At 72.7% G+C, this 112,911-nt stretch carries 101 protein-coding genes and 1 tRNA gene; 71 read left to right on the forward strand and 31 right to left on the reverse strand.

Features of this window, described 5'->3' with window-relative positions:
- The first annotated feature begins 495 nt into the window (after positions 1–495).
- Entirely contained in the window at positions 496–1,407 is a 912-nt protein-coding gene (locus tag ACZ4WZ_RS09625; protein WP_467887417.1) for a DUF4097 family beta strand repeat-containing protein, read from the forward strand.
- A gap of 1 nt (position 1,408) precedes the next feature.
- Positions 1,409–2,305, forward strand: a complete 897-nt coding sequence (locus ACZ4WZ_RS09630; protein ID WP_467887420.1) for a PadR family transcriptional regulator — start codon at positions 1,409–1,411, stop codon at positions 2,303–2,305.
- On the opposite strand, the gene ACZ4WZ_RS09635 is transcribed toward ACZ4WZ_RS09630, so the two are convergent.
- From ACZ4WZ_RS09635 to ACZ4WZ_RS09650, 4 genes are all read right to left on the reverse strand, one after another.
- On the reverse strand, positions 2,302–2,862 hold the full coding sequence (locus tag ACZ4WZ_RS09635; protein WP_467887423.1) for a Clp protease N-terminal domain-containing protein: 561 nt from the start codon (positions 2,860–2,862) through the stop codon (positions 2,302–2,304). The two genes, ACZ4WZ_RS09630 and ACZ4WZ_RS09635, sit on opposite strands and share 4 nt — an antisense overlap.
- Positions 2,862–3,071, reverse strand: a complete 210-nt coding sequence (locus ACZ4WZ_RS09640; protein ID WP_467887426.1) for a helix-turn-helix domain-containing protein — start codon at positions 3,069–3,071, stop codon at positions 2,862–2,864. The genes ACZ4WZ_RS09635 and ACZ4WZ_RS09640 overlap by 1 nt, the downstream gene beginning before the upstream one ends.
- A gap of 58 nt (positions 3,072–3,129) precedes the next feature.
- On the reverse strand, positions 3,130–4,092 hold the full coding sequence (locus ACZ4WZ_RS09645) for a zinc-binding dehydrogenase (protein ID WP_467887429.1): 963 nt from the start codon (positions 4,090–4,092) through the stop codon (positions 3,130–3,132).
- A gap of 391 nt (positions 4,093–4,483) precedes the next feature.
- Positions 4,484–5,686 carry an NAD(P)-dependent malic enzyme gene (locus ACZ4WZ_RS09650; protein WP_467887432.1) on the reverse strand — a complete coding sequence of 401 codons (1,203 nt, stop codon included), beginning with the start codon at positions 5,684–5,686 and terminating at the stop codon, positions 4,484–4,486.
- A 527-nt stretch (positions 5,687–6,213) separates the two neighbouring features.
- Between ACZ4WZ_RS09650 and ACZ4WZ_RS09655 the strand changes: the two genes are divergently transcribed.
- The 3 genes from ACZ4WZ_RS09655 to ACZ4WZ_RS09665 are packed head-to-tail and all read left to right on the forward strand — an operon-like array spanning position 6,214 to position 8,906.
- Positions 6,214–7,164: an ABC transporter substrate-binding protein gene (locus tag ACZ4WZ_RS09655; protein ID WP_388939617.1), complete on the forward strand. Its 951-nt coding sequence runs from the start codon at positions 6,214–6,216 to the stop codon at positions 7,162–7,164.
- Between the two features lie 30 nt (positions 7,165–7,194).
- Positions 7,195–8,142 (forward strand): amino acid ABC transporter permease, encoded by a 948-nt coding sequence (locus ACZ4WZ_RS09660; protein WP_388939619.1) that lies wholly within the window; start codon positions 7,195–7,197, stop codon positions 8,140–8,142.
- An 11-nt stretch (positions 8,143–8,153) separates the two neighbouring features.
- Positions 8,154–8,906 (forward strand): amino acid ABC transporter ATP-binding protein, encoded by a 753-nt coding sequence (locus tag ACZ4WZ_RS09665; protein ID WP_388939998.1) that lies wholly within the window; start codon positions 8,154–8,156, stop codon positions 8,904–8,906.
- A gap of 68 nt (positions 8,907–8,974) precedes the next feature.
- Here the strand turns inward: ACZ4WZ_RS09665 and ACZ4WZ_RS09670 are convergent, their stop codons facing one another.
- Positions 8,975–9,745, reverse strand: coding sequence for a methyltransferase domain-containing protein (locus ACZ4WZ_RS09670; RefSeq protein WP_467887437.1), 771 nt, complete (start codon positions 9,743–9,745; stop codon positions 8,975–8,977).
- A 90-nt stretch (positions 9,746–9,835) separates the two neighbouring features.
- Here ACZ4WZ_RS09670 and ACZ4WZ_RS09675 point away from each other — a divergent pair, with 90 nt between their 5' ends.
- Positions 9,836–10,465 carry a CGNR zinc finger domain-containing protein gene (locus ACZ4WZ_RS09675; RefSeq protein ID WP_467887440.1) on the forward strand — a complete coding sequence of 210 codons (630 nt, stop codon included), beginning with the start codon at positions 9,836–9,838 and terminating at the stop codon, positions 10,463–10,465.
- On the opposite strand, the gene sodX is transcribed toward ACZ4WZ_RS09675, so the two are convergent.
- Positions 10,369–10,788 carry a nickel-type superoxide dismutase maturation protease gene (gene sodX, locus ACZ4WZ_RS09680; protein WP_467887443.1) on the reverse strand — a complete coding sequence of 140 codons (420 nt, stop codon included), beginning with the start codon at positions 10,786–10,788 and terminating at the stop codon, positions 10,369–10,371. The two genes, ACZ4WZ_RS09675 and sodX, sit on opposite strands and share 97 nt — an antisense overlap.
- Positions 10,789–10,961: 173 nt before the next feature.
- On the opposite strand from sodX, the gene sodN reads away from it, so the two are divergent.
- Positions 10,962–11,357, forward strand: a complete 396-nt coding sequence (gene sodN, locus ACZ4WZ_RS09685) for a superoxide dismutase, Ni (protein WP_267012273.1) — start codon at positions 10,962–10,964, stop codon at positions 11,355–11,357.
- 177 nt (positions 11,358–11,534) lie between these two features.
- On the opposite strand, the gene ACZ4WZ_RS09690 is transcribed toward sodN, so the two are convergent.
- Positions 11,535–12,113: a GNAT family N-acetyltransferase gene (locus ACZ4WZ_RS09690; protein ID WP_467887446.1), complete on the reverse strand. Its 579-nt coding sequence runs from the start codon at positions 12,111–12,113 to the stop codon at positions 11,535–11,537.
- Positions 12,113–13,426: a hypothetical protein gene (locus ACZ4WZ_RS09695; RefSeq protein ID WP_467887448.1), complete on the reverse strand. Its 1,314-nt coding sequence runs from the start codon at positions 13,424–13,426 to the stop codon at positions 12,113–12,115. The genes ACZ4WZ_RS09690 and ACZ4WZ_RS09695 overlap by 1 nt, the downstream gene beginning before the upstream one ends.
- Positions 13,427–13,620: 194 nt before the next feature.
- Here ACZ4WZ_RS09695 and ACZ4WZ_RS09700 point away from each other — a divergent pair, with 194 nt between their 5' ends.
- From ACZ4WZ_RS09700 to ACZ4WZ_RS09710, 3 genes are all read left to right on the forward strand, one after another.
- On the forward strand, positions 13,621–14,127 hold the full coding sequence (locus ACZ4WZ_RS09700; protein WP_467887451.1) for a hypothetical protein: 507 nt from the start codon (positions 13,621–13,623) through the stop codon (positions 14,125–14,127).
- A gap of 72 nt (positions 14,128–14,199) precedes the next feature.
- Entirely contained in the window at positions 14,200–14,544 is a 345-nt protein-coding gene (locus tag ACZ4WZ_RS09705; protein WP_467887454.1) for a hypothetical protein, read from the forward strand.
- A gap of 44 nt (positions 14,545–14,588) precedes the next feature.
- Positions 14,589–15,860 (forward strand): protein-L-isoaspartate O-methyltransferase family protein, encoded by a 1,272-nt coding sequence (locus tag ACZ4WZ_RS09710; protein ID WP_467887457.1) that lies wholly within the window; start codon positions 14,589–14,591, stop codon positions 15,858–15,860.
- Positions 15,861–15,939: 79 nt separating this feature from the next.
- Here the strand turns inward: ACZ4WZ_RS09710 and ACZ4WZ_RS09715 are convergent, their stop codons facing one another.
- On the reverse strand, positions 15,940–16,125 hold the full coding sequence (locus ACZ4WZ_RS09715) for a DUF6104 family protein (RefSeq protein ID WP_007266501.1): 186 nt from the start codon (positions 16,123–16,125) through the stop codon (positions 15,940–15,942).
- 141 nt (positions 16,126–16,266) lie between these two features.
- On the opposite strand from ACZ4WZ_RS09715, the gene ACZ4WZ_RS09720 reads away from it, so the two are divergent.
- The 7 genes from ACZ4WZ_RS09720 (at position 16,267) to fxsT (ending at position 29,206) form a co-directional block, all read left to right on the forward strand.
- A complete protein-coding gene (locus ACZ4WZ_RS09720) occupies positions 16,267–18,330 on the forward strand; it encodes a VMAP-C domain-containing protein (RefSeq protein ID WP_467887460.1) in 2,064 nt (687 codons plus the stop codon).
- A gap of 271 nt (positions 18,331–18,601) precedes the next feature.
- On the forward strand, positions 18,602–19,672 hold the full coding sequence (locus ACZ4WZ_RS09725) for an AAA family ATPase (RefSeq protein ID WP_467888036.1): 1,071 nt from the start codon (positions 18,602–18,604) through the stop codon (positions 19,670–19,672).
- 6 nt (positions 19,673–19,678) lie between these two features.
- Entirely contained in the window at positions 19,679–23,113 is a 3,435-nt protein-coding gene (locus ACZ4WZ_RS09730) for an SAV_2336 N-terminal domain-related protein (protein WP_467887463.1), read from the forward strand.
- A gap of 92 nt (positions 23,114–23,205) precedes the next feature.
- Complete coding sequence (gene fxsA / locus ACZ4WZ_RS09735; protein WP_467887466.1) at positions 23,206–23,415, forward strand: FxSxx-COOH cyclophane-containing RiPP peptide; 210 nt, start codon at positions 23,206–23,208, stop codon at positions 23,413–23,415.
- A 98-nt stretch (positions 23,416–23,513) separates the two neighbouring features.
- Positions 23,514–24,779, forward strand: a complete 1,266-nt coding sequence (locus ACZ4WZ_RS09740; RefSeq protein WP_467887468.1) for an FxsB family cyclophane-forming radical SAM/SPASM peptide maturase — start codon at positions 23,514–23,516, stop codon at positions 24,777–24,779.
- Entirely contained in the window at positions 24,776–26,119 is a 1,344-nt protein-coding gene (locus tag ACZ4WZ_RS09745) for an HEXXH motif domain-containing protein (RefSeq protein WP_467887470.1), read from the forward strand. The genes ACZ4WZ_RS09740 and ACZ4WZ_RS09745 overlap by 4 nt, the downstream gene beginning before the upstream one ends.
- An 87-nt stretch (positions 26,120–26,206) precedes the next feature.
- Positions 26,207–29,206 (forward strand): FxSxx-COOH system tetratricopeptide repeat protein, encoded by a 3,000-nt coding sequence (gene fxsT, locus ACZ4WZ_RS09750; RefSeq protein WP_467887473.1) that lies wholly within the window; start codon positions 26,207–26,209, stop codon positions 29,204–29,206.
- Between the two features lie 85 nt (positions 29,207–29,291).
- Here fxsT and ACZ4WZ_RS09755 read toward each other — a convergent pair whose 3' ends face one another.
- The 4 genes from ACZ4WZ_RS09755 to ACZ4WZ_RS09770 all read right to left on the reverse strand — a co-directional run bounded on the left by ACZ4WZ_RS09755 (position 29,292) and on the right by ACZ4WZ_RS09770 (position 35,900).
- Positions 29,292–33,155 (reverse strand): multifunctional oxoglutarate decarboxylase/oxoglutarate dehydrogenase thiamine pyrophosphate-binding subunit/dihydrolipoyllysine-residue succinyltransferase subunit, encoded by a 3,864-nt coding sequence (locus ACZ4WZ_RS09755; protein ID WP_467887475.1) that lies wholly within the window; start codon positions 33,153–33,155, stop codon positions 29,292–29,294.
- 258 nt (positions 33,156–33,413) lie between these two features.
- Complete coding sequence (locus ACZ4WZ_RS09760) at positions 33,414–34,505, reverse strand: HAMP domain-containing sensor histidine kinase (RefSeq protein WP_467887478.1); 1,092 nt, start codon at positions 34,503–34,505, stop codon at positions 33,414–33,416.
- Positions 34,502–35,242, reverse strand: a complete 741-nt coding sequence (locus ACZ4WZ_RS09765) for a response regulator transcription factor (protein WP_388939650.1) — start codon at positions 35,240–35,242, stop codon at positions 34,502–34,504. The genes ACZ4WZ_RS09760 and ACZ4WZ_RS09765 overlap by 4 nt, the downstream gene beginning before the upstream one ends.
- A 106-nt stretch (positions 35,243–35,348) precedes the next feature.
- Positions 35,349–35,900, reverse strand: a complete 552-nt coding sequence (locus ACZ4WZ_RS09770; protein ID WP_467887481.1) for a hypothetical protein — start codon at positions 35,898–35,900, stop codon at positions 35,349–35,351.
- A gap of 35 nt (positions 35,901–35,935) precedes the next feature.
- Between ACZ4WZ_RS09770 and ACZ4WZ_RS09775 the strand changes: the two genes are divergently transcribed.
- From ACZ4WZ_RS09775 to ACZ4WZ_RS09795, 5 genes are all read left to right on the forward strand, one after another.
- Complete coding sequence (locus ACZ4WZ_RS09775) at positions 35,936–37,501, forward strand: glycosyltransferase family 39 protein (protein WP_467887483.1); 1,566 nt, start codon at positions 35,936–35,938, stop codon at positions 37,499–37,501.
- A gap of 234 nt (positions 37,502–37,735) precedes the next feature.
- On the forward strand, positions 37,736–38,572 hold the full coding sequence (locus tag ACZ4WZ_RS09780) for a sulfurtransferase (RefSeq protein ID WP_467887485.1): 837 nt from the start codon (positions 37,736–37,738) through the stop codon (positions 38,570–38,572).
- An 81-nt stretch (positions 38,573–38,653) separates the two neighbouring features.
- Positions 38,654–39,403 carry a DUF4097 family beta strand repeat-containing protein gene (locus ACZ4WZ_RS09785; protein ID WP_467887488.1) on the forward strand — a complete coding sequence of 250 codons (750 nt, stop codon included), beginning with the start codon at positions 38,654–38,656 and terminating at the stop codon, positions 39,401–39,403.
- Positions 39,404–39,517: 114 nt separating this feature from the next.
- Positions 39,518–41,914 (forward strand): endopeptidase La, encoded by a 2,397-nt coding sequence (gene lon / locus ACZ4WZ_RS09790; protein ID WP_467887490.1) that lies wholly within the window; start codon positions 39,518–39,520, stop codon positions 41,912–41,914.
- Positions 41,915–42,047: 133 nt separating this feature from the next.
- Positions 42,048–42,488 (forward strand): MarR family winged helix-turn-helix transcriptional regulator, encoded by a 441-nt coding sequence (locus ACZ4WZ_RS09795; RefSeq protein WP_388939661.1) that lies wholly within the window; start codon positions 42,048–42,050, stop codon positions 42,486–42,488.
- Positions 42,489–42,502: 14 nt separating this feature from the next.
- Here the strand turns inward: ACZ4WZ_RS09795 and ACZ4WZ_RS09800 are convergent, their stop codons facing one another.
- The gene (locus ACZ4WZ_RS09800) at positions 42,503–43,276 is read right to left on the reverse strand and encodes a protein phosphatase 2C domain-containing protein (RefSeq protein ID WP_467887495.1); all 774 of its coding nucleotides are present in this window, start codon (positions 43,274–43,276) and stop codon (positions 42,503–42,505) included.
- A 379-nt stretch (positions 43,277–43,655) separates the two neighbouring features.
- On the opposite strand from ACZ4WZ_RS09800, the gene ACZ4WZ_RS09805 reads away from it, so the two are divergent.
- From ACZ4WZ_RS09805 to ACZ4WZ_RS09825, 5 genes are all read left to right on the forward strand, one after another.
- Entirely contained in the window at positions 43,656–46,787 is a 3,132-nt protein-coding gene (locus ACZ4WZ_RS09805; protein WP_467887497.1) for a sensor histidine kinase, read from the forward strand.
- On the forward strand, positions 46,784–47,260 hold the full coding sequence (locus ACZ4WZ_RS09810; RefSeq protein ID WP_467887500.1) for a roadblock/LC7 domain-containing protein: 477 nt from the start codon (positions 46,784–46,786) through the stop codon (positions 47,258–47,260). The genes ACZ4WZ_RS09805 and ACZ4WZ_RS09810 overlap by 4 nt, the downstream gene beginning before the upstream one ends.
- Positions 47,257–47,640 (forward strand): DUF742 domain-containing protein, encoded by a 384-nt coding sequence (locus ACZ4WZ_RS09815; protein WP_467887503.1) that lies wholly within the window; start codon positions 47,257–47,259, stop codon positions 47,638–47,640. The genes ACZ4WZ_RS09810 and ACZ4WZ_RS09815 overlap by 4 nt, the downstream gene beginning before the upstream one ends.
- A complete protein-coding gene (locus ACZ4WZ_RS09820; protein ID WP_467887505.1) occupies positions 47,621–48,274 on the forward strand; it encodes a GTP-binding protein in 654 nt (217 codons plus the stop codon). Before ACZ4WZ_RS09815 ends, ACZ4WZ_RS09820 begins: the two co-directional genes overlap by 20 nt.
- A gap of 77 nt (positions 48,275–48,351) precedes the next feature.
- A complete protein-coding gene (locus ACZ4WZ_RS09825; protein ID WP_467887507.1) occupies positions 48,352–49,614 on the forward strand; it encodes a styrene monooxygenase/indole monooxygenase family protein in 1,263 nt (420 codons plus the stop codon).
- On the opposite strand, the gene ACZ4WZ_RS09830 is transcribed toward ACZ4WZ_RS09825, so the two are convergent.
- The 3 genes from ACZ4WZ_RS09830 to ACZ4WZ_RS09840 form a co-directional block, all read right to left on the reverse strand.
- A complete protein-coding gene (locus ACZ4WZ_RS09830; RefSeq protein ID WP_467887511.1) occupies positions 49,563–50,795 on the reverse strand; it encodes a C40 family peptidase in 1,233 nt (410 codons plus the stop codon). The genes ACZ4WZ_RS09825 and ACZ4WZ_RS09830 overlap by 52 nt on opposite strands.
- Positions 50,796–51,321: 526 nt before the next feature.
- Positions 51,322–51,918: a GNAT family N-acetyltransferase gene (locus ACZ4WZ_RS09835; RefSeq protein WP_467887514.1), complete on the reverse strand. Its 597-nt coding sequence runs from the start codon at positions 51,916–51,918 to the stop codon at positions 51,322–51,324.
- Positions 51,919–51,928: 10 nt separating this feature from the next.
- Positions 51,929–53,179 carry a helix-turn-helix domain-containing protein gene (locus tag ACZ4WZ_RS09840; RefSeq protein WP_467887517.1) on the reverse strand — a complete coding sequence of 417 codons (1,251 nt, stop codon included), beginning with the start codon at positions 53,177–53,179 and terminating at the stop codon, positions 51,929–51,931.
- A 286-nt stretch (positions 53,180–53,465) separates the two neighbouring features.
- Between ACZ4WZ_RS09840 and ACZ4WZ_RS09845 the strand changes: the two genes are divergently transcribed.
- Positions 53,466–53,720 (forward strand): hypothetical protein, encoded by a 255-nt coding sequence (locus tag ACZ4WZ_RS09845; protein ID WP_467887521.1) that lies wholly within the window; start codon positions 53,466–53,468, stop codon positions 53,718–53,720.
- Positions 53,721–54,168: 448 nt separating this feature from the next.
- Here the strand turns inward: ACZ4WZ_RS09845 and ACZ4WZ_RS09850 are convergent, their stop codons facing one another.
- Positions 54,169–54,588, reverse strand: coding sequence for a hypothetical protein (locus ACZ4WZ_RS09850; protein WP_467887524.1), 420 nt, complete (start codon positions 54,586–54,588; stop codon positions 54,169–54,171).
- Positions 54,588–54,977 (reverse strand): DUF6325 family protein, encoded by a 390-nt coding sequence (locus ACZ4WZ_RS09855; protein WP_467887526.1) that lies wholly within the window; start codon positions 54,975–54,977, stop codon positions 54,588–54,590. Before ACZ4WZ_RS09855 ends, ACZ4WZ_RS09850 begins: the two co-directional genes overlap by 1 nt.
- Positions 54,978–55,083: 106 nt before the next feature.
- Here ACZ4WZ_RS09855 and ACZ4WZ_RS09860 point away from each other — a divergent pair, with 106 nt between their 5' ends.
- Positions 55,084–56,511: an FtsW/RodA/SpoVE family cell cycle protein gene (locus ACZ4WZ_RS09860; RefSeq protein ID WP_467887529.1), complete on the forward strand. Its 1,428-nt coding sequence runs from the start codon at positions 55,084–55,086 to the stop codon at positions 56,509–56,511.
- A complete protein-coding gene (locus tag ACZ4WZ_RS09865) occupies positions 56,508–57,968 on the forward strand; it encodes a penicillin-binding transpeptidase domain-containing protein (protein WP_467887532.1) in 1,461 nt (486 codons plus the stop codon). The genes ACZ4WZ_RS09860 and ACZ4WZ_RS09865 overlap by 4 nt, the downstream gene beginning before the upstream one ends.
- A 67-nt stretch (positions 57,969–58,035) precedes the next feature.
- Here the strand turns inward: ACZ4WZ_RS09865 and ACZ4WZ_RS09870 are convergent, their stop codons facing one another.
- Positions 58,036–59,145: a ferritin-like domain-containing protein gene (locus ACZ4WZ_RS09870; RefSeq protein ID WP_467887534.1), complete on the reverse strand. Its 1,110-nt coding sequence runs from the start codon at positions 59,143–59,145 to the stop codon at positions 58,036–58,038.
- 215 nt (positions 59,146–59,360) lie between these two features.
- Here ACZ4WZ_RS09870 and ACZ4WZ_RS09875 point away from each other — a divergent pair, with 215 nt between their 5' ends.
- Genes ACZ4WZ_RS09875 through ACZ4WZ_RS09885 form a run of 3 tightly spaced genes read left to right on the forward strand, consistent with a single transcriptional unit; the run spans position 59,361 to position 61,312 of the window.
- On the forward strand, positions 59,361–60,290 hold the full coding sequence (locus ACZ4WZ_RS09875; RefSeq protein ID WP_467887537.1) for an AurF N-oxygenase family protein: 930 nt from the start codon (positions 59,361–59,363) through the stop codon (positions 60,288–60,290).
- 22 nt (positions 60,291–60,312) lie between these two features.
- A complete protein-coding gene (locus ACZ4WZ_RS09880; protein ID WP_467887540.1) occupies positions 60,313–61,032 on the forward strand; it encodes a TetR/AcrR family transcriptional regulator in 720 nt (239 codons plus the stop codon).
- A 10-nt stretch (positions 61,033–61,042) separates the two neighbouring features.
- Entirely contained in the window at positions 61,043–61,312 is a 270-nt protein-coding gene (locus tag ACZ4WZ_RS09885; protein WP_467887543.1) for a hypothetical protein, read from the forward strand.
- 49 nt (positions 61,313–61,361) lie between these two features.
- On the opposite strand, the gene ACZ4WZ_RS09890 is transcribed toward ACZ4WZ_RS09885, so the two are convergent.
- Positions 61,362–61,979: a hypothetical protein gene (locus tag ACZ4WZ_RS09890; RefSeq protein WP_467887546.1), complete on the reverse strand. Its 618-nt coding sequence runs from the start codon at positions 61,977–61,979 to the stop codon at positions 61,362–61,364.
- A 181-nt stretch (positions 61,980–62,160) separates the two neighbouring features.
- Between ACZ4WZ_RS09890 and ACZ4WZ_RS09895 the strand changes: the two genes are divergently transcribed.
- Positions 62,161–62,955 (forward strand): nuclease-related domain-containing protein, encoded by a 795-nt coding sequence (locus tag ACZ4WZ_RS09895; RefSeq protein ID WP_467887549.1) that lies wholly within the window; start codon positions 62,161–62,163, stop codon positions 62,953–62,955.
- An 18-nt stretch (positions 62,956–62,973) separates the two neighbouring features.
- Here ACZ4WZ_RS09895 and ku read toward each other — a convergent pair whose 3' ends face one another.
- Positions 62,974–64,161, reverse strand: a complete 1,188-nt coding sequence (gene ku / locus ACZ4WZ_RS09900) for a non-homologous end joining protein Ku (protein ID WP_467887551.1) — start codon at positions 64,159–64,161, stop codon at positions 62,974–62,976.
- A gap of 31 nt (positions 64,162–64,192) precedes the next feature.
- Between ku and ligD the strand changes: the two genes are divergently transcribed.
- A complete protein-coding gene (ligD, locus tag ACZ4WZ_RS09905) occupies positions 64,193–65,077 on the forward strand; it encodes a non-homologous end-joining DNA ligase (RefSeq protein ID WP_467887554.1) in 885 nt (294 codons plus the stop codon).
- Positions 65,074–65,973 carry an ATP-dependent DNA ligase gene (locus ACZ4WZ_RS09910; protein ID WP_467887557.1) on the forward strand — a complete coding sequence of 300 codons (900 nt, stop codon included), beginning with the start codon at positions 65,074–65,076 and terminating at the stop codon, positions 65,971–65,973. The genes ligD and ACZ4WZ_RS09910 overlap by 4 nt, the downstream gene beginning before the upstream one ends.
- Before the next feature lie 126 nt (positions 65,974–66,099).
- Here the strand turns inward: ACZ4WZ_RS09910 and ACZ4WZ_RS09915 are convergent, their stop codons facing one another.
- Positions 66,100–66,495 carry a DUF6479 family protein gene (locus ACZ4WZ_RS09915; RefSeq protein ID WP_467887560.1) on the reverse strand — a complete coding sequence of 132 codons (396 nt, stop codon included), beginning with the start codon at positions 66,493–66,495 and terminating at the stop codon, positions 66,100–66,102.
- A gap of 362 nt (positions 66,496–66,857) precedes the next feature.
- Entirely contained in the window at positions 66,858–67,847 is a 990-nt protein-coding gene (locus ACZ4WZ_RS09920; protein ID WP_467887563.1) for an XdhC family protein, read from the reverse strand.
- A 223-nt stretch (positions 67,848–68,070) separates the two neighbouring features.
- Between ACZ4WZ_RS09920 and ACZ4WZ_RS09925 the strand changes: the two genes are divergently transcribed.
- The 3 genes from ACZ4WZ_RS09925 (at position 68,071) to ACZ4WZ_RS09935 (ending at position 73,160) form a co-directional block, all read left to right on the forward strand.
- Entirely contained in the window at positions 68,071–69,381 is a 1,311-nt protein-coding gene (locus tag ACZ4WZ_RS09925) for an MFS transporter (RefSeq protein ID WP_467887566.1), read from the forward strand.
- Between the two features lie 54 nt (positions 69,382–69,435).
- Positions 69,436–71,919, forward strand: coding sequence for a helicase-associated domain-containing protein (locus ACZ4WZ_RS09930; protein ID WP_467887569.1), 2,484 nt, complete (start codon positions 69,436–69,438; stop codon positions 71,917–71,919).
- Positions 71,920–71,984: 65 nt separating this feature from the next.
- Positions 71,985–73,160 (forward strand): hypothetical protein, encoded by a 1,176-nt coding sequence (locus tag ACZ4WZ_RS09935; protein ID WP_467887572.1) that lies wholly within the window; start codon positions 71,985–71,987, stop codon positions 73,158–73,160.
- A 174-nt stretch (positions 73,161–73,334) separates the two neighbouring features.
- Here ACZ4WZ_RS09935 and ACZ4WZ_RS09940 read toward each other — a convergent pair.
- A tRNA-Arg gene (locus ACZ4WZ_RS09940) sits at positions 73,335–73,406 on the reverse strand.
- A gap of 106 nt (positions 73,407–73,512) precedes the next feature.
- Between ACZ4WZ_RS09940 and ACZ4WZ_RS09945 the strand changes: the two genes are divergently transcribed.
- The 25 genes from ACZ4WZ_RS09945 (at position 73,513) to ACZ4WZ_RS10065 (ending at position 99,390) form a co-directional block, all read left to right on the forward strand.
- Entirely contained in the window at positions 73,513–73,980 is a 468-nt protein-coding gene (locus ACZ4WZ_RS09945) for a response regulator (protein WP_467887575.1), read from the forward strand.
- A 69-nt stretch (positions 73,981–74,049) separates the two neighbouring features.
- Positions 74,050–75,015 carry an ArgS-related anticodon-binding protein NrtL gene (gene nrtL, locus ACZ4WZ_RS09950; protein WP_467887578.1) on the forward strand — a complete coding sequence of 322 codons (966 nt, stop codon included), beginning with the start codon at positions 74,050–74,052 and terminating at the stop codon, positions 75,013–75,015.
- Positions 75,016–75,034: 19 nt separating this feature from the next.
- Positions 75,035–76,426: a diaminopimelate decarboxylase gene (gene lysA, locus ACZ4WZ_RS09955; RefSeq protein ID WP_467887580.1), complete on the forward strand. Its 1,392-nt coding sequence runs from the start codon at positions 75,035–75,037 to the stop codon at positions 76,424–76,426.
- A 170-nt stretch (positions 76,427–76,596) separates the two neighbouring features.
- Entirely contained in the window at positions 76,597–77,886 is a 1,290-nt protein-coding gene (locus tag ACZ4WZ_RS09960) for a homoserine dehydrogenase (protein ID WP_467888039.1), read from the forward strand.
- Positions 77,887–77,892: 6 nt separating this feature from the next.
- Positions 77,893–78,963 (forward strand): threonine synthase, encoded by a 1,071-nt coding sequence (thrC, locus tag ACZ4WZ_RS09965; protein WP_467887583.1) that lies wholly within the window; start codon positions 77,893–77,895, stop codon positions 78,961–78,963.
- 363 nt (positions 78,964–79,326) lie between these two features.
- Positions 79,327–80,265 carry a homoserine kinase gene (gene thrB, locus ACZ4WZ_RS09970; RefSeq protein ID WP_388939716.1) on the forward strand — a complete coding sequence of 313 codons (939 nt, stop codon included), beginning with the start codon at positions 79,327–79,329 and terminating at the stop codon, positions 80,263–80,265.
- A 415-nt stretch (positions 80,266–80,680) separates the two neighbouring features.
- Positions 80,681–82,765 (forward strand): transcription termination factor Rho, encoded by a 2,085-nt coding sequence (gene rho, locus ACZ4WZ_RS09975; protein WP_467887587.1) that lies wholly within the window; start codon positions 80,681–80,683, stop codon positions 82,763–82,765.
- Between the two features lie 264 nt (positions 82,766–83,029).
- On the forward strand, positions 83,030–84,133 hold the full coding sequence (locus tag ACZ4WZ_RS09980) for an LCP family protein (RefSeq protein ID WP_467887590.1): 1,104 nt from the start codon (positions 83,030–83,032) through the stop codon (positions 84,131–84,133).
- Positions 84,134–84,316: 183 nt separating this feature from the next.
- Positions 84,317–84,535 (forward strand): 50S ribosomal protein L31, encoded by a 219-nt coding sequence (gene rpmE, locus ACZ4WZ_RS09985; protein WP_007266580.1) that lies wholly within the window; start codon positions 84,317–84,319, stop codon positions 84,533–84,535.
- A 119-nt stretch (positions 84,536–84,654) separates the two neighbouring features.
- Positions 84,655–85,734, forward strand: coding sequence for a peptide chain release factor 1 (gene prfA / locus ACZ4WZ_RS09990; protein WP_388939721.1), 1,080 nt, complete (start codon positions 84,655–84,657; stop codon positions 85,732–85,734).
- A gap of 44 nt (positions 85,735–85,778) precedes the next feature.
- The gene (prmC, locus tag ACZ4WZ_RS09995; RefSeq protein ID WP_007266582.1) at positions 85,779–86,624 is read left to right on the forward strand and encodes a peptide chain release factor N(5)-glutamine methyltransferase; all 846 of its coding nucleotides are present in this window, start codon (positions 85,779–85,781) and stop codon (positions 86,622–86,624) included.
- Between the two features lie 52 nt (positions 86,625–86,676).
- Positions 86,677–87,324 carry an L-threonylcarbamoyladenylate synthase gene (locus ACZ4WZ_RS10000; protein ID WP_467887594.1) on the forward strand — a complete coding sequence of 216 codons (648 nt, stop codon included), beginning with the start codon at positions 86,677–86,679 and terminating at the stop codon, positions 87,322–87,324.
- Entirely contained in the window at positions 87,321–87,956 is a 636-nt protein-coding gene (locus ACZ4WZ_RS10005; protein ID WP_388939725.1) for an arsenate reductase/protein-tyrosine-phosphatase family protein, read from the forward strand. The genes ACZ4WZ_RS10000 and ACZ4WZ_RS10005 overlap by 4 nt, the downstream gene beginning before the upstream one ends.
- Positions 87,957–88,042: 86 nt before the next feature.
- On the forward strand, positions 88,043–89,272 hold the full coding sequence (locus ACZ4WZ_RS10010; RefSeq protein ID WP_467887597.1) for a serine hydroxymethyltransferase: 1,230 nt from the start codon (positions 88,043–88,045) through the stop codon (positions 89,270–89,272).
- 116 nt (positions 89,273–89,388) lie between these two features.
- Complete coding sequence (locus ACZ4WZ_RS10015; RefSeq protein WP_467887600.1) at positions 89,389–90,711, forward strand: MraY family glycosyltransferase; 1,323 nt, start codon at positions 89,389–89,391, stop codon at positions 90,709–90,711.
- A 286-nt stretch (positions 90,712–90,997) separates the two neighbouring features.
- Positions 90,998–91,435 carry a hypothetical protein gene (locus tag ACZ4WZ_RS10020; RefSeq protein WP_467887603.1) on the forward strand — a complete coding sequence of 146 codons (438 nt, stop codon included), beginning with the start codon at positions 90,998–91,000 and terminating at the stop codon, positions 91,433–91,435.
- A 210-nt stretch (positions 91,436–91,645) separates the two neighbouring features.
- On the forward strand, positions 91,646–92,482 hold the full coding sequence (atpB, locus tag ACZ4WZ_RS10025) for a F0F1 ATP synthase subunit A (RefSeq protein ID WP_388940003.1): 837 nt from the start codon (positions 91,646–91,648) through the stop codon (positions 92,480–92,482).
- A gap of 82 nt (positions 92,483–92,564) precedes the next feature.
- Entirely contained in the window at positions 92,565–92,798 is a 234-nt protein-coding gene (atpE, locus tag ACZ4WZ_RS10030; protein ID WP_007266589.1) for an ATP synthase F0 subunit C, read from the forward strand.
- A gap of 52 nt (positions 92,799–92,850) precedes the next feature.
- Positions 92,851–93,381, forward strand: coding sequence for a F0F1 ATP synthase subunit B (locus ACZ4WZ_RS10035; protein ID WP_362471677.1), 531 nt, complete (start codon positions 92,851–92,853; stop codon positions 93,379–93,381).
- Entirely contained in the window at positions 93,378–94,193 is an 816-nt protein-coding gene (locus ACZ4WZ_RS10040; RefSeq protein ID WP_467887607.1) for a F0F1 ATP synthase subunit delta, read from the forward strand. Before ACZ4WZ_RS10035 ends, ACZ4WZ_RS10040 begins: the two co-directional genes overlap by 4 nt.
- A gap of 134 nt (positions 94,194–94,327) precedes the next feature.
- A complete protein-coding gene (gene atpA / locus ACZ4WZ_RS10045) occupies positions 94,328–95,923 on the forward strand; it encodes a F0F1 ATP synthase subunit alpha (RefSeq protein ID WP_388939734.1) in 1,596 nt (531 codons plus the stop codon).
- 20 nt (positions 95,924–95,943) lie between these two features.
- Positions 95,944–96,861: a F0F1 ATP synthase subunit gamma gene (locus ACZ4WZ_RS10050; protein WP_388939736.1), complete on the forward strand. Its 918-nt coding sequence runs from the start codon at positions 95,944–95,946 to the stop codon at positions 96,859–96,861.
- Positions 96,861–98,303, forward strand: a complete 1,443-nt coding sequence (atpD, locus tag ACZ4WZ_RS10055; RefSeq protein WP_101390156.1) for a F0F1 ATP synthase subunit beta — start codon at positions 96,861–96,863, stop codon at positions 98,301–98,303. Before ACZ4WZ_RS10050 ends, atpD begins: the two co-directional genes overlap by 1 nt.
- A 138-nt stretch (positions 98,304–98,441) precedes the next feature.
- Complete coding sequence (locus ACZ4WZ_RS10060; RefSeq protein ID WP_388939738.1) at positions 98,442–98,816, forward strand: F0F1 ATP synthase subunit epsilon; 375 nt, start codon at positions 98,442–98,444, stop codon at positions 98,814–98,816.
- Positions 98,817–98,943: 127 nt separating this feature from the next.
- Positions 98,944–99,390, forward strand: a complete 447-nt coding sequence (locus tag ACZ4WZ_RS10065) for a DUF2550 domain-containing protein (RefSeq protein ID WP_467290514.1) — start codon at positions 98,944–98,946, stop codon at positions 99,388–99,390.
- 112 nt (positions 99,391–99,502) lie between these two features.
- Here the strand turns inward: ACZ4WZ_RS10065 and ACZ4WZ_RS10070 are convergent, their stop codons facing one another.
- The 3 genes from ACZ4WZ_RS10070 to ACZ4WZ_RS10080 all read right to left on the reverse strand — a co-directional run bounded on the left by ACZ4WZ_RS10070 (position 99,503) and on the right by ACZ4WZ_RS10080 (position 103,381).
- Positions 99,503–101,398 (reverse strand): glycosyl hydrolase family 18 protein, encoded by a 1,896-nt coding sequence (locus ACZ4WZ_RS10070; RefSeq protein WP_467887613.1) that lies wholly within the window; start codon positions 101,396–101,398, stop codon positions 99,503–99,505.
- A gap of 124 nt (positions 101,399–101,522) precedes the next feature.
- Positions 101,523–102,188, reverse strand: coding sequence for a response regulator (locus tag ACZ4WZ_RS10075; protein WP_467887615.1), 666 nt, complete (start codon positions 102,186–102,188; stop codon positions 101,523–101,525).
- Positions 102,185–103,381, reverse strand: coding sequence for a sensor histidine kinase (locus ACZ4WZ_RS10080; RefSeq protein ID WP_467887618.1), 1,197 nt, complete (start codon positions 103,379–103,381; stop codon positions 102,185–102,187). Before ACZ4WZ_RS10080 ends, ACZ4WZ_RS10075 begins: the two co-directional genes overlap by 4 nt.
- A gap of 148 nt (positions 103,382–103,529) precedes the next feature.
- Between ACZ4WZ_RS10080 and ACZ4WZ_RS10085 the strand changes: the two genes are divergently transcribed.
- Positions 103,530–104,108, forward strand: a complete 579-nt coding sequence (locus ACZ4WZ_RS10085) for a hypothetical protein (protein WP_467887621.1) — start codon at positions 103,530–103,532, stop codon at positions 104,106–104,108.
- On the opposite strand, the gene ACZ4WZ_RS10090 is transcribed toward ACZ4WZ_RS10085, so the two are convergent.
- Positions 104,105–104,677: a cob(I)yrinic acid a,c-diamide adenosyltransferase gene (locus tag ACZ4WZ_RS10090; RefSeq protein ID WP_467887624.1), complete on the reverse strand. Its 573-nt coding sequence runs from the start codon at positions 104,675–104,677 to the stop codon at positions 104,105–104,107. The two genes, ACZ4WZ_RS10085 and ACZ4WZ_RS10090, sit on opposite strands and share 4 nt — an antisense overlap.
- A gap of 107 nt (positions 104,678–104,784) precedes the next feature.
- Here ACZ4WZ_RS10090 and ACZ4WZ_RS10095 point away from each other — a divergent pair, with 107 nt between their 5' ends.
- From ACZ4WZ_RS10095 to ACZ4WZ_RS10115, 5 genes are all read left to right on the forward strand, one after another.
- Entirely contained in the window at positions 104,785–105,333 is a 549-nt protein-coding gene (locus ACZ4WZ_RS10095) for a hypothetical protein (protein ID WP_467887627.1), read from the forward strand.
- Positions 105,334–105,493: 160 nt separating this feature from the next.
- A complete protein-coding gene (locus ACZ4WZ_RS10100) occupies positions 105,494–106,342 on the forward strand; it encodes a 3-hydroxyacyl-CoA dehydrogenase family protein (RefSeq protein WP_467887630.1) in 849 nt (282 codons plus the stop codon).
- 157 nt (positions 106,343–106,499) lie between these two features.
- Positions 106,500–106,823, forward strand: a complete 324-nt coding sequence (locus ACZ4WZ_RS10105) for an STAS domain-containing protein (protein ID WP_267032613.1) — start codon at positions 106,500–106,502, stop codon at positions 106,821–106,823.
- Positions 106,824–106,893: 70 nt separating this feature from the next.
- Entirely contained in the window at positions 106,894–107,535 is a 642-nt protein-coding gene (locus ACZ4WZ_RS10110) for a LysE family translocator (RefSeq protein ID WP_467887633.1), read from the forward strand.
- A 191-nt stretch (positions 107,536–107,726) separates the two neighbouring features.
- Entirely contained in the window at positions 107,727–110,177 is a 2,451-nt protein-coding gene (locus ACZ4WZ_RS10115; protein WP_467887637.1) for an ATP-binding protein, read from the forward strand.
- 132 nt (positions 110,178–110,309) lie between these two features.
- Here the strand turns inward: ACZ4WZ_RS10115 and nucS are convergent, their stop codons facing one another.
- Positions 110,310–110,981: an endonuclease NucS gene (gene nucS / locus ACZ4WZ_RS10120; protein ID WP_042801803.1), complete on the reverse strand. Its 672-nt coding sequence runs from the start codon at positions 110,979–110,981 to the stop codon at positions 110,310–110,312.
- A 220-nt stretch (positions 110,982–111,201) separates the two neighbouring features.
- On the opposite strand from nucS, the gene ACZ4WZ_RS10125 reads away from it, so the two are divergent.
- Positions 111,202–111,594, forward strand: coding sequence for an SCO5389 family protein (locus ACZ4WZ_RS10125; RefSeq protein ID WP_007266607.1), 393 nt, complete (start codon positions 111,202–111,204; stop codon positions 111,592–111,594).
- Positions 111,595–111,674: 80 nt separating this feature from the next.
- On the opposite strand, the gene ACZ4WZ_RS10130 is transcribed toward ACZ4WZ_RS10125, so the two are convergent.
- Positions 111,675–112,706: an LLM class flavin-dependent oxidoreductase gene (locus ACZ4WZ_RS10130; RefSeq protein ID WP_467887639.1), complete on the reverse strand. Its 1,032-nt coding sequence runs from the start codon at positions 112,704–112,706 to the stop codon at positions 111,675–111,677.
- Positions 112,707–112,911: the final 205 nt, after the last annotated feature.

Here is a 112,911-nt window from a genome sequence, read left to right on the forward strand (position 1 = left end):
GGTTTCGGGTCGGGGTCGGTGCCGGGGTGGGGTGTCGTCCGGGGCGGGCTTCGATGTTCGGCGCCTGTTCCGGGTGTGAGTCGTACGGGGTACCGGGCGCCGAATTCATCTCGTTTTGGCCCCGGACGACACCCCACCCCGTCCCCGCCCCCTCACGTCGGTTCTCCGGCCGCCCGTGTTTTTGCCCGCGCCGGCGTGCTGCCGCTGGCAACTCCGCCTCGCCGGCCTCCTCGTCTGCAGTCCCGGCTCGGCCTGCAACTCAGGCTTGGCCTGCAACTCCAGCCTGGTCGGCAACTCCAGCCCCGCCGGCGTTTGAGGCGCGGGGTCCGGGTGGAGCCCGGGGAACGGGGGAAGGGCGGGCAGGGGAGAGGCTCCGCGCAGCGGCAGCTACGGGGGACGCGCCAGCGAGGGTTGCTTGACTTCGGTTCGCCGCGATATATCGTGTTCACAGAAGACGCGATATGTTGCGTGCGCCAGCCTGAGGAGGAGCAGCACATGCCAGAGCAGATGACGTGGTCGGTCGCCGCACCACAGAAGCTCACCTTCGAGCGGCCCGTGGCCGACCTCCGCGTGCGCGTCGTCGGCGGCACGGTGAACGTGGTCGCCTCCGAGGGCGGCCCGGCCCGGCTGGAGGTCACCGAGGTCGACGGGCCGCCGCTGCACGTGGTCCAGGACGGCGGCACCCTCACGCTCTCCTACGAGGACCTGCCCTGGAACGGCTCCCAGGGCTTCCGGAAGTGGATCGAGGGCAAGCCGTGGAAGGCCTGGGCCGGTTCCTCCGCGGACGGCCGCAAGGCCTGGGAGCGCAGCGTCACCGTCACGCTCACCGTCCCGGCCGGCACCCGCGTCCAGCTGGCCACCGTCAGCGCCGCCGCCTTCGTGTCCGGCATCTCCGGTGGTACCGAGGTCAACGGGGTCTCGGGTGACGCCACCCTGGTCGGGCTCTCCGGGCGGGTCGAGGCGCGGACCGTCTCCGGCGGGGTCGAGGCCCAGTCCGTCACCGGTGAGTTCGCCTTCCACTCCGTCTCCGGCGGTCTGACGGTCGTCGACGGCGCGGCCGGCAGCGTACGGGCCGACTCGGTCAGCGGCGACATGCTCATCGACCTCGTCCCGGACCCGGCCGCGCCCGAGCCGGTGGACATCTTCCTGAACTCCGTCTCCGGCCAGGTGGCCATCCGCCTCCCGCATCCCGCCGATGCCAGGGTCGAGGCCAACACCGCCACGGGCAGCGTCTCCAACGGCTTCGCGGACCTGCGGGTCACCGGCCAGTTCGGCGCCAAGCGGATCACCGGCACCCTCGGCACCGGAACCGGCACCCTGCGGGCCACCACCGTCTCCGGGGCCATCGCCCTGCTGAGCCGGCCGCAGGCCGCCGCTCCCCTCCAGCTCGACAAGAAGGTGCTCTGACATGCCGCCCGTCTTCGCCCACGGCCGCCTCCGCCTCTACCTCCTCAAGCTGCTGGACGAGGCGCCCCGCCACGGGTACGAGGTGATCCGCCTGCTGGACGAACGGTTCCAGGGGCTGTACGCGCCCTCCGCGGGCACCGTGTACCCGAGGCTGGCGAAGCTGGAGGCCGAGGGGCTGGTCACGTACGCCACCGAAGGCGGGCGCAAGGTGTACTCCATCACCGAGGCGGGCCGCGCCGAGCTGGCCGACCGGGTGGGGGAGCTGGCCGACCTGGAGCTGGAGATCCGCGACTCCGTGTCCGAGCTGGCCGCGGAGATCCGCGACGACGTCCGCGGTGCCGCCGGTGACCTGCGCCGCGAGATGCGGGCCGAGGCCTCCGCCACGACGGCCCATTTCGAGGACGAGTCCTGGAAGGCCGCCAAGGAGGAGTTCCGCAAGGCGAAGCAGGAGTGGAAGGAGCAGGCCCGCCGGGCGAAGGACGAGAGCCGCCGGGCCCGTGAGGAGGCCCAGCAGGCCCGGCGCCAGGCCAAGGAGGCGCAGGAGCGGGCCCGCGAGGAGGTCCAGCGCATCGCCGCCCAGCTCCAGGAGCAGTTCGCCAGGTCCGGCGGGGTCCTGGGCAGCCTTGCCGGAGCGTGGCTGGGCGGCGGCGGTGCGGCGGAGGCCGGGCCCGCCGGGACGGCGAGCGCCCCGGGGCCCTCGGGATCCGGATGGGCCGAGGACCTGACGCCCACCGCCGATCCGGCACGGGACCTGGACCGGCTGCTGGACCGCTTCCGGGACGACGTCCGTGACGCGGCCCGCGACCACGGCGTGACCCCCGCCCAGCTCGCAGAGGCCCGCGCCCACCTGGCGGCGGCCGCCGCCCGCATCGCGGCGGGGCTGCGGCCCGGGGCTTAGGCCGCCAGGGCCGCTTCGGCGGTGGCGTAGGTGACCCCGTGGTCGGCCAGGGCCTCCGAGACCGCGCCGGGGCGGGAGAGCAGGGCCAGCAGCAGGTGGAGGGTGCCGATGTGGCGTTCCCCGCGTCCCAGGGCGATGCGCAGGGACTGCTCCAGGGCCTTCTTGGCGCCCCCGGTGAACGGGACGTGCCTCTTCTCGGACTCCGGGCGGCCCAGGGCCGTGCGGAGGGAGGAGCCGAGGGTGCGCCTGCGGGGTGCGGGGGCCGCGAGGGCGCCCGCGCCGTGGGTCTCCTCGATCCGGGAGACGATCTCCGAGAGGTCGATGCCGAGACCGGCGAGAGCCTCCTCGTCCGCCCTGGACATCCCGCCCCGGCGGCGGGCGGCCCGCAGGCCCGCCGCGACGGCGGCGCGGTCCACGCCCAGGCGGTCCAGGGCGCCCCGCTCCAGCAGGGAGAGCAGCAGGTGTTCCTCGGTGACGGTGGCGGCCCCGGCCGTGCGGGCCTGGTCGGCCGCGCCCGTCACCGTGTCGCGGGCGTCCCGGGTGAAGCGTTCGAACATCAGAGCCTCCCGTGCTTCTTGTGTACGGCCTGCCGGCTGACGCCCAGCTCGGCCGCGATCTCCTGCCAGGACCAGCCCTGCGCGCGGGCGCTGCGTACCTGTACGGCCTCCAGCTGCTCCAGCAGCCTGCGGAGGGCGGCCACGGCACGCAGGCCCACGCGGGGGTCCTGGTCCCCGGCCCGTGCGGCGAGGTCGGTCGCTTCGGTCATGTCTGTCAATCTAGGTTGACACGGGAGGGGTGTCAACCCTGATTGACGGGCGGGGTGGTCAGACCGTGAGGACGATCTTTCCGAAGAGGTCTCCCGACGCGAGCTGCTCGAAGCCCTCGCGGGCGCGGTCCAGGGGCAGCGTCCGGTCGATGACCGGGCGGACGCCGGTGGCGGCGCAGAAGGACAGCAGGTCCTCCAGCTCGTCCTTGGTGCCCATGGTCGAGCCGACCACCTTCAGCTCCAGGAAGAAGATCCGGTGCAGCTCGCCGGCCGGCGGAGTGCCGCCGCTCGTCGCGCCGGAGATCACCAGGGTGCCGCCGGGGCGCAGGCTCTTGACCGAGTGCGACCAGGTGGCCGCGCCCACCGTCTCGATGACGGCGTCCACGCGGTGCGGGAGCCGCGCGCCCGGCTCGTAGGCCTCCGTCGCGCCGAGCTCCACGGCGCGCTTGCGCTTGGCCGCGTCGCGGCTGGTGGCGAAGACGCGCAGGCCCGCCGCCTTGCCCAGGACGATCGCGGCGGTGGCGACCCCGCCGCCCGCGCCCTGGACGAGCACGGAGTCACCCGGCCGGACCCCGGCGTTGGTGAACAGCATCCGGTACGCCGTCAGCCAGGCCGTCGGCAGGCAGGCGGCCTCCTCGAAGGACAGCTCGGCGGGCTTGGGCAGCACGTTCCAGGCGGGGACGGTCACCTGCTCGGCGAAGGTGCCCTGGTAGCGCTCGGTCAGGATCGAGCGCGGCTCGTCCGGGCCGACTCCGTGGCCGCTCTGGCCGATCACGGAGTGCAGGACGACCTCGTTCCCGTCCTGGTCGGTCCCGGCGGCGTCGCAGCCGAGGATCATGGGCAGTTTGTCCTCGCCGAGACCGACTCCGCGCAGCGACCACAGGTCGTGGTGGTTGAGGGAGGCGGCCTTGACGTTGACGGTCACCCAGCCGGGGCGGGCCACGGGGGCCGGGCGCTCGCCCAGCTCAAGGCCGTTCAGCGGCTGGTCTCGGTCGATTCGGGCGGCATAGGCAGCGAACATGGCGCCAGACGCTACCGGTCGGTAGGCCCCTCTGGCCAGAGGCGGCCGATCGTCGGCGGGTGGGAGCGGAAGCACTCGTTCGATCCTCAACTACCGTCCGTACCAGGTGGTTTGTCCATGGACCCGGGTCAATCGGAACGTCAAAGACCGCCCAGGGAGGGGGTAGGATTCAAGCCATGCGGCGCGCTCGTCATGAGCCTGTCATTCTCGTCGCGTTCCCGCTTTGCGTTCCCGCGTTCTCTTGCGCGCCCGGCAACGAGGGTGGAGCGACCCCTCCCCGTTCGGGGGCGGGGAGGGTGCATTCCCCGCGAGGGAACGACGCGTACGCGAAGAGGCCCGGCCGGATCGATCCGGCCGGGCCTCACCCGTAGCGCTGTTGCCCAGCGTGGCACTAGGCCAGGCGGGCCACCCCGTCGGCCTTCGCCGCCGCGGCGACCGCGGCCGTGACGGCCTCGGCGACGCGCGCGTCGAACGGCGAGGGGATCACGTAGTCGGCGGCGAGCTCGTCACCCACGACGCCGGCGATGGCGTCGGCGGCGGCGATCTTCATGCCCTCGGTGATCCGGGTCGCGCGCACCTTCAGGGCGCCCGCGAAGATGCCCGGGAAGGCCAGCACGTTGTTGATCTGGTTCGGGAAGTCCGAACGGCCGGTCGCCACGACGGCCGCGTACTTGTGCGCGACGTCGGGGTGCACCTCCGGGTTCGGGTTGGCCATGGCGAAGACGAAGGAGTTCTTCGCCATCGTGGCCACCGCCGCCTCGCCGACCGTGCCGCCGGAGACGCCGATGAAGACGTCCGCGCCCGCGAGGGCCTCCTCCAGCGTGCCGTTGAGGCCGCTCTTGTTGGTCAGACCCGCGATCTCCGCCTTGACGTCCGTCAGGTCGGCGCGGTCCGAGGAGACGACGCCCTTGCGGTCGGTGACGCAGACGTCGCCGATGCCCGCGTCGACCAGGATCTTGGCGATGGCGATGCCCGCCGCTCCGGCGCCCGCGATCACGGCCCGCAGGTCGCCGAGCGTGCGGCCGGTGAGCTTCGCGGCGTTGCGCAGGGCGGCCAGCGTCACGATGGCCGTGCCGTGCTGGTCGTCGTGGAAGATCGGGATGTCCAGCGCCTCCTGGAGGCGGCGCTCGATCTCGAAACAGCGGGGGGCGGAGATGTCCTCCAGGTTCACCCCGCCGAAGGACGGGGCCAGACGGATGACCGTCTCGACGATCTCGTCCGTGTCCTTGGTGGCGAGCGCGATCGGAACCGCGTCCACGCCGCCGAACTGCTTGAAAAGAATCGCCTTGCCCTCCATCACGGGGAGGGAGGCCTCGGGACCGATGTCACCGAGTCCGAGCACGGCCGTGCCGTCGGTGACGACCGCGACCACGTTCGACTTCCAGGTGTACTCGTTCACGAGCTCCGGCTGCTCGGCGATGGCGGTGCACACCTTCGCCACGCCGGGGGTGTACGCCAGGGACAGGTCGTCCTTGTCGTTGACCGGCACCGTGGCCTGAATGGCCATCTTGCCGCCGCGGTGCAGTGCGAACACCGCATCGGGGTTGTTGTCCGTCGCACTGTCACTGCGAGGGTTGACGATCTCCGCTGCCACTTCGTGTGACCCCTTAAGTCCTTTGAATCGTTGAGGGTGGCCACTCCTGGTTAAGGGGTGGGCGGGCACCGCGTTCGTACTCCGCGTCGACGGTTGGCCCGTCTCCGCGGAGGGGAGGTTCGTACGCGCGGGCGCGCCGCACGCGCGCCCTGAGCCCCGGATGAGGGGTGTAAGGATCTGTTCTACCCGAAGAACGCTCGGCCAGACGAGTCGATTCCGGACTGATCGTAGGTTGCTTGTCCTGGTTTTGGCTAAAAGTCCAAAGCTTGGTGTCCAGCAGGCGAGACACGCAGCAAATAGTGAGGCGAAAACGCCTGGTCACGGCGTTTTGTGCGGCTCCGAGGGCCCTTGCCCGCAGTCCTGTTGGGTAGTCGGGGGCGCCCGTTATCTGATTTTGACCTGACGAGCAGCCTGAATGCGTCAGTCCGAATGGCAAGATGCCGTAATCACACAAGGTCGCGACACTCGATGGTGCGTGCCCGGCCTTCTCTCGGATGCTTTTCCACCCCTGTCGGAGGAACCAGCTCATGACCGCAAGCACCACCCGTCGTACGACCGCCGCCCGGTCCCGGATCGCCGCGGTCGGCGCGATCGCGGTCGCCGGCGCCCTGATCCTCACCGGATGTGGCGACCAGACCGAGGGCAACGGCTCCTCGAACTCGGGCAAGACCGACAACAGCGCCCCGCTGTTCTCGAAGCTCCCGAAGAAGATCCAGGACGCCGGCGTCATCAAGGTCGGCTCGGACACGGCCTACGCGCCGATGGAGTTCGTCGACGGTGGGAAGATCGTCGGTGTCGACCCCGACATCGCCGAGGCGCTCGGCAAGCAGCTGGGTGTGAAGTTCCAGTTCACCTCCGGCACCTTCGACGGCCTGATCACCTCCCTGGAGACCGGCCGCCAGGACATCGCGATGTCCTCGATCACGGACAACAAGAAGCGCCAGGAAGGCCTCGACGACAAGGGCCAGAAGATCGGCAAGGGCGTCGACTTCGTCGACTACTTCTCCTCCGGCGTCTCGCTCCTCGTCAAGAAGGGCAACCCCGAGAACATCAAGTCCCTCGACGACCTCTGCGGCAAGACGGTCGCCGTCCAGCGCGGCACCACGTACGAGGACACCTTCAAGGCGCAGGCCGAGAAGTGCGGTGACAAGAAGCTCACCATCGAGGCCTTCGACACCGACGCCGAGGCCCAGACCCGCGTCAAGGCCGGCGGCGCCGTGGCCGACCTGAACGACTACCCGGTCACCGCCTACACGGCGAAGACCTCGGGCGGCGGCAACGACTTCGAGGTCGCCGGCCAGCAGGCCGACGTCGGCCTCTTCGGCATCGCGGTCTCCAAGGAGAACACGCAGCTGCGCGACGCCCTCAAGGAAGCCCTCGACGCCATCATCAAGGACGGCTCCTACGCCAAGGTCCTGGAGAAGTGGAACGTCAAGGACAGCGCCGTGCAGTCCGCCACCATCAACGCGGGCAAGTAAGACCGAGCGCTCCACTGAAGGGCAGTCATTGTGACTGACAAGATCGACAAGGGCCCGGCCGCGACTCCGGCCGGACCCGGCGCCTCGGGCAACCCCTACGAGGCGATCAAGGCCATCCCCGTACGGCACTACGGGCGCTGGATCAGCGCCGTGGTCGTCGCCGTACTGCTCACCTGGCTCGTCTACGCCTTCTCCCAGGGCAAGATCATCTGGGGTACGGTCGGCGACAAGCTGTTCGACCCCGCGGTCATCAGCGGCCTCGGCAACACCATCATCATCAGCATCTCGGCCATGGCGCTGGGCCTGGCGCTCGGCATCCTCTTCGCCGTGATGCGGCTGTCGAAGAACCCGGTCACCAGCTTCGTGGCCTGGCTCTACATCTGGTTCTTCCGCGGCACCCCGGTCTACGTGCAGCTGCTGGTCTGGTTCAGCCTCCCGCTGATCTTCCAGTACATCGACCTGGGCCCGATCTACAAGAACGAGACCGTCGACGTCATGACGCCGTTCATGGTCGCCCTGCTGGGCCTCGGCCTGAACGAGGGCGCCTACATGGCGGAGATCGTCCGTGCGGGCATCCAGTCCGTCGACGAGGGCCAGAGCGAGGCCTCGCACGCGCTCGGCATGACCCAGACGCAGACCATGCGCCGCGTCGTGCTGCCGCAGGCCATGCGCGTGATCATCCCGCCGACCGGCAACGAGTTCATCAACATGCTGAAGACCTCCTCCCTGGTCTCGGCGGTGCAGTACACCGAACTCCTGCGCGCCAGCTCCAACATCGGCAGCACCGCCGGTGCGGTCATCGAGATGTACTTCGTGGCCTCCATCTGGTACCTGGCGCTGACCAGCGTCTTCAGCGTCGGCCAGTACTACCTGGAGCGCCGCTACGCCCGCGGCTCGCTGCGCAGCCTGCCCCCCACCCCGTTCGAGCGGCTCAAGGCCAACCTGAACATGTTCCGCCGTACGGAGGTGGCGAAGTGACCGCCCAGCCGATGGTCAAGGCCGAAGGCGTCCACAAGTCCTACGGCGCCGCCCACATCCTGCGCGGGATCGACCTCGAGGTCGCCCCCCGCGAGGTCTTCTGCCTGGTCGGCCCGTCCGGCTCCGGCAAGTCCACCTTCCTGCGCTGCATCAACCACCTGGAGCGCATCAACGCCGGCCGGCTCTCGGTCGACGGCCAGCTGGTGGGCTACAAGCAGAAGGGCGACAAGCTCTACGAGCTGAGGGACAGCGAGGTCGCGGCCCAGCGCCGGGACATCGGCATGGTCTTCCAGCGCTTCAACCTCTTCCCGCACATGACGGCCATAGAGAACGTCATGGAAGCCCCGGTCATGGTCAAGGGCGAGAGCAAGGCGGTGGCCCGCGAGCGCGCCGTACGCCTCCTCGACCGCGTCGGCCTCGGCGACAAGGGCGGGAACTACCCGACCCAGCTCTCCGGCGGCCAGCAGCAGCGCGTGGCGATCGCCCGCGCGCTGGCCATGGAGCCGAAGCTGATGCTCTTCGACGAGCCCACCTCGGCCCTGGACCCCGAGCTGGTCGGCGACGTCCTGGACGTCATGCGGGACCTGGCCGAGTCGGGCATGACCATGATCGTGGTGACCCACGAGATGGGCTTCGCCCGCGAGGTCGGCGACAACCTCGTCTTCATGGACGGCGGCGTGGTGGTCGAGTCCGGCCACCCGCGCGATGTGCTGGGCAACCCGCAGCACGACCGGACGAAGGCGTTCCTGTCCAAGGTGCTGTAGGCGGCACGCGCTGACGCAGGGGCGGTACGGGAACCCGTACCGCCCCTGCGGCGTGCGCGGCGCAGTTCCTACCGCAGCGCCAGGACCAGCGCGTCCGAGGGTGAGCGCCAGACCGTGCGGGCCTCCGCGAAGCCCGCCTCGCGCAGGGTGCGGGCGTGCCAGGCCTCGTCCGGGGTCTCGCCGTCGGCGTGCTCCCCGTAGATCTCGAACCGGGCCCGGACCGCCTCCGCCAGCACCGGGTCGGAGCCGGCCATGGCCCACCAGTCGCGCCAGTCCAGTGCGCCCGCCGCCCGCGCCCGCTCCATCCCGGCGTGGCGGTGGGCGTGCTCCGCGGCGTCGATGCGCGGGGTGGCGGGGTCGGGCATGTGGTCGGCGTTCATGAAGACCCCGCCGGGGCGCACCAGCGGCGCGATCTGCCCGTACAGGACGGCCAGCTCCTTGCCGGTGAGCCAGTGCAGGGCGGTCGCGGTCAGCACGGCGTCGTACGCGTCGTACGGGAGGGCCGCCCGCCAGTGCGGGTCCGTGAGGTCGGCGGTGACGAAGGAGACCCGGTCGTCGCCGGCGAAGTGGCCGCGGGCGATCGTGAGCAGCGCGGGGTCGAGATCCAGCCCGGTGCTCGTCGCCTCCGGGAACCGCCGCAGCAGCCGGTCCGTGATACTTCCCGTACCGCACGCGAGGTCCAGCACCCGGGGTGCGGGGCCCACCACGGCCTCCACCATGTCCAGCATCACCCGGAACCGCTCCTCGCGGTCGGGCATGTACCACTCCTGCTGGCGGTCCCAGCTCTCCTGCCAGGCCCGCCAGTCCGTACCGAACGAGCCAGTCACAGCGTCCGCCATCCCGAACTCCTCCATGCGTAATACCCTCGAAGCCATAGGAGCCGTTACCCGGCTCGCGCAGACACTATTCCGCATCCGTAAGGACTACCAGTGGAACTGGTCCATTACTCCGACTTCGCCGTGCGCCTGGTCAACACCGAGCAGCCGGCCCGCAACAAGGACGCCCTGACCTCCGTGGAGGACGTCCGCGCGCTCTTCGGACCCAGCGTGCAGATGGCCCGCCGGGTCACCGACACCGACGTCACCCGTTTCCGCAACGTCCGCGGCCGGCTGCGCGCCGTCTTCGAGGCCGCCGACAGCGGCGACCACGCCCTCGCCGTCGACCTGCTCAACTCCCTCCTCATGGAGTTCCCGGTCAGCCCCCAGGTCAGCGGCCACGACACCCTCGGCGAGGACGGCCGCCCCGACTGGCACATCCACCTCGCCGAGCACCCCTCCAACGCCTCCGCGGGCTACGCCGCCATGGCCTCCATGGGCCTCGCCTTCGCCCTCACCGAGCACGGCCCCGACCGCCTCGGCCTGTGCCAGGCACCGCCCTGCCGCAACGCCTACCTCGACACCTCCACCAACCGGTCCCGGCGCTACTGCTCCGACCGCTGCGCCACCCGCGCCAACGTCGCCGCCTACCGCGCCCGCAAGCGGCTGGAGGCCGATACGTCGGCGCGCAGCGGCCGCACCGCCGACACCGCCCAGGACAGCCGCGCCCTCAGCGAGCGCTGACCCGCCGGGCGCGGCCGCAGCCGCAGGAACGCCACCGCCAGCACCAGCTCCTCGGGGACCGCGCCGTAGTCGGTGCTGTCCCCGGTCTCGTTGAACGGGTTGTCCCCGAGCATCCACCAGCCGCCCGCCCGCCGCTCCGCCGCCCGCTTGACCACCAACAGGTCCTGCTGGAGCGGATGCCGGAACACCACCACGTCACCCGGTCGGACCAACGCCCCGTACCGGACCACCAGCCGGTCCCCGTGCACCAGCGTCGGCACCATCGACGGCCCCGCCACCTCGGTGATCCCGACCCGCATCCGCACCCGCCCGCTCTCCGCCATCTCCGGCCTCCTCATCCCTCCCCGCATGCTGCCGTACGGGCCCGTACGTTCGCTCACCCCCGCTCGGCCGGGGCTGGACTTTTGTCCTAAGCCCATGGGGGCGCCCGCGAATTCCGGATTCTCAGCGAGTAATCTCCACTCTTGAGAAGACGATCACGAGGAGGACCCACTCCATGCTTTCCCGCTTCTTCGCCCCCAAGGTGAAGGTCTCCGCCCACTGCGACCTGCCCTGCGGCGTGTACGACCCGGCCCAGGCCCGTATCGAGGCCGAGTCCGTCAAGGCCGTCCAGGAGAAGTACCAGGCCAACGACGACGCGGACTTCCGCGCGCGCGCCATCACCATCAAGGAGCAGCGCGCCGAGCTCGCGAAGCACCACGTCTCGGTGCTCTGGAGCGACTACTTCAAGCCCCCGCACTTCGAGAAGTACCCGCAGCTCCACACCCTGGTCAACGACACCCTGAAGGCCCTCTCGGCCGCCAAGGCGTCGAACGACCCGGCGACCGGCGCCAAGGCCCTCGAGCTCATCGCCGAGATCGACCGCATCTTCTGGGAGACCAAGGCCGCCTGATCCTGGGCGCCCGAGGGATCTCCCCGCGCTGCTGGTCAGAGCGCACATGACAACGGCCCGACCGCTTCGAGCGGCCGGGCCGTTGGGCTCTCAGGAGATCATTTGGGAGATGCTGGGGAGATTTAAGTGGATCATGCCGCCCGGGCCCCGCAAGGGACTTTCTCGTCGGCGGATCAGTCAGTCGGCTGTCCGAGCGGCGCTTCGGCCGGTGGCGATTTCGAGGACCATCGCCTCGTAGAAGGGGGCGTCCTCCCAGGGATGCGATGTCCCGACCGCCCGGTAGCCCCACGAGGCGTAGGCCGTGCGGGCAGGAGCCGCCTCGGGCTCGGGCCGTACGGTGAGGGTGACCCGCTCCACGTCGAGGCCATCGAGCAGAGCCGTGTGCAGGGCCCCGGCAATACCCCGGCGACGCCAGGGCTTGCGAACGGCCAGCTCCAGGATCACCCACGTACGGGCGCCGTCCTCGCGCGTGAACTCCTCCGGAAGCTCCGTGTCCAGGTTGCTCCACCACCCTGTATCGGCAGGGAGCAGGTACCCGTACGCGAAGCCGATGACCGCCTCGACGTCCCGGGCGATGATCAGACGCATCCCGGCCCGCTGGGCGTGAACGACGTAGTGGTCGATGAACCGCGCTACGTCGGAAGGGCCCTCGCTGTAGGGAGGCTCGGCATAGACCTCCTCGTACGCCGGAAGGAAGAGATCGAGCCCGCCTGCGGCCCCGGCCCCCTCGTAGCGCTCGTAGGTCACCTCCGACATCACGCAGCCCCCCTGGCCCGCACGTACTCGGCCAGCTCTCCGGCGGCCTCCCGGGCGGAGGCGGCTTCGACGTTCCCCAGCGCGCCGGCCACCTCGGCCAGCCGCTTCGTGACGCGCCCGGACTCGACCTCTTCCAGGTGCTCCAGGCTGCCTACCGCATGCGCTGCTCCCTCGTCCACCTCGCCGGCGGCGATGAGGTTCTTGGCCAGCGTGATCCGGTAGAGGGCTCTGTTCCGTCCGTAGGTGGTCTCCTGGTGCTGGAGGGCGGCGCTGAGGAACCGGGTGGCGGCGGAATGGCGGCTGAGCTCGCTGTAGAGGAGGCCCTGTGCGTACTCAAGTTCCGCGGGCCCGTGGAAGGCGGTCCACTCGGGGGACGGCCGACCCTTCCGGGCCATGAGCTTCATCGCGACGCCGAGACGGGCGTGCGCGGTCGTGCCGTCCCCCAGCAGCGCGAGGGCGCGTGCTTCCCGGGCGGCGATGAGCGACTGGAGCACGGGGGAGCCGAGCTTCGTCGCGCGTTCCTGGGCGGCACGTGCGAGGTCGAGGCCGTCCCGTGCTCGGCCCTCGTGGCAGGCCTGGAGGCTCAGGGACGAGAAGATCAGGATCTCCAGGTTCGTGTCCCTCAGCATCGTGGCGGTGGTGAGGGCTTCGCCGAAGTAGCGCCGCGCGCTCTCCTGGTCGTCCGCGTCGTAGTAGAGCCAGCCGCAGTGTTCGGCGATCTCGCCCGAGAGGAGCTGGAGCTGGCGGCCGATGGTGTCCGGGTATTGGCCGGTATCGATCACGCGACGGACACGCCGTAGGTGGCGGACGGCCAGGGAGCGGACGTCACCGCCGCCGTACGCGTCGTCGAGGTGGAACAGCGAGCGGAGGCCGGCGCGGAGTTCAGTGAGGTGGGCGGTCCCGACGGCCCCCGACGGACCGAGCGGGGTCATGGGCCGTGTGTGGGCAGGCATGCCCAAGGCGGCGGTGACGCCGACGGAGTCGGCGAGGAAGGCGCGTCGGTCCATGGCCACGGGGATGCCCTTCTGCGCGGGGTGCGATGCTGCCCCCACGGTGGCACTGGGCGGCGGCCCCGGGAAACCCAGTTCGGTCGGACACGATCCGAACATGGCGTGCAATGTTCGCCAGGCCTTCGCCCGGGGAGCCGGCGGATTGGGCTGTCGCCATCGGCGGGCCTGCCGGTCCGTCAGCGTGATGGGTTCGCCGAGGATGTCCGCGGTCATCTGGAACGCCCTCAGGAAGTCCCCCGGCTTCTCCCAGCCGTGGACGATGCACGCGTGCGCGAAGGCTGTCAGCTCGGGTCGCACCGTCACCTCCGGTGACCTGGGGGTCTCTGACCGTAGCGGCTTTCATGGGCGCCGAAAGCCCGCTCGACGTGAAAAGTCCGCCCGAAAGTCCGGGCGAAGGTCCGGCGGCCCCGGTTCGGGCGCCGTTGACTCGTAGGTGAGGAAGCCGACGGGCCCAAGCCCGCCGACCGTCCGCCCGCTGACGACACCAGGGAGCCGCCATGTCTTCCAAGAGAACGGCCGAGTGGTACGCGCGGTGCCTCGGCGAGCCCGAGGCGGCCTACGCCGAGTGGCAGGACCACGGCGTCGCCGTACTGCCGCTCGGCCGGTTCGAGGCCGTCCGGTTCCCCGAGACCCTCGCCCACGTGGCCGTGGAGGGTACCGAGAGGGAGGTCGTGAACCTCGCCCTCATGCTGGCCCTGGAGGGCCCCGTCATCCACGACTCCCGCGGGCACAACTACTACGCGCTCGTCGAGCCCGGTACGGCGGAGCGATGGAGCGCGCGCTACGTGGAGTGCCTGGGCAGCGGCACCCACCTCGGAGTACCGGACATCGCCCTGGACCGCCCCGCCCCCAACCGGCCGATCTACTGGGCCTCGACCCCCGGCCCCGGGGCGGACTTCTGCCGCACCGCCGCCGTCCAACTCCTCATCCGTGTCGGCTCCGCACGGCTCGCCGAGGCGGGAACCTGCGCCATCTCCGCCCATGAGGCGGCGGCGCGTGGGTGAGCGGGCGCGCCAGACCTTGTACCTCCTGGCGCTCGTAGCCGTCGTGGCCGCCATCACGTGGGGGGCCTCGAAGTGACGGACGACGGGAACCGCATGGAGCGGGAGGCCTTCGACCTTCACCGGCTGACGTTGGAGGTCATGCGGTCCAGCGCCCACCCCGACGGCGAGTGCACGCGAGCGCACATGCCCTGTGCGGGGTGCGGCCAGCTTGCGCCGATCGCCGAGAAGTACGGCAACACCATGGCCGACCGCCGTCTCTGCTGCTACGCGTGGGCCGTCCACCACGATCCCTGGATGTGCTGGCTGCGCAGCAACCACTTCGACGGCCGGCCGGGAGACGAGGCCGCCCTGGCCGATCAGGTGAGCGGATTGACGCCGATCCTCATCGCCGCGCGCGCCCTGCTCGACACCCTCTGACCTCCCGCCCCTACCGGGAGCGGGCATCCTGCACACTCGAACCGATGGGAGACCCTGATGGGCAAGCACGCCGGACCACCGCAAGACAAGCCGTGGACGCCGCCGGCCCAGCCGTCGAGCCCGGACGGGAGTCGGCCGACGCCCCAGCCGTCCACCCCGCCCCCGCCGCCGCCGGGCAAGAAGTGAACCGGGACATCTGCCGCGAGGCCCTGGTGACCGGGGGGTTACTGCGCGAGCCGTGGTTGGCCGGGGCCTTCGACAAGGTCGACCGCGAAGCGTTCGTTCCCGGGGCCGTCTGGCTGCCGGTCCGGGACGCCGAAGGCCTCCGGCGCTTCGTGGACCGCGACGAGGAGCCGGACGTCTGGCGCCACGCTGTCTGGAACCCCCACCAGTCGGTCGTCACCCAGCTGGACGACGGCGACATGACCCCGGGGCCCAGCGCGGGCGACTTCACGTCATCCGTGTCAGCCCTGGACATCGTCATGCGGAAGCTCCAGCACCTGGACCTCGTGCCACGGTCCCGCGTGCTGGAGATCGGCTACGGATCCGGCTACCACACGGCCTTGCTGTGTGAGCGAGTCGGCTCGGAGCGGGTGGTCGCCATCGAGGTGGACGAGGAGCTCGCACGTACGGGCGCGGCGAACCTCAAGGCGGCCGGCTACGACCCGGAGCTGATCGTCGGGGACGGCCTCGAGGGCGCCCCCGGCGGGGAGCCGTTCAGCCGGATCATCAACACGGCGTCGCTGCGGCGTGTTCCGTACGCCTGGATCGAGCAGTCCAGGCGGAGCGGGGTGATCCTCACCCCGTTCGGGACGGCCTACAGCAATGCGGGTCTCCTGCGGCTCCGTGTCGACACCTCGGGAACGAAGGCGCAGGGAGCCTTCGTCGGCGAGTCCTCGTACATGTGGATCCGCTCCGAGCGGCCGACCGTCGACCTCCAGGTCCCGGAGGAGTCGACCAGCCGGAAGTCGCCGATCGATCCCGCACAGGTGCTGGGGGCGGGATACCTCCAGGACTTCGCCATCGGCCTGCACGTCCCGGACGTCTCCTACTCGCACCGCGGGGAGGGTGACGACCGTCAGGTCCAGTTCGTGGACGAGGCCGGCACCTCGGCCACGATCGTCCGCTACGGAGACTGGTGGAAGGAGGGCGCGGTCCGCTCGTGGGGACCGCGCGATCTCTGGGCGGAGGTGACCGCGGCGTACACCTGGTACGAGTTGCACGGCCGACCGCACATCACCCGCTTCGGCGTCACGGTCGACGGGTCCGGTCAGTGCGCATGGCTGGACGACCCCCGTCAGCTCGTCGGTTCCTGAGTACCAGCCCCGGCCGGGCGTGCCCGCTTCCTTCCGGCCAACGGCGTCGGAGGAAGCGGGGGCCCGGACGGGAGACGGGCTACTCGTCGTCCTCGTCCTCGTCGTCCAGCCGGGCCAGCCAGGTCGCCAGGCGTTCCACCGGGACCTCGAAGTCCGGGTTCAGGTCGACGAACGTGCGGAGCTGCTCGGCGAGCCACTCGAAGGTGACCTCCTCCTCGCCGCGCCGCTTCTCCAGCTCCTCGATGCCGCGATCGGTGAAGTACAAGTCGGGCTCCGTGCCGTGTGGTGGTGACGGGGGTCTTTCCGCCAGGATAATCCGCTTACCGGCGAGACCCTCCCGCCCGTGGGGTCCACGGCGCTACCGTGGACGCCCTTCACGGGGCGAGCGGGGAACGGGGGGCCAGGGATGCCTGACGGGCGCACGGCGGGATCCGCGCGCGCCTTCGAGCTCCTGGAGTCCCTGGTCCGGGCCGCCACCGTACGCGTCCACGCGCCCCCGGACGGGTATGAGAGCCCTGGGACGGGGCCGACGTGGGGGAGCGGGTTCTTCATCGCCCCGGGCTGGGTCCTGACGTGCGCGCACGTGGTCGGCGAAGGGGGTGCTGCCGTGCGGCTGACCGGGCGTGAAATCGGCATCACGTTCTTCTCCGGCAGTTCCCCCGGCGGCGACGGCGCCACCGGGACGGTCACCGGCCGGGTGGAATGCGTACTCCCCGAGCGGCTCGACGAGCGACGGCCCGGGCGGCGCGCCCTGTGGGACCTGCCCGACCTGGCACTGGTACGGGTCCTCGCACCCGTCACCCACGCCTGCGTCTGGCTGACCGACCGGGCCCGACCCCGCCTCGACGAGGCCGCGTACTTCGGCTGCACCGAGGAGCTCGGCGTCCGCGAGATCACCGGCCGCACCACCCGCCTGCGCGGCATCGCCGCGGGCGGCGCCGCGATCCGCCTCGGCGACGACGACGAGATCGAGGCCGGCATGTCCGGCGGGCCGGTGGTGGACCTGACGCGCGGGGAGGTCGTGGGGATCGTCAAGGCCCGCCGGCACGCGGGCGGCGGCGGACTCGCCGTGTCCGTGGCCCAGCTGCGGACCCTGCCCACGCCGGCGAACGGCCAGAGCGGCCTCTACCGCAGGGTCATGCAGGCCCACGACCTCTACCACTACGACCGCCACCTCAGCGACCTCGACAGCCGCCGCACCTGGACCGACGTCCACGACGAACTCCCCGCCGAGGACGGGGACCCGTACGGCCGCCGCGGCCGGCTCACCCCCGGCGAACGCACCACCCTGTGCGGGCTGCTCGCCGAACTCCCCGCGCCCGTTTCCTCGGAGGCCGTCCGCGAACTCGCCGAAGAGGCCCGGGGCGAGGAACCCGACACCACCCTGCCCGCCCCCCTCACCTGGCGCGACGGTCTCGGGCTGCTGCACGACCCGCCCGGCGCGGGCGGCGAGGCCGCCGCGATGCTCCGGTACGCGACCGGCGTGAGCGTGGCCGACCACCGCGAGCCGCCGGCCCCGGGCGCGGACGAGGAGCTCTGGGACTGGGTACGGGCCACTGCGGAGCGGCTGTGGCGTCCGCTGCGGCGGGAGCTGGGCGAGCGGCACGAGCGCGGTCTCGCCGAGCGGGAACGGCGCCGGCGCGCCGCCGTCGGCCGGGAGGCGCACGGCCCCGTACGGAGCTCCGGCGGCCTGCCGCCCGGCCCCTCGGTGCTGCTGGAGGCCTGGGCGCACGGCTGGGAGGACGTCTACGACTGGCGGGTGTCGGTGCTGGCCGGCCCCGTCCGCCCCGACCGGGTCACCCCCGTGGCCGCCGGCGTACGGGCCACCCTGGCGGCGCTGCCCGACGTGCTGCGCGCCCCGCTCGCCGAGGGGTTCCGGCGGTGCGACACCCACGAGGCGGCCGCGCTCCTCGAAGTCGCGGCCGCGCCGGAGCTGTTCGGGCTCGCGGTGGACGAATGGACCGTGTCGGGCGGGACCCCGGTCGGGGTGCAGCGGCCGGTGGTGTTCCGCTTCGGCGGGGACGCCGTCTCCGCCGGGCGCTGGGCGCACGTGCAGGCGGGACCGCTGCTGGGCCAGCGGGCCGACTGCCTGCGCGGCCGCCCCCGCAGCCCCTCGCCGGGGTGGCTGGCGGGGCTCCTGGACCACACCGTCCCGGTGCTCTGCGGGGCGGCGGCCACCGAACCGACGCTGGGCGCGCTGCACTCCGTACGAGAGGCCGGCTACGGGGTGGTGGTGTGTCGCAGGCCCCCGGCGGACCCGGGGGTATCCTGCGCCCCCTTCCACCGGGGGCTGCGGGAGGAACTGGCCGGGGCGGGCCGGGGCGCCGTGCTGCCGCAGCGCGTCCAGACCCTGCGGCGACGGGCGTACGGGGCGGATCCCGACGCCTACTGGGCGGCCGGGCTGACCCTCGTGTGGGACGACCCGGAGCGGGCGCTGCCGGAGGACGAGCCGTTGCAGGGGGACCTGTGAGGCGGGGGCCCGGCACGGTTCGGCGGGCGGTGCGGGCGGTGCGGGTGGTGCGGGCGGTTCCGGCGGTGCGGGGGACGGGGCCGGGGCCGCAGGGCGGTGACCGGCGGTGCGGGTGGTGCGGGCAGGACGAGTGGTGCGCGCGATGCGTGAGTCGCGTGCGGTGCGGGCGATGCGGGCGCAGCGAGCGGTACGGGCACGAGCGGTACGGGCAGGACGAGCGGTACGGGCAGAACGAGCGGTACGGGCACGAGCGGTACGGGCGATGCGGGCGATGCCGGCGGTGCGGGCTTCGTGGGAGGGAGCGGCCGTGAACGAGGAATGGCTCATCTACCGGGGCGTGGGCGAACCCCACGACGGGATCGCGGCCCTGCCCGACCCGCCGCCCTGGCGGGACTTCGACGGCGGCCCCGTCGTGGAACCGGGCGGGCCCGCCGCGGCCGCCGACGGGAACGTGGCCCGCCGCCTCGGCGCCCACCGGCAGGCCGCCGAGCTGCACCGGCCCGAGCCAGAGGAGCTGGAAGCCGTCAACGCCGCGCTCTACCTGCGCCGGCCCCTGCTGGTGACCGGCTATCCCGGCACCGGCAAGTCCACCCTCGCCCACGCCGTCGCCCACGAGCTGAAACTCGGCCGGGTGCTCCGCTGGCCGGTGGTGTCGCGCACCGTCCTCCAGGAGGGTCTCTACCGCTACGACGCCCTCGCCCGGCTCCAGGACGTACAGATCGCCGCCGGCGCGCGCGGGGCCGCGGGGGAGGGCGGCCCGGCGGCCGGCGGCGCACCCGGCATCGGCAGGTACATCCGGCTCGGCCCGCTCGGCACGGCACTGCTGCCCACCGAGCGCCCCCGCGTCCTGCTCGTCGACGAGCTCGACAAGAGCGACATCGACCTGCCCAACGACCTGCTGAACGTACTGGAGGAAGGCGAGTTCACCCTTCCCGAGCTGGAACGCGTCGCCGACTCCGAGCCCGAGGTGCAGGTGCTCACCGACGACGGCGCCAAGGTCACCGTCCGGGACGGGCGGGTGCGCTGCCGCGCCTTCCCCTTCATCATCCTGACCAGCAACGGCGAACGGGACTTCCCCGCCGCGCTGCTGCGCCGCTGCATCCAGCTCAAGCTCGGGCAGCCCGGCGAGAAGCGGCTCGCCACCATGGTCCGGGCGCACCTGGGCGAGGAGGCCGCCCAGCTCGGCGCCGACCTGATCCGCGAGTTCCTCAGCCGCTCCCGCTCCGAACTGCTGGCCGCCGACCAGCTGCTCAACGCCATCTACCTCACCCACTACGCCGCCCCGCCCAGCCGGGACGACCTCGCGGACCTGCTCATCCAGCGCCTCGACCGCCCGAGGTGAGCGGCCGTGACCCAGGAACCCGACCCCCCGGCCGGATCCGCGCCCCGAGCCGCGGACGCCGAGATCCGCGCCCTCACCGGGCTGCTGCGGGCCGCCGGGCTCGATCCGTCCGCCGAGGAACTGGCCGACGCCCTGTGGCTGGCCGGCCGTACCGGCAGCGCGGCGGACCGGTCCGGCAGCTCCCCGGAGCCCGCCTCCACCGCGCCCGGCGGACCGGCGCGTCCCCCGGGCCACCCGGGCACCGCCGGGCCGCCCCCGCAGCCGGAACCGGCGGAACCGGAGCCCGAGGACCCGGTCAGGCTCTACCCCGCCCGGGAGCACCCGGCCCCCGACACCGGCGCGGCCGCCGAGGTCCCCGTCGCGGGCGGGGTTCCCGTACGGGTGCCCGGCGCGGCCGCGCTGCCCCGCATCCTGGAGATCCAGCGGGCCCTGCGCGCCCTCCAGCGCCACCGGCCCCCCGGCCGCCCCACCCGTACCGTCCTCGACGAGGCCGCCACAGCCGAGGCCAGCGCCCGCGCCCTCGGACTGGTCATCCCCGTGTTCCGGCCGGACAGCCGGCGAGAGGCGACCGTACGGCTGGTCATGGACGCCTCGCCCTCCATGGCGGTATGGCGGGAGATGTTCGAGGAACTCCGGTTGGTGTGCGAGCGGCTGGGCGCCTTCCGCGACGTCCAGGCCCACCACCTGCACCGGCTGCCGGACGGCACCGCCGCCGTCGGCCGCGGCCCCGCACCCGGCCCCGGCCTGCGCTCCGGCGACCAGCTGCGCGACCCCACCGGGCGGGCCCTGACCATCGTCGTCTCCGACTGCGCCGGGCCGCTCTGGCGGGAGGGCGAGGCGCAGCGGCTGCTGCACCGGTGGGCCGAATGCGCGCCCTGCGCCGTCGTACAGCCCCTGCCGCAGCGGCTGTGGAGCCGCAGCTGGCTGCCGACCGAGCGCGGAGTACTGGAACGGGCCGGCGGGGGAGGCGGTGCGGGCGGCGGTACCGGCGGCGGGCCGAGGCTGCGGTTCCGGCCCGAGCGGCCGCCCCGGCCCGGGCGGCCCACCGGCGGCCTCACCGTGCCCGTGCTGCCGCCGAACGCCGTCGCCCTCGGCGCGTGGGCCCGGCTCGTCGCGGGACTGGGCACCGGGTCCGTGCCCGCCGAAGTGGGCCGGGTCCTCGCCCGCCACCCCGCCGCCCCCGTGCCCCTGCCCCGCACCGCCCGGCCGCCGCGCGAACTGGTGCGCCGCTTCCGCTCCTCCGCCGGGCCCGGCGCCGTCCAGCTCGCCGTGTACCTGTCGGCGGCGCCGCTGACCCTGCCCGTGATGCGGCTGGTGCAGCGCACGATGCTGCCCGACTCGGAGCCCTCCGACCTCGCGGAGGTCCTGCTGAGCGGGCTGCTGCGGCGCAGCGGCGAATCGCCCGGGCAGTGGTACGAGTTCGTGCCCGGCGTGCAGGAGGTGCTGCTCGGGCCGCTCGGGCGGGACGAGGCCGCGCTGGTGCTCAAGCACTGCTCGGAGTACGTACTGGCGAACTTCGGCCGGGGGGTGCGCAACTTCCCCGCCCTGGCCGTCGCTCAGCTCACCGGGGTGCCCGCGGCGGAGGCCGACTCCGCGCCCGCGCCCGGACCGGACGCCGGGTGGGACGGGGGCCGGGTGCCGCCGGGGGAGCTCCCTCAGGCCTTCGCGCAGGTCTCCGCGAAGGTGGTACGCCGCTACCTGCCCGGCCCGCCGGAGGAGACCCCGGCACCCCCCGCACCGCCCGTCCCGCTACCGGAACCGCCGCCCGGCCGCGCCTGGGCGGTCCGCGCGGCCCGGGAGCGGCTCGCGGCGGGGGCGCCCGACGCGGACGCCCGGCCCCTGTACGAGTCCGCCGCCCTGCTGCGCCGGGCCGTGGCCGTCCCGCCCGGGCCCGACGACCCCCCGGAGGAGGCCGAGACCGAACTCGCCGGGGTACTGCTGCGGCTGTGGGCCGTCCAACGGGACCCCGGACTCCTCGCCGAGGCCGAACGGGCCGTCACCGGGCTGCGCACCCCGGCCGGCCGGGCCGCGCTGGGCCGGGTGCTGTACGAACGGGCCGTGGCCGCGGGACCGGCGCCGGAGCTGCTGGCCGCCGCCGACCGGGAGTTCGCCGCCGCGGCCGCCGCCGGTCCGGAGCTGCGCCAGGCCTGCGCGGTGATGCGGGCCCGGACCCTGCTCCGGCTGAGCACCCTGCGCGACGACCCCGGGCCGCTGCACGAGGCGCGGGCCGCGCTGGAGCCGCTCGCCTCCGGCCCGGGGGCGGCGGACCCCGAACTGCTGCTGAACCTGGGCCGCGTCCTGGTGGCCCTCCTTCCCCGCACCCCGGACCCGGCGGAACGCACCGCCCTGGCGGAGCGCGCGGCCGCCACCCTGACGACGGCCCTGACCCTCCTCCTGCCCCCGCCGCACCGCACCCCGGCCCCGGCCGCCGGGCCGGGCACGGCCGACCCCGCTCCCGACCCCGCGCCGGCTCCCGCGCCCGCTCCCGACCCCGGCCAGGCACCCGCCCCCGGCCCGCCCTCCGCGCCCTGCCCGGCCGCCGCCCCGGCCGCCCCCGCCCCGCCCCCCGACGGGACGCGGCGCCCCGCCGCGCGGGTGCGGGTCGAGCTGGCCGGGGCGCTGCGGTACCTGCCCGCGCGGCTGGAGGAGGCGGCCTGGCAGCTGGCGCGGGCCCTGGACGAGGCGGCCGGGGAGTCCGGGCTGCGGCTCGCCGCCCTGGTGTGCCTGGCCCGGGTGCACCGGGCCCGGTACGCGCGGGACGCGGACCCGTGGGCCCTGGAGGCGGCGGCCGAGGCGTACGGCCGGGCCCGGCGGCTGATCCCCCGGGACGGCGAGGCCTTCGGGGAGCTGCTGCCCGAGTGGGGCGACGTACTCCTGGAACGGGCCCGGGCCGCGGACGGACGCCGCTTCGCCTCCACCGCCGTAAGGGTGCTGCGCGAGAGCCGCGCGGCCGTGCCGCAGTCCGACCCCGGGGCGGCGTACCGGCTGCTGCGGCTGGCCGCCGGACTGCGGCTGCGGCACACCTACGAGGGGGACCTCGTCGACCTGCGGGAGGCGGAGTACCTGCTGGAGCTGGCCGCGCGGCAGAGCCGCGACCCGCTGGAGCGGGCCCGCGCCTGGCGGGAGCACGGCGACGTGCAGCAGGACCTCCACGGCCACACCCGTGCCGCCGACCGCCTCGACCGTGCGGCGGACTCCTACCGGCGGGCCTGGCGGGCCGCGCTGGAAGCCGACCGCGACGGGCCGGGAGGTCCCGCCCTGCGGCTCGCGGCCAGGGCCCAGGAACTGCGCGGGGAGGTCCTGGAACGCCTCGCCCGCCCCCGCGCCGCCCTCGACGCCTACCGGGCCGCCCTGGATCTCTGGCAGCGCCAGGGCGCCCCCGACGGCGAGCGGGCGCGGGCCGTCCGGACGCGCGTACGGGCCCTGGAGGCGGGCAGCTGAGCCGTTTCCCCGCGCCGGGGGCAGGGAAAGGGCAGTGGACCGCCCACGGCAAGAGGGCAGTCGACCACACACGACAAGGGGACGGGCAGCCCATGATGACCGGACGTCAGGAAGCGGCAGGACCACGACCGGCCCGCCCGTGCCCCGGGCCGGGACCGGGGCTGCCGGACCTCTCCGGCCTCGACCTGGCAGCGCTGCGCGGGATCGACCACCCCGTGCTCGCCGAGGTCATCGCCGGCCTGGTGGACAGGGTCACGCACCCCGCCGAAATCCTCAACGCGTTCGACTCGGGCGTCACCTGACGGCCGCCGCCCCGTGCCCGGAGTTGACCACTTTCCGCCGTTAGCCGGGCCCGTGCGGAGGGCAGGGATGGACCGTCCGCAGGGGAGAGGTACAGGCGATGAGCCAAGCGATCACGAGCGGTCCCGCGCTGCCCGCGCACCGGACCCTCGCAGGTCACGCCCGCCACGCCCGCTGGCCGTACGCCATCCTCGACGTCCCCGGCCTGCGCGCCGCGGGCCACCGCCCGCAGCCCGTCCGGCAGTTCGTCCTCAAGACGCACAGCCGCTGCAACCTCGCCTGCACCTACTGCTACGTCTACGAGATGGCCGACCGCAGCTGGCGCACCCGCCCCGCCGCCATGGACCCCGCCACCGCCCTGCGCGCCGCCGAACGGATCGCCGAGCACGCCGCCGCCCACGACCTGCCCCGCGTGGACCTCGTGCTGCACGGCGGCGAACCCCTCCTCGCGGCGCCCTCCGTGCTCGCCGCCCCCGTCGAGGCGGTACGGGACGCCGTGGCCCGGCGCGCGCCCCGCACCCGCGTCACCGCCGGCGTGCAGACCAACGGCACCCTGCTCACCGCCGGCCGGATCGCCGCGCTGGCCGCGGCCGGGATCCGGGTCGGCGTCAGCCTCGACGGAGGCCTGCCCGCCCACAACCGGCGGCGCGTCGACCACGCGGGCCGCCCCGGCTTCGCCGCCGCCGCCCGCGGGCTGCGGCTGCTCGCCCGCCACCCCGAGAGCTACGCCGGGCTGCTGTGCGTGGTGGACCTCGCCCACGACCCGGTGGAGACGTACGAGTCCCTGCTCTCCTTCGCCCCGCCCAGCGTCGGCCTGCTGCTGCCCCTGGGCAACTGGAGCAGCCCGCCGCCCGGCAGCACCGGGCACGGGACCCCGTACGCCGACTGGCTCCTGGCCGTCTTCGAACGCTGGTGGCACGAGGGGGCGCGGCGCACCAGGATCCGGATCTTCGAGGAGGTCATCGCCCTGCTGCTCGGCCTGCCCGCCGCCACCGAGACCCTGGGCCTGGCGCCCGTCACCACCGCCGTCGTCGAGACCGACGGCAGCATCGAACAGGCCGATTCGCTGAAGTCCGCCTACGAGGGGGCCGCCTCGACCGGCATGACGCTGGAGCACCACAGCTTCGACGAACTGCTCGACCACCCCGGCTTCGCCGCCCGCCAGCTCGGCAGGGACGCCCTCGCCGCGGACTGCCGCGCCTGCGAGCTCGTCGAGGTGTGCGGCGGCGGGCACTACCCGCACCGCTACCGGGAGGGGGAGGGCTTCCGCCAGCCGTCCGTGTACTGCGCCGACCTCCAGGCCGTCATCCGGCACATCGCCCGCGCCCTGCACGAGGCCGCCACCACCGGGCGGGCCGCCTCATGACCCACGGCACCGGCACCGGCCTCCCCGCCCAGCGCACCGCCCCCGCCACAGCACGGCCCGAGCAGCCCGCACGGCCCGAGCAGCCCGGGACGCCCGGCCTCGCCCGGTTCACCGTCAGCTCCCACACCCTGCGCGCCCTCGCCTCCACCGAACCCTCCGAGGAGGGCACCCGCCTCGTACGCGACGTGCGCCGCTCCAAGCGGCTGCTCCTGCTGCGCGCCGTACTGGACGCCGCCCCCGGCGCGGAGACCGCCGAGCACTGGGCGCTGCTGGAGGAAGCCGAACGCCAGGACCCCGCGGCCGTGCACGACGTACTGCACTACCCCGCCACCGGCGTCTGGGCCGAGGAGACCCTGCGCCGCCTGCACGCCCCACAGGGCCCCCCGCCCGACCTCGGGCACCTGGGGGCGCTCGCGGCGGCCGCCGCGCTGCGCGCCGGAATCGGCTTCAAGACCACCCTGCGGCCCGTCAACGGCCGCCTGGTGCTCCCCACCCTGGGCCTGCTCCGCCCCCACGGCCCCGGCCGGCTCGCCCTGACCGAACGCTCCTGGGACACCGCCGACGTCCTGCCGCTGCACGCCCTGCCCGGCGGCGGCCCGACCTCCCTCGACGACCTCGACCCCTACCGGGTCCCGCCCCCGGACCCGGCCGCGGGCACGGCCCCCGTCCGCCCGGCCCGCCGGCTCACCCCCAAGGGACACAAGCGCTGGGACATCCAGTGGGCCGGCGCGCACACCCTGCTGGAACGCTACGACTCCGCGCGCGCCGAGGAGACCGGCCGACTGCTGCGCTCCGTCGTCCCGCTGGCCGGAGGCACCCGCTCCAGCGGCGCCACCCTGCCCGCCGCCGCGGGCTCCGTCCTGGCCCGCGCGCAGGCCCCGCCCGCCCTGGCCGCGACGCTGGTCCACGAGGTGCAGCACGGCAAGCTGGCCGCCCTCGCCGACGTCCTCACCCTGCACACCGCCGACCGCACCCCCCGCTACTGGGCGCCCTGGCGTGCCGACCCGCGCCCCCTGGAGGGGCTGCTGCACGGGGCGTACGCCCACCTGGCCCTCGCCGGGTACTGGCAGCACGCCGCCCTCTACGGGGCCCGCGGCGCCTGGGCCCAGCACGCCAGGAGCCGCGCCCAGGTCGCCGCCGTCCTGCCCGTCCTGCGCGCGGACCCCGCACTGACCGTCACCGGCCGCGAGTTCGTCGACGGCATGGCCGCCGCCGAGCGGGCCATGGACGCCACCCCGCCGCCCGGCGACCAGCACGTCGGCGCGCGCCGCGCCCTGGAACGCGCACGCCGCGCCTGGTGCGAGGCACACCCCGAACTCGCCCCGTTCGTGGGGGTATGACACCCCGTCCGCTGCGGTACCTTTCAAGCCAGCCCCTCCGCACCGCCCCGCACCCGTCCACCGCACGGACCCCAGGGAGACGGCCGCATGACCGGTACCGCCATGCGTCACGAACGCGACGGAGCCGCCCCCGCGCAGCGCTTCGTCATCAGCTTCGCGGGCTTCAACCGCCCCTGGGCGGTGTGGATCGCCCACCGGCTGGAGGAGCACGGACACCGCGTCGCCCTCCAGCGCTGGGACCCGAGCGGCCCCGGCCTCACCGCGGCCCTCGACGACCTGGCCCGGGCGGGCGGCAAGGTCCTCGTGGTGCTCAGCGAGCGCTACTTCTCGGCCGGCACCCACACCGACGAGGAGTGGAACGCCGCCCTGCGCACCGTCACCGCCTCCCACCCCGGCCGGTTCGCCGCCGTCTGCCTCACCGACGCCCCGCTGCCCAGCGCCGTCGCCGCGCTGGAGAAGACCGACCTGTGGGGGCTGGACGCCTACGAGGCCGAGTACCGCGTCCTGCGCCGGCTGGAGCTGCCCACCGACCGGGTCGGCACCGAGAGCGGCCGCCGCGGCCCCCGCTTCCCCAACGACCCGCCCGAGGTCTGGGGCCGCGTCCCGCGCCGCAACCCGCGCTTCACCGGCCGCAACGACGTCATCGGCCGGCTGCGCGACGCCCTCACCGAGTCCCCGCCCGGAGCCTCCACCGTCACCCTGCTCGGGCTCTCCGGCGTCGGCAAGACACAGGTCGCCACCGAGTACGCGTACCGCTTCGCCTCCGAGTACGACGTGGTGTGGTGGGTGCCCGCCGAGGACCGGCCCACCCTGCGCGAGCGGCTCGCCGACCTGGCCCCCGCCCTCGGCCTGCCCCCCGGCTCCGGCAGCTACGGCGAGCAGATCCGGGCCGTGCTGGAGGCGCTGCGGCGCGGGTCCCCGTACCACCGCTGGCTGATGGTCTTCGACGGCTGCGACCACCCCGACGACCTCACCGACCTGCTGCCCTCCGGCGCCGGCGACGTCATCATCACCTCCCGCAACCGCGAATGGGCCGCCCGGCACACCAGCCTCGTCGAAGTGCCCCTCTACGCCCGGCCCGAGTCCGTCACCTTCATCCGCCGCCGCGCCCGCCGGCTCACCCGCGACGAGGCCGACCAGCTCGCCGAAGCCCTCGAGGACTACCCGCTCGCCCTCGACCAGACCGCCGGCTGGCTCGCCGACTCCCCGCTCGGCGTCGGCGAGTACCTCACCCTCCTCCAGAACCGCCTCGACTCCCACGAGGCCGTCACCCTCTCCGACGACTACCCGCTGCCCTTCCCGACCGCGCTGGCCATACTCCTCAACAACGTCCGGGACAACTTCCCCGACGCCCTCGCCCTGCTGCGGCTGTTCGTCTTCTTCGCCCCCGGCCGGGTCCCGCTGCGACTGCTGCGCGAATTCCCCGCCGACGGCGTCCCCGAGCACCTCGCCGGGATCCTCAACGACCAGATCCGCTGGAACGCGGCCCTCAACAAGCTCGTCCAGTTCTCCGTCGTCCGCCTGGAGTACTCCGACCTCTCCGTCGAGGAGGGCGGCGGCCTGGAAACCGTCCAACTGCACCGCATGGTCCACAACATCGTCCGCGAGAACCTCGCCGAGGACGAGGCCGAACAGCTCTCCCGCGCCGTCCGCCGCGTCCTCGCCGCCGCCGACCCGGGCCGCCCCACCGACTCCCGGCTCTGGCCCCGCTACGCCGAACTCGTCCCGCACCTCGACCACGCCGGAGTGCTCACCAGCAGCAACCCCCGCATCCAGAACTTCCTGCTGCACTGCCTGCGCTACCTGATCCTCGCCGGTGAGTACCACACCTGCCTGCGGCTGTCGGAACGGACCGACGCCGTCTGGCGGGCCATGCTCGGCGACGACCACGACCAGGTCCGCGAACTCAGCTACCACTACGGCGGCGCCCTGCGCATGCTCGGCCACTTCCGGCAGGCCGAGACCCTCGCCCGCTCCGTCGCCGAGCGGCTCCTCGCCGAACGCGGGGACCGCGACCTGGAAACCCTCCGCGCCACCAGCACCTACGCCGGAGTCCTGCTCAGCACCGCCAAGTTCGACCGGGCCCGGGAACTGCTGGAGCACGCCTTCACCACCTACCGCGAACTCCTCGGCGAGGACGACTCCACCACCCTCGGCGCCCAGAACAACGTCGCCGTCGTCCTGCGCCTCCTCGGCCGCTACCAGGAGGCCTACGACACCGACCTGGACACCCTGCGCCGCCGCGAACGCGTCCTGCGCGTCCGGCACATCGCCACCCTCTCCTCCGGCATCGGCTGCGCCATGGGCCTGCGCCTGATGGGCCGCTACCGAGAAGCCCTGGCCCGCCAGGAACAGGGCCTCAAACTCCACGTCCAGGTCCTCGGGGCCAACCACCCGCAGACCCTGCGCGCCGAACACAACCTCGGCCAGTGCCTGCGCCGCACCGGCGACATCCCCGGCGCCGGAGCCCGGCTGCGCAGCGTCCTGGAGCGCTCCACCCGGGTGTTCGGCGCCGATTTCCCCTGGACCCTGATGGTCGCCTCCGACTACGCCACCTACCTGCGCGAGTACGGCGACATCGAGGAGGCCCGCCGGATCTCAGAGGAGGTCGTCCGCGGCTACCAGTCACAGCTCGGCCTCGCCCACCCGTACAGCATCGGCACGGTCGGCAACCTCGCCCTGGTGCTCCGCGCCCAGGGCGAGCGGACCGAGGCCCTGAACCTGTCCGAACAGGCCCTGGTCGGCATGCGCGGCGCCCTCGGCGACAGCCACCCCTGGACCCTGGGCTGCGCCCTCAACGCCACCGGCCACCGCAACATCACCGGCCGCCTGGAAGCCGCGCTGGACCTCAGCCGCGAGACCCTGCGCGGCGCCGAACGGGTCCTCGGCCCCGACCACCCGATGGCGCTCAGCGCCCGCACCGCCCTGGCCGCCGACCTGCGCTCGGTACGCGAGGACACCGAGGCCTCCACCCACGAGGACACCGCCCTCAAGGCCCTCACCCGCACCCTCGGCCCCCAGCACGTCCACACCGTCTCCGCCCGCCAGCGCACCCGCCCCTACTGGGACTTCGAACCACAGCCGTAACGCACGCGACCCCCCGGAACAGCCGGAAGGCCCGGCCCCCTCAGGGGGGCCGGGCCTTCCTTCTCCGTGCGGGTCGCGCCGGCGACTACGCCTCGAAGACCTCGTTCAGCAGCAGCTGCTGCTCCGCCTGGTGACGCTTGGCGGAACCCACCGCCGGCGACGAGCCGTGCGGGCGCGAGATGCGCCGCAGGCGCTCGCCCGACGGGATGTCGGCGCCGACCGCCAGGTCGAGGTGGTCGATCAGGTTCAGCGCGATGAACGGCCACGCACCCTGGTTCGCCGGCTCCTCCTGCGCCCAGATGTACTTCGCCGCGTTCGGGAACTTGGCGATCTCCGCCTGGAGTTCCGCACCCGGCAGCGGGTACAGGCGCTCGATGCGGATGATCGCGGTGTCCGTGATGCCGCGCTTCTCCCGCTCGGCCTCCAGGTCGTAGTAGACCTTGCCGGCGCAGAAGACGACCTTGCGGACCGCGTTCGGGTCCACGGCGCTGTCGCCGATGACCGGACGGAAGGAACCGGTGGTGAACTCCTCCGCCTTCGACGCCGCCGCCTTCAGACGCAGCATCGACTTCGGGGTGAAGACGACCAGCGGCTTGTGGTGCGGGTTGTGGACCTGCCAGCGCAGCAGGTGGAAGTAGTTCGACGGCAGGGTCGGCATCGCGACCGTCATGTTGTTCTGCGCGCAGAGCTGGAGGAAGCGCTCCGGGCGCGCGGACGAGTGGTCCGGGCCCTGGCCCTCGTAGCCGTGCGGCAGCAGCAGCGTGACGCCGGAGGTCTGGCCCCACTTCTGCTCCGCCGAGGAGATGAACTCGTCGACGACGGTCTGCGCGCCGTTGACGAAGTCACCGAACTGGGCCTCCCACAGCACCAGCGCGTCCGGACGGGCCAGCGAGTAGCCGTACTCGAAGCCCATGGCCGCGTACTCGGAGAGCAGCGAGTCGTAGACGTTGTACCGGGCCTGGTCGTCCGACAGGTACAGCAGCGGGGTGTAGTCCTCGCCGGTCTCCCGGTCGATGAGGACCGCGTGGCGCTGGCCGAAGGTGCCGCGGCGGGAGTCCTGGCCGGACAGCCGGACCGGGGTGCCCTCCATCAGCAGCGAACCGAAGGCCAGGGTCTCGCCCATGCCCCAGTCGATCGTGCCGTCGTCGATCATCGCCGCGCGGCGCTGCAGCTGCGGCAGCAGGCGCGGGTGGACGGTGACGCCCTCGGGGATGTTGACCTGCGCCTCGGCGATCCGCTTGACGACGTCCTGGGAGATCGCCGTGTTCACGGCGACCGGGAAGTCGGCCTGCTCGGCCGGGGCCGGCGCGGCGACCGCGGGCTGCGTGGCGGCCTCGCGGACCTCGGCGAAGACCTTCTCCAGCTGGCCCTGGAAGTCCTGCAGCGCCTGCTCGGCCTCTTCCAGCGTGATGTCGCCGCGACCGATGAGGGACTCGGTGTACAGCTTGCGCACCGAGCGCTTCTTGTCGATCAGGTCGTACATCAGCGGCTGCGTGAACGCCGGGTTGTCGGACTCGTTGTGGCCGCGGCGGCGGTAGCAGATGAGGTCGATGACCACGTCCTTGTTGAACGCCTGGCGGAACTCGAAGGCGAGCCGCGCGACGCGGACCACGGCCTCCGGGTCGTCACCGTTCACGTGGAAGATCGGCGCCTCGATCATGCGGGCCACGTCGGTCGCGTACATCGAGGAACGCGAGGACTCCGGGGCGGCGGTGAAACCGACCTGGTTGTTGATGACGACGTGGACGGTACCGCCGGTGCGGTAGCCGCGCAGCTGCGACATGTTCAGCGTCTCGGCGACCACGCCCTGGCCGGCGAAGGCCGCGTCACCGTGCAGCGCCAGCGGCAGGACGGTGAAGTCCGTACCGCCCTTGTTGATGACGTCCTGCTTGGCGCGGGCGACACCCTCCAGGACCGGGTCGACCGCCTCCAGGTGGGAGGGGTTGGCGACGAGCGAGACCTTGATCTGCTCGCCGTCCAGGCCGGTGAAGGTGCCCTCGGCGCCCAGGTGGTACTTGACGTCGCCGGAGCCGTGCATCGACTTCGGGTCGAGGTTGCCCTCGAACTCGCGGAAGATCTGCGCGTACGACTTGCCGACGATGTTCGCGAGGACGTTCAGGCGGCCGCGGTGGGCCATGCCGATGACGACCTCTTCGAGGCGGGCCTCGGCGGCCGAGTCGATGACGGCGTCGAGCAGCGGGATGACGGACTCGCCGCCCTCCAGGGAGAAGCGCTTCTGGCCGACGTACTTCGTCTGCAGGAAGGTCTCGAAGGCCTCCGCCGCGTTCAGGCGGCGCAGGATGCGCAGCTGCTCCTCGCGCTCCGGCTTGGTGTGCGGGCGCTCGATGCGGTCCTGGATCCAGCGGCGCTGCTTCGGGTCCTGGATGTGCATGAACTCGACGCCGGTGGTGCGGCAGTACGAGTCGCGCAGCACGCCGAGGATGTCGCGCAGCTTCATCATCGACTTGCCGGAGAAGCCGCCGACCGCGAACTCGCGCTCCAGGTCCCACAGGGTGAGGCCGTGCTCGGTGATGTCGAGGTCGGGGTGCTTGCGCTGCTTGTACTCCAGCGGGTCGGTGTCGGCCATGACGTGGCCGCGGACCCGGTAGGAGTGGATCAGCTCGAAGACGCGGGCGGCCTTCGTGACGTCGTCGTCGTGCGAGGCGTCGATGTCGCGGTTCCAGCGGACCGGCTCGTACGGGATGCGCAGCGACTCGAAGACGGAGTCGTAGAAGCCCTCTTCGCCGAGGAGGAGGTTCGCGACGATGCGCAGGAACTCGCCGGAGGCCGCACCCTGGATGACCCGGTGGTCGTAGGTCGAGGTCAGGGTCATGACCTTGGAGATGCCCAGCTTGTTCAGGGTGTCCTGCGAGGTGCCCTGGAACTCGGCGGGGTAGTCCATGGAGCCGACGCCCATGATGACCGACTGTCCGGGCATCAGGCGGGGCACGGAGTGGACGGTGCCCAGGCCGCCGGGGTTGGTCAGCGAGACGGTGACGCCGGTGAAGTCGTCCATCGTCAGCTTGCCGACGCGGGCGCGGCGCACGATGTCCTCGTAGGCCTGCCAGAACTCGAAGAAGTTGAGGGTCTCGGCCTTCTTGATGCCGGCGACGACGAGCTGACGGTCGCCGTTCGGCTTCACCAGGTCGATCGCGAGGCCGAAGTTCACGTGCTCCGGCTTGACCAGGGTCGGCTTGCCGTCCTTCTCCGCGAAGGAGTAGTTCATGGACGGCATGGCCTTGATGGCCTGCACCATCGCGTAGCCGATCAGGTGCGTGAAGGAGATCTTCCCGCCCCGGGCGCGCTTGAGGTGGTTGTTGATGACGATGCGGTTGTCGAACAGCAGCTTCACCGGGACGGCGCGGACGGACGTGGCCGTCGGCACTTCCAGCGAGGCGTTCATGTTCTTGGCCACGGCGGCGGCGGGGCCGCGGAGCGTCACCAGCTCGGGCCCGGCGGGGGCCTCGGTGGCGGGCGCGGCCTTCTGGGCCGGCGTGGTGGCGGCAGGAGCCGGGGCGGGCGCGGCCGGTGCGGCGGCCGGGGCCTGGGAGGTGACAGTCACAGCAGGGGCACCAGAGGGGGTGGCAGGAGCAGGGGCAGGAGCTGACACAGGTGTGGGCGCGGCGGCGGGCGCGGCAGGCGCCGCCCCCGTGGCGGCGTCGACGGCCTGCGGAATCCCGGCGGTGGCGGTGGCGGCCTGTGCGGAGGCGCCGTCCGTCGTCGGGGTCTTGACGGCTTCGTCCGCCTTCACCGGGGCGGCAGCGCCCCCCGGCTTGTAGTCGGCGAAGAAGTCCCACCAGGCCCGGTCGACCGAATTCGGGTCCTGGAGGTACTGCTGATAGATCTCGTCGACGAGCCACTCATTCGCGCCGAAGCCTGAGGCGGGGTTCTTCCCGCCCTCTGCTGCGTCGGTCGTGGTGCTCGGGTTACTGGGGGACTGTGGCGACACGGCGGCAACCGCCCTCTTCCGCTTCACAAGGTATGGACAGCGGGGATAAAGGCTACGCCTCCCAGGGCGTGTGATGCAGGCCGGGCGGGACTTCCGTCGCGCAGGTCACACCGAACGGCGGGTTTCACCCATCGGAATGGCGGGAAACAAGCGTGGTTCGGGTAGGGGGCAGCCAGGTTGCGACCCCCTAGGCCTCGCACCCCTGACGACCTCGGGCACGTGTGGCCGAGATCATGTCCTTCCCGCTCGAACCCTACGTCAAGACGGCACCTGTGAGCTGCCCGGAAGGGTGACGAGGATCCGGCAGCCCCGTGACGATTCGGCCACACCGATGTGGCCCCCGTGCAGGCCCACGGCCCAGCGGGCGATCGCCAGCCCCAGACCGGTGCCCCCGTCGCCCGCGCCGTCCCCGGCCCCGGCGGAGCCCCGGTTGAACCGCTCGAAGACCCGGTGCCGCTCCGCCTCCGGGATCCCCGGCCCCTCGTCCACGACCTCCAGCGCCAGGCTGCCCGGCGCCTCCCCGGCCCGGGCCCGGACCGTGACCCGGCCGTGCGCGGGGCTGTGCTTGACCGCGTTGTCGATCAGGTTCGCCACCACCTGGTGCAGCCGCTCGGCGTCCGCGTACGCGGACAGTTCCGGAGGATGCACGTCCAGGTGAAGATGCACGTCATTACGGGTATGTCCGCCCGAACCGGACGTCAGCCCCGGCCGCCCGGCAGCCGCCAGCCCCGACTCCTTCAGCACCCCCGACAGGTACGGCCACACCTCGAACCGGCGCGCCTTCAGCGGCACCACCCCGTTGTCCACCCGCGACAGGTCCAGCAGGGTGTCCACCAGCCGGCCGAGCCGCTCGGCCTGCTTGAGCATGGTCCGCATGGTCTCCGGATCGGCATCCGAGACCCCGTCCACCACGTTCTCCAGCACCGCCCGCAGCGCCGCGATCGGCGTGCGCAGCTCGTGCGAGACGTTCGCGACCAGTTCTCGACGGTGCCTGTCCTCCGCCTCGAGATCGTCGGCCATCCGGTTGATCGTCGAGGCCAGATCGCCGAGCTCGTCGCGGCGCCCGGCGCCGCGCACCCGGCGCGTGTAGTCCCCGTGGGAGATCGCCCGGGCCACCGTCGTCATCTCGTCCAGCGGCGCCGTCAGGCCGTGCGCCACGAACTGGGTGATCAGCATCGAGGCGATCACCGAGAAGACCGTGATGAACCGCAGCTCCGTGGCCGTGCGCAGGGCCACCATCAGCAGCCCCGTGGTGATGAACACCGAGACCACGACGAGCACGCCCAGCTTCGTCTTGATCGAGAACGGCGAGTAGGGCCGCGGCCCCGGCCGGCGGGACGGGCCGCTCACGCCTGCGCCGGGGTCTCCAGGGCGTACCCGACGCCGTGGACCGTACGGATCCGGTCGGCGCCGATCTTCCGCCGCAGGGCCTTGATGTGGCTGTCGACCGTACGGGTCCCCGACGCGTCGGCCCAGTCCCACACCTCCGCCAGCAGCTGCTCCCGCGAGAGCACCGCCCGCGGCGTGCCCGCCAGGCACACCAGCAGGTCGAACTCGGTCGGTGTCAGGTGCACGTCCTCCGCCTGCACCCGCACCCTGCGCTGCGCGTGGTCGATCTCCAGGTCGCCCAGGCGCAGCGTCGCCCCGCGCGGGGCCGTCGCGGCCAGCGTGGCACGCTCCACCCGGCGCAGCAGTACGTGCACCCGCGCCGCCAGCTCGCGCATGGAGAACGGCTTCGTCATGTAGTCGTCGGCCCCGACCCCGAGACCGACCAGCATGTCGGTCTCGTCGTCCCGGGCCGTGAGCATCAGCACCGGCACCGGCCGCTGGGCCTGGACCCGGCGGCAGACCTCCAGCCCGTCGAAGCCGGGCAGCATGACGTCCAGCACCAGCAGCTCGGGCTGCCAGCTCTCGGCGGCCGCGACGGCGGCAGGCCCGTCGTACGCCGCCTGCACCTGGAAGCCCTCGGCCCGCAGCCGGGCCGCGATGGCGTCGGCGATGGTGCGGTCGTCCTCGACCACGAGCACGCGCCGCTGGGCACCTGGGGTGGCCGCGGCGACGTTGTGGGTGGTGTGTGTCTGTTCCATGTCCCGCCCCTGAAGATCCCGCGTGATGGGGTGCAGCGTAGAGGAGGCACCGGCCTGCGGCTATGCGGGGTTCGGACAGGAGCCGGGGTCATCCGGAATCAGAGATTCATCCCGGTGCGTCGAATCCGGGCAGCGCGTCCAGCACCTTCCGCAGGGCCGGGGCCAGCGCGGTCTCGTCCGAGGCGACCTCGAAACCGCCGTGCACGAAGGCGTACGTGAACCCGTCGTAGACCGGCGGATCGGCCGTCGCCACACGGGGCAGGCGCGCGAAGTCGGCCTCCCGCAGCGCGGACCGCAGGACCTCCAGCCGGGGTGGGTCCAGCTTCCCCGAGCGCAGGTCACGGGCCTTGCCGTCCACCAGGGTCCAGGAGCCGTCGCCGTTGACGAGGACGGTACGGGTCTGGCCGGCGAAACCCCCGCTGCGGGTGACGCGGACCAGGGTCCGCGCGGCGGGGGGCGGCGGCGTGGCCGCGGGCGTCGGGGGCGGGGTCGTGGGCGTCGCGGTGGCGGTTGTGGACGCCGGTGCCGGTGCCGTCCGGGGTGCCGTCGCAGCCGTCGCCTCCGGGGCCCCGCCGGGTTCGCCGGCGCATCCCGCCAGCACCAGCAACGCGCCCAGCGGCACCACCGCCGCGGCCCCGGCCGCTCGGATCGCTCGCACACCCACCTCCGCAGGTACTCCGACGAACACCGAGTATGGAGGCCCCGCCCCGCAACGGAAAGCACCCGGAGGCCGTCATCCGCCGCATCACCCCCTGGCGCTGGCTGCCCCCGCTGACCGCCGTCCTCCTCGGGCTGTGGGGGCTGCCGCGCGGCGGGAGCATGTGGCGCGACGAGTCCACCACCTGGCAGGTCGCGCACCGGCCCCTCGGCGGGCTGGCGGAACTGCTGGCCCAGGTCGACGCCGTGCACGGCCTCCACTACCTCCTGATGCACGCGGTCTTCGCCCTGTGGGACGGGGGCGTGTGGGCGCTGCGGTCGCCGTCCGTGGCCGGCACGGCCCTCGCCGCCGCCGGAGTGGCCGCGGTGGCGCACCGGCTGGCGGGGGAGCGGGCCGCGCTGATCGCCGGCACCGCGTACGCCGTGCTGCCGCCGGTGCAGACGTACGCGCAGGAGGGGCGCTCGTACGCACTGGTCGCGGCCGCCGTGGCCTGGGCGACGTACCTGATGCTGCGCGAACGGTGGGCCGCCTACGCGGTGGTGCTGCTGCTGGGCTGCTGGCTGCACGAGTTCGCCGTACTGGCCCTGCCGGCGCACGCGTTCACCGCGTGGCGGGCGCGGGGCTGGCGGTGGGCGGCGGGCGCCGTCCTCGCCGGGCTGCTGCCGCTGGCGCTGGTGAGCGCGCGGCAGGCGCAGGCGCAGCTCGGATGGCTGGGGCGGCCCTCGTGGCAGGACTGGGCGGCGTACGGGGTGGTCGTGGCGGCGGCGGCCCTGCTGGCCCGGGGGGTTCCCGACCGGGGGGCCGTCCGGGCGGCCGCCCCCCTCGCCCTGCTGCCGCCGGGGGTGCTCATGGCGGTCTCGGTGGTGCACCCCTGGTACGTCGACCGGTACGTCCTCTACGCGCTGGCCGGCCTCGCGGTGCTCGCGGGAGTGCGGCTGGCGGGGGCGCGGGGGTGGTTGCCGTGGGCCCTGGTGGGGGTGCTCCTGCTGCCCTTCGGGGCGTGGTCGGTGTGGCTGCGGACCCCGGAGGCGCGCAAGGACGACGCGCTCGCCGTCGCGGCGGCGGTGCGGGAGCGGGCGCGGCCGGGGGACGCGGTGCTGTTCATGCCCTCGCGGCGGCGGGAGTGGCTGCTGTCGTCGCCGGGGGTGTACGGGACCCTGCGCGACGTGGCCCTGTCCGGGACCCCGCTGGACTCGGCGACCCTCCACGGCACGGAGCTCCCGCCGGACCGCATCCGGGCCGCGGTCCTGGCCTCCCCGAGGGTGATCGCCCTGCTGGACCCGCCCGGCCAGCCCCTGGACCCGTACCCGGGCGAGGCGGCGAAGCGCGAGGCCCTGGCGGCCGGGTTCGAGCGCTGCTCGGTGACGGCGGTGCGCGGGGGGCGGGTGGCGGTGTACGCGCGGGTGACTCCGTCGGGCGGTTGGGGGGTGGACGGGGTGTCCTGCCGGGCGGTTGCCCGGTCAGGCGGGGGTTTGACGGGGTGGTTTCGGGTCGGGGTCGGTGCCGGGGTGGGGTGTCGTCCGGGGCGGGCTTCGATGTTCGGCGCCCGTTCCGGGTCTGAGTGGTACGGGGTACCGGGCGCCGAATTCATCTCGTTCTAGCCCCGGACGACACCCCACCCCGTCCCCGCCCCCTTGCGCAGCTGCCCATCCCAGCCTCGCCGGCGTTTGAGGCGCGGGGGTCTGGGGGCTGGCCCCCAGGAAGGGGCCGGGCACAGCCCGGGGAACGGGCGAAGGACGGGTAGGGGAACGGCCCCGCGCAGCGGTGGCGGCGGCCACCCGGCGCGCGGCTGCGTTAGAAAGGGGGACCGGCACGTACCGACCAGGAGGCCCCGTATGCCCGTGACCGAGATACCCGGCCCCCTCGTCGGGACGGACTGGCTCGCCGCGCACCTCGCAGAGGTCGTGGTGTTCGACGCCTCCGTCGGGGCCCACCGCGGGGCCCCCGCGAGGATCCCGGCCGCGCGGCCCTTCGACCTCGACGGTGCCCTCTCCGACCACTCCGCGGCGGCCCCGCACACGATGCCCTCCCCGGAGGCGTTCGCCGAGGCCCTGCGGGGGCTCGGGGTGGACGACTCCGACACGGTGGTGGTCTACGACGGCGCCGGGATCTACTCCAGCGCCCGGGCCTGGTGGATGCTGCGCGCGATGGGCTTCGACCGGGCGGCCGTGCTGGACGGGGGCCTGCCCGCGTGGGCCGCGGCCGGGCTGCCCGTCGAGGCCGCGGCGGCGGCGTACGACGGCCCGCGCGGCTCCTTCACCGCCCGGCCCCGCGCCGGGCTGCTGGTGGACGCCGCCGCCGTCTCGGCCGCCCTCGCCGACCCGGCCGCCGCCGTGCTCGACGCCCGTACCCGGGAGCGCTTCGCCGGCACCGCCCCGGAGCCCCGGCCGGGGCTCCGGGGCGGGCACATGCCGGGCGCGCTGAACCTGCCGTTCGGCGAGCTCCAGGGGCCGGGCGGGCTGATGCGCCCCGCCGGGGAACTCCGCGAGGTCTTCGGGGCGTTGGCGGGGGAGCGGGAGCGGCTGTACTTCAGCTGCGGTTCGGGCGTCACGGCCTGCGTGCTCGCGCTGGGCGCCACCCTCGCCGGGTACGAAGGGCCGGCGGTGTACGACGGCTCGTGGAGCGAGTGGGGCCTGCCCTCGGAGCTGCGGCCGGTGGTGACCGGGTCCTGACCGGGGGTGGGGTTAACCCCACCGCGGCTCCGGATACCTGCACCAGCGCGGGCGGGCCCCCGGCTCGGCAGACTCGGCCGCATGCGCACCTTGACCCGTACCGTCCTCGCCGCCACCGCCGCCGTCCTCCTCCTGTCGGGCTGCTCGTTCGTGGAGGAGGCCAGGCTGAAGACCGCCGACGCGGACACCACCGTCACCGAGGCGGTCACCGCGGTGGAGCTGACGGGCCTTCGGCGGGGTTCCGTCGAGGTCGTGCCGGGCGGCGGCCCCGGGGTGACCGTCCGCCGCGTCGCGCACTACCGGGGCGACACCGCGCCCGTGCCCGGTCAGCGGGTCTCGGCCGGGGTGCTGAGCTTCACCGACGGCTGCCCGGGCGACGGGGACACCTGCTGGGTCGACTACCGGCTGGAGGTGCCGGCCTCGGCACGGGTCAAGGCCGGCAGCAGCAGCGGTGACATCACGGTGAGGGGCGTGGCCTCCGCCGAGCTGGACTCCTCCTCCGGCGATGTCCGGGCCGAGCGGATCACGGGCCCGCTGAGGATCCGTACCTCCTCCGGGGACCTCAGGGCCGAAGGCCTGTCCGGCTCCGAGTTCGAGTTCCGGTCGGGCTCCGGGGACGCCGCCGTCGGCTTCGAGAAGGCGCCGGCCTCGGTGTCCTTCACGACCGGCTCGGGCGACGTGACCCTGAGGACGCCGCAGGCCCCGTACCGGGTGTCGGCCACCACCGGCTCGGGCGAGCGCGACGTCTCCCTCACCGACACCCCCGACGCCCCCTCCCGCATCACGGTGCGCACCGGCTCCGGCGACATCCGGCTTTCCGTACCGAGCTGACGGTGCGTCGGGCTTCCGGTGTTGTTCGCCCCCGGCGAACGGGTGTTGGGGAACAATGGGCGACGCAGAAGCATTGAGTCGGCATAGCTCAACTTCACTGCCGGAGGGAAGATCATGGCTTCGACGTCCGTAACGCTCACCCTGCCCGTACTGCCGCTCGACGACGAGGTCGTGCTGCCCGGGATGGTCGTTCCCCTGGACCTGTCCGACGCCGAGGTGCGCGCGGCCGTCGAGGCGGCGCAGGCGGCGGCCGGGAGCGGGAAGCCCCGGGTGCTGCTCGTGCCGCGGGTCGACGGCAAGTACGCGGGGATCGGAGTGCTGGGGACCGTCGAGCAGGTCGGGCGGCTCTCCGACGGGGATCCCGGGGCGCTGATCCGCGGGCGCGGCCGCGTCCGGATCGGCGCCGGGACCACCGGGCCGGGAGCGGCGCTCTGGGTCGAGGGGGAGACCGTCGACGAGAAGGTGCCCGACCCGCTGCCCGGGGCCGTCGCCGAGCTCGTCAAGGAGTACAAGGCCCTCGCCACCAGCTGGCTCAAGAAGCGCGGCGCCTGGCAGGTCGTGGACCGGGTGCAGCAGATCGACGGGGTGTCCGCCCTCGCCGACAACAGCGGGTACTCGCCGTTCCTGACCGTGGCGCAGAAGGTGGAGCTGCTGGAGACCATCGACCCGGTCGCCCGGCTCCGGCTCGCCGTCAAGGCGCTCACCGACCACCTCGCCGAGCAGGACGTCGCCGAGTCCATCGCCAAGGACGTCCAGGACGGCGTCGACAAGCAGCAGCGGGAGTTCCTGCTGCGCCGCCAGCTGGAGGCGGTCCGCAAGGAGCTGCGCGAGCTGGGCGGGGAGAAGGAGGGCGAGGAGTCCGACGACTACCGGGCCCGCGTCGAGGCCGCCGACCTGCCCGAGAAGGTACGGGAGGCCGCGCTCAAGGAGGTCGACAAGCTGGAGCGGGCCAGCGACCAGAGCCCGGAGGGCTCCTGGATCCGCACCTGGCTGGACACGGTGCTGGAGCTGCCCTGGAACGAGCGCACCGAGGACGAGTACGACATCCAGGGCGCCCGGGCGGTCCTCGACGCCGAGCACGCGGGGCTGGACGACGTGAAGGACCGCATCACCGAGTACCTCGCCGTGCGCAAGCGGCGCGGCGAGCGGGGGATGGGCGTCATCGGGGGCCGCCGCGGGGGCGCCGTGCTCGCGCTCGTGGGCCCGCCCGGTGTCGGGAAGACCTCGCTCGGCGAGAGCGTGGCCCATGCCATGGGCCGCAAGTTCGTACGCGTGGCCCTCGGCGGGGTGCGGGACGAGGCCGAGATCCGCGGCCACCGGCGGACCTACGTCGGCGCCCTGCCCGGCCGTGTCGTGCGGGCCATCAAGGAGGCCGGGTCCATGAACCCGGTCGTGCTCCTCGACGAGATCGACAAGGTCGGCTCCGACTTCCGGGGCGACCCGGCGGCCGCCCTGCTGGAGGTCCTGGACCCCGCGCAGAACCACACCTTCCGGGACCACTACCTGGAGGTGGAGCTGGACCTCAGCGACGTGGTCTTCCTCGCGACCGCCAACGTCCTGGAATCCATCCCCGAGGCCCTCGCCGACCGCATGGAACTGGTCCGCCTCGACGGGTACACCGAGGACGAGAAGATCGTCATCGCCCGCGACCACCTGCTGCCCCGCCAGCTGGAGCGCGCCGGCCTGACCGCCGAGGAAGTGGACCTCCAGGAGGACGCGCTGCGCAAGCTGGCGGGCGAGTACACCCGCGAGGCCGGCGTGCGCACCCTGGAGCGGTCCATCGCCCGCCTCCTGCGCAAGGTCGCCGCCCAGCACGAGCTGGGCGAGCGCGAGTTCCCCTTCGCCATCGGGGCGGGCGAGCTGCGCGGCCTGATCGGCCGGCCGCACCACGTCCCGGAGTCCGCCCAGGACCCGGCGGAGCGGCGTACCGCGGTGCCCGGCGTGGCCACCGGCCTCGCCGTGACCGGGGCCGGGGGCGACGTCCTGTTCGTCGAGGCCTCGCTCGCCGACCCGGAGACCGGCGCCGCCGGGCTGACCCTCACGGGCCAGCTGGGCGACGTCATGAAGGAGTCGGCGCAGATCGCCCTCAGCTTCCTGCGCTCGCACGGCGCGGAGCTGGAGCTGCCGGTCGCCGACCTGAAGGACCGGGGCGTGCACATCCACTTCCCGGCGGGCGCCGTCCCCAAGGACGGCCCGAGCGCGGGCATCACCATGACCACCGCGCTGGCCTCGCTGCTGTCCGGCCGCCAGGTGCGCACGGACGTGGCCATGACCGGTGAGGTGTCGCTGACCGGACGGGTGCTCCCGATCGGAGGGGTCAAGCAGAAGCTGCTCGCCGCGCACCGGGCCGGGCTGACCACCGTGATCATCCCCAAGCGGAACGAGGCCGATCTGGACGACGTCCCGAGCGAGGTGCTGGAGGGGCTGGAGGTGCACCCGGTGACGGACGTGCGCCAGGTGCTGGAGCTCGCCCTCGCCCCGGCCGTGGTGTCCTTCGGCAAGGCCGCCTGACCGGCCCCGGCCCCTTCTCCGGCAGCCCGGGGGACCCCCACGGCGGGGCCCCGGGCCGTCGGCGTGCCCGCTGCGAAATACTGGTCCCGAACAGGGGTGCCACGGTGCGCCCCGCCATCGATGGGAGCGGCACGTGCACGGCAGCGAAGACCAGGAGTTCCTCGCCCTGGAGCGGGAGCTGTCCGTCTTCCTGAGGCGTGCACGGGCCTCCTCCGGCGAAATGGCCCGCGCCCTGCACCCCGAGCTGGAACCGGCCGCGTACGGGCTGCTGGTCCGGCTGGAGGCGGCCGGCCGCCAGCGGGCCACCGAGCTGGCCGCCTACTTCGGCGTCGGCAAGGCCACCATGAGCCGCCAGCTGCGCGCCCTGGAGGTGCTGGGGCTGGTGGCCCGCGAGCCGGACCCCGCGGACGGCCGTGCCTTCCTCGTCGGTCTCACCGCGGAGGGCCGGGAGCGGTTCCTGCGCGTACGGGGGGCCCGGCGCGAGCGGTACATGCGCAAGCTGGCGGACTGGGACCGGGGCGAGGTCGCGGAGCTGGCCAGACTGCTCAACCAGCTGAACTCCGGCGAGGAGTAGCCCCGCCGGGCGGCTCACAGCTCCGCGTACACCGCCGAGGCGTCGTCGTGCCGCTTGTACCGGGCCGGCGGGCGCAGCGGATCCGACTCCACGGCCCGGACCCGCCCGATCAGCCCCTGCGCGCCCTCCTTGCGCAGCACGTCCAGGCAGGCCGCCCAGTCGCCCTCCCCGAACGTGTCCGTCCAGCGGCTCGCCCCGTCCGTCAGCGCGGCCACCGCCCGCACCTCCGCGCGCGGGGTGCGCCCGGTGACGGCCCGGGTCGCCACCGCCGGGTCCGCGGCCGCCGTGAAGAAGCCCCCCTCGGCGTTGCGCAGCGCGTCGGTCGCCGCCACCGAGCCGCGCACCTCGCCCGGCACCCGGTCCAGCCGGTCGTCGAGCACCGGCGTGACCGCACCGCCGGGTCCGCGGAGCAGGAGCACGGAATCCGAGAGCACGAGGTGCTCCACGTACGCCTCGTCCCAGCGGACCATCACCACCGTCGCCTGCGGGGTCCGTACGTGAGAAAGGTCACAGGTGTCGCGGTGCGCGTCGGCGGTGTCGGCGATGGCCCGGGCCAGGACCCGGTCCAGGGGCATGTCCCGCCGCGATCCGGACAGTTCGGTCAATCGGCCGCCGAGCCGGGTGGAGAACCAGGGCACTCCGTGCACGCATCCGTCGTCCCCGCGGGGCGGGGTGACCCCGTCCAGGACGATCACGACGCCCCCTCCCGAAGCGGGTGCCGACGCCGACACCCAGTCCTGATTGGGGTGTTCCGGGTTGCCGGGATCGGAGGCCAGGTCGATGCGCATGCGGGCATTCTGCCCGGCCGGGCCCGGCGGAGGGAGTCAGGTCCGTACCAATGCCGGCGGTGGGGTGCCGGACCGTCCGACGGCCCCTCCCGCCCGCTCCCCGCGAAATGTGGGCGCGCATACTGCCAAAGCCCGCCGCGTTCTTTCAACCACCCGTCCACGGCGGGCCCCTGACACGCGGTGCCCGAGTTGGTCGGCCGCTCCTCCGTGATGTTCACTCCTTCGAGTGGCCGGGTGGGCGATGTGCGGCTCTCCTCCCAACACACTGCGAAGGTCTGAGGCGGTACGAGGGGGCAGGGGGCGTTTACTTGTTGACCGGCCGTTACCTCGGCCACACGAGTAGACGAGCACGAGCACACGTACAGGATTGCGAGCACCGGTGCAGAAAAAGCGGTCTCGGAAGAACGGCACCGCCAGCGCCGACGGACCCGCCAAGGCAGGACGGCGCGTACGCGTCCGCAGCAGGCTGGTGGTCGGAGTAGCAGTCGCCGGACTCACCGTCCTCGCGGCGGGCACCCCCGCCGTCGTTTCCGCCACGAGGGAACTGAACGACTCCCAGCGCCTGGTCACCCTGGCGGAACAGACCCGGCACGCCCTCACCCTCGCCCACCTCCTCGGCGACGAGCGCGACGCCGTCGTCGAGTACGCGGCCAAGGGCCGGCCCGGCAACGCCAAGGGCGCCGTCGACGAACGCACCGCGCGCACCGACCGGCAGATCGCCGAACTCAAGCCGGAGGCCGACGCGGAACTCGCCCGCGCCCTCGGCAAGGTCAAGGCCGTCCGCGCCGAAGCCGTCGACGGCAAGGGCACCGCCCTCGCCGCACACCAGGCCTACGCCGGACTCCTCACCGAACTCCTCGCGCCCGGCGACCGCCTCGCCGAACTCACCCCGCCCCGCGCCGAGGCCGCCCTGGCCGTCACCCGGCCCATGGCCCCCCTCGGCCAGGCCGTCGACCAGGCCTCGGCCACCCGCGGACTGCTGCTCGCGGCCCTGTCCGTCCCCCGCGCCGAGCAGGCGCCGAACTCCGCCGTCGCCGACGAGCTCACCGGCGCCGCCCAGCGCTCCCGGGTTCGCGAACAGGCCGCCCTCGACGACTTCGCGCGCGCCGCCCGGCCCGGCGTACGCCAGACCCTCGCCGCCACCGTCACCGGCCCCGAGGTCAAGGCCGCCGAGGACCACCTCAAGCGGCTCACCGACCGGCCCACCCTGACCCCCGCCGACCGCAGGGCCACCGACACCGGCGCCGTCTCCGCCGCCCTCACCGCCCGCATCGACCGGATGCGCTCGGTGGAGTCCACCCTCGCCGGTGACCGGGCCACCGCCTTCACCACCCTGCGCGACGACGACGTGACCCGGCTGGAGCTGATGGTCGCCGGACTCGGCGTCCTCTTCCTCTTCGTCGTCGGCTTCTCCACCGCCGTCGCCCGCTCCCTCACCCGCCCGCTCTCCGTGCTGCGCCGCGGCGCGGCACGGCTCGCGACCCCCGAGGGCTCGCAGGAGCCGGTCCGCTTCACCGGCCGCAACGACGAGTTCGCCGAGGTCGTGCGCCACCTCAACGCGGTCCGCGAACAGACGGTCGCCCTGCACACCAGGGTCGCCGGGCTCGACGCCGACCGGCGCCGCCTCATCGGCCGCAACGAGGCCCTCGCCGGCAGCCGCGACGCCCTGGAACAGGAACTCAAGCAGCTGCGCGCGGGGCTGGAAGAGCACCGCCGCATCATGTCGACGACCTCCGTCTCGCTCTCCCTGCGCACCCTCGGCCTCGTCGAGCGCCAGCTCGCCGTCATCGAGGAACTGGAGTCCAAGGAAGGCGACCCGGACCGGCTCGCCACCCTCTTCAAGCTGGACCACCTGGCGACGGTCATGCGCCGCCACAATGAGAACCTGCTGGTCCTCGCCGGACAGGAGCACGGCCACGGCCAGAGCCTGCCCGTGCCCCTGGTCGACGTCATGCGGGCCGCCGTCAGCGAGATCGAGCGCTACGAGCGCGTCGACCTGGCCGCCATGCCCTCCTACACCCAGGTCGCCGGGCACGCCGCCGACGACATCTCGCACGTCCTCGCGGAACTCCTCGAGAACGCCACGACCTTCTCCCCGCCCGACGCCAAGGTGAAGGTGTCCGGCCGGTTGAACGACGCCGGCGACGTCGTCCTGTCCGTCGTGGACGAGGGCATCGGCGTCACCGAGGACCGCCTCGCCTCCCTGAACGCCCGCCTGGCCACCCCCGACGCCTACGACGAGGAACCCGAGGCCGAACACGGGCTCGGACTCGGCCTGTACGTCGCCGGACGGCTCGCGGCCCGCCACGGCGTCAGCGCCGAGCTGCGCGCCGGCCGGCACGGCGGCCTGGAGGCCCTGGTGGTGATCCCGGCGGCCCTGCTGCCGGACACCCCGCCGGCCTCCCCGGTGCACACCCTGGGCACGCCGGGCGCCCCCGCGTTCCAGCTGCCCGGCGTGATCGCCGAGGCCAACGAGAACACCCTGCCGCCGCGGCTGCGCACGGCCGCGGCCGAGCAGGGCGCGGGGGGCACGGCCGGCCCGGACGGCGAGGCGACGGCCCAGGCCGGGCCGGTGTCCGTGGACGCGGAGCCCGCCAAGGTGGTCACGCTCGCCGAGGCCTTCGAGGCGGAGGCGGGCGAAGCGGCCGGCGCCGGCCAGGACACGGCCGGCCAGGACACCGCCGAGCAGGAGCCGTCCGGGGACGGAGCCTCCGAGGCGGAGCTCCACGAGTCCCCCGAGCCCCACGAGTCCTACGAGTCAGACACCTTCGACGCCGGGTCGCTCGTGGCCGAGGCCTTCGGGGCCGGGGCCTTCGCCGAAGCCCGGCCCGCGGCGGCGCAGCCGTCCCCGGACACCGGGCTCCCCCCGGCCGGCCAGGTCTTCACCGCCGCCGCCCCCGACGCCGGACAGGCCGCCGACGCGGAGCCCGCCAAGGTGGTCACCCTGGCCGAGGCCTTCGACGAGGAGGCCCCCGCGGCCGGGGCGCCGAGCGGAGCGGGTCCCGACCAGGAACTGCTCGCGCGGGTCGTGGCCGAAGCCGATGCGGAGGCCTTCACCACGGCCGACCCCGGGCACGGGGACGCCGCCGGGGGACCGGACACCGCGCCCGGTGCACCCGTACAGGACGAAGGACACACCGAGTCGGCGCCCGACGCCGAACGGTCCAGCCACCGGCGGGCCGCCGACGCGGAGGACGGCTTCGTCCCCCGCCAGGGCAGCCACCCCGAGCCCATGGCCGAGCCCGCCACCGAAACCGTCACCGCCAAGGGCCTCCCCAAGCGGACCCCCCGCTCCGTGGCGGCCCCCGGCACCGCACAGCCCGCCGCGGCCCGCCCCGAGCCGCGCCGGGTCGACGCCGAGGAACTGCGCCGCCGGCTCGGCGGGTTCTACCAGGGTGCCCAGGACGGGCGCCGGGTCGTCGCGGCGGAACTCGCCCAGGACCGCCAGGACGCGGACCCGCAGCAGGGGCACACCGACCAGGGGGACAGCGCACAGGAGGCACGCACATGACCGCGCCCAGTACGTACGGACTGAGCACCCAGGCCCGCAACCTGCAGTGGCTGCTGACCGACCTGGTCGAGGAGGTGCCCGGCGTCAACTCCGTGGCCGTCGTGTCCTCGGACGGGCTGCTGCTGCTCTCCTCCGAGCCGACGGCGGAACCCGCCGCCGGTGACCGGCCCAAGGGCCCCCGCGGCGCCTCCGCCGACCTCGCCACCATCGTGTCCGGACTCGGCAGCCTCACCACCGGCGCCGCCGCCCTGATGGAGTTCGGCACGGTCAAGCAGACGATGGTCGCCATGGAGAACGGCTCCGTCTTCGTCATGTCCATCAGCGACGGCTCCCTGCTCGGCGTGCACGCCACTCCCGACTGCGACATGAGCGTCGTCGCCTACCACATGGCCCTCTTCGTCGGCCGCGCCGGCCACGTCCTGACCCCCGAAGTCCGCAGTGAGCTGCGCCAGTCGATGGAGAGAAACCCGTGAGGAGTACGGCCTCCGACCGGCTGCCGATACGCGGCGCCGACCGCCGCCCCGCCCGCGTCCGCCCGTACTCCCTCACGGGCGGCCGCACCCGCTTCACGCAGGTGCTGCTGGTGGAGACCTTCGTCGCCACGCTCGACGGCGGCCCGGCCAGGACGCCCGACCGCATGCCCGAGATGCGCGCCATCGTCGAGGTGTGCCGCCGGATGCGCACCATCGCCGAGATATCCGCACTGCTGAAGCTGCCGCTCGGCGTGGTCCGGGTCCTCGTCGGCGACCTCGCCGACCAGGGCCGGATCCGCGTCTACGGCACGGGCCACGGCACCGGCCGGCCCGACCGCGCGCTGCTGGAAAGGGTGCTCAGTGGCCTCCGCCGTCTCTGACTTCGCCTCCGCCGTCGCCGACGCCCCCGGGACGCCCGGCCTCGTGGACGACGAGCCCGTCCAGCCCTGGCAGTACGACCGCTCGCGCGCGCCCGTCGCCGTCAAGGTGCTGGTCGCCGGCGGCTTCGGCGTCGGCAAGACCACCTTCGTCTCCTCCGTCTCCGAGATCACCCCGCTGCGCACCGAAGCGGTGATGACCCAGGCCAGCGTCCCCACCGACGACCTGACCGGGACCCCGGACAAGAGCACGACCACCGTCGCGATGGACTTCGGGCGCATCACCCTCGACGACGACCTCGTGCTCTACGTGTACGGAACCCCGGGCCAGGAGCGGTTCTGGTTCATGTGGGACGACCTCGTGCGCGGCGCCATCGGCGGCCTGGTGCTGGCCGACACGCGCCGGCTGCGCGACTGCTTCCCCGCGCTGGACTACTTCGAGACCTGCGGGCTGCCGTACGCGGTCGCCGTCAACCACTTCGAGGGCTCGCGCTCCTACGACGTGGAGGACGTGCGGGAGGCGCTCACCGTCCCGCCGCACGTACCCGTCGTGATCATGGACGCGCGGCGCCGGGACACGGTCGTGGAGTCCCTGCTGACCCTCGTGGGCCACGCGCTGGACGCCACTCCCGCATAGGCGTGCCCGGTGCGCGGACGCCGCGCGCGGGCCCGGCACGTCCCGAAGAAACCCTTCCCCCGAATCGAGAACGTGAGATGCGCAAGATACTCGTCGTCGGGGCCGGCCAGTCCGGTCTCCAGCTCGCCCTCGGCCTCCAGGCGAAGGGGTACGAGATCACCCTCATGTCCAACCGGACCGCCGACGAGATCCGCACCGGGCGGGTCATGTCCACGCAGTGCATGTTCGACACGGCGCTCCAGCACGAGCGGGACCTCCAGCTGAACTTCTGGGAGCGGCAGGCCCCGAAGATCCAGGGCCTGGGCGTCTCCGTCGCCGCCCCCGACGGCTCCCGCGCCGTCGACTGGCTCGGCCGCCTCAAGGGTCACGCGCAGTCCGTGGACCAGCGGGTGAAGATGGCCGGCTGGCTCGACACCTTCACCCAGCGCGGCGGACAGCTGGTCATCCACGGCGCGTCCGTCGCCGACCTGGACTTCTTCTCCCGTACGTACGACCTCGTACTCGTCGCCGCCGGCAAGGGCGAGCTCGTGGCGATGTTCGGCCGGGACGCCGCACGCTCCCCCTACGACGCCCCGCAGCGCGCGCTGGCCGTCGCGTACGTCCACGGCCTCGGGCCGCGCCGCGAGCACCCGGAGACCGAGGCCGTGCGCTGCAACCTGGTCCCGGGCGTCGGCGAACTGTTCGTCATGCCGACCCTGACCACCTCGGGACGCGCCGACATCCTGTTCTGGGAGGGCCTGCCGGGCGGGCCCCTGGACGTCTTCAAGGGGGTCAACGACCCCGCCGAGCACCTGGCGCTCACGCTGGAGCTGATGGAGAAGTTCACGCCGTGGGAGTACGCGCGGGCGACGAAGGTCGAGCTGACGGACGCGGGCGGCACGCTCTCCGGCCGGTACGCGCCCGTCGTCCGCAACCCCATCGGCCGCCTCCCCGGCGGCGGCCTGGTCCTGGGCGTCGCGGACGTGGTCGTGGCGAACGACCCGATCACCGGGCAGGGCTCGAACTCGGCCGCCAAGTGCGCGGCCTCGTACCTCTCCTCGATCCTCATGCACGGCGACAAGCCGTTCGACGAGGCGTGGATGAAGGCGACCTTCGACAAGTACTGGTTCACCACCGGAAAGCCGGTGACCCAGTGGACCAACGCCATGCTGGGCGTCCCCCCGGAGCACGTGCTGAACCTGATCGGCGCGGCCGGGCAGCTCCAGCCGGTGGCGGATCGGTTCGCCAACGGCTTCGACAACCCGGCCGACTTCGACGCGTACTTCTACGACCCCGAGGACACGGCCGACTACCTGGCGGAGGTCTCCGCTTCCGCCGCCGGTTCTTCCTCCGCCGAGTAGCCCGTGTCGTCCCCCGCCGTCGCCGCCTCCGGGAGCGGCGGCGGGGTGAACTCCTTCAGCGGCGTCCCCTCCGGGTCGGGGCGGACCGCCCCGAGCAGCGGGTTCGCGGCGATCGGCGACACCTTCACGGTGGAGCCCGGGCGCGGCGCCTGGATCACCTTGCCGTCCCCGATGTACAGGGCCACATGGGTGGCCTTCGGGAAGTAGACCACCAGATCGCCCGGGCGCAGCCGGTCCAGCGGCACCCGGGTCAGCCGCGCCCACTGCTCCTGGCTGGTCCGGGGAATGGACCGCCCGGCGTGCTCCCAGGCCCGCGAGGTCAGCCCGGAGCAGTCGAAGGCGGCCGGACCCTCGGCGCCCCACACGTACGGTTTGCCGATCTGCGCCGCCGCGTACCGCAGGGCGGCCCCGCCGGCGGCGGTCGGCGTCCCCGTGCGGGCGGGCAGCCGGCCCGAGTCCACCAGCGTGCGCTGCGCCCCGGCGGTCACGGCCGCCTCGCGCGCCCCGAGCCCCGCCAGCTCCTCGGGGGTGAGCGCCGCCAGCAGCCGCTCCACCTCCTTGAGCCGGCCCGTGACCTCCTGCTGGGCCCGCTGCTGCTGCGCGGCGAGGGTCCGCTGGTCGTCGAGGGCCTTGCGGGCCGCCCCGGCGAGCGTTCCCGCCTGCTTGCGGTCCCGTTCCAGCCGCGCCACGACCGCGGCCCGCCGGGCACCCTCGCGGGCGGCGAGCCGTCGCTGGTCGACGGCATGCTGGGGGTCCCCGGAGAGCAGCAGCCGCAGGTACGGGGAGAGGGCGCCGCCGTGGGCCCCCTGGTACTGCTCCCGGGCGAGCCGCCCGGCGGTGGCCCGTTCGGAGTCGAGGGCGGAGCGGGCCCTGCCGAGTTCGGTGGCGAGGCGTTCCTCCTCCGCCCGGCGGGCCTTCAGCGCCGCTTCGGCGGCGTTGTAGGCCTCGCTGGCCTCCTCGGCCCTCTGGTAGAGGCCCTGCAACCGGACGAGCAACTCCCCGACCCCGCGAGCGGGCGCGGTGGCGGGTGCGGTGGCGGGCGCGGTGCGGGCTTCGGGGAGGGGGCCTTCGGCGACGGCGGGTTCGGGGCGGGGGGCGGGCTCGGCGTGGACGGCGGGCGGGGGGCCAGCGGTGACGAAGACGGCGGCGAGACAGACGATCCGCAGTAGTCGTTTTGTCATGTAATCACCTCCGCCGCCCGATGCTGCCACGCGAACCCGCCCCCTCCACCGAGCACCCCTGGCGGGTCGAGGGGCCGTCACCCGGTTGGACGGGCGGGGCGGGGGCTGCGGGGGCGGGGTGTCGGCGGGGCGGCCTCAGGGCTGGTTTGGGGGTTTCCCGTCAGTCCCATCGTCCTTCCGTGTCGTGCCGGTCCCTCAAGGGCGCTCCTTCGTCGCGTCGCTACGCGATGGCCTTCGGCCACCCTTGACCGACCGACCCGCCCCGGAAAGACAAGGACTGCCGGGAACCCCCCCAAAAGAACGGTCACGGGGAGAGGTGCGAGGAGCGGCTCCCTCAGCGACGAGACGAGGGACCGGGCCACGCCCCGCCGGCCATCCGGGCCCCCAAAACCCCCGGCGGTCCACCCCTGCGCGTCAGATCGCTACGCGCTCCTCCCGGCTTGGCGTCCGGCGGCCGTCTGGTGCTGATGCCCGCACCACATGTTGACCAGGACGGCACCCGGGGCCCAGTGGGCGCGTCAGATCGCTACACACTTCCCTGGCCTTGGCGACTGGCGGCCGCCTGGGGCTGGTCCAGGGCGAGCAGCATCACATCGTGCGAGGGTGCTCCCGGCCATGGGTGGGCGTCGCCCACTTTGCGGTAGCCCCATGCCCTGTACGCGGCTACGGCGGCTTTGCTCTCCGGGCGAACGTTCAGCAGCACGCGTTCGGCGTCAGTGTTGGCGATGAGAGTGTCGTGCAAGCGGTGGGCGATTCCCTCTCTGCGCCAGTGGGCGCGCACGGCGAGTTCCATCAGGCCGAAGGTTCTGTGGCCGTCCTCGCGGCGCATGTCCTCCGATACCGGCTGAGTGAGCTGATCCCACCAGCCTGTCTGGGGGCCGAGAGGGTAGCCGTAGGCCATGCCGACCGGTTCGCCGTCTTGGGTGGTGGCCAGTGCTCCGACGAAGGTGCTCTTGCGGGTCTGGGAGCGGAAGCGGCGGAAGGCGGACGACACATCCGCCTCGGTCTCCGAGTAGGGCGGCTGGGCGAAGGCTTCGGCGTAGACCAATCGGAAGGCCTCCTCTGCCTCCGCCGCCGTCGGCCCGTCGAAGCACTCGATGCCGACATGTCTTGACTGGCTCATTCCAGGCCTCTCAGATGGTTTCGTGGATCCGTGCGACGCAGTCGCGGGCGGTCCGACTATCGATCGCGGACGCCGAGCGCCGGAAGTCACACACCTTGCCCAGCAGACGTGGGGAGGCGATCCCACCCCAGGCCGCCATGACGCCGTCTACCTCGGCACACGCCTCCTCAACCTCGCCGGCGGCGAGCAGAACATCGGCGAACCTGACGCGGTAAGAGGCGCTGTTCCGGGCCAATCCGCTTCCGATGCCGCCGACGGCGGCCCGGAGGAACGGAACCGCCCTATGGGGCTGGTTGGCACGCACGTACATGTCGGCGGTGGCGTAGTCGACCTCGAACGGGCCGACGAACCTGGCCCAGGCCGGTACTTCCTCGTCACGGTCCGTGCGTCCCTGGAACTGGACGGCCCGGCTCAAGGCCCGGCGGGCGTTCGGCAGGTCTCCGGAGTGGATGGCCACGTTGGCACTTCGAAGGGCGATCACCAGATGAACCGTCGCCCCGGCCCGTGCACGGGTCGCCAGACGGTAGGCGGTTTCGACGGCGCTCGCGGCTTCCCACGTTCGATCTGCCTTGATCGCCAGCAGGACGAGCGTCTCCAGCACCGAAATTTGAAGGAGGGGGTCGTCTACGAGCTGAGCTGCTGTGAGGGCTTCCGTGCAGGCGGACCTGCCCTCGGAGATGCGACCGCCGTCGTAGCCGTACCACGCCCGATGGCCGTGCAGTTCGGCGAGCATCGTCTGAAGTTCACGACCCACGGCGGAGGTGTACGACGCTTTGCGCAGGGCGCTGGTGATCTCGGACTCGATGCGATCGGCCTGTGCGCTCGCCGGCACGCTGCCCTTGGTGTGGTCCGTCCGGTAGAGCCCTTCGAGGCGCCCCCGCAGATGCCCGAGCTCGGCCGTAGCCACGCGCAGCCCTGGCGTGGCGGGAATGAGGGCCGCAGCTACGAGGGCGCCCGCGTCCGCGACGAAGGTCCTCCTCTTCACCCTCCCAGAGTCGCTGATCGGCTCTGCCACAGTCACGCGATGACTAGGGACCTCGAAGCCCATCTCCGCGAGCGGGACACCGAACACCGCTTCCAGAACGGCTTGCTGCCCCGGATGAGGCAGCGGTGGCGGCGCCTCGTTCTCCCAGCGCCGCAACTGGCGCACGCTCACCGCAGCGGCAACGCCAAGGCGCACCGCCTCGGCCGCGAATGCCTCCACGAACGACGCCTGCGTGTATCCCGCCCTCTGGCGTAATGAGGTCAGTTTCTTCCCCACGACTTGCTCACCATCCGTACATCATCCGTGACGGATCCAGGATAGGGAGCGAAAGCGTCCGCCTGAACGTCCGCCCTCCCAGAGTCCGGTTCACCGCGCTGAGCGATGGACTTGGTCCACGCCGTTCCGCGTGAGGACAGGAGGACCCATGTGCGTGCACCGCGAAGAAGCGGTCCAAGGCGGCCCATGGCTACGGCCGGAGCCCGCAACCGTACCGAGTCAGAGCTGCTCGACCGCGCTTGTGCCGGCTGGGAGCGCTTTCTCGACAGCTTCAAGGGAGCATCCGATGAGTGAGTGCTACGAGCACGTGCCCCACCGGCTCCTGCGCCGACGCGTCCGCGACATCGCCTCGGGCGTTGAGGGCGTGCTGATGGCCGTGGTCAACGAGAACGTCTCGGACACCGGCATCGAGCGCTGGATGGAGCTCGCCTACATCCGTGGCGCCTCGGGACGCGAATTCACCACCGCCGTCGCCAACGTCGTACCCGCCCTGGACCAGCCCCAGGCGGCCGTCGGTCGCCGAGACCAGGGAAGTGTGTAGCGATCTGACGCGCCCACCGGGCCCCGGATGCCGTCGTGGTCAACATGTGGTGCGGGTATCAGCCACGGACGGTCGTCGGACGCTATGCCACGAGAAGCACGTAGCGATCTGTCGCGCCTGCCGGTCCCGGATGGGGCTGTGATCGTCATTTGGTGCGGGTGGCCGGGTCCCGGCATGGCCGGTCAGGGCACGGGCCCGGATGCCCGGCAGGCCGACGCCCGATCCCTCGTCTCATCCCTGAGACGCCCGTCCCTTCCCCTTGGTCCGTGCCGTTCTTTTGGGGGGTTCCCGGCAGTCTTTCGGCTTTCCGGGGCGGGTCGGTCGGTCAAGGGTGGCCGAAGGCCATCGCGTAGCGACGCGACGAAGGAGCGCCCTTGACGGGCCGGCACGACACGGAAGGACGATGGGACTGACGGGAACCCCCCGAACCCTCCCCGGCGCGGCCCCGCTAGGGCTCCGTCCCCGTGACCCCGCTTCCCAGCAGGAGGGCCTTCGCCCTGGTGAACTCGTCCCGCGTCAGGAGACCCTCCCGCGTCAGGTCGGCCAGCTGCGTCAGCTCCGCCACCAGGCCGCCGGGCGGCGGGGGAGCGGGCGGGGTGGTCGGGGTGGGGGGTTCCGCCGGAGCCGGGTGCTCCTCCTCTTCGGGGGTGAGGGCCGGGGGCGGCTCCTCCTCGGGGTAGGCGTCGCCACCCTCCCCGAACTCGTCCCCGTACTCGTCCCCGAACCCCTCCACCACCGCCTCCCCGGTGTCCTCCGCCTGGGCCCACTCCGCCGCGCCCGCCGCCCGCCGCAGCAGCCCGCGCAGGAGCGGCCGACCCGCGGGGCGGACCGCCGCCCTCACCGTCACGCCCACCGGCCGGATGAACATCACGCCACCCCCACCCGCTCCGCCGGGATGCGGACCGAGCCGACGATCCGCCCGCCCGCGGCCCGTACGGCGATCGCCGCGTCCTGTGCCCAGACGTGCTCGACCACCAGCAGCAGCGCGCAGCTGCCCCGGTCCAGGAGCTCCGCCGCCTCCTGCACGTCCTCCGGGCCGATCAGCCGGGCCACGTCACGGCCGGCCAGGATGCCCCGCAGCTCCACGAACTCGTCGAACTCCGCCGCCAGGACCTCCCCCGACGCAGTCTTCGTCGCGACGAGCCCGTCGATCAGGCGCACCACCCCGGTCTTCCGCAGGCCCATCACGGCCTCGACCGCCGGGACCCGCAACTGTTCCTCGGGGAAGGCGAGGACGATGAATTCCACAGGTCCCATGCGCCGGGGCTCCTCACTCCTGTCGCTCCTGACCATTTCTGACGACTCTTCGGCACCCTATGACATAAGCGGACATACCAGCCGCGACCTTGCTACGTTTCCCCGTATGACCGCTCTGACGGCGAAGGTGACGGAGCCAGCTCCGGCCCCGCCCCCCGACGGCCGTGGCGCCAAGCGCCGCGGCATCGAGCTGACGCTCCTCGCGGGCGCGGTCCTGATCTCCGTACTGGGCCACCTGTACGTGGGCCTCGCGGCCGACGGCGCGGCCGGCCGGGCGGGGGCCTCCTACCCCGCCGCCCCCTACCCCGCCGCCCCCTACGCCGCCGGGCTCGGGGGTGCGGCGCTGCTCGCCCATCTCGCCGTCCGGCTCAGGGCCCCGTACGCCGATCCGCTCCTCCTCCCGATCGCGGTCCTGCTCAACGGGCTCGGCCTGGTCCTCATCCAGCGCCTCGACCTCGCCACCCCCGGGGAGCCCGGGGCCGAGGACCAGCTGCGGTGGTCGGCGCTCGGGGTGGTGCTCTTCGTCCTCGTGCTCGCCCTGCTGCGCGACCACCGGGTGCTCCAGCGGTACGCCTACCTGTCCGTGACCGCCGCCCTCGTGCTGATGCTCGTCCCCGTCTTCTTCCCGGCCGTCAACGGCGCCCACATCTGGATCCGCTTCGCGGGGCTGTCCTTCCAGCCCGGGGAGTTCGCCAAGATCCTGCTGGCCCTCTTCTTCGCCGCCTATCTCGCCGCGAACCGCACCGCCCTGGCCCTCACCGGCCGCCGGCTCTTCTGGAAGCTGCGCCTCCTGCCCGGCCGGGTGCTCGGGCCGATCCTCGCGATCTGGCTGCTCAGCGTCGGAGTCCTCGTCCTGGAGCGGGACCTGGGGACCTCGCTGCTCTTCTTCGGCCTCTTCGTGATCATGCTGTTCACCGCCACCGGGCGGATCGGCTGGATCGCCATCGGGCTGCTGCTCGCCGCCCTCGGCGCGTACGCCGTCGGGACCTTCGAGCCGCACGTGCACAGCCGCGTGGACGACTGGCTGAATCCTTTCGCCTCCATCGAGCGCGGCGACGGCCCCGGCCAGCTCGCCCAGTCCCTCTTCGCCTTCGCCGCCGGCGGCCTGCTCGGCGCCGGGCTCGGGCACGGCCAGTCCTTCCTCATCGGCTTCGCCGCCAAGTCCGACTTCGTCCTCGCCACCGCCGGAGAGGAACTCGGCCTCGTCGGCCTCACCGCCATCCTGCTCCTCTACGGGCTCCTCGTGTCCCGAGGGTTCCGGGCCGGGCTCGCCCTGCGCGACCCCTTCGGGCGGCTGCTCGCCACCGGGCTCGCCTCGATCGTCGCCCTCCAGGTGTTCGTCATCGCGGGCGGCGTCACCGGCCTGATCCCGCTGACCGGCATGGCCATGCCCTTCCTGGCGCAGGGCGGCTCCTCCGTGGTCACCAACTGGATCATCGTCGCCCTGCTGGTCCGGCTCAGCGACAGCGCCCGCAGACCCAGACCCGGACCGGGACCCGGACCCGGCCCGGAACCGGGGGAGGCCCTCGCGTGATCCGCTACATCCGCTGGTGCGCTTACTTCTGCGCCCTGCTGCTCGCCGCCCTGCTGGCCAACGTCGCCCGCGTCCAGGTGTGGGAGTCCGCCGCCTACGGGGCGAACCCGGCCAACAAGCGGCCCGCCATCCAGCGCTACGCCGAACCGCGCGGGGACATCCTGGTCGACGGCAGGCCCGTCACCGGCTCCCGCGACAGCGGCCAGCTGCTGCGCTACGAGCGCACCTACACCGACGGCCCGCTCTACGCGCCCGTCACCGGCTTCTCCTCCCAGACGTACGGGACGAGCTTCGTCGAACGTTCCGAGGACGCCGTCCTCTCGGGCACCGACCCGGGGCTGTCCGCCTTCCCGCTCTGGTACGACCTCTCGCGCGGCCGCCCCGGTGGCGGCAACGCCGAGACCACCCTGCGCGCCGCCGTACAGGGGGCCGCGTACCGGGGGCTCGGGGGCAAGCGCGGCGCGGTGGCCGCCATCGAGCCGGCCACCGGCAGGATCTTGGCCCTGGTCAGCAGCCCCTCGTACGACCCGGGCCTGCTCTCCGGCACCGGTACGCGGGTCAAGGCGGCCTGGGCGCGGCTGAACGCGGACCCCGCCAGGCCGATGCTCAACCGGGCGCTGCGCGAGACCTATCCGCCGGGATCCACCTTCAAGATCGTGACGGCCGCCGCCGCCCTCGACGCGGGCGTGGTCACCGATGCGGACGCCCCCACCCGCACCCCCGACCCGTACCGGCTGCCCGGCACCAGCACCGTGCTGCCGAACGCGGCCACCGGCTGCGCGGAGGCCTCGATGGCGGAGGCCGTGCAGTGGTCCTGCAACACGGTGATGGCCGACATCGGGGTGCGGGTGGGGCTGCGCGCGATGGCGGAGGCGGCCGCCCGATTCGGGTTCAACGACGCGGGGCTGCGGGTGCCGTCGTGGGTGTCCCGGTCCAACTTCGACACCGACATGAGCCCGGACCAGCTGGCGCTCTCCTCGATCGGGCAGTTCAACACCAGGGCCACCCCGCTCCAGATGGCGATGGTCGCGGCGGCCGTCGCCAACGGCGGCGAGCTGCGGACCCCGTACCTGGTGGACCGCACGACCCGGGACGACGGCTCCCTGCTGCGGCGCGCCGACCAGCGCACCCTGGGCCGGGCGATGAGCCCGGCCACGGCGCTGCGCGTGCAGGAGCTGATGGTGAAGGTGGTGGAGGACGGCACCGGGCGCAACGCGGCGATCCCCGGCGCGCGGGTCGGCGGCAAGACCGGCACCGCCCAGCACGGCGTCGGCAACGCCGGCACCCCGTACGCCTGGTTCATCGCCTGGGCCCGCGCGGAGGGCGAACCGCAGCCGGCGGTGGCGGTCGCGGTGGTGGTCGAGGACGCCTCGGCGGTGCGCGGGGACATCAGCGGCAACGGCGCGGCGGCCCCGATCGCGCGGGCGGTGATGGAGGCGGCGCTGGCGGGACGGTGACGCGCGGGGGCCGGCGCCCTGGTAGTCGGCGCCCCCAGGCTCGGCCCCCCCTCAGGCCCGGGCCCCCTCAGGCCCGGGCGGCGCCCTCCTGGATGGCCGCCTCCACCTCCGCCACCCGCTCCCGCTCCTCCGCCGCGAAGCGCTCGCGGTCCAGGGTCTCGGCGATCTCCTCGTCCTGGGTCATCAGCAGGTCGAGGTTGGAGTCGCCCATCTCGAAGACGCCCATCTCCAGGTACGCCTTCTGCAGCCGGTCCCCCCAGAGCCCGATGTCCTTGACGCAGGGCACGATCCGGCTGAACAGCAGCTTCCGGAACAGGTGCAGGAACTCCGACTGCTCGGTGTACTCCACCGCCTCCCGCCGGGGGACGCCGAAGTTCTCCAGCACCTCCACCCCGCGCAGCCGGTCGCGCATCAGGTAGCAGCCCTCGATCACGAACTCCTCGCGCTCGCGCAGTTCGGCGTCCGTCAGCTGCTTGTAGTAGTCCCGCAGGGCCATCCGCCCGAAGGCCACGTGGCGGGCCTCGTCCTGCATCACGTACGCGAGGATCTGCTTGGGCAGCGGCTTGTCGGTGGTGTCGCGGATCATCCCGAAGGCGGCGAGCGCCAGCCCCTCGATGAGCACCTGCATGCCCAGGTAGGGCATGTCCCAGCGGGAGTCGCGCAGGGTGTCGCCGAGCAGCCCCTGGAGGCTGTCGTTGATCGGGTAGAGCATCCCGACCTTCTCGTGCAGGAAGCGCCCGAAGATCTCGGCGTGCCGGGCCTCGTCCATGGTCTGGGTGGCGGAGTAGAACTTCGCGTCCAGGTCCGGCACCGACTCCACGATGCGCGCCGCGCACACCATCGCGCCCTGCTCGCCGTGCAGGAACTGGCTGAAGTTCCAGGCGCTGTAGTGCCGTCGCAGCTCGCCCTTGTCCCGCTCGGTCATCCCGGCCCAGTGGCGGGTGCCGTGCAGCGTCAGCATCTCGTCGGGCGTGCCGAGGGGGTCGTAGGGGTCCACCTCGATGTCCCAGTCGATGCGTTTGGCGCCGTCCCACTGCTTGTCCTTGCCCTTCTGGTACAGGGCGAGGAGGCGGTCGCGGCCCCCGTCGTACTCCCAGCTGAAGCGGGCCGCACCGGAGGCGGGGACCGGCCAGACGCTCTCCTGCGGGGCCTGGGTGTAGAACTCGTGCGTCGACACGGATGCCTCCTCGTATCGCGTACGCGAGCACGCGCGTTTTCGCGTACTCGCGCTCGCGCGTCGCGCGTACCGCCGTGCGGGAGTGGACAGTTGGCAGCGTCACACGTTGGTAGACGCGGGGTCAACAAGTCGTGCGCGAGGGATTGACGACCTTGCTGACAAGCAGTCTCATAAGAGGTGACCGCAGGTAACCCGACCGCGAGGGGCCCGGAGCCATGACGACCGTGACCGAACGAGCCGCGCTGAGGGACGCCCTCGGCCTCCTCAAGGACCGCGAGCAGATCGCCGAACGACTCCTCGAGTCATCCGCCAAGCACTCCTTCGACCCCGACCGGGAACTCGACTGGGACGCCCCGCCGATCGACGGCACGTACTACTGGCCGCCCGAGCTGCTCTCCCTCTACGACACCCCGATGTGGAAGAAGATGGGCGAGGAGCAGCGCATCGACCTCTCCCGCCACGAAGCGGCGTCCCTCGCCTCCCTCGGCATCTGGTTCGAGATCATCCTCATGCAGCTCCTGGTCCGGCACATCTACGACAAGCCGCTGACCAGCAACCACGTTCGGTACGCACTCACCGAGATCGCCGACGAGTGCCGCCACTCCATGATGTTCGCCCGGATGATCCAGAAGGCCGGAGCCCCCGACTACCCGGTCACCCGGCTCAACCACAACCTCGCCCGCATCCTCAAGACGGTCTCCACGACCCCCGGTTCCTTCGCCTGCACCCTCCTCGGCGAGGAGATCCTCGACTGGATGCAGCGCCTGACCTTCCCGGACGAGCGCATCCAGCCCCTGGTCCGCGGAGTGACCCGGATCCACGTCATCGAGGAGGCCCGGCACGTCCGGTACGCCCGCGAGGAACTGCGCCGCCAGATGCTGACCGCCCCGCGCTGGGAGCAGGAACTCACCCGGATCAGCTGCGGCGAGGCCGCCCGCGTCTTCTCCGTGGCCTTCGTCAACCCGGCCGTCTACGAGAACGTCGGCCTCGACCGGCGCGAAGCCGTCGCCCAGGTCAAGGCCAGCGGCCACCGCCGCGAGGTGATGCAGACCGGCGCGAAGCGGCTCACCGACTTCCTCGACGACATCGGCGTGCTGCGCGGGGTCGGCCGCAGGCTCTGGCGCAGCTCGGGCCTCCTCGCGTAGCAGGGTCGTCTACTCTGCGGGCATGACCGTACGGGCCTACCGCAGACTGAGCGTCGAGGAGCGGCGAGCCCAGCTCCTCGACGCCGCGCTGTCGTTGTTCGCGCACCGTGCCCCGGAGGAGATCTCCCTCGACGACGTCGCGGAGGCCGCGGGCGTCTCGCGCCCGCTGGTCTACCGCTACTTCCCGGGCGGGAAACAGCAGTTGTACGAAGCCGCCCTGCGCTCGGCCGCCGACGTCCTCGAACTGTGCTTCGCCGAACCGCAGGCCGGACCGCTGACCCAGCGGCTCTCCCGGGTCCTGGACCGCTACCTGGCCTTCGTCGACGAGCACGACGCCGGCTTCGCCGCCCTCCTGCAGGGCGGCAGCGTCGTGGAGACCTCCCGCACCACGGCCACCGTGGACGGCATCCGCCGCGCGGCCGCCGACCAGATCCTCCTCCACCTGGACGTCCCCGCCCCGGGGCCCGGACCGCGGCTGCGGATGATGGTGCGCACCTGGATCACGGCGGTCGAGGCGGCGTCCCTGATCTGGATCGACGAGGGGAAACAACCGGAGGTCGCCTCCCTCCGCGACTGGCTGGTGGACCAGTTCATCGCCCTCCTCACGGCCACGGCGGCCACCGACCCCGAGACGGCGTCCGCCGCCCGGGCCGCGCTCGCGCTGGAACCGCCGGAGGGCCCGGTGGGCGTCCTCGCCCGACGCGTCATCCCGCTGGTCTCCGAGGCGGCCCACCTGCTGTGACACTGGTGGGGTGAGAAGCGAACCGACCCCCTTCGAGGGCGGGCCGATGGACGGCCGGGTCCTCCCGATCCTCGTCGGCCCGACGGGCCACCCGCCGAAGTGGTACGAGATCCCGGTCCCCGCCCCGGACGGCGGGCCCCCGACGGTACTGCTCTACGAGCGGGTCCCGTCGGGGTACACGAAGCGGCTGGGGCTCCAGAAGGGGTGGAAGTACACCTTCTCCCCGACGGGCCGGAAGCCGAAGCCGCGCTGGCCGTGGAGCAGGCAGGGGCGGGGGTGAAGGCGGGCGGGTCCGGGTCCAGGGGGCGGGGTGCCGCCGCCGGGCGGGATCAGCCGTCCGTACGGCCGCGCCGCAGCATCGCGTAGCCCAGCCCGGCGGCGCCGACCGCCGCGATCCCGGCGCCCGCGGCGAGCAGCAGTACGCCGTCTCCGGGGCCGTCGGCCAGGGTGTTCAGCCGCAGGGCCTCGGACGTACCGGGGGCGCCGGAGCGGTCCCGGGACGCGTCGTCGACCGAGGCGGGTACGACCTGGCCACCGCCGTGCGGGGTCCGGGTCCCGGTCTTGTGCCCGTCGCCGGCCACCGCGTGGGAGCCGTCTCCCCGGACGGTCTCGCCGACCCAGGAGGACAGCCGGCCGTCGGGCCCCAGCGCGGCGTGCAGTTCACCCGCGGCGCCGACCCCGGTGGCCCCGTCGCGGCTGGTCAGCGTGACGACCGTGGCCCCGGCGCGCAGGATCTCGGCCTGGTACGCGTCCTTCGCGACGCGGTACACCTTCGCCGTCGACCGGCCGTCCGCGAGGGAGATGCTGCTGACGAGGGTCCGCTGCGTGCCGGAGGCGGCCGGCGCCCCGTCGGCGAGCGCGGCGGCGGCCGGCAGGGCCAGCAGCGCACCGGCGCAGGCGGTCACGGCGGTGGCGCGAACGATGGCGCGGCGGCGGGCGGTGTCCACGGGGTTCCCTCGGTTGGTCAGCGTCTGGTGCTCCGGACGGCACAAAAGTAGGCCCCGGCCGTTGCGGTAGGGCGATGGCCTTGTAACAGGAAGGCAGCAGGGACCCGACGGAGCTGTTACACAACCGAGGGATTGCCCGGGGCGGCGCCGCCTGCTCCCATGGACGGCGGGGGTGAGGCCGATGCGCGGACTCAAGGTCCTTCCGAGCGGCAGGCCCGGCCGCGGCCGGCTCTACGTCAACCGGCCGGACGGTCAGGCGGTCGCCTGGTACGACCGGCAGACCAACCGGATCAGCGTTCTGGCGGAGGGTCAGCGCGAAGCGGTACTGGCCGCCCTGCGCCCGTACTTGACCCGCGGCTGGACCATCGGCCCGCCCCCGGTGCCGACCGCCGCGGAGCTGCGCTGCCTGAGCCTGCCGCCCGACCGGGACCTGGCCCCGAACCGGCCCGGCGAGACCCTGCTGGGCGAGCTGGCGTACGGCTCGCCGAGCGGCCGCGCCCGGCTCCGCATGCGGCAGGAACTCCAGGCCCGGCAGCGTACGGGCGCGGAGCTCGACCTGCTGGAGGCGGCGGACTGGCGGGCCCTGCACGACGTCCCGCTGCCCGGTCTGGGGCTGCTGGACCACCTGCTCATCGGCCCGCCGGGCGTCCTCGCCGTGCGTACCGTCCCGGGCCGCCGCCAGCGCGCCCAGGTCGGGGACCTGCTGCTGACGGTGGGCCGCGCCGAACCCCGGCCCGACCCCCGCTGGATCCGCCGGGCGGCCGCCTGCGCCGCCCGGGTGCTGGCCGCTCCGGTGACCCCGGCCCTGGCCCTGGCCGACGCCTCCCGGGTGGTGGTGGCCCCGACGCAGCGGGACGTCCTCGTCCTCCAGCCCCCGACCCTGACGGCCCTGCTGCGGGCCGTGCCCGCGACCCTCAAGCCCCCGGAGGTCGAAGCCCTCTTCGCCCGGGCCCGCGCCCGCCCGGTGTGGGCCTGAGCGCCACCCCGGTCACCCTCAGGCCGAACTCCGCTTGCGCGGCGCCGCCTTCTTGGCCGCGCCGGCGCCCGCCGTCTTCTTCGCGGCGGCGGAAGCGGACTTCGTGGTGGACCTCGTGGCGGACTTCGCGGTGGACTTCGTCGCCCCCGAGGCGGACTTCGTGGCGGCGGAGGCGGACTTCGTGGCGGTCGAAGTGGACTTCGCCGCGCGCGACTTGCCCGAAGCGGACGCCGAAGTGGACTTCGCGGTCGTCTTCTTCCCGGACGCCGCCGTCTTGCGGGCGCCCGACGCCGTCGACTTCTTCCCGCCCACCGCCTTCGGCGCGGCGGGCGCCGCTCCGCGCCGGATGGGGGTCACCCGCGCCTCCGTGCCCTCCTCCGCCTCCTCGCCCTCGATGCCCTCCGTCTCCGCGCTCCGCTGACCGTCGCCCCGCGAGGCCTTGGCGGCCCGGACGCTGTTCTCCAGCGCCGCCATCAGGTCGATCACCTGCGCCCCGGCCGGCTCCACCACGGCCTCCGACGGCTCGAACGCCCCGCCCGCCTTCGCCGCGATCATCGCCTCCACGGCCTCGCGGTAGTCGTCGTGCAGGGAGGACATCTCCACCTCGCCGAGCGTGGCCATCAGCGCGTCGGCCAGGTCCAGTTCCGCCTCCCGCACGGTCACCGAGGCCTCGGGGGCCGCCCCCTCCGGCGTCCTGATCTCGTCCGGCCACAGCAGCCCGTGCATCGCGATCACGTCGTCGACGACCCGCAGCATGCCCAGCCGCTCCCGCCCCCGCAGCGCGTACTTGGCGATCGCGACCCGGCGGCTGCGCTTGAGCGCCTCCCGCAGCAGCGTGTACGGCTTGGCCGCCGTGGCGCCGTTCGCCGCGAGGTAGTACGCGGCGTCCATCTGGAGGGGGTCGATCTCCTCGGTGGGTACGAACGACACGATCTCGATCGTCTTCGCCGTCGGGATCGGCAGCCGCGCCAGGTCGTCCTCCGTGATCGGGATGATCGACCCGTCCGCCTCCTCGTACCCCTTGCCGATCTCGGCGGAGGACACCTCCTCCCCGTCCAGCTCGCACACCTTGCGGTAGCGGACCCGGCCGCCGTCGGTCACATGGATCTGACGGAAGGAGATCGAGTGGCTCTCGGTGGCGTTCACGAGCTTGATCGGGATGCTGACCAGGCCGAAGGAGATCGCCCCATTCCAAATGGATCGCACGGTTCCTCCTGTTTCGTGGCAATCTCATCGTATGACGCCGATCACGATGGTGGAGGGGCGTCGCATCGCGCTCAGCAATCTGGACAAGGTCCTCTACCCGAGGACCGGCTTCACCAAGGGCGAGGTGCTGCACTACTACGCCACCGTCGCCGACTCCCTCCTCGCGCACATCCAGGACCGCCCCCTCTCCTTCCTGCGCTATCCGGACGGCCCGGACGGCCAGCTCTTCTTCACCAAGAACCCGCCGCCCGGCACACCCGCCTGGGTGAAGACCACCCCCGTGCCCCGCTCCGAGGACGAACGGGCCGAACAAGTGGTCGTATCCGGCCTGGCCTCCCTGATGTGGGCCGCCAACCTGGTCGTGGAGTTCCACACCCCCCAGTGGCGGGCCGGTGCCCCCGCCGTCGCCGACCGGCTCGTCCTCGACCTCGACCCCGGCCCGCCCGCCACCGTCGTCGAGTGCTGCGCCGCCGCCCTCTGGCTGCGCGAGCGCCTCGCCGCCGACGGCCTGACCGCGTACGCCAAGACCTCCGGCTCCAAGGGGCTGCACCTGGCCGTGGCGCTCGAACCGGTCTCCTCCGCGCGCGCGTCCGCGTACGCGAAGGCCCTCGCCCAGGAGGCCGAGGGCGAGCTGCGCGGGCTCGTCGTGCACCGGATGGCCAAGGCGCTGCGCCCCGGCAAGGTGTTCGTCGACCACAGCCAGAACGCCGCCGCCAAGACCACCGCCGCGCCCTACACGCTGCGCGCGCGGCCCCTGCCGACCGTCTCCGCACCCGTCTCCTGGGCGGAGGTCGAAGCCTGCCGCGACCCCTCCGACCTGGTGTTCCTCGCCGACGACATCGCGCCCAGGCTGGCCCGCGACGGCGACCTCCTCGCCCCGCTGAACGACCCGGGGCAGGCCGGGAGCCTGCCGTGACCCCGCGCGTGCGGGTCGCGCTCGCCGCCGCCGTACGGACCCTGCCGCGCGGGGCGGGCCTGGCGTACGAACCGAAGTTCGACGGCCACCGCATGGTCGTGCTGCGCACCGCGGAGGACGTGGTGCTCCAGGCCCGCTCCGGGCGGAACGTCACCAGCGCGTTCCCCGATCTGGCGTCGGCCGCCCGGCAGTTGCCCGCCGGTACGGTGCTGGACGGGGAGGTGGTCGTCTGGCACGCCGGCCGTACGGACTTCGCCCTGGTCCAGCGGCGCGCGGCGGCCACGCAGGCCCGCGCCGCCGTGCTGGCGCAGAGCCTGCCGGCCTCGTACGCGGCCTTCGACGTGCTGGAGCTGGCCGGGGTCGACGTCCGCGGCCGCCCCTACGAGCGGCGCCGGGCGCTGCTGGTCGACCTGCTGCTGCCGCTCGGGCCGCCGCTCCAGCCGGTGCCGATGACGACCGACCCGGAGCTGGCGCAGACCTGGTACGAGACCCTGCCCGCCAGCGGCATCGAGGGCCTGGTGGTGAAGCGGCTGGACCAGCCCTACCCGGCCGGGCGGCGCGGCTGGCGCAAGCTCCGGCACACGGACGTGCGGGACGCGGCGGTGGTCGGCTACACCGGCACCGCGCGCCGCCCGACGGCACTGGTCCTGGTCCTGCCGGGGGAGGAGGACGAGGCGCCGCTGGTGTCGAGCCCGCTGTCGGCGGCGCTGCGTACGGAGCTCGCGGCCGCGCTCGCCGAGCGCGGGCGCAGCGCCCCGGGCGGGGCCACGGTCACCGCGATCGGGCTCGGGGAAGTGCCGTTCACCCCGCTGGACCCGCCGCTGGCCGCCGAGGTCCGGCACACCTCCGCACGGCACCCGCCGCCGGAGGTGCTGCGGCTGCGGACGGACCTGTAGGCGCGTGGACGGGCCCCCGACCCGCGCGGGAGGCGCGGATCAGGGGCCGGTGCCGGTCCGGGGCGGGGGCGGCCGGGCGTCTTCGCGGGCGCGTGGGGGCGGCTCGCGGGACGCGTGCGGGACCGCTTACGAGTGCGCCCCGCGGCCGGCGTCGGGGGGAGCGCCGGGCTGCGGGTGCGGTCCCGGCCCCTCCGGCTTCTCGAAGCCGGACTCCCGCTCGGCCCGGACCTCGTCGGCATGGGTGGAGGTGGTGGAGCCGAAGTTCCCGTAGCCCTGCATCTCGTGCGGCCGCAGACCGCCCTTGGGGATCTCCACCGGGTCCCGCTCCTCGCGGACCTCGTGGACGGCCCCGCCCTCGGGCAGGTGCGGCTGGCTCTCGGGGGTGGGCGGCGGCGGTTCCTTCGCCCGGACCCGCTGGCCCAGCTTGAAGCCGCCGAGCAGCATGCCGGTGATGATGATTCCGATGACGAAGAACCACGCGATGTCGGTCAGGATCTCGTCCACGCTGAGGATCGTGTCCATAGATCCCATTTTCCCGTTTTTGCTGCTTTTGCACGCGGGAGCGGTGCAAAGAATCCCCCGGCCTGCGCGCCTCCTGCCGTCCGTCAGCCGCGGCCGGAGCTCCCCCCGGACCCGCCCGGCCTCCCCGGGAACACGGGCGAGGACGCCCGGCCCGGGGCCCCGCTCCCGCCGCCGGCCCATCCCGTACCGGCCCGGAACGATTCCCCCCGCGCCCCGTGCTCCGGACGGATGACGCGGCCGGCTCCCCGCCCGGGCCGGTACGCCGTACGGCGCGGGCCGAAACCCCGTAACCCGTACGGCGCGGGCCGAAACCCCGTAACCCGTACGGCGCGGGCCGAAACCCCGGATCGCCGGGCGGCCGCTCAGCGCAGCGGCCCCTCCGAATCCCGCAGCCCCCGCGCGTCCCGGCCCCCGAGCACGCCCAGGATCTCGGCGCAGATGGCCAGCGCCGTCTCCGCCGGGGTCCTGGCGCCCAGGTCCAGCCCGATCGGACCGTGCACCCGGGCCAGCGCGGCCTCGTCCACCCCGGCGGCCACCAGCCCCTCCCGGCGCCGCGCGGTGGTCCGCCGCGAGCCGAGCGCGCCGACGTACGGGATCCCCAGGGCCAGGGCCGTGCGCAGCGCGGGCACGTCGAAGTCCGGCTCGTGGCTGAGCAGCACCAGGCAGGCGGCGTCCCGGTGTGCCGTCAGCGCCTTCTCCGCGTCCGCCGCCGTCTCCACCACGACCGCCTCCCAGCCGAGCAGCGCGGACTGCGCGCCGATCACCTCGGCCAGCTCACCGGTCCCGCCGATCACCAGGTGCGGGGCCGACGGATACGCCTCCACCAGCACCAGCCCGGAGCCCCCGTACAGGGCGTCCCGCCCGGGGCGCCGGGTCCCCAGCAGCTCCCCGGCCCGCCGCCCGGCGTCGTCGGCGGGCTCGTCGCCGGCCCGTACGACCTCGCTGACGGGGTCGACGGCGCCGTCCGCGCCCTCGCCGAGCCGGGTCACCAGTGCCACCCCGGCGCCGCTGCCGAGCAGCTCCCACCATTCGGCGGGGACCGTCGAGAGGGGCTGGAGCAGCACCTCGGCCTGCCCGCCGCAGGTCAGCTTCGCGTCCACCGCCTCGCCGGCACCGACCGACACCTCGCACACCCGCGCGGTCCGCCCGGCGCCCACGGCCCCGGCCTCCGCGACGAGTTCGGCGTCGAAGACCCCGCGGTACAGGGCCCCGACGCATTCCCCCCGGGCGTCCACGAGTACGGCCCCGGCGGGATCCCGGGGCCCGAAACCCTGCTCGGTCACCGGCCGGGCCAGGAAGGCCACGCGTCCCTCGGCCGTCCACCGCTGTGCCGTCCCCGCAAGCTCACGCATCCGTCGCCCCATCCTCTGTGCGCTCCCTCGCCGCAAAGCACCTGGTCAACGGGCACGAAGCGGCCTCGGAAACCACCCTACGCACGCCCCGCGCCGCCACCCACCCCCCGAACCCACAGACACCGGCCCGTCGCCCTCGTACGGACCACCGGAAGACCCCCCACGAGTGGCTGCTCCACCGTCACCCCGGAGAATCGAGGGAACGCGAAGGGAAACGACCACCGTGCACACCCTCAGACACGCCTTCGACTCCCTCTCCGTACGCAACTTCCGGCTCTTCTTCCTCGGCCAGCTCCTCTCGGTGACCTGCACCTGGATGATGGTGATCGCGCAGGACTGGCTGGTGCTGGAGCTGTCGGGGAACTCGGGCACGGCCCTGGGGGTGGTGACGGCCCTGCAGTTCACCCCCGTCCTGCTGCTGACGCTGTACGGGGGCCGGCTCGCCGACCGCCACAGCAAACGCCGCATCCTGGTGCTCGCCAACCTGGCGTCAGGGGCCTTCGCCCTCGTCCTGGGCCTGTGGGTGCTCCTGGGCGAGATCCGGCTCTGGCACATCTGGCTCTTCGCACTCGCCCTCGGCACGGTCAACTCGGTGGAGGCGCCCACCCGCATCGCCTTCGTCGGGGAGATGGTGGGCAACGAGCTGCTGCCCAACGCCTCGGCCCTGAGCGGCGCGTACTTCAACGCCGCCCGGGTGGCCGGCCCCGCCGCGGCCGGCCTCCTCATCGCCCGCCTCGACGTCGGGCCGGTGATCCTGATCAACGCGTGCAGCTACCTGGGGGCGGTGGCGGGCCTCGCGCTGATGCGCCCCGCCGAACTCCACGGCCCGCCGGCCCGCCCCGCCGACCCCCGGGTGGCGGACGGGCTCCGCTACGTGGCCCGGCGCCCGGACCTGGTCCTCCCGCTGGCCCTGATCGGCGTACTGGGCCTGGCCGGCTTCAACTTCCAGCTGACGCTGCCCCTGCTGGCCAAGACCGGGTTCCGCACCGGCTCGGCCGCCTTCGGGCTGCTGAGCAGCTCCCTGGCGGCGGGCTCCCTGCTGGCCGCCTTCGCCGCCTCGTCCCGCCGCGCCCGGCCGACGGCCGCCGTCGTCACGGGCTCCGCCCTGGCCTTCGGCGCCGCCGAAGCCCTCACCGGCCTGGCCCCGACCCTCCCGACGGCCTGCCTGCTGCTGGCCCTGACCGGCTTCGCGATGATGTACTTCGCGCAGGCAGCCAACCACCGCATCCAGCTCGGCTCGGACCCCGCTTACCGGGGCCGCGTCATGGCCCTCTACATGCTGATCTTCCAGGGCACCACCCCGCTGGGCGCCCTCCTGACGGGCTGGCTGGCCGACCACTGGGGCCCCCGCTGGGCCCTCTCCGCGGGCGGCCTGGTCTCGCTGGCGGCCACGGCCACGGCCCTGGCCGTGACGGCCGCCCCCAGCCGGAAACCCGCCGCCGCCCCGGACGGCTCACCCGCCCCCGACGGCTCACCCGCACGGACCGCGCACTCCGGCACCACCGCGCAGGACCTCCGGCGCGAGGAGTCCTGAACGATCCCCCGCCGTTCACCCCTTCGAGGTGAACAGCGCCGATAGGCTCGCCGGGTGAACGCGCGCACCGCCCTCACGCAATGGCTCGGCACCCTCGGCCCGGACCGGCTCACCGCCCTGCTGGAAGAGCGAGGCCTGCCGCTCGCCGCAGGACACCGGCCGGTCACCTCCCTCCGGGAGCTCGCCGACCACCTGCTCACCGACGAGTCGGTGAGCCGCGCCCTGATGGCCGGCACCCTCGGGGAACTGCACCTGCTGGCTTCCATCGCGGCCCACGCCCTGGAGCGGCACGGACCCGCCGAGGGCGCCGAGCCCGACGGGCGCCCCCACTACCCCTGGCAGCGACACCGGCCGGCGGCGCCCGTGGAACCCTCCGGGCGGCTGGTGGACGAGGAGGACGTACTGGGCTGGTTCGAGCCGGGGGAGCCGCGGCGGCGAGCCGCCCGTACGCTCGCCGGACTGCGCGAGCGCGCCCTGCTCCTGCCCGCCCCCCGCGGGCGGCTGGCGCTCCCGCCGCTGCTGCACGTCCGGGCCGCCGGGTTCGACGGGTACGGCCGCACCGTGGCCCAACTGCTCACCAGCGCCTACAACGCCCCCGAGGTCAAGCGGATCGCCACCCGCCTCTTCGGCGAGGGCGCCGCCCGGACCCGCGACCAGGCCCAGGAACTGATCACCGCCCTCTACGCCGACCCCGCCCGGGTGAGGTCACTGGCCGCGCGGGCCCCGGACCGCGCCCGGGAGCTCCTGGAGCACCTGGTGCCCGGCCCGCCGCTGCTGCGCACCCACTGCTTCGTCAGCCGCAACGGCGACCAGTACGCGGGCACGGACTCCGCGTACGTGTTCCGGGACGGCGGCAGCGGCGACGAGGGCACCGACTGGCTGGCGGCGCGGGGGATGCTGATCCCGGTCGGCCCCGATCTGGCGGAGCTCCCCTACGAGGTGGCCCGCGCGCTGCGCGAGGAGGACGCGGCACCCCGGCCCCGGCTGGACCCCGAACCGTTCACCGCCACCACCCCCCTGGCCCCGGGCTGGGAGGGCGAGGGCGGTACGGCCGCCGCGGCCGCCGTCTGGCGGGCCGAACTGGTCCTGCGGGCCCTGGCGGCCCAGCCGGTGACGGTCCGCAAGGCGGGCGGGATCGCCGTACGCGACACCCGGCGGCTGGCCCGCGCGGCCGGTGCGGACGAGGCGCACACCCGGCTGTGGCTCGACCTCGCCGTGAACGCCGGCCTCGCGGCCCCCCGGCAGCAGGAGCCGGCCCCCGGCCCCCGGAGCGGCCGCCGGAACCCCACCACCCCCAAGCCGTCGGCACGGCTCCTGCCCACCGACCGCTACGACCCCTGGGCCGGCGCCCCCGCCGCGGGCAAGCTGCTGCCGCTGCTGGCGGCCTGGGCGGTGGTCCCCGAGATCCTCAGCCACTGGCCGGACCCCGACGAACCCCCGGTCGCGCTCATCAGCCCGCAGGACGAGGAAGCGGTGGCCCTGCGGACCGGCGTACTGCGCGCCCTCGCCACGCTCCCCGCCGGACACGGACTGCTGCTGCCGCGGAACGCCCTCGCCCACGCCGAACTCCTCGCCACGGCAGCATGGTTCCAGCCGCTCCTGCGCCCGCACCTGGGGACCGACGACGCCGGCGAACCCGTCCCGCACGAGTTCCTCGACCGCCTGGCCGCCACCCTCGAGGAAGCCGCCCTGCTCGGGGTGGTCGCCCACGGCGCGCTCACCCCGGTAGGGCGTGCCCTGTGCGGACTGCTGGACGCGGGCGCGGCCCACCACTACCCGGCCGTGCCCGGCGCGGGCGCCGACCCCGCCGGGCGCGGCTCCCACGGCCTGGGCGAAGACCTGTCCCTACGCCCGGCCCTGGCCGCCGCGGTCACCGCCCTGCGCGAGGCCCTCTATGCCGCCCTGCCCGAACCCAGCACCACGGCCCGCTTCCAGAGCGACCTGACGGCCACCGTGACCGGCGCGCCGGCCCCCGCGCTCTCCGCCCTGCTCTCCGCTGTCGGCGACATCGAGTCCGAGGGGCACGCCGTGGTCTGGCGCATCACCGCGGCCTCCGTACGCCGGGCCCTGGACGCCGGCTGGAGCGCCGACGAACTCCTCGACCGCCTCACCGCCGCGAGCGAAGGCGGCACCCCGCTGCCCCAGCCCCTCTGCTACACGGTCAAGGACACCGCCCGCACCCACGGCCGGCTCAAGGTCGTGCGCTCCGCGTGCTGCATCCGCTCGGACGACACCGCCCTGATCGAGGAGGTGTCCCAGGCCCGCGGCCTGGCCAAGCTCGGCCTCCGCCGCATCGCTCCAACGGTCCTGATCTCCACGGCCCCGCCGGAGGAGACCCTGACGGCCCTGCGCGCCGCCGGCTACGCCCCCACCCAGGAAACCGAAACCGGCACCACGATCCTCGACCGCAGCCCCACCGACCGCACGCGAAGCCTCCTCCCATCCCTCGACCACGCCCACCCGCCCTTCGGCGAACAGGTCGGGGGCGTTCCCTCCAGTGCCCGGAGCCTGGCCGTGTTGCTCACCGAGGGCGGGTAGGGGCCCCGCCGGACGCACCGTCTGCACGAACGGCGCTGTCAGTGGGGCATGTGAGCCTGGGGAGCATGATGCACTCCGCGACCGCAGTTCTCCCGGGGCACGAGGAACTCGCGCAGGCGACGCCGGAGACCGCGGCCTGGCTGATCATGTTCCTCCTGGACTTCAGCACCATCTGGATATCCCTTCTGTGGCTCCTCACGGCGTCTTTTGTCTTCTGCTCGCGCAGGCGCCCCGGGGGATGGCTGACTTCCGGCCCGTTGCGCGGGAGCAGCTCGGCCCGGAAGCGGATCGATGAACTACGGGCGGCGCTCACGGCCGCGGACGGGGCTCGGGCCGCTCTGCCGGACGGCGCCGCGCTCGCTGCCCGGGTGTGTGCGCACAGGCGCTGGGCAACCGCACGGCTGTGGTTGTACGGCCCGCCCAACCTGGCGGCAGGCATGATGCTCTACGGAGCGCTAGGAGGATGGGGCGGGCCCCCGCTTCCCGTCACCGCCGCCATCAGCGTCGGCCTGTTGGCCCTCTCGGTCGCGGTGACAGCCGCTGAGGCAGTCTCGCGGCGCAGGGCGGATCCCTATGGAGAAGCCGTGTTCCGAGGTGTCGTGGCCCTTGAGGCGCTGGTTCTGCCGGACAGCGCCGCCAGCAGGGTCAGGACTTTGTCGGAGTCCCTTCGGGATCGGGACCGGCGGCCGACGGCGTACTTCCCCGTGGACTGGTCGTACCGCACCGTCGAGGAGTTCTGCATGGCGCTGGAACGGCTGGCGCGCCATGCGGTGCTCACCGGCGACCGGGTGAGCAGAGCGCGAAGGGAGGCCGAGATCCAGCTGTACGCGGCACATCTGTTGGAGTCCCTTGAGCGCTACCGGCTGGCGGCCGTGGCGCACGCCGCCGCGATCGATCCCTCAGCCGGCGCACCCGTCGACGGCGCCGACGGGAGTGCCGCGCGTGAGGCTCTCAGCCGGGTGCTGTCCCTCGTCTCCGGTGTCCTGGCGGATGTCTGCCGCGACCGGTTGATCGTTCCTGAGCTGGCCTGGGAAGACCTTCCCGAGGACCGGCGAACGACGCCGAGCCGTGGGACGCGGCGGCAGACCGTCTGGCAGGCCGCGGCAGCGGTCACGATCCTGATCGTGCTCGCCGGCCTGTTCACCTGGGCCGGTGCCCCGGGGGAATTCGTCTCGCCGATCCTTTTCGCGTTGAGCGGTGCCATCGCCGTACTTCTGCCCCGCGCGCGCTGGACGGCCTGACCGTACGACCCGGCGGTCAGAGAATCCGACCAGTCCGATGCGCCGTGATCGCGTCCACGAATGGTCAACGGGATCTGACATACGGCTGCTTACGGCGGCAGTTGGCCGCGCATACGCGAAGACCCCGTCTCAGCGTGACCGCTGATGGCGGGGTCTTGGGCACTTCCTGCGAAGTGCCCCCGGCAGGATTCGAACCTGCGCACACGGCTCCGGAGGCCGTTGCTCTATCCCCTGAGCTACGGGGGCGTGTCGTCCGCGTTGCGGCGACGGGTTGAACACTACCAGCTTCCGCGGGGTGATCAGGAACCGATTTGGGCGGGAGGGGGAGGTCGGTCGCCCGGAGGGGGTGGAAGTGGCAAAAACCCGGACGCGGGGGCTTAGGGCGACCTACTCTCGAGTTGTGCCAGGCGCCTCGGGCCGGGTGCTTGTTGTCGACGACAACAAGGTCATCCGGCAGCTGATCAAGGTCAATCTCGAGCTGGAGGGCTTCGAGGTCGTGACCGCGAGCGATGGTGTCGAGTGCCTGGACGTCGTGCACCGCGTGTGTCCGGATGCGATCACGCTTGATGTGGTCATGCCCCGGCTGGACGGGTTCGGGGCCGCCGCGCAGTTGCGGGCCGATCCCCGGACCCGGCACGTGCCCGTCGCCATCGTCAGTGCCTGTACGCAGCTCGAGGTCGAGGCGGCGATCGCCGCCGGGGTGGACGCGTTCGTCGCCAAGCCGTTCGAGCCGGCCGAGCTGGTCCGTGTCGTACGCCGCCTCGTCGAGCGCAAGGGCGCCCCGGCCGGGCGCGCCGGGAGGGCCGGTCGGGGGGCCTGACGGCTCCGCCCTGTTCACATGGCGAAACCCGATGCATGGCCCGGGGGCATCTCCCCTAGGCTGGGTTCCGTGATCCCCGCCGACCTCTCTCGTGCCGTCGTACAAGCCGTACGTCGCGCCGTTGAGGACGGGGAGCTGGCCGGGAGCGTGCCCGCGCGGGTCGTCGTCGAACGGACCCGGCCCGGGGGAGTGGGGGAGTACGCCAGCCCCGTCGCCCTCCAGGTTGCGAAGAGCGCCCGGCGGGAGCCCCGTGAGGTCGCCCGGGTGCTCGCGGCCCGGCTGCTCGCCGACGAGCCCGGGATCCGGGGTGTGGAGATCACCGGGCCCGGGTTCCTGAACTTCACCCTCGCGCCGGTCCCCGCCGCCGAGCTCGTGCGCGAGATCCGGGCCAGGGGGCGCAGGTACGGGTACGTGCCCGACGGGGAGGCGCGTGCGCGGGTCCTGGGGGAGGCCGTCCGGCGGATCCGGGCCAGTCAGGGCGCACCCGGCCCCGAGGGGCTGCGCGTCGTGCCCGTCGCCAGGCGCGACGGGGACGTCGTCGCGGCGTACGGGGCGGACGCCGCGGCCTGGGCCATGCTCTGCGTACCGGCCCGCGAGACCCCCTCCTTCACGCCCGGCCTGCTCGTCCAGGACGAGTCCAGCGAGTTCTTCCGGGTGCGGTACGCCCACTCCCGCGCCCGGTCCCTGCGGGTCAACGCCGGCCGGCTCGGGTTCGCCGCAGAAGCAGGTGAGCCCGCCGGGCCGGCCGAGCCCGCCGGGCCCCGCGACGCCGACGCCCCCGCCCTGCTGCGCCTGCTCGCCGAGTACCCGCTCGTCCTGGAGGCCGCCGCGCACCACCAGGCGCCCGAGCGGCTCACCCGGCACCTCGTCGCCGTCGCCGACGCGCTCCTCGACTTCCAGCACCAGGTGCTGCCCAAGGGGGACGAGAAACCCTCGGCCGCCCACCGCGCCCGGCTGGCACTCGCCGAAGCCGCCGGGACGGTGCTGGCAGGCGGCCTCGCCCTCCTCGGCATAGACGCCCCCGACTTCCTGTGATCCGCGAAGAGAGATTCCGATGAGCCGTTCCGCGCACCCCGCCGGGCCCCGCCACGCCGACGTCCTGCCCGAGGGCCACTACGCCCCGCCGCCCGCCGACCTGAACGCGCTCGACGAGAAGGTGTGGTCCCGGACGGTCACCCGCGACGACGACGGGGTCGTCAGCGTCGGCGGCATCCAAGTGACGCGGCTCGCCGAGGAGTTCGGGACTCCCGCCTATTTCCTCGACGAAGAGGACTTCCGTGCCCGCTGCCGCGCCTGGGCGCACGCCTTCGGCAAGGACGCCGACGTGTTCTACGCCGGCAAGGCCTTCCTTTCGAAGGCCGTCGTGAAGTGGCTCAAGGAAGAGGGGCTCAACCTCGACGTCTGCTCCGGCGGGGAGCTGGCCACGGCCCTCGCCGCGGGGATGCCCCCGGAGCGGATCGCCTTCCACGGGAACAACAAGTCGGAGAGCGAGATCCGCCGGGCCATCGGAGCCGGCGTCGGGCGGATCGTGCTCGACTCCTTCCAGGAGATCGCCCGCGTCGCCCACATCGCCCGCGAGCTGGGCGTACGCCAGCCCGTGCAGATCCGCGTCACCGTCGGCGTCGAGGCGCACACGCACGAGTTCATCGCGACCGCCCACGAGGACCAGAAGTTCGGCATCGCCGTCGCCGACGGCTCGGCGGCGGAGGCCGTGCGGCGGGCGCTGGGGCACGACAGCCTGGAGCTGCTCGGCGTCCACTCCCACATCGGCTCGCAGATCTTCGACATGGCCGGCTTCGAGGTGTCCGCCAAGCGGGTGGTCCGGCTGCTGGCCGCCGTCCGCGACGAGCACGGCGTCGAGCTGCCCGAGATCGACCTCGGCGGCGGGCTCGGCATCGCGTACACGTCGGCCGACGATCCGCGCGAGCCCCACGAGATCGCCAAGGCCCTCACCGAGATCGTGGCGCGGGAGTGCGAGAGCGCCGGGCTGAAGGCGCCCCGGATCTCCGTCGAGCCCGGCCGCGCCATCGTCGGCCCGACGGCCTTCACCCTGTACGAGGTCGGCACCATCAAGCCGCTCGAGGGGCTGCGGACGTACGTGTCCGTCGACGGCGGCATGTCCGACAACATCCGTACGGCCCTCTACGACGCCGAGTACGCGGTCACCCTGGTCTCCCGGGTCTCCGACGCCGAGCCGATGCTCGTCCGCGTCGTCGGCAAGCACTGCGAGAGCGGTGACATCGTGGTGAAGGACGCCTTCCTGCCGGCCGACCTGGCGCCCGGCGACCTCCTCGCCGTGCCCGCCACCGGGGCGTACTGCCGCTCCATGGCCAGCAACTACAACCACGCGCTCCGCCCGCCCGTCGTCGCCGTGCGCGACGGCGCGGCCCGGGTGATCGTCCGCCGCGAGACGGAAGAAGATCTCCTGTCCCTCGACCTCGGATGAACCGCATGTTTCTGGGGAAGGCCCCCGGGTCCCCAAAATAGACGTCTCAGTCCACGTCTCACTCAATGGACCGGAGATGGAAACTTCTGTCCATTGAGTGAGACTGGGTCATACCTGACGCGCAAACCGCGCGCCGGGAGCGAAGAAAGATCGAAAGGCGTAGGTCAATGATGCGTACGCGTCCGCTGAAGGTGGCGCTGCTGGGCTGTGGCGTGGTCGGCTCAGAGGTGGCGCGCATCATGACGACGCACGCCGATGATCTGACAGCCAGGATCGGCGCGCCCGTCGAAATCGCCGGCGTGGCTGTGCGCCGTCCCTCCAAGGTGCGCGAGGGCATCGACCCGTCGCTGATCACCACCGATGCGACCGCCCTCCTGAAACGGGGCGACATCGACGTGGCCATCGAGGTCATCGGAGGCATCGAGCCCGCCCGCACCCTGATCACCACCGCCTTCGAGCACGGCATCTCCGTCGTCTCCGCGAACAAGGCGCTGCTCGCCCAGGACGGTGCCGCCCTGCACGCGGCCGCCGAGCAGGCCGGGCTGGACCTCTATTACGAGGCCGCCGTCGCCGGCGCCATCCCGCTGGTCCGCCCGATGCGGGAGTCCCTCGCCGGCGACAAGATCAACCGGGTGATGGGCATCGTGAACGGCACGACGAACTTCATCCTCGACAAGATGGACTCGACCGGCGCCGGCTACCAGGAGGCGCTCGACGAGGCCACCGCCCTCGGGTACGCCGAGGCCGACCCCACCGCCGACGTCGAGGGCTACGACGCCGCCGCCAAGGCCGCGATCCTGGCCGGCATCGCCTTCCACACCCGCGTCCGCCTCGACGACGTCTACCGCGAGGGCATGACCGAGGTCAGCGCCGCGGACTTCGCCTCCGCCAAGCGCATGGGCTGCACCATCAAGCTCCTCGCCATCCTGGAGCGCGCCGCCGACGGCGAGTCCGTCACCGCCCGCGTCCACCCGGCGATGATCCCGCTCACCCACCCGCTCGCCTCCGTCCGCGAGGCGTACAACGCGGTCTTCGTCGAGGCCGAGGCCGCCGGGCGGCTCATGTTCTACGGGCCCGGCGCGGGCGGCTCTCCGACCGCCTCCGCGGTCCTCGGCGACCTCGTCGCCGTCTGCCGCAACAAGCTCGCCGAGGCAACGGGGCCCGGCGAGTCGGCATACACCCAGCTGCCGGTCAGCCCCATGGGGGACGTCGTCACCCGCTACCACATCAGCCTCGATGTGGCGGACAAGCCGGGCGTCCTCGCCCAGGTGGCGACCACCTTCGCGGAGCACGGCGTGTCGATCGACACGGTCAGGCAGCAGGGCAAGGACGGCGAGGCCTCCCTCGTCGTCGTCACCCACCGCGCACCCGACGCCGCCCTCTCCGGGACCGTCGAGGCGCTGCGGAAGCTGGACACCGTGCGCGGTGTCGCCAGCATCATGCGTGTTGAAGGGGAGTAAGGACCCATGAGCAGCAATCGCACCCACCAGTGGCGCGGCATCATCGAGGAGTACCGGGACCGTCTGCCGGTCACGGACACCACTCCCGTGGTCACGCTCCGCGAGGGCGGCACTCCCCTCGTCCCGGCCCAGGTGCTCTCCGAGCGCACCGGCTGTGAGGTCCACCTCAAGGTCGAGGGCGCGAACCCCACCGGGTCCTTCAAGGACCGCGGCATGACCATGGCCATCACCAGGGCCAAGGAGGAGGGCGCCAAGGCCGTCATCTGCGCCTCCACGGGCAATACCTCGGCCTCCGCCGCCGCCTACGCGGTGCGTGCCGGGATGGTGTCCGCCGTCCTCGTGCCCCGCGGCAAGATCGCGCTCGGCAAGATGGGCCAGGCCCTCGTGCACGGCGCGAAGATCCTGCAGGTTGACGGCAACTTCGACGACTGCCTGAACCTGGCCCGCGCGCTGTCCGACAACTACCCGGTGGCGCTGGTCAATTCCGTCAACCCGGTGCGGATCGAGGGCCAGAAGACGGCCGCGTTCGAGATCGTCGACGCGCTCGGCGACGCCCCCGACATCCACGTGCTGCCCGTCGGCAACGCCGGCAACATCACCGCGTACTGGAAGGGCTTCAAGGAGTACAAGGCCGACGGCCTGGCCTCCCGCACGCCCCGCCTCTGGGGTTTCCAGGCCTCCGGCTCCGCGCCGATCGTGCGCGGCGAGATCGTCAAGGAGCCGCACACCATCGCCACCGCGATCCGCATCGGCAACCCGGCCTCCTGGGACTACGCGCTCGCCGCGCGCGAGGAGTCGGGCGGTTTCATCGACGAGGTGACGGACCGCCAGATCCTGGCGGCCTACCGCCTGTTGGCCGCGCAGGAGGGCGTCTTCGTCGAGCCCGCCTCGGCCGCGTCGGTCGCCGGTCTGCTGAAGGCCGCCGAGGCCGGCCTGGTCGACCCCGGCCAGACGATCGTGTGCACCGTCACCGGCAACGGCCTCAAGGACCCCGACTGGGCCATCGCCGGCGCTCCGCAGCCGGTGACCGTCCCGGTGGACGCCGAGGCCGCCGCCATCCGTCTCGGCCTGGTCTGACCCCCGGGGCCCCCGGGCCGAGGGCTTCCCGCCCCCGGCCCCCGGGCCCCACGCCCGGGTTGCCGGATTCCGGAAGTCTCCGGAATCCGGCGGCCCGGCCGTACGCCGCCGCAAGCCGGCCGGAAGCCACCCGGATCGCAGCGGTATCCGCCGGAAGACACCGACACGCATCGTGCGCCTCCTGTGCGCCCTATGTCGCGGGAGAACCTTCCTTCGATACGCTGTACTTACATCCGCCACCGCGCACATGACCACGGTGCTGCCCCATGGGCCTTCGGGTGTCGTACGTTCTCCAGTACATTCGCAGCGAAGATCCCGCACAGCAGCCGGATCCCGCACAGTCACAAGGAGTGTCATCGACCGATGGCAGGTCCAGCGTTCCGCGCCGCCGCCGTACGGGTGCGCGTCCCCGCCAGCAGCGCCAACCTCGGCCCCGGCTTCGACGCCCTCGGCCTGGCCCTGGGGCTCTACGACGACGTCGTCGTCCGGGTAGCCGACTCCGGCCTGGACATCGACATCGCCGGTGAGGGTGCCGACACCCTCCCGCGGGACGAGAGCCACCTCCTCGTACGCTCCATGCGCACCGCGTTCGACCTGCTGGGCGGGCAGCCGCGCGGCCTGGAGGTCGTCTGCGCCAACCGCATCCCGCACGGCCGGGGCCTCGGCTCCTCCTCCGCCGCGATCTGCGCCGGCATCGTCGCCGCCCGCGCCGTGACCATAGGCGGCGAGGCCAAGCTCGACGACGCGGCGCTGCTGGAGCTCGCCACCGAGATCGAGGGCCACCCCGACAACGTCGCCGCCTGCCTGCTCGGCGGCTTCACCCTGGCCTGGATGGACGGCGGCAGCGCCAAGGCGATCCGGATGGACCCCTCGGATTCCATCGTTCCGGTGGTCTTCGTCCCGTCGAAGCCGGTCCTGACCGAGACCGCGCGCGGGCTGCTGCCGCGCTCCGTCCCGCACGTGGACGCGGCGGTGAACGCGGGCCGTGCGGGCCTGCTCGTGGAGGCCATGACCAGGCGTCCCGAGTTCCTGCTGCCCGCCACCGAGGACCGGCTGCACCAGGAGTACCGGGCCCCGGCGATGCCGGAGAGCGTGGCACTCGTCAACCGGCTGCGGGCGGACGGCTTCCCCGCGGTCATCTCCGGTGCGGGCCCCACGGTCCTCGCGCTGGTCGACAACGGCGCGGCCGACAAGGTCGCGCAGCTCGCGGGCGAGGGGTGGGCGGCCAACCGGCTCGCCCTCGACGCCGCGGGTGCGAGCGTCCTTCCGCTGGGCGCCCAGGGCGGTCAGCCCGTGTCGTAGCGACACGGCCCTCGGGGGAGGGCGGCCGGGCAGGCCGTCCGCCCCCGACAGGGCGATTGCCGGTGATTGAGAGGGGGAATGTCTGTTGGATCCGGTAGTGTTAATCTCAAGTGCGCATCCGAAGCCGCCATGGCTCGGTGCTCAGTGTCCCCATTCGGGACCACATTTCTTCCGGGAGCCTCCCCGACTGCTTTGATCACTGCCAGCAGTTTCGGGCACGCTCCGGAATCGGCGTGACATTCCCACGCTTCCAGCTCGGGGGCTTCTCGCCGGAACCACCACGCACGTTTCTCTCCGCCGTATCTCTACCGGCGGACCACCGCCCCGGCACGGTCCACACCTAGGACTGTTGTCGGACAGCACAACCGGTCGCCGAGCCAGACAGGCCGACGTCCGCTCCAGGGAAGGACCCTTCGTGAGCGACACCACCGATCTGATGGGCGCTGCCGACACCAACGTCGACACCAGTGCTCCCGCCGCGGGCGCCGCCCCCAAGCGCCGCCGCTCCGGTACCGGCCTCGAGGGCATGGTCCTGGCCGAGCTGCAGCAGGTCGCGTCGGGCCTCGGTATCAGGGGCACCGCGCGGATGCGCAAGAGCCAGCTGATCGAGGTCATCAAGGAGGCGCAGGGCGGCAGCGCCACCAAGGCCGCCGCGGCCCCCGCCGCCGACGCCGCCGAGGCCAAGCCGAAGCGCCGCGCCACCAGCAAGGCCCGCACGGGCGAGGCCGCCGCCGCGGCTCCCGCGGAGAAGCCCGCCGTCCAGCCGCAGATCGAGATCCCGGGCCAGCCGGCCAGCGAGGACGCGCCCATCGGCGAGCGCCGCCGCCGCCGGGCCACCGCCCCCTCCGGCAGCCCCGAGTCCTCGGCCCCCGCCGCCGTGCAGGTCGAGCAGAAGACCGAGACCGCCCCGGCCGCGCAGCCCGAGGCCAAGGCCGAGGCCGCCGTCGCGGTGTCCGCCCAGCCCCAGGGCCAGGCGCAGGAGGCCGCCGAGGGCCGCACCCGCCGCGACCGCCGTGACCGCGGCGAGCGCGGTGACCGCGGTGAGCGCGGCGAGCGCGGTGACCGCCAGCAGGGCCGCCGTGAGCGCGGCGCCAAGGCCGACGAGCAGGGTCAGCCGCAGGGCGGCCAGGGCCAGCAGCAGGGCGGTGGCCGCCAGGACCGTACGGACCGTACGGACCGCGCGGACCGCCAGCAGCAGGGCGGCCGCGGCCAGGGCCGGCAGGACCGTCAGGACAACGGCCCGCAGGACGACTTCGACGGTGAGGACGGCCGTCGCGGCCGCCGCGGACGCTACCGCGACCGCCGGGGCCGTCGCGGCCGTGACGAGTTCGCGCCGAACGAGCCGCAGGTCGCCGATGACGACGTGCTGATCCCCGTCGCGGGCATCCTCGACATCCTCGACAACTACGCGTTCATCCGGACCTCCGGCTACCTGCCCGGTCCGAACGACGTGTACGTCTCCCTCGCCCAGGTCCGCAAGGCCGGCCTGCGCAAGGGTGACCACACCACCGGTGCGGTCCGCCAGCCCAAGGACGGCGAGCGCCGCGAGAAGTTCAACGCCCTCGTGCGCCTGGACTCCGTCAACGGCATGGCGCCTGAATCGGGCCGCGGCCGACCGGAGTTCCAGAAGCTGACCCCGCTCTACCCGCAGGACCGGCTCCGCCTGGAGACCGACCCGGGCGTGCTGACCACCCGCATCATCGACCTCGTGTCGCCGATCGGCAAGGGCCAGCGCGGTCTGATCGTGGCCCCGCCGAAGACCGGCAAGACCATGATCATGCAGGCGATCGCCAACGCGATCACCACCAACAACCCCGAGTGCCACCTGATGGTCGTCCTGGTCGACGAGCGTCCGGAAGAGGTCACCGACATGCAGCGGTCGGTCAAGGGCGAGGTCATCTCCTCGACCTTCGACCGCCCGGCCGAGGACCACACCACCGTCGCCGAGCTGGCCATCGAGCGCGCCAAGCGCCTCGTCGAGCTGGGTCACGACGTGGTCGTCCTGCTGGACTCCATCACCCGTCTGGGCCGCGCGTACAACCTCGCGGCGCCCGCCTCCGGCCGCATCCTGTCCGGTGGTGTCGACTCGACCGCGCTGTACCCGCCGAAGCGCTTCTTCGGCGCCGCGCGCAACATCGAGGACGGCGGCTCGCTGACCATCCTGGCCACCGCGCTCGTCGACACCGGCTCGCGCATGGACGAGGTGATCTTCGAGGAGTTCAAGGGCACCGGCAACATGGAGCTCAAGCTCGACCGCAAGCTCGCCGACAAGCGCATCTTCCCGGCCGTCGACGTCGACCCGTCGGGCACCCGCAAGGAGGAGATCCTCCTCAACAGCGAGGAGCTCGCCATCGTCTGGAAGCTGCGCCGGGTGCTCCACGCGCTCGACTCGCAGCAGGCGATCGAGCTGCTGCTCGACAAGATGAAGCAGACGAAGTCGAACGCCGAGTTCCTGATGCAGATCGCCAAGACGACCCCGGCCGGCAAGAACGACGACTGACCGGGTCGCCCGTAGTACGGAACCGCCCCCGCCACTTCTGTGGCGGGGGCGGTTCCGTTTTTGCGATCTTCACCACACTCCCGCCGCCGGTGCACTCCTGCGGCCCGTACCGAAACCCCAGGCAGACCGGCGCCATACAGCCCCCGGGGCACCCCGGGTGGTCCGCCCCCGGCGTGCGAACGGCACCGGGAGCCGTGGAACCCTGGACCGCGCTCGTCCGTCTGAGTGAGAGACGACGGGCACGGAGCCAGGACTGAGGAGAGCATGAGCGAGGACAGCAGAGGCCGCGGCCGCCGAGCCGCACGCGGGGGCCGGCGCAGGGGGCAGCCGCGGCGCCGCAAGGGCCTCACCGTCGCCGCCTGGACCGCCGCCGGAGTGGTCCTGCTGGGCGGGGGCGGGCTGGGCTGGTTCTACTTCAAGCTCAACGGCAACCTGCACAGCGTCGACATCGACCAGGCCCTCGGCAAGGACCGCCCGGCCGACGTCGACAACGGCTCCATGGACATCCTCGTCCTCGGCTCCGACTCCCGCAGCGGCGCCAACAGCGAGTACGGCCAGGACGACGGCGGATCCGCCCGCTCGGACACCGCGATGATCGTCCACCTCTACGAGGGCCACCACAAGGCCAGCGTCGTCTCGATCCCGCGCGACGCGATGGTCCCGCGCCCCGCCTGCGCCACCGGCAAGGGCAAGACCGACCCCGGCCGGAAGAAGGCGCAGTTCAACGAGGCCTTCACGGTCGGCGGGCCGGCCTGCGCGGTCAAGACCGTGGAGCAGCTGTCGGGGATCCGCATGGACCACTACATCGAGGTCGACTTCACCGGCTTCAAGAAGATCATCGACAACCTCGGCGGGGTCCAGCTCACGACCACGAAGCCGATCAAGGACGACGCCAGCCACCTCGACCTGCCGCCCGGCCCGCACAAGCTCAACGGGGAGCAGTCCCTGGGCCTCGTACGCACCCGCAAGAGCGTCGGCGACGGCAGCGACCTGGGCCGAATACAGCTCCAGCAGGCCTTCATGAAGGCGCTGATCAAGCAGGTCAAGGGGCTCGGGGTGTTCGACAACCCCAAGAAGCTGTTCGGCCTCGCCGACTCCGCCACCAAGGCGATCACCACCGACAAGGCCCTCGGTGACGTGAAGTCCCTCATGGGCTTCGCCCAGGGCCTCCAGGGGATCGGCGCCGAGAACATGCACATGATCACCCTGCCGGTGGGGCCGGACCCCTCCGACCGCGACCGGGTGGTGCCCCTCACCAAGGAGTCCAAGATGGTCTGGGACTCCCTGCTGGCCGATCAGCCGATCCCGCCCCAGGCCACTGAGAAGTCCGCCGGGGACAAGAGCACCGCGGGCTCGATCGTCCAGTAGGAGGGGCTGCCGGGACCCGGCAGCAGCCCCGGGGAATAGGTGGCGGCCCCTCCCCGTTGAGGGGAGCGTTCCCGGAATTTTGACAGGCGGCCCGGTCCTGGCAGACTGGTCTGTCGGCCCCGGTTCACGCAGTGCGCAATTCGGCTCCTGCGACCCGGCGCCCTCCCGAATCTAGGAGACACCTTGAAGCGCGATGTTCACCCCGAGTACGTCGAGACCCAGGTCAGCTGCACCTGTGGCGCGTCGTTCACCACCCGCAGCACCCTGACCGAGGGCACCATCCGTGCCGAGGTCTGCTCCGAGTGCCACCCGTTCTACACGGGCAAGCAGAAGATCCTCGACACCGGTGGCCGCGTGGCCCGCTTCGAGGCCCGCTTCGGCAAGGGTGCGGCCAAGAAGTAGCGCGACCCAGGCGCCGGTCCTCGGCCGCCCCCTGACCACGCGGGGGCGGCCGGACCGGCGCCTTTGTCGTCGTTCAGCCAGCCCAGCCCATTTTTGACTTTTCACCACAGGAGCATCCGATGTTCGAAGCGGTCGAGGAACTGGTCGGCGAGCACGCCGACCTCGAGAAGAGGCTCGCCGACCCTTCGGTCCACTCCGATCAGGCGAACGCGCGCAAGCTGAACAAGCGATACGCGGAGCTGACCCCGATCGTCGCCACCTTCCGTGCGTGGAAGCAGGCGGGCGAGGACATCGAGACGGCCAAGGAGCTGGCGGCCGACGACCCCGACTTCATCGCCGAGGTCAAGGAAATGAGCGCCCAGCGCGAAGAGCTCACCGAGAAGCTCCGCCTGCTGCTCGTCCCGCGCGACCCCAGCGACGACAAGGACGTGCTCCTGGAGATCAAGGCGGGCGCCGGCGGCGACGAGTCCGCCCTGTTCGCCGGTGACCTGCTGCGCATGTACCTGCGCTACGCCGAGCGCGTGGGCTGGAAGACCGAGATCATCGACTCCACCGAGTCGGAGCTCGGCGGCTATAAGGACGTCCAGGTCTCCGTCCGCACCAAGGGCGGCAACGGGGCCACCGAGCCCGGCCAGGGCGTGTGGGCCCGGATGAAGTACGAGGGCGGCGTGCACCGCGTCCAGCGCGTGCCGGCCACCGAGTCCCAGGGCCGCATCCACACCTCCGCCGCGGGCGTGCTCGTCACCCCGGAGGCCGAGGAGGTCGAGGTCGAGATCAACATGAACGACCTCCGCATCGACGTGTACCGCTCCTCGGGCCCCGGCGGCCAGTCCGTCAACACCACCGACTCGGCCGTGCGCATCACGCACATCCCGACCGGTGTGGTCGCCTCCTGCCAGAACGAGAAGAGCCAGCTCCAGAACAAGGAGCAGGCCATGCGCATCCTGCGTTCGCGCCTGCTGGCCGCCGCCCAGGAAGCCGCCGAGCAGGAGGCCTCCGACCAGCGCCGCAGCCAGGTGCGCAGCGTGGACCGCTCCGAGAAGATCCGTACGTACAACTTCCCGGAAAACCGGATCTCGGACCACCGGACCGGTTTCAAGGCGTACAACTTGGACCAGGTGCTCGACGGCGACCTCGACTCGGTCATCCAGGCGTGCGTCGACACCGACTCCGCGGCGAAGCTCGCGGCCGCGCACTGACCTTCGTCCCACCCCCCCGTACGACAGCAGCCCGGAGGACCAGCGTGAACTTGCTGCTTGCCGAGGTGGCCCAGGCCACCCAGCGGCTGGCCGCCGCCGGCGTGCCCTCACCGCGTTTCGACGCGGAGGAGCTCGCGGCCTTCGTGCACGGCGTCAAGCGGGGGGAACTGCACCACGTCAAGGACGCGGACTTCGACGCCCGCTACTGGGAGGCCGTCGCCCGCCGCGAGGCCCGCGAGCCGCTCCAGCACATCACCGGCCGGGCCTTCTTCCGGTACCTGGAGCTCCAGGTCGGCCCCGGGGTGTTCGTGCCCCGGCCCGAGACGGAGTCGGTCGTGGACTGGGCCATACACGCCGTCCGCGCCATGGACGTGGTCGAGCCGCTGATCGTGGACCTGTGCACCGGCTCCGGCGCCATCGCGCTCGCCATGGCGCAGGAGGTGCCGCGCTCGCGCGTGCACGCCGTGGAGCTGTCCGAGGACGCCCTGCGCTGGACCCGCAAGAACGCCGAGGGCTCCCGGGTCACCGTCCACCAGGGCGACGCGCTCACCGCGCTGCCCGAGCTGGACGGGCAGGTCGACCTGGTCATCTCCAACCCGCCGTACATCCCGCTCACCGAGTGGGAGTACGTGGCACCCGAGGCCCGCGACCACGACCCCGAGATGGCGCTCTTCTCCGGCGAGGACGGCCTCGACACCATCCGCGGCATCGAGCGCACCGCCCACCGGCTGCTGCGACCCGGCGGCATCGTCGTGATCGAGCACGCCGACACCCAGGGCGGCCAGGTGCCGTGGATCTTCGCCGACGAACGGGGCTGGGCCGACGCCGCCGACCACCCCGACCTGAACAACCGTCCGCGCTTCGCGACCGCCCGCAAGGCCATGCCGTGACCCGCGCGACCGCTTCCCCCGCCACCACCCCGCCGCACGAGGAGATCCGCTGATGGCCCGGCGATACGACTGCAACGACGCGACGGACCGCAAGACGGGTCTGCGTGAAGCGGCCTCGGCGGTGCGCCGCGGAGAGCTCGTCGTGCTGCCCACCGACACCCTGTACGGGATCGGCGCGGACGCCTTCAGCCCGGAGGCCGTCGGCGACCTGCTCGCCGCCAAGGGACGCGGCCGCAACATGCCCACCCCCGTCCTCATCGGCTCCCCGAACACCCTGCACGGCCTCGTCACGGACTTCTCCGAGCAGGCGTGGGAGCTCGTCGACGCCTTCTGGCCGGGCGGGCTCACGCTGGTCGCCAAGCACCAGCCGTCGCTGGCCTGGGACCTGGGGGAGACCCGCGGGACCGTGGCCGTGCGGATGCCCCTGCACCCCGTCGCGATCGAGCTGCTGACCGAGGTCGGCCCGATGGCCGTGTCCTCGGCGAACCTCTCCGGGCACCCCGCGCCGGCGGACTGCGACGCGGCCCGCGAGATGCTCGGCGACTCCGTCTCCGTGTACCTGGACGGCGGTCCGACGCCGAGCACCGAGCCGTCGTCGATCGTCGACGTCACCGGGAAGGTTCCCGTACTGCTGCGCGAGGGCGCGCTGACCGCGGAACAGCTGCGGGAGGTCGTACCCGACCTCGAGGTGGCTCCGTGAGCCCTGAGGGGCGTGGCATAGCGAGTCGGTCCTTCCGCATACTCCACGTCAGCACCGGCAATGTGTGCCGCTCGCCCATCACCGAGCGGCTGACGCGGCACGCGCTGGCCCACCGGCTGGGCGCCCTGGGCCTGCCGGCCGGGGACCTCATCGTGGAGAGCGCCGGCACCTGGGGCCACGAGGGCGCCCCGATGGAGGCCAACGCCGCCGCCGTCCTCGCCGACTTCGGCGCCGACGCGTCCGGGTTCACCGGGCGGGAGCTGCTGGACGAGCACGTCATACGCGCCGACCTGGTGCTCACCGCCACCCGGGACCACCGGGCGCAGGTCATCTCCATGGGCCACTCGGCGGGACTGCGCACCTTCACGCTGAAGGAGTTCACCCGGCTCGTACGGGCGATAGACCCGGCCACGCTGCCGCCGCTGGACGACGGCATGGCCGAGCGGGCGCGGGCGCTGGTACGGGCCGCCGCGGCGCTGCGCGGCTGGCTGCTGGCGCCGTCCGCCGACGCCGACGAGGTGTACGACCCGTACGGCTCGCCGATCACCTTCTTCCGCTCGATCGGCGACGAGATCAACCAGGCGCTGGACCCCGTCGTCACGGCCCTGACGGGCGTCACCTCCCCCCGCTGAGCCACGCCGCGCCGGGCGGCGGGCGCGTCGGGCGGCTCCGGCCTACAGTGGCTGGTACCGGTACACCCACGCGCGGGAGTCGTGCCATGACTGTCACCACCCAGCAGGCGGACCTCCTGCGGCAGCAGGATCCGGAGATGGCCGACATCCTCGAAGGGGAGCGGCAGCGGCAGGCGACCACCTTGCAGATGAGCGCCGCCGAGAACTTCACCTCGCCCGCCGTGCTCGCGGCGCTGGGCTCCGCGCTCTCCAACAAGTACGCCGAGGGGTATCCCGGCGCCCGCTACCACGGGGGCTGCGAGTACGCGGACCTCGCCGAGCGGACCGCCGTGGAGCGGGCCAGGGCGCTCTTCGGGGCCGAGCACGCCAACGTCCAGCCGCATTCCGGCTCCGCGGCCGTACTGGCCGCCTACGCGGCGCTGCTGCGGCCCGGGGACACCGTCCTGGCGATGGGGCTGGCGCACGGCGGGCACCTCACGCACGGGTCGTCCGCCAATTTCTCCGGCCGCTGGTTCGACTTCGTCGGGTACGGGGTCGACGCGGAGACCGGGCTCGTCGACTACGAGCAGGTGCAGCGGCTCGCCCGTACGCACCGCCCCAAGGCCATCGTGTGCGGGTCGATCTGCTACCCCCGCCACCTCGAGTACTCGGCGTTCCGCGAGATCGCCGACGAGGTCGGGGCCCACCTGATCGCCGACGCGGCCCATCCCATCGGGCTCGTCGCCGGCGGCGCGGCGCCCAGCCCCGTCCCGTACGCGGACCTGGTCTGCGCGACCACCCACAAGGTGCTGCGCGGCCCGCGCGGCGGGATGGTCCTGTGCGGCGCGGAGTTCGCGGAGCGCGTCGACCGGGCGGTGTTCCCCTTCACCCAGGGCGGCGCCCAGATGCACACCATCGCCGCCAAGGCGGTGGCCTTCGGCGAGGCGGCCGCCCCGGCCTTCAGCCGGTACGCCCACCGGGTGGTCGCCAACGCCCGCGCCCTGGCCGCCGCCCTGGAGCGGCGCGGGTTCGCCGTGACGACCGGCGGCACGGACACCCACCTCGTCAGCGCCGACCCCGCCGCGCTCGGCGTCGACGGGCCGACGGCGCGCGGCCGCCTGGCCGCCGCGGGGATCGTCCTGGACACCTGCGCGCTGCCGTACGGGGACCAGCGCGGCATCCGCCTGGGCACCGCGGCGGTCACCACGCAGGGGATGGGGGAGCCGGAGATGTCCGTGATCGCGGAGCTGTTCGCGGCGGCGCTGCGCGGGGAAGCGGCGGGAACGCGGGCGAAGGTGGCCGACCTGACCAGTGGATTTCCCCCGTACGGGGCGTAACCGGGACGAGTATGGCGTAGTGCAACCGGAACGGGGCCCAGGCGCGTCCTCGTCCCTGGTGACATCGCGGCTAATGTGTGGGGCTGAGATGGCCGGCGATACATCTGGGGCAGCCAGTGCGTGAATACCTGCTGACGCTTTGCGTCACGGTCGCGGTGACCTACCTGCTGACCGGGCCCGTGCGGAAGTTCGCGATCGCGGCCGGCGCGATGCCGGAGATCCGCGCGCGCGACGTGCACCGGGAGCCGACCCCGCGGCTGGGCGGGATCGCCATGTTCGGCGGCCTGTGCGCGGGGCTGCTGATCGCCGACCACCTGCAGAACCTCAACGGGGTCTTCGAGCGGTCGAACGAGCCCAGGGCCCTGCTCTCGGGTGCGGCGCTGATCTGGCTGATCGGCGTCCTGGACGACAAGTTCGAGCTCGACGCCCTGATCAAGCTGGGCGCCCAGATGATCGCCGCGGGCGTGATGGTCATGCAGGGCCTGACCATCCTGTGGATTCCGGTTCCGGGCATCGGCACCGTGGCGCTCACCCAGTGGCAGGGCACCCTGCTCACCGTGGCGCTGGTGGTGATCACGATCAACGCGGTGAACTTCGTCGACGGCCTCGATGGTCTGGCGGCGGGCATGGTCTGCATCGCCACGTGCGCGTTCTTCCTCTACGCCTACCGGATCTGGTTCGGCTACGGCATCGAATCCGCCGCTCCCGCGACCCTGTTCGCGGCGATCCTGATGGGCATGTGCCTGGGCTTCCTGCCGCACAACATGCACCCGGCCCGGATCTTCATGGGGGATTCCGGCTCGATGCTGATCGGTCTGGTGCTGGCCGCCTCGGCCATCTCGATCACGGGGCAGGTGGACCCCGACACGATGGCCCTCTTCGTCGGCGGTGAGCGCAACGCGACCCACGCGATGCTGCCGGTCTTCATTCCGCTGCTGCTGCCTCTGACGATCATCGCCATTCCGATGGCCGACCTGGTCCTGGCCATCGTCCGGCGCACCTGGAACGGCCAGTCCCCCTTCGCCGCGGACCGCGGCCACCTGCACCACCGGCTGCTGGAACTGGGGCATTCCCACAGCCGTGCCGTACTCATCATGTATTTCTGGTCGGGCCTGATCGCATTCGGCACGGTGGCCTATTCGGTGCATTCGGCCTCGATGTGGATCGTCCTCTCCCTCGCAGCGCTGAGCGCCCTGGGCCTCGTACTGCTCCTGATGCCGCGCTTCACCCCGCGGGCGCCGCGCTGGGCCGAGGGCCTGGTACCGCCGCGCTACCGGCACGCCGAGCGGGCCGCGGAGGCGGCCGTACGGGACGACGAGGGCCGGGAGCCGGTGCCCGCACGGCCCGTCGTGGCGGGGGTGTCGGGCGTCAACGGCGCGACCGCGGTAGGCCCCCGTTCGCGCCTCCCCGACCGGCGTAAGGCCGGATCGGCTCGCTGACGGCGCGGGTACATGTCCGACATGGGCGCCCTTTACCAGACAATGAGTCGTCTTGTCCTGCACACACGGGCGCGTTAGCTCTCATGTGTGACAGTCAGCACACCGGGCAGGTAAAGCTCTCATCAAATAGTTTGTGATACCGTTCACTAAACCCGGTGACAGAGCCGAAGGACCGTAGTGCGACGGTCCATTGGCCCGAGGCTCTCGCTCGGACCGGGCTTACGCTCGTCCCCGTACGAGTTCCCGTACGAGTCCGTGCCCCCACCACCACGCGGAGCAAACCGCCATGCGGTCAGATGACGTCCGATCCCTCCTGCAAACCGCCGTACCCACCGCTCTCGCCGGCGCCGTCGCGGCCGTGATCAGCGGTCTGGTCGTCGGGGGCAAGGGCGCAGTCGGCTCCGTCGTCGCGACCGCGGTCGTGATCGTCTTCATGGGACTCGGATTCGTCGTCCTGCAGCGCACGGCGAAATCCCTGCCGCACCTGTTCCAGGCCATGGGCCTCATGCTCTACGCCGCGCAGATCCTGCTGCTCTTCGTCTTTCTCGCCGTGTTCAAGAACACGACGCTGTTCCACCCCCGGGCTTTCGCCATCACGCTCGTCGCCGCCACCCTGGTGTGGATCGGCGCACAGACGCGTGCTCATATGAAGGCGAAGATCCTGTACGTCGAGCCGGACTCGACGAAGGGTGAAAAGCCCGAGAACCCGGGGTCGAAGTCGTGAGGGGTAGGGCCGGGATAAGTGTGCGTTCGAGATGCTGCTATCGTCCGGTTCCAACTGCGGCACTGCGGGCGCGGGCATCTGAGCTGACGCCTGTTCCATCGCGAGGCTCGATGCCTGACTGCCGCCCCCACATCCGTTACACCAGTCCAGTGCCGAACCGCGGCTGCGCGCCGCGCCGACACAACGAGGTTGCCGTACCTATGCGCCACGCTGAAGGAGCCCGCGGTGAGTGCTGACCCGACGCAGGTCCTCGCCTTCGAGACCGACTGTCACATCTTCGACGGATGTGGATTCCCCGGCCCGGGCCTGCACTCGTTCCTCTTCGAGCCGCTGTGGGGCGAAGCCGGCAGCAATGCCTACTTCAACAAGCCGATGCTGCTGGCCCTCCTGGGCTCCGTCATCATCGTGGCCTTCTTCTGGGCCGCCTTCGGCAAGGCGAAGATCATCCCCGGCAAGCTCCAGATGGTCGGCGAGGCCGGCTACGACTTCGTGCGCCGCGGCATCGTCTACGAGACGCTGGGCAAGAAGGAGGGCGAGAAGTACGTCCCCTTCATGGTCTCCCTGTTCTTCTTCGTCTGGATCCTGAACGTCTGGTCGATCGTCCCGGTGGCACAGTTCCCCGTGACCTCGATCATCGCGTACCCGGCCGTCCTCGCGCTGATCGTCTACGTGATCTGGATGTCGGTCACCTTCAAGCGCCACGGCTTCGTCGGCGGCCTGAAGAACCTCACCGGCTACGACAAGAGCCTGGGCGGCGTCCTGCCGCTCATCATGGTCATCGAGTTCTTCTCGAACGTCCTGGTGCGCCCGTTCACCCACGCGGTCCGACTCTTCGCGAACATGTTCGCCGGTCACACCCTGCTGCTGCTCTTCACGATCGCCAGCTGGTACCTGCTGAACGGCATCGGCATCGCCTACGCCGGCGTGTCGTTCGTGATGGTGATCGTGATGACCGCCTTCGAGCTCTTCATCCAGGCCGTCCAGGCGTACGTCTTCGTCCTCCTGGCCTGCAGCTTCATCCAGGGCGCGCTCGCCGAGCACCACTGAGCCAGGCCCGCCCCCGCTCAGCCCCCCGTATTCGTCCGGTGGCCAACCCCCACCGGTCCGTGAAAGAGAAGGAAGAACTGGCATGTCCCAGACCCTTGCCGCCGTCACCGGCTCCCTCAGCTCCGTTGGTTACGGTCTCGCGGCCATCGGCCCCGGCGTCGGCGTCGGCATCATCTTCGGTAACGGCACCCAGGCCCTCGCCCGCCAGCCCGAGGCCGCCGGCCTGATCCGCGCCAACCAGATCCTCGGCTTCGCCTTCTGTGAGGCGCTCGCCCTGATCGGTCTGGTCATGCCGTTCGTCTACCCGAGCTCCTGATCCTCGGTCTCGACGAACAGCCCACTAGACGAAAGGCACTGATGTGAACCTCATGGTTCTCGCGGCTGAGATGGAAAACCCTCTCATCCCGCCGATCCCCGAGCTCGTCATCGGTCTGATCGCCTTCGTCATCGTCTTCGGCTTCCTCGCGAAGAAGCTCCTCCCGAACATCAACAAGGTTCTGGACGAGCGCCGCGAGCAGATCGAGGGCGGTATCGAGAAGGCCGAAGCCGCTCAGACCGAGGCCCAGAGCGTGCTGGAGCAGTACAAGGCCCAGCTCGCCGAAGCCCGGCACGAGGCCGCGCGCCTGCGCCAGGACGCGCTGGAGCAGGGCACTGCGCTCAAGGAAGAACTGCGCGCAGAGGGCCAGCGGCAGCGTGAGGAGATCATCGCTGCCGGTCACGCCCAGATCGCGGCAGACCGCAAGGCCGCCGCTCAGGCGCTGCGTCAGGACGTGGGCAAGCTCGCCACCGACCTGGCCGGCAAGCTCGTCGGCGAGTCCCTCGAGGACGCCGCCCGCCAGAGCCGCACCATCGACCGCTTCCTCAGCGAGCTTGAGGAGAAGGCCGAGGCGGCCCGATGAACGGAGCGAGCCGCGAGGCGCTGGCCTCCGCGCGCGAGCGTCTCGACGCGCTGACGGACAACACGTCCGTCGACGCGGCGAAGCTCGCCGGTGAGCTGGCAGCCGTCACCGCGCTGCTCGACCGTGAGGTCTCGCTGCGTCGGGTCATCACGGACCCGGCGCAGTCCGGCGAGGCCAAGGCCGAGCTCGTCGGCCGGCTGCTGTCCGGCCAGGTGGGCGGGGAAACCCTCGACCTGGTGTCCGGCATGGCGCGCTCCCGCTGGTCGCAGTCCCGCGACCTGGTGGACGCGCTGGAGGAGCTGGCGGCCACCGCCGACCTCACGGCGGCCCAGCAGGGCAACGGGCTCGACAACGTCGAGGACGAGATCTTCCGCTTCGGCCGGATCGTCTCCTCGAGCACCGAGCTGCGCTCCGCGCTGACCGACCGTGCCGCCACCGGCACCGCCAAGAGCGAGCTGCTGCGCGGCCTGCTCGGCGGCAAGGTGAACGCCGTCACCGAGCGTCTGGTCATCCGTCTCGTCACGCACCCGCGTGGACGTAGCCTGGAAGCGGGACTCGAGTCCCTTTCCAAGCTCGCCGCCGAGCGCCGTGACCGCATGGTCGCCACCGTGACCAGCGCGGTTCCGCTCAGCGACGTGCAGAAGCAGCGTCTCGGCGCGGTGCTGGCCAAGCTGTACGGCCGCCAGATGCACCTGAACCTCGACGTGGACCCCGCGGTCCTCGGCGGGATCTCGGTGCGGGTCGGCGACGAGGTCATCGACGGCACCATCGCGGACCGCCTCGCCGAGGCGTCGCGCCGCATGGCCGGCTGACCAGCCGCCACCACACAGATACAAAGCATTCCTAGCGGCCCGGTTGGGCCGTGCAGAACTTGCAGAAGATTCCTGGGGGTCACCCCCAGACCCCTAAGAAGCTTCAGGCCCAACAAGGAGAGCAGGGAACCCAGATGGCGGAGCTCACGATCCGGCCGGAGGAGATCCGGGACGCACTGGAGACCTTTGTCCAGTCGTACCAGCCGGACGCGGCCTCGCGCGAGGAGGTCGGAACGGTCAGCGTTGCCGGCGACGGCATCGCGAAGGTGGAGGGCCTGCCCTCCGCCATGGCGAACGAGCTGCTGAAGTTCGAGGACGGCACCCTCGGTCTCGCCCTCAACCTCGAGGAGCGCGAGATCGGTGCGATCGTCCTCGGCGAATTCAGCGGTATCGAGGAGGGCCAGCCGGTGCAGCGCACCGGTGAGGTTCTCTCCGTAGGCGTCGGCGAGGGCTACCTCGGCCGCGTTGTCGACCCGCTCGGCAACCCGATCGACGGTCTCGGCGAGATCGCGACCGAAGGCCGCCGCGCCCTCGAGCTGCAGGCCCCGGGCGTCATGGTCCGTAAGTCGGTGCACGAGCCCATGCAGACCGGCTACAAGGCCGTCGACGCGATGGTGCCGATCGGCCGTGGCCAGCGTCAGCTGATCATCGGCGACCGCCAGACCGGCAAGACCGCCCTGGCCGTCGACACGATCATCAACCAGCGTGACAACTGGCGCTCCGGCGACGTGAACAAGCAGGTCCGCTGCATCTACGTCGCCATCGGCCAGAAGGGCTCGACCATCGCGTCCGTTCGCGGCGCCCTGGAAGAGGCCGGCGCGCTCGAGTACACGACGATCGTCGCCGCCCCGGCGTCCGACCCGGCCGGCTTCAAGTACCTGGCGCCGTACACCGGTTCCGCCATCGGTCAGCACTGGATGTACGCCGGCAAGCACGTCCTGATCATCTTCGACGACCTGTCGAAGCAGGCCGACGCCTACCGCGCCGTGTCGCTGCTGCTGCGCCGCCCGCCGGGCCGCGAGGCCTACCCGGGTGACGTCTTCTACCTGCACTCCCGTCTGCTGGAGCGTTGCGCGAAGCTCTCCGACGACATGGGTGCCGGCTCGATGACCGGTCTGCCGATCGTCGAGACCAAGGCCAACGACGTCTCGGCGTTCATCCCGACCAACGTCATCTCCATCACCGACGGCCAGTGCTTCCTGGAGTCCGACCTGTTCAACGCGGGCCAGCGCCCGGCGCTGAACGTCGGTATCTCGGTCTCCCGCGTCGGTGGTTCCGCGCAGCACAAGGCCATGAAGCAGGTTTCCGGCCGTCTGCGCGTCGACCTCGCCCAGTACCGCGAGCTGGAGGCGTTCGCCGCCTTCGGTTCCGACCTGGACGCCGCGTCGAAGGCCTCGCTGGAGCGCGGCAAGCGCATGGTCGAGCTGCTGAAGCAGGGCCAGTACCAGCCGATGCCCGTCGAGGAGCAGGTCGTCTCCGTCTGGGCCGGCACCACCGGCAAGATGGACGACGTCCCGGTCAACGACATCCGTCGCTTCGAGTCGGAGCTGCTGGAGCACCTGCGCCGCGAGCGCAAGGACCTCCTCACCTCCATCGCCGAGGGCGGCAAGATGTCGGACGACACCCTGACGTCGATCGCCGACGCCATCGCCGCCTTCAAGCGCCAGTTCGAGACCTCGGACGGCAAGCTCCTGGGCGAGGACGCGCCGGCCGTCAACGTCTCCAAGTGACGACGGAAGGGACCTGACTCATGGGAGCGCAGCTCCGGGTCTACAAGCGTCGCATCCGTGCCGTCACGGCGACCAAGAAGATCACCAAGGCGATGGAGATGATCGCCGCCTCGCGCATCGTCAAGGCGCAGCGCAAGGTGGCGGCATCGATGCCGTACGCGACCGAGCTCACCCGCGCGGTGACCGCGGTGGCGACCGGTTCGAACACCAAGCACGCCCTGACCACCGAGGTCGAGACGCCGACCCGCGCCGCGGTCCTGCTCATCACGAGCGACCGCGGTCTGGCCGGCGGCTACTCCTCGAACGCCATCAAGCAGGCAGACCGGCTCACCGAGCGGCTGCGGGCGGAGGGCAAGGAGGTCGACAGCTACATCGTCGGCCGCAAGGGTGTCGCCTACTACGGCTTCCGTGAGCGCAAGGTCACGGACTCGTGGACCGGCTTCACCGACAGCCCGGCCTACGCCGACGCCAAGCGCGTCGCGGCGCCGCTGATCGAGGCCATCCAGACGGAAACGGCCGAGGGCGGCGTCGACGAGCTGCACATCGTCTACACGGAATTCGTGTCGATGATGACGCAGAACGCGGTGGACGGCCGGATGCTGCCGCTCAGCCTCGACCAGGCTGCGGAGGAGAGCGGTACGAAGGGCGAGATCCTTCCGCTGTTCGACTTCGAGCCGTCGGCGGAGGACGTCCTCGACGCCCTTCTGCCGCGCTACGTCGAGAGCCGCATCTACAACGCACTGCTGCAGTCGGCCGCTTCCGAGCATGCCGCCCGCCGCCGCGCGATGAAGTCGGCGACCGACAACGCCGGAGACCTCATCAAGAGCCTCTCCCGGCTTGCCAACGCGGCCCGCCAGGCCGAAATCACCCAGGAAATCAGCGAGATCGTCGGTGGCGCGAGCGCCATGGCCGACGCGACCGCGGGGAGTGACAAGTAATGACGACCACTGTTGAGACGGCCGCCGCCACGGGCCGCGTCGCCCGGGTCATCGGCCCGGTCGTCGACGTGGAGTTCCCCGTCGACGCGATGCCCGAGATCTACAACGCCCTCAAGGTCCAGGTCGCCGACCCGGCCGAGGACGGCAAGCTCAAGACCCTGACCCTCGAGGTCGCGCAGCACCTGGGTGACGGCCTCGTCCGCACCATCTCGATGCAGCCGACCGACGGCCTGGTCCGCCAGGCCCCGGTGACCGACACGGGCGAGGGCATCACCGTCCCCGTCGGTGACTTCACCAAGGGCAAGGTCTTCAACACCCTGGGTGAGGTGCTCAACTACCCGGAGGCGAACGCCGAGGTCACCGAGCGCTGGCCGATCCACCGCAAGGCCCCGAGCTTCGACGAGCTCGAGTCGAAGACCGAGATGTTCGAGACCGGCGTCAAGGTCATCGACCTCCTCACCCCGTACGTCAAGGGTGGAAAGATCGGTCTGTTCGGTGGTGCCGGTGTCGGCAAGACCGTTCTGATCCAGGAAATGATCTACCGCGTCGCCAACAACCACGACGGTGTGTCGGTGTTCGCGGGTGTCGGTGAGCGTACCCGTGAGGGCAACGACCTCATCGAGGAGATGGGCGACTCCGGCGTCATCGACAAGACGGCGCTCGTGTTCGGCCAGATGGACGAGCCCCCGGGCACCCGTCTGCGCGTCGCCCTGGCCGGTCTGACCATGGCGGAGTACTTCCGCGATGTGCAGAAGCAGGACGTGCTCTTCTTCATCGACAACATCTTCCGGTACACCCAGGCCGGTTCCGAGGTGTCGACCCTGCTCGGCCGCATGCCCTCCGCGGTGGGTTACCAGCCGAACCTGGCCGACGAGATGGGTCTCCTCCAGGAGCGCATCACCTCGACCCGCGGTCACTCGATCACCTCGATGCAGGCGATCTACGTCCCCGCGGACGACCTGACCGACCCGGCGCCGGCGACCACCTTCGCCCACCTCGACGCGACGACGGTTCTCTCCCGTCCGATCTCCGAGAAGGGCATCTACCCGGCCGTCGACCCGCTGGACTCCACGTCCCGCATCCTGGACCCCCGCTACATCGCGGCGGACCACTACGCGGCCGCCATGCGCGTCAAGGGGATCCTGCAGAAGTACAAGGACCTCCAGGACATCATCGCGATCCTCGGTATCGACGAGCTGGGCGAGGAGGACAAGCTCGTCGTCCACCGTGCCCGTCGCGTCGAGCGCTTCCTGTCGCAGAACACCCACGTCGCCAAGCAGTTCACCGGCGTGGACGGTTCGGACGTTCCGCTCGACGAGTCGATCACCGCGTTCAACGCGATCTGCGACGGCGAGTACGACCACTTCCCCGAGCAGGCGTTCTTCATGTGCGGTGGCATCGAGGACCTGAAGGCCAACGCCAAGGAGCTGGGCGTCTCCTGATCCGGCGCGCTCCGTGAGGAGCGCTCCCGGTTCGCAGTCCCCAGGGAGAGGGGCGGGTGTCCCGTCCCTCTCCCCACGCCCATTAGAATTTGACCCAACACCCGGCTGACCCGCCGGGTGGTGACCCGAGGAGCCACCTTGGCTGCTGAGCTGCACGTCGAGCTGGTCGCGGCGGACCGCAATGTATGGTCCGGCGAGGCCACCCTGGTCGTCGCCCGCACCACGTCCGGCGACATCGGCGTCATGCCCGGTCACCAGCCGCTTCTCGGTGTGCTGGAATCGGGCCCGGTGACCATCCGTACCAGCGAGGGCGCCACTGTCGTCGCCGCGGTGCACGGCGGATTCATCTCGTTCGCGGACAACAAGCTGTCCCTGCTGGCCGAGATCGCCGAGCTCGCGGACGAGATCGACGTCCAGCGGGCGGAGCGGGCACTGGAGCGCGCGAAGTCGGAGGCCGACGCGGCCGCCGAACGTCGCGCCGATGTCCGGCTGCGCGCGGTCGCGGGGCACTGAGCCCCGTACCGAACAGTTTGATACCTCAGCCGCGGTCAGGTCCGGAATTTTCCGGACCGGGTCGCGGCTGAGGCGATGTACGTACTTTTGTTTGTGCGGTTTTCGATGAGCGAGGAGGTCGGTGAAGATGCTCCTCGCTCTGCTTGTGAGCGGCCTGGTCGTAGCCCTGGTGGTGATCGGGCTGTTCGTGTTCGGGTTGCGCCGCAGACTCATCCAGCGGTCCGGCGGGACCTTCGACTGCAGCCTGCGCTGGGGCGTGACCGACGAGCCGGACGTCTCCGGCAAGGGGTGGGTCTACGGGGTCGCCCGCTACAGCGGTGACCGGATCGAGTGGTTCCGTGTCTTCTCGTACTCTCCGCGCCCGCGCCGGCTGCTGGAGCGTTCCTCCATCGAGGTCCTCGCGCGCCGCGCGCCCGAGGGCGAGGAGGAGCTGGCCCTGCTGTCCGACGCCGTCGTGCTCGGCTGTTCCCACCGGGGGACCCGCCTGGAGCTGGCGATGAGCGAGGACGCGCTGACCGGTTTCCTGGCGTGGCTGGAGGCCGCGCCGCCCGGGCAGCGGGTGAACGTCGCCTGAGGGCGGGCACGGCCCGCAGGACGTGAAGAAGCCGGGGAGGCGGGGGACGGTCCCGCCTCCCCGGCTTCGTACCCTCATACGAGGGATCGTGGGCCGGGGCGGTGCGTGGGGGTCACCGCAGCCCGGTGTGGATGGCGTCGGCCAGTTCGCCGTTCGCGGTGTCGCCGCTGAATTCCCAGAAGAAGGCGCCCTTGAGGCCCTGGTTCTTCAGCCAGGTCATCTTTCCGGCGATGGTGGCGGGGGTGTCGTAGCTCCACCAGTTGCTTCCGCACTTGGCGTAGGCCGTGCCGGCGACGGTGCCGGTCGTGGGGCAGCTGCTCTTGAGGACCTTGTAGTCCTCGATGCCCTGCTCGTAGGTGCCGGGGGCGGGTCCGGTCGCGGTGCCGCCCGGGGCGTCCTGGGTGACTCCGGTCCAGCCGCGGCCGTAGAAGCCGATGCCGAGGTTGAGCTTGGAGCCGGGGATCCCCTTGCCCTTGAGCTTGGTGACGGCGGCCTCGGAGTTGAAGCCGGCGATGGGGATGCCGGCGTAGGAGGTCAGCGGGGAGTGCGGGGCGGTGGGTCCCTTGGCCTCCCACGCGCCGAAGAAGTCGTACGTCATGACGTTGTAGAAGTCGACGTACTGGGCGGCCCCCGCGTAGTCGGCGAGGTCGAGCTTGCCGCCGTTGGAGCCGTCGGCGGAGATCGCGGCGGTGACCAGGCTGGAGCCGCCGAACTTGGCGCGCAGGGCCGACATCAGGTTCTTGAAGGACGCGGCGCCGCTGGTGTCGCAGGACAGTCCGCAGGCGTTCGGGTACTCCCAGTCGATGTCGATGCCGTCGAAGACGTCCGCCCAGCGCGGGTCCTCGACCAGGGCGTGGCAGGAGTCGGCGAAGGCGGCCGGGTTCTGCGCGGCCTGGCCGAAGCCGCCGGACCAGGTCCAGCCGCCGAAGGAGTAGAGGATCTTGATGTGCGGGTACTTGGCCTTGAGCTCGCGCAGCTGGTTGAAGTTGCCGCGCAGGGGCTGGTCCCAGGTGTCGGCGACGCCGTCGACGCTCTGGTCGGCGGTGTAGGCCTTGTCGTAGTCGGCGTAGGCGTCGCCGATGGTGCACTTGCCGTTCTGGACGTTGCCGAAGGCGTAGTTGATGTGGGTGATCTTCGCCGCGCTGCCGGAGGTGACCAGGTTCTTCACGTGGTAGTTGCGCTGGTAGACGCCCCAGTTGGTGAAGTAGCCGAGCTTGACCTTGGTGCCCGGGTCCGGGGGCTGGGTGCCGCCGCCCGGGGTGGTCACCGAGAGGGTGGCGGAGGAGGGGCCGGTCTGGTCGGCGGTGTCACGGGCGGTGACCGAGTAGGTGTACGTGGTGCCCTTGGTCAGGCCGCGGTCGCCGAAGGTGGTGCCGGTGACGGTGGTGAGCCTGGTGCCGTCGCGGTAGACGTCGTAGTTCTTGACGCCCTTGTCGTCGGTGGCCGCCGGCCAGGACAGGGTCAGGGCGGTCTCGGTGACGCCGGTCGCGGTGGGGGTGCCGGGGGCCGAGGGCGGGCCGTCGGTGGGGCTGGACCCGCCGTCGCAGGAGCCGCCGTTGATCTTGCAGCCGGCGGGGGCCCCGGGCCCGGTGCCGTTGAAGCCGAAGCTCACGGTGGCGCCGGGGGCGAGGGTGCCGTTCCAGCCGACGTTCTTGGCCGTCCAGTGGTCGCCGGAACTGGTGACGGTGGCGTCCCACGCGGAGGTCACCCGGGTGCCGGCCGGGTAGTCCCACTCCACGGTCCAGCTGCTGAGGGTGGTGGTGCCGGTGTTCTTCACCGTCCACTTGCCCTCGAAGCCGGAGCCCCAGTCGGAGACCTTCGTGTAGGTCGCGGTCGCGGAGGCGGCGGCCTGCGCCGGGCCCGCCAGGCCGACCAGGCCGGCGACGGGCAGGGCGAGGGCGGCCACGGTGGCGGCCAGCCTCCTGAACAGACGGTTGCGTCGTGGGGGTGCTGTGCTCAAGGGTGCTCCTCCGGAGGTCCGTACCGGTCGTGGGGCCGACCGGTACATGGGGGTGGGACCTGCGCCGCCCGTGAGCACGCCTCGCTGCGATCTTTGTCATGGCACGCTCACCACAGTGATGCGGTGAGACTAGAAAGGTCTGGACCAAGCGTCAAGAGGTCCAGACCTCACCTCAAGGGGCCGAATCGATCCCCAACTCCTGGGCCAAAACCGCCGCTTGGACCCGGCTACGCAGCTCCAGCTTCCCCAGCAGCCTGCTGACGTGGGTCTTCACCGTGGCCTCCGCCATGTCCAGCCGTACGGCGATCTCCGCGTTCGACAGCCCCCCGCCCAGCGCCCCCAGCACCTCCCGCTCGCGCCGCGTCAGCGTCTCCACCGCCGCGGCCGCCTCCGGCCGCACCGGCGCGCGCACCGCCTTCGGAGCCGCGAACTCGGCGATCAGCCGCCGGGTCACCGCCGGGGCGATCAGCCCCTCGCCGCGCGCCACCGTCCGCACCGCCGCGATCAGCTCCGCGGCGTCCGCGTCCTTCAGCAGGAAGCCCGCCGCCCCCGCCCGCAGCGCCCCGAAGACGTACTCGTCGAGGTCGAAGGTGGTCAGCACCAGCACGTCCGCCAGCCCCCGCTCCACCACCCGGCGGGTGGCCGACACCCCGTCCAGCCTCGGCATCTGCACGTCCATGAGGACCAGGTCAGGCCGCAGCTCCTCCGCCAGCCGCACCGCCTCCTCGCCGTCGGCCGCCTCTCCCACCACCTCGATACCGCCCGCGCTGCGCAGGATCAGCACCAGGCCGGCCCGTACCGCCTGCTGGTCCTCGGCCACGACGACCCTGATGGTCACGACTGCACCGCCCTCTCTCCGGCGGGCAGCGCCGCCCGCACCTGCCACACCCTGCCCGAAGCGCCCGCCGCGAACGTCCCGCCCAGCAGCTCCGTACGCTCGCGCATGCCGATCAGCCCCGCCCCCGAACCCGGCGCGCGCGGGCCCGGCCGCTCCCCGTACGGGGAGTCCACCGCCACCGTCAGCAGCCCGGCGCCCCGCGCCACCCGGACCCGGACCGTGCCGGGGACCGCGTGCTTGAGGGCGTTGGTCAGCGACTCCTGCACGATCCGGTACGCCGCCAGCTCCACCGGGGCCGGCAGCGGCGGCCCCGCGGCCCGCTCGTCCGTCAGGACGAAGTCCAGCCCGCTCGCCGACCCGTTGGTACGTGCCTGCCCCAGCAGGGCGTCCAGACCGTCCAGGGAGGGCACCGCGACGGCTTCCTGCCCCGCCCCGGCGTCCCGCAGCAGCCCGATCAGCCGGCGCATCTCGGCCAGCCCCTGCACGCTGTTCTCCCGGATCACCCCGAGGGCATCGCGGCTGGTGGCGGGGGAGTCGATGGACAGCGCGGCGGTGGAGTGGATGGCGATCGCCGAGAGGTGGTTGGCCACCATGTCGTGCAGCTCCCGCGCCATCCGGGCGCGCTCGGCGGCCACCGCCTGCGTCCGGTCCATCTCCGCCAGCAGCGCCGTCTGCTCGGCGCGCAGCCGGGCGGCCTCGGCGGCCTCGCGGTGGTTGCGCAGGGTGGCGCCCGTCAGGGCCGGGGCGAAGCTCACGATCCCGGTGACCACGCCGATGAGCAGGGCCTGCGGGCTGCGCAGCCACACCAGGGAGCCGATGGTGACCGCCACGGTGATCAGACCGGTGCTGACCGGGAGCCGCCGGGCCGTGGCCGGTTTCCCGTAGACCACCGCCGCGTACATCAGGTCGGTGAAGATGATGACGCTGGCGATGCTGCCGACCGTGAACTGGTCCGCGACCAGGGCGACGGTGCCGACGGGCAGGGTGAGGGCGGGCGCGGAGCGGCGCAGCAGCTCCAGGGCGCCGAGCACCCCCAGGGGGACCAGCGCCGCCCAGTCGGGCAGGAAGTGCCGGCTGGGCGTGCTGTACACGCCCAGCGCCCAGAGCAGCAGGCCGGCGCACACGCTCACCGCCGCGAGCAGGACGTCGTCGCGGTGCGGGCGGGGGATCTTCGGGAGCACGGTCCCATCCAACACGGTCCGCCGCGGCGCGGCCTCGGCACCGGGGCGGAGACGGCGCTACATCGAAGGGTGCAGCGGACTCTCCTCACTGGCGACGACGCGGCGGGGCGCGGCGGCCGGAAACCTGGAAGGGAATCCGAGGAAGGAAGGGAGAGCCGTCATGCTGGTCGGGCTGATCATCGCCTGTGAGGTCGGCTTCTGGGTGCTGCTGGCGGGCGGACTGGCGCTGCGCTACCTGGCCGGAATGCCGAGGCTGGGAGCCGCGGTGCTGCTGATGGAGCCGCTGCTGGAACTCGTGCTGCTGGTGGTGTCCTTCATCGACCTGAAGAACGGCGGCGAGCCGAGCTGGAGGCACGGTCTCGCGGCCTTCTACATCGGCTACACCGTCGGCTACGGGCACTACACCGTCACGTGGCTCGACCGGCACGCCGCCCACCGCTTCGCCGGGGGCCCCAAGCCGCCCGGAACCAAGTACGGCAAGGAGCGGGCGGTCCACGAGTGGAAGCTGTGGACGCGGACCCTGGCCGCCGCCCTCGTCGCCATCGGGCTGCTCCAGGCCGGGATCTGGTACGTCGGCGACGACGCCGCCACCGGCGGGCTCCGGGCCTGGCAGTCCGGCGCCCTGCGGGTGCTCGGCATCCAGGGCGTGATCGCCGCGAGCTACTCGATCTGGCCCCGCAAGGCCCCGGCGGGCACGGACGCGGACCGGGACGCCGAACCGGCCGGAACCAAGCGCTAGCGCTCCCCGCCCGGCACCCAGAGCACGTCCCCGACCTCCTTGTTGGCCGTCCTGGCCAGGATGAAGAGGAGGTCGGAGAGGCGGTTCAGGTAGGTGGCCGTCAGCGGGTTCATCACCTCGCCGTGCACCTCCAGCGCCGCCCACGTGGAGCGCTCGGCCCGGCGGACCACCGTGCAGGCCTGGTGCAGCAGGGCCGCGCCCGGGGTGCCGCCGGGGAGGATGAAGCTCCGCAGCTTCTCCAGCCGCTCGTTGAAGACGTCGCAGTCCGCCTCCAGCCGGTCCACGTAGAACTGCTCCACGCGCAGCGGCGGGTACTCCGGGTCCTCCACGACCGGGGTGCACAGGTCCGCGCCGACGTCGAACAGGTCGTTCTGCACGCGGACCAGGACCTTCACGACCTCCTCCGGCAGCGCCCCCAGCGCGATCGCCGTCCCGATGGCGGCGTTGGCCTCGTTGGCGTCGGCGTACGCGGAGATCCGCAGGTCCGTCTTCCGCGTCCGGCTCATGTCCCCCAGGGCGGTCGTGCCCTGGTCGCCGGTACGGGTGTAGATGCGCGTCAGGTTCACCATGCCGCCAGCGTAGACGGGCCCGCCGGAGAAATTCCGGGCGGATCCGCCTCCTCCTCACGTACCGTCCGCGCGGGGCCCGACGGCCCCCGGAGCGGAAGAGCGACGAGTTGAACGACGTGTACGACATCTGGCGGCGGGCCGAGGCGGCCCAGGAGATCGAGACGCTGGCGGGCTTCCTCGCCTCGCGCCGCCCCGACGACCCGCAGACCGCCCGCGCACTGGCCCGGGCCGCCCGGACCGCCGAGGCGGGCCGGGCGGCGGTCGCCGCCGGGGACCTGGGCGAAGCCCTGGACCGGTGCCTCGACCTGCGCGACCTGGCCGACCGCTGGGCCGCACACCCGCACCACCCGGGCCGTCCGCGCCCCGCCGAGCGGGACGCCCAGGTCTGGGACTACGCCAAGGACATGCTGCGCGCGGAGCTGCCTCCGGGGCGGCTGCACCTCCACGACGCGCACGTGCTGCGGTCCCGGCTGGCATGGACCGTACGGCGGCTCTGCGCCTGGTCGGAGCTGGACGAGCCGTCCCGGCAGGACGTCCAGTACCTCGCCGGCCGTGCCGCGATGGCCCTGGAGTTCGGCCATCTCGCGGCGGCGTGCGGCGAACTGGGCCGCATCCAGGAGCTGGAGGCCCGGTACGGGCACGGCGCCGACGGGTGAACTGTGAGGCCGCGCACGCCCGGTGGGCCGTACCAGTGTGATGTCCGTCATCTGAGACGTGACGCGTGTTACTTCGCGGTCACTCGGCCCCTCACGGACGCTAGTCTCCGCCGGAGAGGCTACGAGGCCGGGTCGTACTGAGAACAGCAAGGGGTGTGCAGTGGCTGGGAAGCTCGCCGTCATCGGCGCGGGACTGATGGGTTCCGGGATCGCTCAGGTCTCCGCTCAGGCGGGTTGGGACGTCGTCCTGCGGGACGTCACCGACGCCGCGCTGACCCGGGGCACGGACGGCATCAAGGCCTCGTACGACAAGTTCGTCTCCAAGGGCCGGATGACCGCCGAGGACGCCGAGGCGGCCCTGGCCCGGATCACCACGACCACCGAACTCGACGCGGTCGCCGACGTGGACATCGTCGTCGAGGCCGTCTTCGAGAAGCTCGAGGTCAAGCACGAGATCTTCCGCACCCTCGACAAGATCGTGCGCGAGGACACCATCCTGGCCTCCAACACCTCCGCCATCCCGATCACCAAGATCGCGGCCGTGACGGAGCGCCCGGAGCGGGTCGTCGGCGCGCACTTCTTCTCGCCCGTCCCGATGATGCAGCTCTGCGAGCTGGTCCGCGGCTACAAGACGAGCGACGAAACCCTCGCCACCACCCGCGCGTTCGCCGAGTCGGTCGGCAAGACCTGCATCGTCGTCAACCGCGACGTCGCCGGCTTCGTGACCACCCGTCTGATCTCCGCGCTGGTCGTCGAGGCCGCGAAGCTCTACGAATCGGGCGTGGCCACCGCCGAGGACATCGACATCGCCTGCAAGCTGGGCTTCGGGCACGCCATGGGCCCGCTGGCCACCGCCGACCTCACCGGTGTCGACATCCTGCTCCACGCCACCAGCAACATCTACACCGAGTGCCAGGACGAGAAGTTCGCGCCGCCGGAGCTGATGCGCCGCATGGTCGACGCGGGCGACATCGGCCGCAAGAGCGGCCAGGGCTTCTACAAGCACTGAGCACGGACGTTCGAATCCCCGCACCCTACGGGGTGAATTAGGTATCGGTTCGCTCACGGTCGGCAACTTCACCGCCCGCACGGCAGTCAGTTGCAGTGAGAGTTGCCGATCACGGACCCGTCGGACCATACGTACGCAGTAAAGCCGGGGAGCACACATGCACATCAGGGGCGACCACGCCGAACTCGCTGTCGGGGGCCGCCTCGACGTGCGCAGCGCGGCTGACGCCCGTACGGTCCTCCACACCGCCCTCGACGACGGCCACGGCGACCTCGTGCTCGACCTGACCGGACTCGACTCCTGGGACGCGACCGGACTCGGCGTGATCATGGGAGCGCACCGGCGGGCCGGGCGGACCGGGCGGCGCCTGGTCCTGCGCGGGGTGCCCGACCGGATGCAGCGGCTGCTCGTCGCCACCCGGCTGCACCGCATCCTCGCGATCGAGGGCGGCCTGGAAGCGGAGACCCTGCCCCGGGTCTGATCCGGGGCAGGGGGCGGGGCGCGGGAAAAAGGGGCTGCGTCCCCGGGACGCCCTCCGCTTACATGGGGCCATGGTGTCCACCGACCGGCTCGCGGCCTTCGCCGCCATGTCGTTCCTGCTGATCCTGATCCCCGGCCCCAGCGTGCTCTTCGTCGTCGGACGGGCGCTGGCGCAGGGCCGCCGGGCCGCGCTGATCACGGTGGCCGGGAACACGCTCGGATCGTACGTGCTCGTCGTGGCCGTGGCGCTCGGCGTCGGAGCCGTCGTCGAGCGGTCCGTCCTCGTCTTCACCGTCCTGAAGCTGGCCGGCGCCGCCTACCTCGTCCACCTGGGCGTCAAGGCCTTCCGGGGCCGCGGATCGCTGTACGCCGCCGTCGCGGAGGAGGTCCCCGCGGCCGCCGGCGGCCTGCGGACCCTGGGGGAGGGCTTCGCGGTCGGCGTGGCCAACCCCAAGACCACCGTGTTCTTCGCCGCCGTGCTGCCCCAGTTCGTCGACCGGGAGCAGGGCCACGCCGTGCTCCAGATGCTCCTGCTCGGCCTGGTCTTCAACCTCATCGCGATCGCCTCCGACAGCGTCTGGGGAGTCGCCGCCGCCACCGCCCGCGACTGGTTCGCCGGATCACCGCGCAGGCTCTCCGCGGTCGGCGGGGCCGGCGGGCTCGCCATGATCGGCCTCGGGGTCACCGTGGCCGTGACCGGCCGAAAGGACTAGGGTCGGCCGGAAGATCGGCGGGAATCGTAACGGTCCGGTGGTGAAGGCACCCCTGCGGTGACGGCGGGGCCGGCCACGGTCTAGGGTTCGGGCGGAAACCGGACCGGTAACGACGACGACGTGAGCGGGCGCCGGCACAACGAAGACGGTGAAGACGGCGGCGGCGCGCGGCGCGATCGGGGGACTTGGTCATGGACCGTACACAGGGGCAGCCCGGCCAGGACGAACAGCCCGTGGGCCGGCCGGCCGGTGCACCGGCGGCGCGGCCCCCGGCAGCGGCGGCGCAGTCCCCGGCACCGGCGGCGCAGCCCCCGGCACCCGCCCGTGTGGTGACCCTGACCACCGGCGAGTTCACCCTCACCGTCAACCCCGTCGACGGCAGCGAGATCGAACCCCTGCGCCCCGACGCCCGCGAGGCAGCGGCCCGCCGCCCCGCCCGGCGCGACGCCGCCGCCCGCGCCGCCCGGGACGCCGCCGCGCGTCCGCCCGCGCTGCCCGGACCGCCCGTCCCCGCCCTGCCGCTCCTGGGCCGCGCCGACGAGCGGGAGCGGCTCGTACGCCTCCTCGGGCGCGGCCGCTCGGTACGGCTGACCGGACCCGCCGGATCCGGCCGCTCCACCCTCCTCGACGCGATCGCCGCCGACTGCGCGGACCTCGCGCCCGACGGGGTCGTCCGGCTCAGCGGCCACGGCCGGCAGCAGCCCGCCGAACTGCTCCACACCCTCTACACCACCGTGTACGACACCCGGGACGAGCGCCCCGACCGTACGCGGCTCCTCGCGGGCGTGGCCGGGATCGGCGCGATCGTGCTCCTCGACGACCTCGAACTGGGCGGCCCCGCCCTCGACGAGCTGCTCCGCGCCACCCCCGAATGCGCCTACCTGCTCGCCGCCACCCCCGACACCAAGGCCCCCTCCGACGACGCGCACCTGGAGGAGGTCCTCCTCGGCGGCCTCGGCCGGGCCGACTGCCTACGGCTGCTGGAGGCCGCGACCGGCAGGGCGCTCACCGACGAGGAGACGGCCTGGGCGGAGGACCTGCGGTTCGCCTCCGAGGGCCTGCCGCTGCGCTTCGTACAGGCCGCCGCGCTGCTGCGGCAGCGCGACGAGCTCAACGACACCGCCGCCGCCGACGAGGACGAGGAGCCCGGCGTCTTCGAGGAGCGCCCCCGCGATCCCTCCCACGTGCCGCTGCCCACCCTGGCGCAGGCCGCCGCCCCCGCCGGACTGCTGGCCTCCCGGGTGAGCGAGTCGGCCCGGGCCGCCCTGCGGACCGCCTGCGCGCTGGCCGGGGAACTCCCGCACCACGCCCACCTCCCCGCGCTGGTCGGGGACACGCACGCCGACGCCGCCGTCGCCGAACTCCTCGGCTGCGGGCTGATCACCCCCGTCGGGCCGCGCTACCGGCTCGCGGAGGGGGTCGCGCGGCAGCTGGAGGAGGCCGGCTACGGGGAGACCGCCGCCGAGGAGGCGCGTACCGCCGCCCGGCACTACGCCTGGTGGACCGGGCACGCCTCGGTGACCCCGGAGCGGGTCGCGGCGGAGGCCGACGCCGTACTGGCCGCGCTGGCCGGGGCCGACGTGGTGGCCGCCGTACTCCTGGCCCGCACGGCGGCGCCGGCCCTCGCGGCGGCTCCGTACTGGGAGGCGTGGCAGCGGGTGCTGCGCTCGGGAGCGGAAGCCGCGCGGAAGGCGGGCGAGGTCGCCGAGCAGGCGTACTTCCACCACGAGCTGGGCGTGCTCGCGCTGTGCGAGGGGCGTCTGGACCGGGCACGGGCGGAGCTGGAGGCCTCGATCGGGCTGCGCGGGGCGCTCGCGGACAGGCGCGGGACGGTCTCCGGCCGCCGGGCGCTGGCACTGGTCACCGACCGGGACCGGGCGGCGACCGGGGCGAAGGCCTCGCCCCCGCTGCGCCTGGAGCCGCCGGCCCTTCCGGCCGCCGGGCCGGCTCCCCAGCCGCCGTCGCAGCCCGCTCCCCAGCCGGCTCCGCGGCCGACGCCCCAGCCGGCCCCGTCCGAGGCCGTCACCCGGGTGACCCCGGTGACCGGGAAGCCCGCCGGATCGCCCGCCACCCTCTCCCAGGTCTACGCCCACGCGTTCACGCCGGCACCGGCACCCGGACCGGCGCCCCTTGCCCGCCGCCCGCGGCCCGCCGCGGCCGGACGGCGCAAGACGGTGCTGCTGGCCGCCGCCGGGGCGCTCACGGTGGTGGCGCTCGGCACGGTCGTCGGCCTGTCGCTGACGGCCGGGGGCGACGACCCGGAGCAGCCGGCGACGCCGGCCGTGTCCTCGACCCCGGACGCGCCCGCGGTGGCCCCGCCGCAGGTGCCGGGGAACAGCGGGAACGATTCGGCGCCGGAACCGGCCGCGCCGCCGCCCGCCGCCGACCCGAACCCGGGCGGAGGCCACCGGCCGACGCCCCCTCCGGCGGGCCACACGCCGGATGCGCAGCAGCCCCGGCCGACCCCGCCGGCCCCGAAGCCGACGCCGGAGACCCCGAAGCCCGACCCGGACCCGGAGCCCCCGGTGACGTCACCGCCGCCCCCGACGAGCCCGGCCCCGACCGGCTCGGCGCCGACCACCCCGACGACCTCGTCGGAAGCCCAGTCCCCGACGGCGGCGCAGTCCCCGACGACGATCTGACCCCGCGGGGCGCGGGAGAGGCCCGCACGGGCGCCCGTACGCCAACGGCCCTCCGAGCGGGGCTCGGAGGGCCGTGGGAACGACGGGCGGCGGACGGCGGCGCACCACAGGGGCGGGACCCCCGCCGGAAGGCTAGAACAGGCGGAGCTTGTCGTCCTCGATGCCGCGCAGGGCGTTGTAGTCGAGGACCACGCAGTCCATCCCACGGTCGTTCGCGAGCACCCGCGCCTGCGGCTTGATCTCCTGCGCCGCGAAGACGCCCCGCACCGGCGCCAGGTGCGGATCGCGGTTCAGCAGCTCCAGGTACCGGGTCAGCTGCTCGACGCCGTCGATCTCCCCGCGCCGCTTGATCTCCACCGCCACCGTCGCGCCGGAGGCGTCCCGGCACAGGATGTCGACCGGGCCGATCGCCGTCATGTACTCGCGCCGGATCAGGGTGTAGCCGTCGCCCAGCGTGTCGATCCGGTCGGCGAGCAGCTCCTGGAGGTGCGCCTCGACGCCGTCCTTGATGAGGCCGGGGTCGGTGCCCAGTTCGTGGGAGGAGTCGTGGAGGACTTCCTCCATGGTGATGATGAGCTTCTCGCCCGCCTTGTTGACGACGGTCCAGACGTTCGCGTCGTCACCGGTCCCCTCCTTGAGGGTGCACGGAGGCGACATCCAGTTGAGCGGTTTGTACGCCCGGTCGTCCGCGTGGATCGAGACACTGCCGTCGGCCTTCACGAGGATCAGACGGGGTGCCGAGGGCAGATGGGCGGTGAGCCGGCCCGCGTAGTCGACGGAGCAGCGGGCAATGACGAGACGCATGGTCGGCAACGCTACTCGACCGACGGGCCTCCACGCGATTCGCCCCTGAAAGCCCCGTTCGCCGATGGCGCGTTGTATGCGCATTCTCCTGGTGCGGTACCCGGTGGGCGCCTACCGTGGTGAGCGGGAGGTTGCCGAGCGTGCACGCTGCGTCGCGGCCTCCCTCCCTGCCCGTAGGACTCCGGCAGCCCAAACTGCCTGGGTCACGAGAGGAGAACCCATGTCGCTCGACGTCTCACCGGCCCTACTCGAACAGGCCGAGCGAGGCGAGGTCGACGAAGCCGCCTTCGTCGACTGCGTCCGGACCTCCCTGCCTTACGCATGGGAGATGATCAGCTCGTTGGTGGCCCAGCTGGAGGTTGAGGGCGGAGAGTTCGCCGACAACCAGACGCCGCCGCCGGACGAGCAGGCGCGCGGGCAGCTGCTGCGCGCGCTCGCGAGTGACGCGATACGCGGAGCGCTGCAGCGGCACTTCGGGGTGCGCCTGGCATTCCAGAACTGTCACCGTGTGGCGGTGTTCCCGCTGGATTCCTCGGTGGACGACCGGCTGGCCAAGTTCACCTCGATCCGCGGCCAGCTGCTCAACCAGTCCCCGGAACTTCGGGACTGCTAGCAGGACCGGTACCGCGCTGCCGCTCCGTGTCGCGGGAGGTGCGACTGACACAGGAGCGGCAGCCCAGGCCCCGTACGGGGTCACACCAGCAGGGGGAGGACCTCCGCGGCGATGCGCCGGACGTTGTCCTCCGTGGCGGCGAGGTCGCCCGACCCCTCCGTCAGCAGGGCGAAGCGGGTGATGCCCGTCCGCTCCGAGGTCCGCGCCAGTCGGTCCGCCGCCAGCACGGGGCTGCCCACCGGGTGCAGCGAGCACAGCAGTTCCGTGTACGCGTGGGGGTCGCGCATCGCACGCTGCCGGCCGTCCACCGTCACATGGGCGTCCAGGCCCTGGCGGAACCAGCCCGGCATCGCCTTCAACAGGGTCTCCCGGGCGTCGGCCGTCGTGTCGGCCAGCTGGCAGACCCCCGCCGACACGTGCGCGGCGGCCCGTACGGCCTCCGGCGCGTGCCCGTGCGCCAGCGCGGTCCGCCGCCACAGCGCGACCTGCTCGGCCTTCTCCTCGTCCCCGCAGTGCATGCCCAGCAGCATCGGCAGGCCCCGCTCCGCGGCCAGCCGTACCGACGCCGGCGAGGTGCAGGCGACGATCACTTCCGGCCCCGTCCCGTCGCCGTCCAGCGCGTCGGCCGGGCGCGGTACGACGGCCACCTCGCGGAAGGAGTGCCGCGCACCGGCGGCCCCCACCCGCGGCTCCGCCAGCCACCGCCGCAGCAGATCCAGGTCCTCCGGGAAACCGGTCTCGTACGCCTGCGGACCGGCCCCGAACACCTCCAGGTCCACCCACGGCCCGCCGCGCCCCACCCCCAGGCTGAACCGGCCGCCCGAGGTGACGTGCAGCAGGGCCGCCTGCTCCCCGAGGGCCACCGGATGGGTGTTCGGCAGCACGCTGACCGCCGTGCCCACCCGCAGCCGCCGGGTCCGCCCCAGCAGCAGGGCCGCCAGGGTCACCGCCGACGGGCACACCCCGTACGGCACGAAGTGGTGCTCGGCGAGCCAGACCGAGTCCAGCCCGGACTCCTCGGCCACCTCGGCGGTCCGCACCGCCCGGTGCAGTGCCTCCCCCTGCCCCTGACCCGGGAACTGGGCCGCCAGTACAAACGCTCCTACGCGCATCGCCCTTAGCCTCCTCGCGGCTGACGCGGCCTCCCCCAGGTGGACCGACTCGTTGATGGCATCAACGTCTGCTGGCAACAACGTCTGACACGTGCCAAAGGCACGGCCTGACAGGAAAGTTATTGAGATTGTCGGGCCAGCTCCCCGCGGAGGGCCGGTCTCCACCAGCCACCCTGCGGGTACCCCGGCTCGCTGCGCGTAGTCT

Source organism: Streptomyces sp. NPDC029122, from assembly GCF_055569445.1.

What these genes read in the sequence shown, in the direction of transcription:
- ACZ4WZ_RS09850 (WP_467887524.1), bottom strand. Translation starts at nt 54,588, where the DNA reads ATGTTCATCCGGCCGGTGGGCGTGACGGTGAGGGCGGCGGTCCGCCCC.
- ACZ4WZ_RS09740 (WP_467887468.1), top strand. Translation starts at nt 23,514, where the DNA reads ATGAGCCAAGCGATCACGAGCGGTCCCGCGCTGCCCGCGCACCGGACC.
- ACZ4WZ_RS10125 (WP_007266607.1), top strand. Translation starts at nt 111,202, where the DNA reads ATGTCGCTCGACGTCTCACCGGCCCTACTCGAACAGGCCGAGCGAGGC.
- ACZ4WZ_RS10035 (WP_362471677.1), top strand. Translation starts at nt 92,851, where the DNA reads ATGGTTCTCGCGGCTGAGATGGAAAACCCTCTCATCCCGCCGATCCCC.
- ACZ4WZ_RS10115 (WP_467887637.1), top strand. Translation starts at nt 107,727, where the DNA reads ATGGACCGTACACAGGGGCAGCCCGGCCAGGACGAACAGCCCGTGGGC.
- ligD (WP_467887554.1), top strand. Translation starts at nt 64,193, where the DNA reads ATGACGCCGATCACGATGGTGGAGGGGCGTCGCATCGCGCTCAGCAAT.
- ACZ4WZ_RS09645 (WP_467887429.1), bottom strand. Translation starts at nt 4,092, where the DNA reads ATGTTCGCTGCCTATGCCGCCCGAATCGACCGAGACCAGCCGCTGAAC.
- ACZ4WZ_RS10000 (WP_467887594.1), top strand. Translation starts at nt 86,677, where the DNA reads ATGGCCCGGCGATACGACTGCAACGACGCGACGGACCGCAAGACGGGT.
- ACZ4WZ_RS09630 (WP_467887420.1), top strand. Translation starts at nt 1,409, where the DNA reads ATGCCGCCCGTCTTCGCCCACGGCCGCCTCCGCCTCTACCTCCTCAAG.
- ACZ4WZ_RS10085 (WP_467887621.1), top strand. Translation starts at nt 103,530, where the DNA reads ATGCTGGTCGGGCTGATCATCGCCTGTGAGGTCGGCTTCTGGGTGCTG.
- ACZ4WZ_RS09670 (WP_467887437.1), bottom strand. Translation starts at nt 9,745, where the DNA reads ATGGCGGACGCTGTGACTGGCTCGTTCGGTACGGACTGGCGGGCCTGG.
- prfA (WP_388939721.1), top strand. Translation starts at nt 84,655, where the DNA reads ATGTTCGAAGCGGTCGAGGAACTGGTCGGCGAGCACGCCGACCTCGAG.
- ACZ4WZ_RS09825 (WP_467887507.1), top strand. Translation starts at nt 48,352, where the DNA reads ATGCGCAAGATACTCGTCGTCGGGGCCGGCCAGTCCGGTCTCCAGCTC.
- sodX (WP_467887443.1), bottom strand. Translation starts at nt 10,788, where the DNA reads ATGGCGGAGAGCGGGCGGGTGCGGATGCGGGTCGGGATCACCGAGGTG.
- ACZ4WZ_RS09635 (WP_467887423.1), bottom strand. Translation starts at nt 2,862, where the DNA reads ATGTTCGAACGCTTCACCCGGGACGCCCGCGACACGGTGACGGGCGCG.
- sodN (WP_267012273.1), top strand. Translation starts at nt 10,962, where the DNA reads ATGCTTTCCCGCTTCTTCGCCCCCAAGGTGAAGGTCTCCGCCCACTGC.
- ACZ4WZ_RS10050 (WP_388939736.1), top strand. Translation starts at nt 95,944, where the DNA reads ATGGGAGCGCAGCTCCGGGTCTACAAGCGTCGCATCCGTGCCGTCACG.
- ACZ4WZ_RS09780 (WP_467887485.1), top strand. Translation starts at nt 37,736, where the DNA reads ATGCCCGTGACCGAGATACCCGGCCCCCTCGTCGGGACGGACTGGCTC.
- ACZ4WZ_RS09775 (WP_467887483.1), top strand. Translation starts at nt 35,936, where the DNA reads ATGGAGGCCCCGCCCCGCAACGGAAAGCACCCGGAGGCCGTCATCCGC.
- ACZ4WZ_RS09830 (WP_467887511.1), bottom strand. Translation starts at nt 50,795, where the DNA reads ATGACAAAACGACTACTGCGGATCGTCTGTCTCGCCGCCGTCTTCGTC.
- ACZ4WZ_RS10010 (WP_467887597.1), top strand. Translation starts at nt 88,043, where the DNA reads ATGACTGTCACCACCCAGCAGGCGGACCTCCTGCGGCAGCAGGATCCG.
- ACZ4WZ_RS09640 (WP_467887426.1), bottom strand. Translation starts at nt 3,071, where the DNA reads ATGACCGAAGCGACCGACCTCGCCGCACGGGCCGGGGACCAGGACCCC.
- ACZ4WZ_RS09720 (WP_467887460.1), top strand. Translation starts at nt 16,267, where the DNA reads ATGCCTGACGGGCGCACGGCGGGATCCGCGCGCGCCTTCGAGCTCCTG.
- ACZ4WZ_RS09935 (WP_467887572.1), top strand. Translation starts at nt 71,985, where the DNA reads ATGATGCACTCCGCGACCGCAGTTCTCCCGGGGCACGAGGAACTCGCG.
- ACZ4WZ_RS09960 (WP_467888039.1), top strand. Translation starts at nt 76,597, where the DNA reads ATGCGTACGCGTCCGCTGAAGGTGGCGCTGCTGGGCTGTGGCGTGGTC.
- nucS (WP_042801803.1), bottom strand. Translation starts at nt 110,981, where the DNA reads ATGCGTCTCGTCATTGCCCGCTGCTCCGTCGACTACGCGGGCCGGCTC.
- ACZ4WZ_RS09855 (WP_467887526.1), bottom strand. Translation starts at nt 54,977, where the DNA reads ATGGGACCTGTGGAATTCATCGTCCTCGCCTTCCCCGAGGAACAGTTG.
- ACZ4WZ_RS09690 (WP_467887446.1), bottom strand. Translation starts at nt 12,113, where the DNA reads ATGTCGGAGGTGACCTACGAGCGCTACGAGGGGGCCGGGGCCGCAGGC.
- ACZ4WZ_RS09725 (WP_467888036.1), top strand. Translation starts at nt 18,602, where the DNA reads ATGCCGGCGGTGCGGGCTTCGTGGGAGGGAGCGGCCGTGAACGAGGAA.
- ACZ4WZ_RS09625 (WP_467887417.1), top strand. Translation starts at nt 496, where the DNA reads ATGCCAGAGCAGATGACGTGGTCGGTCGCCGCACCACAGAAGCTCACC.
- ACZ4WZ_RS09895 (WP_467887549.1), top strand. Translation starts at nt 62,161, where the DNA reads ATGCGCGGACTCAAGGTCCTTCCGAGCGGCAGGCCCGGCCGCGGCCGG.
- ACZ4WZ_RS09810 (WP_467887500.1), top strand. Translation starts at nt 46,784, where the DNA reads ATGACCGCGCCCAGTACGTACGGACTGAGCACCCAGGCCCGCAACCTG.
- ACZ4WZ_RS10070 (WP_467887613.1), bottom strand. Translation starts at nt 101,398, where the DNA reads ATGTACCGGTCGGCCCCACGACCGGTACGGACCTCCGGAGGAGCACCC.
- ACZ4WZ_RS09980 (WP_467887590.1), top strand. Translation starts at nt 83,030, where the DNA reads ATGAGCGAGGACAGCAGAGGCCGCGGCCGCCGAGCCGCACGCGGGGGC.
- ACZ4WZ_RS09845 (WP_467887521.1), top strand. Translation starts at nt 53,466, where the DNA reads ATGAGTGAGTGCTACGAGCACGTGCCCCACCGGCTCCTGCGCCGACGC.
- ACZ4WZ_RS09915 (WP_467887560.1), bottom strand. Translation starts at nt 66,495, where the DNA reads ATGGACACGATCCTCAGCGTGGACGAGATCCTGACCGACATCGCGTGG.
- ACZ4WZ_RS09665 (WP_388939998.1), top strand. Translation starts at nt 8,154, where the DNA reads ATGGTCAAGGCCGAAGGCGTCCACAAGTCCTACGGCGCCGCCCACATC.
- atpA (WP_388939734.1), top strand. Translation starts at nt 94,328, where the DNA reads ATGGCGGAGCTCACGATCCGGCCGGAGGAGATCCGGGACGCACTGGAG.
- ACZ4WZ_RS09860 (WP_467887529.1), top strand. Translation starts at nt 55,084, where the DNA reads ATGACCGCTCTGACGGCGAAGGTGACGGAGCCAGCTCCGGCCCCGCCC.
- ACZ4WZ_RS10105 (WP_267032613.1), top strand. Translation starts at nt 106,500, where the DNA reads ATGCACATCAGGGGCGACCACGCCGAACTCGCTGTCGGGGGCCGCCTC.
- ACZ4WZ_RS09765 (WP_388939650.1), bottom strand. Translation starts at nt 35,242, where the DNA reads ATGGAACAGACACACACCACCCACAACGTCGCCGCGGCCACCCCAGGT.
- ACZ4WZ_RS09785 (WP_467887488.1), top strand. Translation starts at nt 38,654, where the DNA reads ATGCGCACCTTGACCCGTACCGTCCTCGCCGCCACCGCCGCCGTCCTC.
- ACZ4WZ_RS10090 (WP_467887624.1), bottom strand. Translation starts at nt 104,677, where the DNA reads ATGGTGAACCTGACGCGCATCTACACCCGTACCGGCGACCAGGGCACG.
- ACZ4WZ_RS10065 (WP_467290514.1), top strand. Translation starts at nt 98,944, where the DNA reads ATGCTCCTCGCTCTGCTTGTGAGCGGCCTGGTCGTAGCCCTGGTGGTG.
- ACZ4WZ_RS10040 (WP_467887607.1), top strand. Translation starts at nt 93,378, where the DNA reads ATGAACGGAGCGAGCCGCGAGGCGCTGGCCTCCGCGCGCGAGCGTCTC.
- ACZ4WZ_RS09920 (WP_467887563.1), bottom strand. Translation starts at nt 67,847, where the DNA reads ATGCGTGAGCTTGCGGGGACGGCACAGCGGTGGACGGCCGAGGGACGC.
- ACZ4WZ_RS09875 (WP_467887537.1), top strand. Translation starts at nt 59,361, where the DNA reads ATGACGACCGTGACCGAACGAGCCGCGCTGAGGGACGCCCTCGGCCTC.
- ACZ4WZ_RS09745 (WP_467887470.1), top strand. Translation starts at nt 24,776, where the DNA reads ATGACCCACGGCACCGGCACCGGCCTCCCCGCCCAGCGCACCGCCCCC.
- atpD (WP_101390156.1), top strand. Translation starts at nt 96,861, where the DNA reads ATGACGACCACTGTTGAGACGGCCGCCGCCACGGGCCGCGTCGCCCGG.
- ACZ4WZ_RS09710 (WP_467887457.1), top strand. Translation starts at nt 14,589, where the DNA reads ATGGGAGACCCTGATGGGCAAGCACGCCGGACCACCGCAAGACAAGCC.
- atpE (WP_007266589.1), top strand. Translation starts at nt 92,565, where the DNA reads ATGTCCCAGACCCTTGCCGCCGTCACCGGCTCCCTCAGCTCCGTTGGT.
- thrC (WP_467887583.1), top strand. Translation starts at nt 77,893, where the DNA reads ATGAGCAGCAATCGCACCCACCAGTGGCGCGGCATCATCGAGGAGTAC.
- ACZ4WZ_RS10110 (WP_467887633.1), top strand. Translation starts at nt 106,894, where the DNA reads ATGGTGTCCACCGACCGGCTCGCGGCCTTCGCCGCCATGTCGTTCCTG.
- ACZ4WZ_RS10020 (WP_467887603.1), top strand. Translation starts at nt 90,998, where the DNA reads ATGCGGTCAGATGACGTCCGATCCCTCCTGCAAACCGCCGTACCCACC.
- ACZ4WZ_RS09700 (WP_467887451.1), top strand. Translation starts at nt 13,621, where the DNA reads ATGTCTTCCAAGAGAACGGCCGAGTGGTACGCGCGGTGCCTCGGCGAG.
- ACZ4WZ_RS10130 (WP_467887639.1), bottom strand. Translation starts at nt 112,706, where the DNA reads ATGCGCGTAGGAGCGTTTGTACTGGCGGCCCAGTTCCCGGGTCAGGGG.
- lon (WP_467887490.1), top strand. Translation starts at nt 39,518, where the DNA reads ATGGCTTCGACGTCCGTAACGCTCACCCTGCCCGTACTGCCGCTCGAC.
- ACZ4WZ_RS09835 (WP_467887514.1), bottom strand. Translation starts at nt 51,918, where the DNA reads ATGAGCCAGTCAAGACATGTCGGCATCGAGTGCTTCGACGGGCCGACG.
- ACZ4WZ_RS09880 (WP_467887540.1), top strand. Translation starts at nt 60,313, where the DNA reads ATGACCGTACGGGCCTACCGCAGACTGAGCGTCGAGGAGCGGCGAGCC.
- ACZ4WZ_RS09655 (WP_388939617.1), top strand. Translation starts at nt 6,214, where the DNA reads ATGACCGCAAGCACCACCCGTCGTACGACCGCCGCCCGGTCCCGGATC.
- lysA (WP_467887580.1), top strand. Translation starts at nt 75,035, where the DNA reads ATGAGCCGTTCCGCGCACCCCGCCGGGCCCCGCCACGCCGACGTCCTG.
- ACZ4WZ_RS09800 (WP_467887495.1), bottom strand. Translation starts at nt 43,276, where the DNA reads ATGCGCATCGACCTGGCCTCCGATCCCGGCAACCCGGAACACCCCAAT.
- fxsT (WP_467887473.1), top strand. Translation starts at nt 26,207, where the DNA reads ATGACCGGTACCGCCATGCGTCACGAACGCGACGGAGCCGCCCCCGCG.
- fxsA (WP_467887466.1), top strand. Translation starts at nt 23,206, where the DNA reads ATGATGACCGGACGTCAGGAAGCGGCAGGACCACGACCGGCCCGCCCG.
- thrB (WP_388939716.1), top strand. Translation starts at nt 79,327, where the DNA reads ATGGCAGGTCCAGCGTTCCGCGCCGCCGCCGTACGGGTGCGCGTCCCC.